The 115343-nt window shown below is 40.4% G+C and carries 119 protein-coding genes, 2 tRNA genes and 3 pseudogenes (2 of these 124 running past the window's edge); 65 read left to right on the forward strand and 59 right to left on the reverse strand.

Translation table 11 applies throughout. The features are described from left to right. Positions 1–249: the end of a MalY/PatB family protein gene (locus ACHZES_RS21590; protein ID WP_395546594.1), read on the forward strand. Its footprint begins 936 nt before the window's first position; 249 of the gene's 1185 nt are visible here — the last part of the coding sequence; its start codon lies beyond the left edge, outside the window; its stop codon occupies positions 247–249. Positions 250–357: 108 nt separating this feature from the next. Here the strand turns inward: ACHZES_RS21590 and rbr are convergent, their stop codons facing one another. Further along, entirely contained in the window at positions 358–951 is a 594-nt protein-coding gene (gene rbr, locus ACHZES_RS21595; protein ID WP_038280027.1) for a rubrerythrin, read from the reverse strand. 514 nt (positions 952–1465) lie between these two features. Here rbr and cysK point away from each other — a divergent pair. From cysK to ACHZES_RS21665, 14 genes are all read left to right on the forward strand, one after another. Further along, positions 1466–2398 carry a cysteine synthase A gene (gene cysK / locus ACHZES_RS21600; protein ID WP_038280026.1) on the forward strand — a complete coding sequence of 311 codons (933 nt, stop codon included), beginning with the start codon at positions 1466–1468 and terminating at the stop codon, positions 2396–2398. Positions 2399–2711: 313 nt separating this feature from the next. After that, on the forward strand, positions 2712–3692 hold the full coding sequence (locus ACHZES_RS21605; protein ID WP_395546595.1) for a glutathione S-transferase family protein: 981 nt from the start codon (positions 2712–2714) through the stop codon (positions 3690–3692). A gap of 17 nt (positions 3693–3709) precedes the next feature. After that, entirely contained in the window at positions 3710–4891 is a 1182-nt protein-coding gene (locus ACHZES_RS21610; RefSeq protein WP_395546597.1) for an amidohydrolase, read from the forward strand. Next, entirely contained in the window at positions 4884–5933 is a 1050-nt protein-coding gene (locus ACHZES_RS21615; RefSeq protein WP_395546598.1) for a methionine ABC transporter ATP-binding protein, read from the forward strand. The genes ACHZES_RS21610 and ACHZES_RS21615 overlap by 8 nt, the downstream gene beginning before the upstream one ends. After that, complete coding sequence (locus ACHZES_RS21620; RefSeq protein ID WP_038280014.1) at positions 5926–6594, forward strand: methionine ABC transporter permease; 669 nt, start codon at positions 5926–5928, stop codon at positions 6592–6594. The genes ACHZES_RS21615 and ACHZES_RS21620 overlap by 8 nt, the downstream gene beginning before the upstream one ends. Before the next feature lie 14 nt (positions 6595–6608). Then, entirely contained in the window at positions 6609–7433 is an 825-nt protein-coding gene (locus ACHZES_RS21625) for a MetQ/NlpA family ABC transporter substrate-binding protein (RefSeq protein ID WP_038280012.1), read from the forward strand. A 74-nt stretch (positions 7434–7507) separates the two neighbouring features. Further along, positions 7508–8437: a transporter substrate-binding domain-containing protein gene (locus ACHZES_RS21630; protein ID WP_154523726.1), complete on the forward strand. Its 930-nt coding sequence runs from the start codon at positions 7508–7510 to the stop codon at positions 8435–8437. An 18-nt stretch (positions 8438–8455) separates the two neighbouring features. Continuing rightward, positions 8456–9256 carry an amino acid ABC transporter permease gene (locus ACHZES_RS21635; protein ID WP_395546600.1) on the forward strand — a complete coding sequence of 267 codons (801 nt, stop codon included), beginning with the start codon at positions 8456–8458 and terminating at the stop codon, positions 9254–9256. A gap of 2 nt (positions 9257–9258) precedes the next feature. Beyond that, the gene (locus ACHZES_RS21640) at positions 9259–10023 is read left to right on the forward strand and encodes an amino acid ABC transporter ATP-binding protein (protein ID WP_038280010.1); all 765 of its coding nucleotides are present in this window, start codon (positions 9259–9261) and stop codon (positions 10021–10023) included. Between the two features lie 53 nt (positions 10024–10076). Further along, positions 10077–11099, forward strand: a complete 1023-nt coding sequence (locus ACHZES_RS21645) for a glutathione S-transferase C-terminal domain-containing protein (protein WP_395546603.1) — start codon at positions 10077–10079, stop codon at positions 11097–11099. Next, on the forward strand, positions 11092–11580 hold the full coding sequence (locus ACHZES_RS21650) for a GNAT family N-acetyltransferase (protein ID WP_395546605.1): 489 nt from the start codon (positions 11092–11094) through the stop codon (positions 11578–11580). The genes ACHZES_RS21645 and ACHZES_RS21650 overlap by 8 nt, the downstream gene beginning before the upstream one ends. Before the next feature lie 7 nt (positions 11581–11587). Continuing rightward, entirely contained in the window at positions 11588–12568 is a 981-nt protein-coding gene (locus tag ACHZES_RS21655) for a glutathione S-transferase family protein (RefSeq protein ID WP_404820269.1), read from the forward strand. Positions 12569–12615: 47 nt separating this feature from the next. Further along, positions 12616–13632, forward strand: coding sequence for a glutathione S-transferase C-terminal domain-containing protein (locus tag ACHZES_RS21660; protein ID WP_395546609.1), 1017 nt, complete (start codon positions 12616–12618; stop codon positions 13630–13632). Positions 13633–13666: 34 nt separating this feature from the next. After that, positions 13667–14809 carry a M20/M25/M40 family metallo-hydrolase gene (locus ACHZES_RS21665; RefSeq protein WP_395546611.1) on the forward strand — a complete coding sequence of 381 codons (1143 nt, stop codon included), beginning with the start codon at positions 13667–13669 and terminating at the stop codon, positions 14807–14809. An 11-nt stretch (positions 14810–14820) separates the two neighbouring features. Here the strand turns inward: ACHZES_RS21665 and ACHZES_RS21670 are convergent, their stop codons facing one another. From ACHZES_RS21670 to ACHZES_RS21735, 14 genes are all read right to left on the reverse strand, one after another. After that, the gene (locus ACHZES_RS21670) at positions 14821–15534 is read right to left on the reverse strand and encodes a cytidylyltransferase domain-containing protein (protein ID WP_395546612.1); all 714 of its coding nucleotides are present in this window, start codon (positions 15532–15534) and stop codon (positions 14821–14823) included. Next, positions 15534–16697, reverse strand: coding sequence for a UDP-N-acetylglucosamine 2-epimerase (gene neuC, locus ACHZES_RS21675; protein ID WP_395546613.1), 1164 nt, complete (start codon positions 16695–16697; stop codon positions 15534–15536). The genes ACHZES_RS21670 and neuC overlap by 1 nt, the downstream gene beginning before the upstream one ends. Then, positions 16694–17689 (reverse strand): N-acetylneuraminate synthase, encoded by a 996-nt coding sequence (gene neuB / locus ACHZES_RS21680; protein WP_395546614.1) that lies wholly within the window; start codon positions 17687–17689, stop codon positions 16694–16696. Before neuB ends, neuC begins: the two co-directional genes overlap by 4 nt. Beyond that, positions 17682–18329 (reverse strand): acetyltransferase, encoded by a 648-nt coding sequence (locus tag ACHZES_RS21685; protein WP_395546615.1) that lies wholly within the window; start codon positions 18327–18329, stop codon positions 17682–17684. The genes neuB and ACHZES_RS21685 overlap by 8 nt, the downstream gene beginning before the upstream one ends. Then, positions 18326–19372, reverse strand: coding sequence for a nucleotidyltransferase family protein (locus tag ACHZES_RS21690; protein ID WP_395546616.1), 1047 nt, complete (start codon positions 19370–19372; stop codon positions 18326–18328). Before ACHZES_RS21690 ends, ACHZES_RS21685 begins: the two co-directional genes overlap by 4 nt. Positions 19373–19393: 21 nt before the next feature. Beyond that, entirely contained in the window at positions 19394–20542 is a 1149-nt protein-coding gene (locus ACHZES_RS21695) for a LegC family aminotransferase (RefSeq protein WP_395546617.1), read from the reverse strand. A gap of 27 nt (positions 20543–20569) precedes the next feature. Continuing rightward, positions 20570–21550, reverse strand: a complete 981-nt coding sequence (locus ACHZES_RS21700; protein ID WP_395546618.1) for an NAD-dependent 4,6-dehydratase LegB — start codon at positions 21548–21550, stop codon at positions 20570–20572. A 10-nt stretch (positions 21551–21560) separates the two neighbouring features. Then, the gene (locus tag ACHZES_RS21705; RefSeq protein WP_038280167.1) at positions 21561–21824 is read right to left on the reverse strand and encodes a hypothetical protein; all 264 of its coding nucleotides are present in this window, start codon (positions 21822–21824) and stop codon (positions 21561–21563) included. Positions 21825–21837: 13 nt separating this feature from the next. Next, positions 21838–22137, reverse strand: coding sequence for a hypothetical protein (locus ACHZES_RS21710; protein WP_038279988.1), 300 nt, complete (start codon positions 22135–22137; stop codon positions 21838–21840). A 20-nt stretch (positions 22138–22157) separates the two neighbouring features. Continuing rightward, complete coding sequence (locus ACHZES_RS21715) at positions 22158–22460, reverse strand: carboxypeptidase-like regulatory domain-containing protein (protein ID WP_038279986.1); 303 nt, start codon at positions 22458–22460, stop codon at positions 22158–22160. After that, positions 22417–22665: a hypothetical protein gene (locus tag ACHZES_RS21720; protein ID WP_395546620.1), complete on the reverse strand. Its 249-nt coding sequence runs from the start codon at positions 22663–22665 to the stop codon at positions 22417–22419. The genes ACHZES_RS21715 and ACHZES_RS21720 overlap by 44 nt, the downstream gene beginning before the upstream one ends. Positions 22666–22685: 20 nt before the next feature. Then, positions 22686–24416: a motility associated factor glycosyltransferase family protein gene (locus ACHZES_RS21725; protein ID WP_395546621.1), complete on the reverse strand. Its 1731-nt coding sequence runs from the start codon at positions 24414–24416 to the stop codon at positions 22686–22688. A 35-nt stretch (positions 24417–24451) separates the two neighbouring features. Then, positions 24452–24745, reverse strand: coding sequence for a carboxypeptidase-like regulatory domain-containing protein (locus ACHZES_RS21730; RefSeq protein ID WP_038279979.1), 294 nt, complete (start codon positions 24743–24745; stop codon positions 24452–24454). Between the two features lie 161 nt (positions 24746–24906). Continuing rightward, on the reverse strand, positions 24907–25191 hold the full coding sequence (locus ACHZES_RS21735; protein ID WP_038279977.1) for a hypothetical protein: 285 nt from the start codon (positions 25189–25191) through the stop codon (positions 24907–24909). 281 nt (positions 25192–25472) lie between these two features. Between ACHZES_RS21735 and ACHZES_RS21740 the strand changes: the two genes are divergently transcribed. From ACHZES_RS21740 to ACHZES_RS21750, 3 genes are all read left to right on the forward strand, one after another. Beyond that, a complete protein-coding gene (locus ACHZES_RS21740) occupies positions 25473–27455 on the forward strand; it encodes a methyl-accepting chemotaxis protein (RefSeq protein ID WP_395546623.1) in 1983 nt (660 codons plus the stop codon). After that, positions 27452–27904: an FMN-binding protein gene (locus ACHZES_RS21745; protein ID WP_395546624.1), complete on the forward strand. Its 453-nt coding sequence runs from the start codon at positions 27452–27454 to the stop codon at positions 27902–27904. The genes ACHZES_RS21740 and ACHZES_RS21745 overlap by 4 nt, the downstream gene beginning before the upstream one ends. A 415-nt stretch (positions 27905–28319) precedes the next feature. Next, a complete protein-coding gene (locus tag ACHZES_RS21750) occupies positions 28320–28907 on the forward strand; it encodes a DUF3793 family protein (protein WP_395546625.1) in 588 nt (195 codons plus the stop codon). A gap of 36 nt (positions 28908–28943) precedes the next feature. Here ACHZES_RS21750 and ACHZES_RS21755 read toward each other — a convergent pair. Beyond that, positions 28944–29015, reverse strand: a tRNA-Glu gene (locus ACHZES_RS21755). 149 nt (positions 29016–29164) lie between these two features. On the opposite strand from ACHZES_RS21755, the gene ACHZES_RS21760 reads away from it, so the two are divergent. Beyond that, entirely contained in the window at positions 29165–30232 is a 1068-nt protein-coding gene (locus ACHZES_RS21760) for an acyltransferase (RefSeq protein ID WP_395546626.1), read from the forward strand. 2 nt (positions 30233–30234) lie between these two features. Further along, positions 30235–30417, forward strand: a complete 183-nt coding sequence (locus ACHZES_RS21765) for a DUF6472 family protein (protein ID WP_038279969.1) — start codon at positions 30235–30237, stop codon at positions 30415–30417. A 209-nt stretch (positions 30418–30626) separates the two neighbouring features. Here the strand turns inward: ACHZES_RS21765 and ACHZES_RS21770 are convergent, their stop codons facing one another. Then, on the reverse strand, positions 30627–32087 hold the full coding sequence (locus ACHZES_RS21770; protein WP_038279967.1) for a nicotinate phosphoribosyltransferase: 1461 nt from the start codon (positions 32085–32087) through the stop codon (positions 30627–30629). A 562-nt stretch (positions 32088–32649) separates the two neighbouring features. On the opposite strand from ACHZES_RS21770, the gene ACHZES_RS21775 reads away from it, so the two are divergent. The 11 genes from ACHZES_RS21775 (at position 32650) to ACHZES_RS21825 (ending at position 46776) form a co-directional block, all read left to right on the forward strand. Beyond that, a complete protein-coding gene (locus ACHZES_RS21775; protein ID WP_395546627.1) occupies positions 32650–32784 on the forward strand; it encodes a hypothetical protein in 135 nt (44 codons plus the stop codon). A 435-nt stretch (positions 32785–33219) separates the two neighbouring features. Further along, positions 33220–36333: an isoleucine--tRNA ligase gene (gene ileS / locus ACHZES_RS21780; RefSeq protein ID WP_395546628.1), complete on the forward strand. Its 3114-nt coding sequence runs from the start codon at positions 33220–33222 to the stop codon at positions 36331–36333. Between the two features lie 21 nt (positions 36334–36354). Next, positions 36355–38817, forward strand: a complete 2463-nt coding sequence (locus tag ACHZES_RS21785; protein WP_038279963.1) for a glycogen/starch/alpha-glucan phosphorylase — start codon at positions 36355–36357, stop codon at positions 38815–38817. 104 nt (positions 38818–38921) lie between these two features. Then, entirely contained in the window at positions 38922–39842 is a 921-nt protein-coding gene (locus tag ACHZES_RS21790) for a SpoIID/LytB domain-containing protein (RefSeq protein ID WP_395546630.1), read from the forward strand. Between the two features lie 130 nt (positions 39843–39972). Further along, positions 39973–40332 carry a hypothetical protein gene (locus ACHZES_RS21795; RefSeq protein ID WP_404820271.1) on the forward strand — a complete coding sequence of 120 codons (360 nt, stop codon included), beginning with the start codon at positions 39973–39975 and terminating at the stop codon, positions 40330–40332. Between the two features lie 56 nt (positions 40333–40388). Next, positions 40389–41555, forward strand: coding sequence for a S8 family peptidase (locus ACHZES_RS21800; RefSeq protein WP_395546633.1), 1167 nt, complete (start codon positions 40389–40391; stop codon positions 41553–41555). A 110-nt stretch (positions 41556–41665) separates the two neighbouring features. Continuing rightward, positions 41666–42421 (forward strand): peptidoglycan DD-metalloendopeptidase family protein, encoded by a 756-nt coding sequence (locus ACHZES_RS21805; RefSeq protein ID WP_395546634.1) that lies wholly within the window; start codon positions 41666–41668, stop codon positions 42419–42421. A 203-nt stretch (positions 42422–42624) separates the two neighbouring features. Continuing rightward, on the forward strand, positions 42625–43071 hold the full coding sequence (locus tag ACHZES_RS21810) for a CBS domain-containing protein (protein ID WP_038279959.1): 447 nt from the start codon (positions 42625–42627) through the stop codon (positions 43069–43071). Between the two features lie 383 nt (positions 43072–43454). Continuing rightward, positions 43455–44885: an ABC transporter substrate-binding protein gene (locus tag ACHZES_RS21815; protein ID WP_038279957.1), complete on the forward strand. Its 1431-nt coding sequence runs from the start codon at positions 43455–43457 to the stop codon at positions 44883–44885. A gap of 72 nt (positions 44886–44957) precedes the next feature. Further along, a complete protein-coding gene (locus tag ACHZES_RS21820) occupies positions 44958–45941 on the forward strand; it encodes a carbohydrate ABC transporter permease (protein ID WP_038279955.1) in 984 nt (327 codons plus the stop codon). Next, complete coding sequence (locus ACHZES_RS21825; RefSeq protein ID WP_038279953.1) at positions 45934–46776, forward strand: carbohydrate ABC transporter permease; 843 nt, start codon at positions 45934–45936, stop codon at positions 46774–46776. Before ACHZES_RS21820 ends, ACHZES_RS21825 begins: the two co-directional genes overlap by 8 nt. Here ACHZES_RS21825 and ACHZES_RS21830 read toward each other — a convergent pair. Both ACHZES_RS21830 and ACHZES_RS21835 read right to left on the reverse strand, forming a co-directional pair. Beyond that, entirely contained in the window at positions 46766–47680 is a 915-nt protein-coding gene (locus ACHZES_RS21830; protein ID WP_038279951.1) for an AraC family transcriptional regulator, read from the reverse strand. The two genes, ACHZES_RS21825 and ACHZES_RS21830, sit on opposite strands and share 11 nt — an antisense overlap. A gap of 38 nt (positions 47681–47718) precedes the next feature. Then, entirely contained in the window at positions 47719–49125 is a 1407-nt protein-coding gene (locus tag ACHZES_RS21835) for an EAL domain-containing protein (RefSeq protein WP_395546635.1), read from the reverse strand. A 173-nt stretch (positions 49126–49298) separates the two neighbouring features. On the opposite strand from ACHZES_RS21835, the gene ACHZES_RS21840 reads away from it, so the two are divergent. Next, complete coding sequence (locus ACHZES_RS21840; protein ID WP_038279950.1) at positions 49299–50633, forward strand: FAD-dependent oxidoreductase; 1335 nt, start codon at positions 49299–49301, stop codon at positions 50631–50633. A gap of 56 nt (positions 50634–50689) precedes the next feature. On the opposite strand, the gene ACHZES_RS21845 is transcribed toward ACHZES_RS21840, so the two are convergent. Continuing rightward, positions 50690–51703, reverse strand: coding sequence for a hypothetical protein (locus ACHZES_RS21845; RefSeq protein WP_395546636.1), 1014 nt, complete (start codon positions 51701–51703; stop codon positions 50690–50692). A gap of 136 nt (positions 51704–51839) precedes the next feature. Between ACHZES_RS21845 and ACHZES_RS21850 the strand changes: the two genes are divergently transcribed. The 3 genes and pseudogenes from ACHZES_RS21850 to ACHZES_RS21860 form a co-directional block, all read left to right on the forward strand. Further along, positions 51840–51956, forward strand: coding sequence for a spore coat associated protein CotJA (locus ACHZES_RS21850; RefSeq protein ID WP_278245565.1), 117 nt, complete (start codon positions 51840–51842; stop codon positions 51954–51956). Beyond that, positions 51956–52222 (forward strand): spore coat protein CotJB, encoded by a 267-nt coding sequence (locus ACHZES_RS21855; RefSeq protein ID WP_038279948.1) that lies wholly within the window; start codon positions 51956–51958, stop codon positions 52220–52222. The genes ACHZES_RS21850 and ACHZES_RS21855 overlap by 1 nt, the downstream gene beginning before the upstream one ends. Beyond that, positions 52222–52320 (forward strand): annotated as a pseudogene (locus tag ACHZES_RS21860) (manganese catalase family protein); the annotation flags it as partial. The gene ACHZES_RS21855 and the pseudogene ACHZES_RS21860, both read left to right, overlap by 1 nt. A gap of 9 nt (positions 52321–52329) precedes the next feature. On the opposite strand, the gene ACHZES_RS21865 reads toward ACHZES_RS21860, so the two are convergent. After that, positions 52330–53802 carry a recombinase family protein gene (locus ACHZES_RS21865; protein WP_395546638.1) on the reverse strand — a complete coding sequence of 491 codons (1473 nt, stop codon included), beginning with the start codon at positions 53800–53802 and terminating at the stop codon, positions 52330–52332. Positions 53803–54095: 293 nt separating this feature from the next. On the opposite strand from ACHZES_RS21865, the gene ACHZES_RS21870 reads away from it, so the two are divergent. Continuing rightward, the gene (locus ACHZES_RS21870; RefSeq protein WP_166429710.1) at positions 54096–54254 is read left to right on the forward strand and encodes a hypothetical protein; all 159 of its coding nucleotides are present in this window, start codon (positions 54096–54098) and stop codon (positions 54252–54254) included. Between the two features lie 39 nt (positions 54255–54293). On the opposite strand, the gene ACHZES_RS21875 is transcribed toward ACHZES_RS21870, so the two are convergent. Together ACHZES_RS21875 and ACHZES_RS21880 are read right to left on the reverse strand one after the other, a co-directional pair. After that, positions 54294–55169 (reverse strand): hypothetical protein, encoded by an 876-nt coding sequence (locus ACHZES_RS21875; protein WP_395546639.1) that lies wholly within the window; start codon positions 55167–55169, stop codon positions 54294–54296. Between the two features lie 324 nt (positions 55170–55493). Continuing rightward, positions 55494–56777 carry a LysM peptidoglycan-binding domain-containing protein gene (locus tag ACHZES_RS21880; protein WP_395546641.1) on the reverse strand — a complete coding sequence of 428 codons (1284 nt, stop codon included), beginning with the start codon at positions 56775–56777 and terminating at the stop codon, positions 55494–55496. 658 nt (positions 56778–57435) lie between these two features. Here ACHZES_RS21880 and ACHZES_RS21885 point away from each other — a divergent pair. Next, positions 57436–57543 (forward strand): annotated as a pseudogene (locus ACHZES_RS21885) (manganese catalase family protein); the annotation flags it as partial. A gap of 30 nt (positions 57544–57573) precedes the next feature. On the opposite strand, the gene ACHZES_RS21890 reads toward ACHZES_RS21885, so the two are convergent. Next, complete coding sequence (locus ACHZES_RS21890; RefSeq protein ID WP_395546642.1) at positions 57574–59166, reverse strand: recombinase family protein; 1593 nt, start codon at positions 59164–59166, stop codon at positions 57574–57576. 180 nt (positions 59167–59346) lie between these two features. On the opposite strand from ACHZES_RS21890, the gene ACHZES_RS21895 reads away from it, so the two are divergent. After that, the gene (locus tag ACHZES_RS21895; protein WP_154523824.1) at positions 59347–59511 is read left to right on the forward strand and encodes a hypothetical protein; all 165 of its coding nucleotides are present in this window, start codon (positions 59347–59349) and stop codon (positions 59509–59511) included. Between the two features lie 89 nt (positions 59512–59600). On the opposite strand, the gene ACHZES_RS21900 is transcribed toward ACHZES_RS21895, so the two are convergent. Then, on the reverse strand, positions 59601–59822 hold the full coding sequence (locus tag ACHZES_RS21900) for a hypothetical protein (RefSeq protein WP_038279930.1): 222 nt from the start codon (positions 59820–59822) through the stop codon (positions 59601–59603). 29 nt (positions 59823–59851) lie between these two features. Further along, positions 59852–60004 carry a CPC_1213 family protein gene (locus ACHZES_RS21905; protein WP_195841128.1) on the reverse strand — a complete coding sequence of 51 codons (153 nt, stop codon included), beginning with the start codon at positions 60002–60004 and terminating at the stop codon, positions 59852–59854. Between the two features lie 242 nt (positions 60005–60246). Between ACHZES_RS21905 and ACHZES_RS21910 the strand changes: the two genes are divergently transcribed. The 3 genes from ACHZES_RS21910 (at position 60247) to ACHZES_RS21920 (ending at position 63059) form a co-directional block, all read left to right on the forward strand. Further along, entirely contained in the window at positions 60247–60729 is a 483-nt protein-coding gene (locus ACHZES_RS21910) for an RNA polymerase sigma factor (protein WP_395546643.1), read from the forward strand. Continuing rightward, positions 60720–61157 (forward strand): DUF3955 domain-containing protein, encoded by a 438-nt coding sequence (locus ACHZES_RS21915; protein WP_395546644.1) that lies wholly within the window; start codon positions 60720–60722, stop codon positions 61155–61157. The genes ACHZES_RS21910 and ACHZES_RS21915 overlap by 10 nt, the downstream gene beginning before the upstream one ends. Positions 61158–61394: 237 nt before the next feature. Further along, positions 61395–63059: a S8 family peptidase gene (locus tag ACHZES_RS21920; RefSeq protein ID WP_395546646.1), complete on the forward strand. Its 1665-nt coding sequence runs from the start codon at positions 61395–61397 to the stop codon at positions 63057–63059. Positions 63060–63124: 65 nt separating this feature from the next. Here the strand turns inward: ACHZES_RS21920 and ACHZES_RS21925 are convergent, their stop codons facing one another. After that, complete coding sequence (locus ACHZES_RS21925; RefSeq protein ID WP_395546647.1) at positions 63125–63307, reverse strand: hypothetical protein; 183 nt, start codon at positions 63305–63307, stop codon at positions 63125–63127. Between the two features lie 90 nt (positions 63308–63397). Here ACHZES_RS21925 and ACHZES_RS21930 point away from each other — a divergent pair. The 9 genes and pseudogenes from ACHZES_RS21930 to ACHZES_RS21970 all read left to right on the forward strand — a co-directional run. Then, a pseudogene (locus ACHZES_RS21930) lies at positions 63398–63826 on the forward strand (manganese catalase family protein); the annotation flags it as partial. Positions 63827–63980: 154 nt separating this feature from the next. Beyond that, positions 63981–65918 carry a cell division protein FtsA gene (locus tag ACHZES_RS21935; protein WP_395546649.1) on the forward strand — a complete coding sequence of 646 codons (1938 nt, stop codon included), beginning with the start codon at positions 63981–63983 and terminating at the stop codon, positions 65916–65918. 22 nt (positions 65919–65940) lie between these two features. Then, positions 65941–68013: a ribonucleoside triphosphate reductase gene (locus ACHZES_RS21940; RefSeq protein ID WP_395546650.1), complete on the forward strand. Its 2073-nt coding sequence runs from the start codon at positions 65941–65943 to the stop codon at positions 68011–68013. A 318-nt stretch (positions 68014–68331) separates the two neighbouring features. Beyond that, positions 68332–69135 carry a gluconate 5-dehydrogenase gene (locus tag ACHZES_RS21945; RefSeq protein WP_089990662.1) on the forward strand — a complete coding sequence of 268 codons (804 nt, stop codon included), beginning with the start codon at positions 68332–68334 and terminating at the stop codon, positions 69133–69135. Positions 69136–69276: 141 nt separating this feature from the next. Further along, on the forward strand, positions 69277–69978 hold the full coding sequence (locus ACHZES_RS21950; RefSeq protein WP_038279914.1) for a GntR family transcriptional regulator: 702 nt from the start codon (positions 69277–69279) through the stop codon (positions 69976–69978). A 2-nt stretch (positions 69979–69980) separates the two neighbouring features. Continuing rightward, positions 69981–70775, forward strand: coding sequence for a carbohydrate-binding protein (locus tag ACHZES_RS21955; RefSeq protein WP_395546653.1), 795 nt, complete (start codon positions 69981–69983; stop codon positions 70773–70775). A 148-nt stretch (positions 70776–70923) separates the two neighbouring features. After that, a complete protein-coding gene (locus tag ACHZES_RS21960; RefSeq protein ID WP_395546655.1) occupies positions 70924–71856 on the forward strand; it encodes a type I phosphomannose isomerase catalytic subunit in 933 nt (310 codons plus the stop codon). Positions 71857–71872: 16 nt separating this feature from the next. After that, the gene (locus ACHZES_RS21965; RefSeq protein ID WP_395546658.1) at positions 71873–72751 is read left to right on the forward strand and encodes an ROK family protein; all 879 of its coding nucleotides are present in this window, start codon (positions 71873–71875) and stop codon (positions 72749–72751) included. Positions 72752–72857: 106 nt separating this feature from the next. Further along, positions 72858–73232: a hypothetical protein gene (locus ACHZES_RS21970; RefSeq protein ID WP_395546660.1), complete on the forward strand. Its 375-nt coding sequence runs from the start codon at positions 72858–72860 to the stop codon at positions 73230–73232. A 134-nt stretch (positions 73233–73366) separates the two neighbouring features. Here the strand turns inward: ACHZES_RS21970 and ACHZES_RS21975 are convergent, their stop codons facing one another. Continuing rightward, positions 73367–73513 (reverse strand): hypothetical protein, encoded by a 147-nt coding sequence (locus tag ACHZES_RS21975; protein ID WP_038279905.1) that lies wholly within the window; start codon positions 73511–73513, stop codon positions 73367–73369. Between the two features lie 111 nt (positions 73514–73624). Between ACHZES_RS21975 and ACHZES_RS21980 the strand changes: the two genes are divergently transcribed. Further along, a complete protein-coding gene (locus ACHZES_RS21980; RefSeq protein WP_166429708.1) occupies positions 73625–73777 on the forward strand; it encodes a hypothetical protein in 153 nt (50 codons plus the stop codon). Between the two features lie 762 nt (positions 73778–74539). Here ACHZES_RS21980 and ACHZES_RS21985 read toward each other — a convergent pair. The 6 genes from ACHZES_RS21985 to ACHZES_RS22010 all read right to left on the reverse strand — a co-directional run bounded on the left by ACHZES_RS21985 (position 74540) and on the right by ACHZES_RS22010 (position 78260). After that, complete coding sequence (locus ACHZES_RS21985; protein ID WP_038279901.1) at positions 74540–74812, reverse strand: GNAT family N-acetyltransferase; 273 nt, start codon at positions 74810–74812, stop codon at positions 74540–74542. A gap of 133 nt (positions 74813–74945) precedes the next feature. After that, positions 74946–75869: a DNA ligase gene (locus ACHZES_RS21990; RefSeq protein ID WP_038279899.1), complete on the reverse strand. Its 924-nt coding sequence runs from the start codon at positions 75867–75869 to the stop codon at positions 74946–74948. Further along, positions 75869–76645: a Ku protein gene (locus ACHZES_RS21995; protein ID WP_395546664.1), complete on the reverse strand. Its 777-nt coding sequence runs from the start codon at positions 76643–76645 to the stop codon at positions 75869–75871. Before ACHZES_RS21995 ends, ACHZES_RS21990 begins: the two co-directional genes overlap by 1 nt. 201 nt (positions 76646–76846) lie before the next feature. Beyond that, entirely contained in the window at positions 76847–77365 is a 519-nt protein-coding gene (locus ACHZES_RS22000; RefSeq protein WP_395546666.1) for a methyltransferase family protein, read from the reverse strand. A gap of 118 nt (positions 77366–77483) precedes the next feature. Beyond that, positions 77484–77556, reverse strand: a tRNA-Val gene (locus ACHZES_RS22005). A gap of 65 nt (positions 77557–77621) precedes the next feature. Continuing rightward, complete coding sequence (locus ACHZES_RS22010; protein ID WP_038279895.1) at positions 77622–78260, reverse strand: CatA-like O-acetyltransferase; 639 nt, start codon at positions 78258–78260, stop codon at positions 77622–77624. A gap of 269 nt (positions 78261–78529) precedes the next feature. Between ACHZES_RS22010 and ACHZES_RS22015 the strand changes: the two genes are divergently transcribed. After that, positions 78530–78709 (forward strand): class I SAM-dependent methyltransferase, encoded by a 180-nt coding sequence (locus ACHZES_RS22015; protein ID WP_395546667.1) that lies wholly within the window; start codon positions 78530–78532, stop codon positions 78707–78709. A 1529-nt stretch (positions 78710–80238) separates the two neighbouring features. On the opposite strand, the gene ACHZES_RS22020 is transcribed toward ACHZES_RS22015, so the two are convergent. Beyond that, positions 80239–81156, reverse strand: a complete 918-nt coding sequence (locus ACHZES_RS22020; RefSeq protein WP_395546668.1) for a DUF2935 domain-containing protein — start codon at positions 81154–81156, stop codon at positions 80239–80241. Between the two features lie 233 nt (positions 81157–81389). Further along, entirely contained in the window at positions 81390–81761 is a 372-nt protein-coding gene (locus ACHZES_RS22025) for a YmaF family protein (protein WP_395546669.1), read from the reverse strand. A 1018-nt stretch (positions 81762–82779) separates the two neighbouring features. On the opposite strand from ACHZES_RS22025, the gene ACHZES_RS22030 reads away from it, so the two are divergent. From ACHZES_RS22030 to ACHZES_RS22070, 9 genes are all read left to right on the forward strand, one after another. After that, positions 82780–83025, forward strand: a complete 246-nt coding sequence (locus ACHZES_RS22030) for a hypothetical protein (protein WP_395546670.1) — start codon at positions 82780–82782, stop codon at positions 83023–83025. A 121-nt stretch (positions 83026–83146) separates the two neighbouring features. After that, positions 83147–83764: a transcriptional repressor LexA gene (gene lexA / locus ACHZES_RS22035; protein ID WP_395546671.1), complete on the forward strand. Its 618-nt coding sequence runs from the start codon at positions 83147–83149 to the stop codon at positions 83762–83764. 80 nt (positions 83765–83844) lie between these two features. Beyond that, positions 83845–84087 carry a hypothetical protein gene (locus tag ACHZES_RS22040; protein ID WP_154524096.1) on the forward strand — a complete coding sequence of 81 codons (243 nt, stop codon included), beginning with the start codon at positions 83845–83847 and terminating at the stop codon, positions 84085–84087. A gap of 49 nt (positions 84088–84136) precedes the next feature. Then, complete coding sequence (locus ACHZES_RS22045) at positions 84137–84478, forward strand: DUF3837 family protein (RefSeq protein ID WP_395546672.1); 342 nt, start codon at positions 84137–84139, stop codon at positions 84476–84478. 88 nt (positions 84479–84566) lie between these two features. Beyond that, the gene (locus ACHZES_RS22050) at positions 84567–85829 is read left to right on the forward strand and encodes a DNA polymerase thumb domain-containing protein (protein ID WP_395546673.1); all 1263 of its coding nucleotides are present in this window, start codon (positions 84567–84569) and stop codon (positions 85827–85829) included. A gap of 13 nt (positions 85830–85842) precedes the next feature. Beyond that, on the forward strand, positions 85843–86154 hold the full coding sequence (locus tag ACHZES_RS22055; protein ID WP_395546674.1) for a hypothetical protein: 312 nt from the start codon (positions 85843–85845) through the stop codon (positions 86152–86154). A gap of 79 nt (positions 86155–86233) precedes the next feature. Beyond that, the gene (locus ACHZES_RS22060; protein WP_395546675.1) at positions 86234–87169 is read left to right on the forward strand and encodes a DNA ligase; all 936 of its coding nucleotides are present in this window, start codon (positions 86234–86236) and stop codon (positions 87167–87169) included. Positions 87170–87324: 155 nt separating this feature from the next. Further along, positions 87325–87813 carry a prolyl-tRNA synthetase associated domain-containing protein gene (locus ACHZES_RS22065; protein ID WP_395546676.1) on the forward strand — a complete coding sequence of 163 codons (489 nt, stop codon included), beginning with the start codon at positions 87325–87327 and terminating at the stop codon, positions 87811–87813. Between the two features lie 172 nt (positions 87814–87985). Next, positions 87986–88180, forward strand: a complete 195-nt coding sequence (locus ACHZES_RS22070) for a hypothetical protein (protein ID WP_395546678.1) — start codon at positions 87986–87988, stop codon at positions 88178–88180. Between the two features lie 204 nt (positions 88181–88384). Here ACHZES_RS22070 and ACHZES_RS22075 read toward each other — a convergent pair whose 3' ends face one another. The 6 genes from ACHZES_RS22075 to ACHZES_RS22100 all read right to left on the reverse strand — a co-directional run bounded on the left by ACHZES_RS22075 (position 88385) and on the right by ACHZES_RS22100 (position 100529). Further along, positions 88385–90547, reverse strand: coding sequence for a GDSL-type esterase/lipase family protein (locus ACHZES_RS22075; RefSeq protein WP_404820272.1), 2163 nt, complete (start codon positions 90545–90547; stop codon positions 88385–88387). A 166-nt stretch (positions 90548–90713) separates the two neighbouring features. Continuing rightward, positions 90714–91121 carry a hypothetical protein gene (locus ACHZES_RS22080; protein ID WP_092245011.1) on the reverse strand — a complete coding sequence of 136 codons (408 nt, stop codon included), beginning with the start codon at positions 91119–91121 and terminating at the stop codon, positions 90714–90716. A gap of 63 nt (positions 91122–91184) precedes the next feature. Continuing rightward, positions 91185–91940, reverse strand: coding sequence for a hypothetical protein (locus tag ACHZES_RS22085; RefSeq protein ID WP_395546682.1), 756 nt, complete (start codon positions 91938–91940; stop codon positions 91185–91187). 81 nt (positions 91941–92021) lie between these two features. Next, on the reverse strand, positions 92022–94802 hold the full coding sequence (locus ACHZES_RS22090) for a hypothetical protein (RefSeq protein WP_395546684.1): 2781 nt from the start codon (positions 94800–94802) through the stop codon (positions 92022–92024). Next, a complete protein-coding gene (locus tag ACHZES_RS22095; RefSeq protein WP_395546686.1) occupies positions 94802–95590 on the reverse strand; it encodes a phage tail domain-containing protein in 789 nt (262 codons plus the stop codon). The genes ACHZES_RS22090 and ACHZES_RS22095 overlap by 1 nt, the downstream gene beginning before the upstream one ends. A 103-nt stretch (positions 95591–95693) precedes the next feature. After that, positions 95694–100529, reverse strand: a complete 4836-nt coding sequence (locus tag ACHZES_RS22100; RefSeq protein ID WP_395546689.1) for a hypothetical protein — start codon at positions 100527–100529, stop codon at positions 95694–95696. 51 nt (positions 100530–100580) lie between these two features. On the opposite strand from ACHZES_RS22100, the gene ACHZES_RS22105 reads away from it, so the two are divergent. The 4 genes from ACHZES_RS22105 (at position 100581) to ACHZES_RS22120 (ending at position 103876) form a co-directional block, all read left to right on the forward strand. Then, complete coding sequence (locus ACHZES_RS22105; protein WP_395546691.1) at positions 100581–100985, forward strand: zinc ribbon domain-containing protein; 405 nt, start codon at positions 100581–100583, stop codon at positions 100983–100985. 134 nt (positions 100986–101119) lie between these two features. After that, complete coding sequence (locus tag ACHZES_RS22110) at positions 101120–102223, forward strand: hypothetical protein (protein ID WP_395546692.1); 1104 nt, start codon at positions 101120–101122, stop codon at positions 102221–102223. A 206-nt stretch (positions 102224–102429) separates the two neighbouring features. Beyond that, positions 102430–103053, forward strand: coding sequence for a YbjQ family protein (locus ACHZES_RS22115; protein WP_395546693.1), 624 nt, complete (start codon positions 102430–102432; stop codon positions 103051–103053). Between the two features lie 97 nt (positions 103054–103150). Further along, positions 103151–103876, forward strand: a complete 726-nt coding sequence (locus ACHZES_RS22120) for a hypothetical protein (RefSeq protein WP_395546694.1) — start codon at positions 103151–103153, stop codon at positions 103874–103876. Positions 103877–104380: 504 nt separating this feature from the next. Here ACHZES_RS22120 and ACHZES_RS22125 read toward each other — a convergent pair. The 17 genes from ACHZES_RS22125 to ACHZES_RS22205 form a co-directional block, all read right to left on the reverse strand. Continuing rightward, the gene (locus ACHZES_RS22125) at positions 104381–105952 is read right to left on the reverse strand and encodes a phage tail tape measure protein (RefSeq protein WP_395546695.1); all 1572 of its coding nucleotides are present in this window, start codon (positions 105950–105952) and stop codon (positions 104381–104383) included. A gap of 98 nt (positions 105953–106050) precedes the next feature. Continuing rightward, positions 106051–106491, reverse strand: a complete 441-nt coding sequence (locus ACHZES_RS22130) for a hypothetical protein (RefSeq protein ID WP_395546696.1) — start codon at positions 106489–106491, stop codon at positions 106051–106053. After that, positions 106491–106697 carry a hypothetical protein gene (locus tag ACHZES_RS22135; RefSeq protein ID WP_395546697.1) on the reverse strand — a complete coding sequence of 69 codons (207 nt, stop codon included), beginning with the start codon at positions 106695–106697 and terminating at the stop codon, positions 106491–106493. Before ACHZES_RS22135 ends, ACHZES_RS22130 begins: the two co-directional genes overlap by 1 nt. Positions 106698–106756: 59 nt before the next feature. Continuing rightward, a complete protein-coding gene (locus tag ACHZES_RS22140) occupies positions 106757–107005 on the reverse strand; it encodes a hypothetical protein (RefSeq protein WP_395546698.1) in 249 nt (82 codons plus the stop codon). Further along, the gene (locus tag ACHZES_RS22145; protein ID WP_395546700.1) at positions 106995–107204 is read right to left on the reverse strand and encodes a helix-turn-helix domain-containing protein; all 210 of its coding nucleotides are present in this window, start codon (positions 107202–107204) and stop codon (positions 106995–106997) included. Before ACHZES_RS22145 ends, ACHZES_RS22140 begins: the two co-directional genes overlap by 11 nt. A 240-nt stretch (positions 107205–107444) precedes the next feature. Continuing rightward, positions 107445–108347 (reverse strand): GIY-YIG nuclease family protein, encoded by a 903-nt coding sequence (locus ACHZES_RS22150; RefSeq protein ID WP_395546701.1) that lies wholly within the window; start codon positions 108345–108347, stop codon positions 107445–107447. Beyond that, positions 108295–108729, reverse strand: a complete 435-nt coding sequence (locus tag ACHZES_RS22155) for a DUF1064 domain-containing protein (protein WP_395546702.1) — start codon at positions 108727–108729, stop codon at positions 108295–108297. Before ACHZES_RS22155 ends, ACHZES_RS22150 begins: the two co-directional genes overlap by 53 nt. Before the next feature lie 57 nt (positions 108730–108786). Further along, positions 108787–109296, reverse strand: coding sequence for a hypothetical protein (locus tag ACHZES_RS22160; RefSeq protein ID WP_395546703.1), 510 nt, complete (start codon positions 109294–109296; stop codon positions 108787–108789). Between the two features lie 22 nt (positions 109297–109318). Continuing rightward, entirely contained in the window at positions 109319–109708 is a 390-nt protein-coding gene (locus ACHZES_RS22165; RefSeq protein WP_395546705.1) for a hypothetical protein, read from the reverse strand. A 385-nt stretch (positions 109709–110093) separates the two neighbouring features. Next, positions 110094–110294 carry a hypothetical protein gene (locus ACHZES_RS22170; protein WP_395546706.1) on the reverse strand — a complete coding sequence of 67 codons (201 nt, stop codon included), beginning with the start codon at positions 110292–110294 and terminating at the stop codon, positions 110094–110096. Between the two features lie 33 nt (positions 110295–110327). Further along, a complete protein-coding gene (locus ACHZES_RS22175; protein ID WP_395546707.1) occupies positions 110328–111128 on the reverse strand; it encodes a hypothetical protein in 801 nt (266 codons plus the stop codon). A gap of 51 nt (positions 111129–111179) precedes the next feature. Then, entirely contained in the window at positions 111180–111977 is a 798-nt protein-coding gene (locus tag ACHZES_RS22180; RefSeq protein WP_395546709.1) for a hypothetical protein, read from the reverse strand. A 12-nt stretch (positions 111978–111989) separates the two neighbouring features. Then, a complete protein-coding gene (locus ACHZES_RS22185) occupies positions 111990–112469 on the reverse strand; it encodes a hypothetical protein (RefSeq protein ID WP_395546710.1) in 480 nt (159 codons plus the stop codon). Positions 112470–112480: 11 nt separating this feature from the next. Next, positions 112481–113512: a hypothetical protein gene (locus ACHZES_RS22190; protein ID WP_395546712.1), complete on the reverse strand. Its 1032-nt coding sequence runs from the start codon at positions 113510–113512 to the stop codon at positions 112481–112483. 270 nt (positions 113513–113782) lie between these two features. Next, positions 113783–114214 (reverse strand): hypothetical protein, encoded by a 432-nt coding sequence (locus tag ACHZES_RS22195; RefSeq protein WP_395546714.1) that lies wholly within the window; start codon positions 114212–114214, stop codon positions 113783–113785. Positions 114215–114225: 11 nt separating this feature from the next. Then, positions 114226–114831 carry a hypothetical protein gene (locus tag ACHZES_RS22200; protein WP_395546716.1) on the reverse strand — a complete coding sequence of 202 codons (606 nt, stop codon included), beginning with the start codon at positions 114829–114831 and terminating at the stop codon, positions 114226–114228. A gap of 74 nt (positions 114832–114905) precedes the next feature. After that, on the reverse strand, positions 114906–115343 hold the 3' portion of the coding sequence (locus tag ACHZES_RS22205; protein ID WP_395546718.1) for a hypothetical protein. Its footprint extends 564 nt past the window's final position; 438 of the gene's 1002 nt are visible here — the last part of the coding sequence; the start codon falls outside the window, past its right edge; the stop codon is at positions 114906–114908.

A 115343-nucleotide genomic window follows, 5' to 3' on the forward strand; every position in this document is an offset into this window, starting at 1 on the left:
GAGAAAATACCTAAGGTTAAGCTTATAGAACCGGAAGGAACTTATCTTGTCTGGCTGGATTTTCGGGAACTGGGCCTTACAGAAGAGGAGAGAGAAGATTTGATCATGAAAAAGGCAGGGCTTTGGCTGGACAGCGGAGCCATGTTCGGTCCGGTGGGAGAGGGATTTGAAAGAATCAACATCGCATGCCCCCGGTCCATTCTGGAACAGGCCCTAGGGAATTTAGAGCAAGCCATAAAGATGTTATAAAATAATAGAATCAACGCCGGAGACTCGCAAAAAACGATGTTTTTGTGAGACTCCGGCGTTTTTTCACCTCATCAAACAGCGAAGCGGATTGCGAACATCCGTTTGACTTTATTTCCCGAATGGAGAGTCTTCCCGGCGTACAAAATACCCTTGGTTATGGCTGCAAACCGGACAGACCTGAGGTGCTGTGGTACCTTTATGGATATGGCCGCAGTTTAAGCAGATATATTCTGTGGTCGTATCGTTCACAAAAAGTTTATTGTCTTGCACCAGCTGTGCATACTGAGCAAAACGTTGGCTGTGTACTTTTTCAACCTCAGCAATCATATAAAAGGAATTTGCGATACTGGAAAATCCCTCTTCCTTAGCCTTGTCGCCGAAGGATTTATAAATTGTGTCGTGCTCGGCAGCCTCATGCTGGGATGAAAGCTTCAAAAGCTCCAGGATGTTATTGGAGTTGTCAATTGGATAGTTGGCACTTATGGAGATTTCCTGCCCATGGAACTCCTTTAAGTGATTATAGAATACCTCGGCGTGTTCCTTCTCCTGACTTCCTGTATAATGGAAAAGCCAGTATAAAACAGCAAGGTTCTGATTTTTTGCCTGGGAAGCGGCAAATTCATAACGTCGCCAAGCCTGGCATTCTCCTGCAAAAGCTTTTAAAAGGTTTTCCTTTGTAACGCTGTCTTTCAGTGCTACCATTTTTTGTTCCTCCTAATTTATTTACCAGTAGTGTTACCAGATTTCTAAGGATTTATAAGAAAAAGTGGAAAAAATGGAAAAATTTATTAGGCCATCAGATTCGATGACACCTAAAAAGGAAGGGCTAGTTATAAGAGACATATTCAGCAGCGGAATCAATAAAAATATTGTAAAAAGGTATTGACACATTTCTCTTCGTGTATTAATATAATAATTACATATAAACCTATTAAACATATAGGTAATGAAAAGAGATGATCAGTATGAAGGAATTTGAATTTAAGGTAGCAGGAAATCATGAATTTTATAAAAATAGATGTTGTTGTTGTCAGGCTGTATGTATGAATAGAGATACAGCTTTGTTGTAATGCTTATTATGATGCCTGACATCCTGGAATATGTGAAATTTCCATATTTTCAGCAGAACAGTGGAGCAGGTGCCGTAATAGGCAGCCGCTCTTTTTTCATTTAATTAACAAACTATTAAATATCATATAAAACGGAGGTAAAGGATATGGGAACAATTAAAGAAAGCGCAGTGGAGCTCATTGGAGGAACACCGATACTCAAATTAAACCGATACAGTGCAAAGGAAGGAATCGAGGGCGTTACACTTCTGGCTAAGCTGGAATACTTAAATCCTGCCGGTTCCGTAAAAGACAGAATTGCTCTTGCCATGATCGAGGATGCAGAAGAAAAAGGGATCTTAAAGCCTGGTGCAACCATTATTGAGCCGACCTCAGGAAATACCGGAATCGGTTTGGCAGCCGTTGCGGCAGCCAAAGGCTATCGGACGATTCTGACACTCCCAGATACCATGAGCGTGGAGCGAAGAAACTTATTAAAGGCCTATGGCGCGGAACTGGAGCTGACTGAGGGAGCAAAGGGCATGAGGGGGGCTATTGAGAAAGCAGAGGAGTTAAAGACCAGCATACCAGGTTCTATTATCCTGGGACAGTTTGTAAACCAGGCAAACCCTAAAGTGCACAAGGAGACCACCGGTCCGGAGATCTGGGAACAGACGGCTGGGGAAGTGGATATTTTTGTAGCTGGTGTTGGCACAGGCGGAACTATTACAGGTGTAGGCCAATATTTAAAGGAAAAGAAACCGGAAGTCAAAATCGTAGCGGTTGAACCGGCAAGCAGTCCGGTACTCTCCGGAGGCAAGCCAGGACCTCACAAGATTCAGGGAATTGGTGCAGGCTTTGTACCTGAAGTCCTGGATACCGGAATTTACGATGAAATAATTACCGTTGAGAATGAGGATTCATTTAAGGAAGGTAAGACATTTGCAGTATCCGAGGGAATTCTGGTTGGAATCTCTTCCGGTGCTGCACTAAAAGCCGCAAAGCTGTTGGCGGAAAGACCGGAAAACAAGGGAAAGACGATCGTTGTCTTGCTGCCGGATTCCGGTGACAGGTATTTGTCCACTCCATTATTCGGCTAATTATTTCAATGAAATAAGATGACTGGTGGTTTTAGAAACAGCTGGTTATAAGATTATCTTATTACCAGCTGTATTTTTTTCATATTATACAAAAACCTATAGGAATGGTATGATATCAGTACAAAGAAACAAGAATGCTGGGAAAGGAGTTAAGATGTTGAAGATGTGTTGTTGCTGTAATTGCGTAAAAAATGGTCTTTATACTTGTGTCTTGAAACCTGAAATTCCTGTGCATGGCTATTCTGCATAAAAGGCAGGTGTCAGAGGGCATCTGCTTTTTTTGTACTCAAATTTAGGAGAGAAGGAAGAAAATATGGCAATAGAAGAGAGATTTGGAAAGGTAGCGACCACGGAAGATACCCACGAAGTATCTGAAACAGGAGCCTTTGTAAGGCAGGATAACCATTTTGTCACACCTTTTGGAGAAGGGGAAGGAGAACTTCCAGTGGAAGCCGGACGGTACCGGCTCATATGGACGCCCCTTTGCCCGTGGGCCACGAGACAGGTCATTGCCCTAAAGCTTCTGGGGCTGGAAGATGCGATCAGTGTCGGCAAGGTAAGTCCCGTAAGAACAGAAAACGGCTGGGAATTTTCCCTTGACGAGGGGGGTGTGGATCCAGTCCTTAAAATCCGCTATCTTCCGGAAATTTATGCAGCCACGGATCCGGAATATGAAGGAAGGGCAACCGTTCCCACTGTAGTAGATTTAAAGACCAGAAAGGTGGTCAACAACGATTATCATCGTTTGACAAATTATTGGGAGACTGCATGGAAACCATTTCATAAGCCTGGTGTACCGGACCTGTATCCCGTGGACTTAAGAACGGAAATCGATGAGCTCAATGTGATATTATTCCATGAAGTAAACAACGGGGTATACAAAGCAGGGTTTGCCCAGTCCCAAAAGGAATATGAAGCTGCGTATGATGTGCTGTTTCAAAGGCTTGACTGGCTGGAAGAGCGGCTTTCAAAGGGGAGATATCTGTTTGGAGACCGGCTCACGGATTCTGATATTCGGTTGTACGTAACCCTTGCCCGGTTTGATGTGGCTTATTATTTCAGCCATAAGACAAACAGGAACCGCATTGCTGATTTTGATAATCTGTGGAATTATGCAAAGGACTTGTATACGATTCCGGCATTTAAAGAAGCCACGGATTTTGATTCCATAAAGAGGGGATATCTCCTGGGAAGCCATGGACACAATCCATATAACATTCTTCCCCTGGGACCGGATGTTTCCATCTGGGATGAACCGAATAACAGGGATGAAAAATTCGGTAAGAGAATATAGGAAAGGCTGGAGCATTCATGTCTGATTCTACGTTTTATAACCAGGTTACAGAAACCTTTCATTGGTTTCACCAAAATCCCGAACTATCCTTTGAAGAATACAAGACAACTGGCCGAATTCGTGAGTTTTTAGAATATTATAATGTCCGTATTTTGGATTTGGATTTAAAAACAGGATTGGTAGCAGAAATTCAAGGTGCACACGACGGACCTGTGATCGCACTGCGCTGCGATATCGACGCACTGCCTGTACAGGAAGAAACCGAATTATCCTATGCCTCTGCCATAACTGGAAAGATGCACGCCTGCGGTCACGACTTTCATACCACAGTTATGCTGTATGTGGCAAAAGAATTACAGGAGCAGCAGGAACATTTGCACGGAACGGTGAAAATCCTGTTCCAGCCCGCCGAGGAATCCTCTGTCGGTGCCGTGGAAGTAATCAAAACAAAGGTTCTTGATGATGTAGACGGGATCTACGGCCTGCATACCGATATCACACTCCCGGTTGGAACCGTAGGAATTGTTTCCGGAAGTGTGACTGCCGCTGTTGACAGGTTTACAGTCAGGCTTACGGGAAAGGGCACTCATGCGGCTCATCCTCAGGACGGAATTGATCCTGTACTTACCGCCTCACAGATTGTAACCCTTGCCCAAAGCATCGTCAGCCGTAACATTGATCCGTTTTCTCAGGGCCTGCTCAGCATAACCCGTGTTACGGCGGGAAACACATGGAATGTTATTCCACAGACAGCAGAGCTTGAAGGAACGGTACGCACCATGGGCAGACACAATCGACGGTTGATTGAAGAACGCTTCCGGACGCTGGTTCAGCATATTGCATTGTCACAGGGTGCAGAAGCAGAAATTGAATGGCTTGCAGGGCCTCCTGCCACAAATAATGCCCCGTGTTTTGAGCCTGTTGCTGCAGCCGTTGCAAAAGAACAGGGACTGAAGGTCAAAACTTCTTCCCCGTCTCTCGGCGGAGAAGACTTTGCCTTTTATCAGGAAAAGATACCAGGATTTTTCATCCGCATAGGAACCGGTGAGTCCTATCCCAACCACCACCCGAAATATCAAGTTGACACCAATGCATTGAAGCCGGCCATCGATTATTTTGCAGCTTTAGCACAAAAAACTCTTTTTGCCATAAAAAGCGGTGAATTGATTCCTGCGCAGGAGGAGGCATCTGATGATTGAAATTCAAAACGTAAGTAAACGGTTTGATTCTGCTTCTGGTGAAGTTCATGCCCTGCGGCAGGTCAGTCTTACGGTTGAAAAGGGCGATATTTTCGGAGTGATAGGCTTCAGCGGAGCAGGTAAATCAACCCTGGTACGTCTGGTAAATTTATTGGAACACCCTTCAGAAGGACGGGTGCTGGTTGATGGCACGGATATCACCACCCTGTCAAAACCGGCCTTACGAATGCTGAGAAAGAATATCGGCATGATTTTCCAGCAATTTAATCTGCTGCAGTCCAAATCTGTTTTTCAGAACGTAGCGGCGCCGCTGGTATTAAACAAAGTGCCGAAAAAGGACATAGAAAAGCGGGTAAAAGAGCTCTTGCAGTTTGTAGAGCTTGAGGATAAGAGTAACACCAATGTATCAAAGCTTTCAGGCGGTCAAAAACAAAGGGTAGGCATAGCCCGCGCCCTTGCCACAAATCCCAGTATCTTACTTTGCGACGAGGCTACAAGTGCTTTGGATCCCAAGACCACGGATTCTATTCTGGAGCTATTGAAAAAAATAAACAGGGAGCTGAATGTTACGATTCTCCTGATCACTCATGAAATGCACGTTATTTGTGATATATGTAACAAAGTAGCGGTTATGGATAACGGCAGGGTGTTAGAGCAGGGAACGGTGCTTCAAGTATTCGGTAATCCACAGCATAAAATCACCAGGAGTTTTGTAAAGACCGTAATTGACGACAGCATACCAAGGAGCCTTGCCCGGGAAATTCTTGAATATCAGGGGGAGAACCGGATCTTCCGACTGCGTTTTCAAGGAAATATTGCCGGAAAACCCCTGTTGTACCGCATAAGCGCAGAATACCACATGGAAAACAGCATATTGTTTGCCACTGTTTGTGAACTTCAGGGAGTTGTGTTCAGCGTTATGATTGTGCAGGTGTTTGGTTCCGCTCAAAGGCTTGACGAGGTACAGCAATTTATTGAAGATTCCGGAGTCTATGTGGAAGTCTTACATTTGACCGGGGGAGAGGAGGATCCCAATGATTGAGCAATATTTAGGCATTACAAGCGAACAGATGGTAATTGCTGCCGGCCAGACCGTTTATATGCTGTTCTGGGGGCTGGTGCTGGGATCACTTCTTGGGATTCCCCTCGGTATATTACTTACCATTACGCGTAAGGGTGGTATCTTGCAAAACAAAGTCGTCTATACCCTGATCAATTACACCATTAACATCGTGCGCTCCGTGCCCTATATTATTTTGCTGGTGGCTATTATGCCCTTAACAAAAATCATTGTGGGTACCCGGATCGGCACCCAGGCCGCTTTGGTTTCACTGGTGTTTTACATTACGCCATTTCTTTCCCGCCTGGTAGAAAGCTCGCTGCTGGAGGTTGATAAGGGAATCATTGAAGCGGCAGAAGCCATGGGGGCAACTCCGGTGCAGGTCATTTGGCACTTTTTGCTGCCGGAAGCATTGGGCTCGCTGATCTTATCCCTGACCACAGGTACCATTGGTCTCCTTGGTGCAACCGCCATGGCGGGAGCCATAGGCGGAGGCGGTGTTGGCAACCTGGCATTGACCTATGGGTATCAGCAATTTAACACTCCCTTAATGGTTGCGACCGTAATCGTATTGATCGTGTTTGTTCAGCTGATTCAAGGGCTTGGAAATTATTTATCAAAACGTGTCAGATCACGTGAATAGAGGAGGAACTAATTATGAAAAAAATTGGATTCATTATCATCGCTGCATTACTTGCCGTCACTGTTGCCGGCTGCTCAGCCAATAACGGAAGCAAGCTGGGCCAGGACAAAAAAACATTGAAATACGGCAAGGCTGCAGGACCCTATACGGTATTATTTGAAGAAGCAGTAAAGCCCATCTTGGAAAAACAGGGGTATAAGCTGGAAGTGGTTGATTTTTCAGACCTTTTGCAGAATGATACCGCGTTGAATGAAGGTGAAATTGACTTTAACGTGGAACAGCATACTGCTTATGCCGAAAATTTCAACAACAAGCAAAATGGAAACCTTGTTCCCATTTCCCCCATCCCCACCGTTCCCGCCGGACTGTTTTCTGCAAAGCATACCTCATTGGATGCGATAGCGGATGGCGCGATCGTTGCAGTGCCAAATGATGCATCGAATACGGCACGTGCTTATGCCCTTCTTCAAAAGGCCGGCTGGATTAAGCTTAACCCGGATGTTCCCCTTGAGTCGGTAAAACAATCCGACATCATTGAAAACACGTACAACATCAATTTTGTGGAAATGGATTCGTTAAATATCCCTCCTGCTCTGGATGATTTTGATTTTGCAGTGATCACAGGAAGCATTGTTTATAATGCAGGCATCGATCCATCTACCGCCATTTTACAAGAAGATATTTTGGATCATCTGATTTTGCAGGTGGTTGTAAAAGAAGAGAACAAAGATACAAAATGGGCTAAGGACATCGCAGCTGCTTATCACTCAGACGAATTGAAAGAGTATATGAAAAAGAACAACTCAGGCTTGTGGTTTGTTCCCCAGGAATTGCAATAGCATAGACTCCGTCCGGTAACAGGAAGGAGATAACTGAAATAAAAGAAATGATTGATAAAAGAGGAGAGAAAATTATGAAGAAAAAAATTGCAGGAAAATCAATCCTGGGGGTGCTTACAGCAGTGGCCGTATTAGGAGCCCTGACCGGCTGCAAGAGCAGTACCAAACAAACGGTAACCAAAGCAGCTGAGGAAACAACAAAGACAGAGAGTTCAGCAGCACCGGCAGCACAGGAGCAGAGCAGTGAGGCGGCCGGCACAACAGAACCGGTGGTCATTCATGCAGCAACCGGCGGTTCGCCAAAGCCGTTCACCTTTGTGGACAGCAGCAACCAGCTCACCGGTCACAATATTGAACTGATCAAAGCCGTTTTTGACCGGCTCCCCCAATATAAGCTTGAAATCGAAGTAACTGATTTTACCTCAATTTTTGCAGGCCTGGATTCTGACCGTTACCAGATCGGTGTAAATAATTTTGCAAAGAATGAGAGCAGGAAGGAAAAGTATCTATTTACCGATCCGATTTTTGCCAATGAGTACGTTGCCATCTTTGCAAAGAACAATGAAAAGGCAGCAGGCATAGAGACATGGGATGATCTTGCAGGCTTAAAGACCATTTCCTCGGCGGGAATCAATATCACCACAGCCCTGGAAAACTATAACGCAACTCACGCCGAGAACCCCATTGCAATCGAATACAGTGATGAAGACCTTGTGCTGCAGATTCAGGATGTGGAAGCTGGGAAATACGATTTCGTGTTAATGGATAAACCAATGTTCGAGTATTATCAGAAAGAATTTAACTTTAATGTGGAAGGAGCTTCCATCAGCAACACCCTTTCAAAGGACTTAATGGCAGAACCCTTCAGCTATCTGATTGTCAGCAAGGGAAATGAGAAACTGGTAGAGGATATCGACAAGGCGTTAAAAGAAGTGATTGAGGACGGAACGTCAAAGGAAATTAACTTAAAATGGTTTGGATCCGATTACTCCCCATCTTATTAATAAAACCGGAGGAACAAGATGAGCAAAATATTTGACTGGCAGTTGGTGTTCACGGAAATTCCTGCATTGCTGAAATACTTGCCTGTAACGCTGCAGCTGACGGGAGTTGCCCTGATAATCGGGTGGGTGATAGGGCTTTTAATCGCTGTGGTAAAAATCCACAATGTTCCCATCCTGCGGCAATTATGTACTTTATTTGTTTCGGTCGTACGGGGAACCCCGATTATCGTCCAGCTATATCTTACGTATTTTGGAATTCCTATCGCTTTGAAATATTATAACTTTTACAATGGAACTTCTTATAACGTAAATGGAATCCCGTCAATTATTTTTGCGATCGTAGCCCTGGGGCTTAATCAATCTGCCTTTGATTCAGAAACTATACGGGCAGCCATACAGTCCGTGGAAAAAGGGCAGGTTGAGGCAGCCAAGGCCCTTGGAATGAACGGGTTCCAGATATTTCGCAGGGTACTGTTTCCCCAGGCAGTGACAGTAGCCCTCCCTTCCCTGGGAAACTCCCTCATAAGCCTGGTAAAAGGGACCTCCCTTGCATTTACCTGCTCGGTTGTTGAGATAACGGCTCAGGGTAAGATTCTTGCGGGAAACAGCTACCGGTATTTTGAAGCATATTGTTCTCTGGCTATCATCTACTGGGTTATGACAATTTTTATTGAACGGCTATTTGTATATTTAGAAAAAAAGTTGAGCGTTCCGGAAACGGTTTCGACAGAAGAGTCCTGCGGACATACCTTTACACCCGGTAAAACGGGGTGGGCCCTGTCCAAAAAGCATGGACTGGAAAAGGGAAAGGAGGAATAAGTGTGAGCGTCATTGAAATTCGTGGATTAAGTAAAAAATTTGGCAAGAACGTGGTGCTGGATAACATTGATCTGGTCATACACGAAGGTGATGTGGTCGCCATCATCGGACCATCAGGAACCGGTAAGTCCACCCTGCTCCGTTCCATCAATCTGCTTGAAAAACCGGAAAAAGGAACCATCAAGATAAACGATCAGGAAATCGACCTTACTACAAGATCAGCCAGGGAAAAACTGGAGCTGCGGAAGAATACGGAAATGGTATTCCAGCAGTTTAATCTGTTCAAGAACCGGACCGCCCTGGAGAATGTAATGGAAGGGCTTATGGTTGTAAAGAAGTTAAAGAAAAGCGAGGCCAGGAGCATTGCAGAAAAGCACTTGCAGAAGGTAGGGATGGGAGACCGTTTGTCCCATTATCCCAGGCATTTATCCGGAGGGCAGCAGCAAAGGGTGGCCATCGCAAGGGCGCTGGCCATGGATCCGAAACTGCTTCTTATGGATGAACCGACCTCGGCTCTGGACCCGGAGCTGGTGAGCGAAGTTCTGATTACCATAAAAAAGGCAGCCCAGGAGGGCAATACCATACTCCTTGTAACCCATGAGATGAATTTTGTGAGGAACGTGGCCAATCGGATCATATTCCTGGAAAACGGAAAAATTGTAGCTGACGGAACACCGAAAGAGATCTTTGATAATCCGAAAAACCAGCGGTTAAAGGAGTTTTTAGTAAAGATTCACATGTTGGAAAGCGCTGATTATACGATATAACCGGATCAAGTAGGAGCGCGGATTATAAATATCCGCTTGACAGGGGGAATGATATGTCAGAAGGAATCGAAGTATTTGAGAGCACATTTCGTCATCAGATTCAGACGGATGGGGAAATCAAGGTCCAGGATAATTTTTTCAAAAAGAAATTTGGCAGGGAAGAAGGGGAGTGGCCGGTGGAAGCCGGCCGGTACCGTCTGCTTTGGATGCCGGCCTGCCCTCATGCGCACAAGGTCATAATAGCCAGAAGGCTTTTGGGACTGGATAAGGTTATCAGTCTTGGAACAACGGGAATTTTCCGTGATCCCAAAGGCTGGGTATTTACAGAGGATCCGGATGAAAAGGATCCTGTTTTGGGAATCCACTATTTAAAAGAAATTTATGACAGGGATACTCCTGACGGGGATTATAAGGAGCGGCCCACCGTTCCCATTCTGGCAGATACAACCACAGGAAAAGGTGTGAATAATGATCACTTCTGGATCCCGGTTTATTTTGAAACTGCATGGAAGCCATATCATAAAGTAGGTGCACCGGAGCTTTATCCGGCTGAACTTCGGGCAGAAATCGATGAGCTAAACCATTTCATTTTCAAAAGAATCAACAATGGCGTTTATGAAGTAGGCTTTGCCAGATCTCAGGAAGCATACGAGAAGGCATTTGAGGCCTTTTTTGAGGCAATGGATCTCCTGGATCGAAGACTGGAATCAAGGCGGTTTTTATTCGGAGATTATATCACGGACTCCGATATCAGGCTGTATCCGACTCTGGCTAGAGTTGATGTGGTCTATCATCAGGTTTTTCATGCAAACAAAAAAAGGCTGGTGGAGTATAAGAATTTGTGGCCCTATGCCAGAGATTTATATCAGGTACCGGAAATAAAAGAAAACACCTATTTTGATGTATACAAAAAGCATTATCAGTTATCGCCCCATCTAAAGCCGCTATGGGGGAATGTATATTCCATAGTTGCCAAGGGGCCTGATGTCAGTGGCTGGGAGCTGCCGCCTGGACGGGAAATTTTGAGCAGGGACCCGGATAAAAAATTGAAACTTCAGGAGGTCTCCCATGAATGATATAACCTACAAGATATCTAAGGAAGGGATTCACTGGCAGGAGGTCGCCGATGTGCTTCGGCGTTCCGGGCTGTCGGACCGGTCTGCAAAGGATCAGGAGACCATCTTTACAAACAGCTATGCCGTGGTGTTTGTCTATGACAAAGGGAGGATCGTGGGTGTCGGAAGAGCCTTATCCGATGGTGTCTGCCAGGCAGCGATCTATAATATTGCTCTTGATGAAGAATATCAGGGATACGGAATCGGCAGAAAACTGATTGAATTGCTGCTTGATCAGGTTAAGGGCCAGAATGTCATCCTATACACCCATCCCAGGACAGTCGCTCTATACGAAAAAATGGGATTTCGCAGGAATAAGACAGCCATGAGCATATTCCGTGGATCAGAAGATTCTTTAAACTGGATGAAAAAAGAAGGATTCCTGCTTCCGGAAAAATACCGCTTTGTCGATGAATACGGGCGAGACGATATGAAACATTAGGCAGGTTATGAAAAAGGATGAGGTGATAGCTATGTCAAAGAAATTTATAAAGGATGAAATTGAAAAAGACGGAAAATTCAACCGGCAGAAAAACCAGTTTATAACACCATTTGGTACAGATGAAGGGCAGCTGCCTGTAGAAGCAGGAAGATACCGCCTGTTTTGGTCCCCTGCCTGCCCATGGGCCCACCGCTCTGTTATTGTAAGGAGTCTGCTTGGGCTTCAGGATGCAATCAGCCTGGGCACACTGGATCCGGTAAGACCTGATGTGGAGCGGACCGATTGGGCATTTACTCTGGATGAAAATGAGGAAGATCCGGTATTAAAGATCCGGTATTTAAGTGAAGCCTATTTAAAAGCAGATCCCGGATATAAGGGAAGGTTTACCGTTCCTGCAGTCGTGGATTTAACAACAGGAAAAGTCGTAAATAACGATTACTTTAACCTGACCAGATACTGGGAGGTGGAGTGGAAGAGATATCATAAGGCAGGAGCACCGGATTTATATCCGGTTGAATTAAGAGAAGAGATTGATGCATTAAATGATATTCTTTTCCATGAAATTAACAACGGAGTCTACAAAGCAGGTTTTGCCAGAAGTCAGGAAGCTTATGAGGAGGCATATCATCTTGTCTTTCACCGTCTTGACTGGCTGGAAGAACGCTTAAGCCACAGCCGTTATCTGTTTGGAGATAACATCACGGAATCCGATATTCGATTGTATGTGACCCTTGCCCGCTTTGATGTGGCCTACTATAATGGCTTTTTATTAAACCGCAGCTTGATTTCCGATTTTCCCAATCTCTGGGGATATGCAAGGGATCTATATGAACAGCCGGGATTTGGTGATACGACGGATTTTGAAGCTATCAAAAAACACTATCATTTATGTGCTGTTTCCACAAATCCCTTTGGCATCGTGCCTAAGGGACCGGACCTTTCCATCTGGAAAACACCTCATGGCAGGGATAAAATCAATTTTAAATAAAGGGGTTCCGTATTCCGTTAATATTAAGCCAATAGGAGGAGATTCATATGTCAAGCTGCAGCATCGGGCAAAAGGTACGCCCAAAGGAAATAGAGAAGGAAATCGATGAAAGAGGAGCATTTATCCGCCAGCTTAACCGTTTTACCACTCCCTTTGGAGATGGTGAAAATGATTTAAAGGCGGAAAGCGGCCGGTACCGGCTGTTTTGGGCAAAAGGCTGCCATTGGTCTAACCGTGCTTCCATCGTGCGGGAGTTATTAGGGCTTCAGGAGGCGATCGGGATCAATTTGGTTGGCCACAGCAAAGATAATCGTGCATATGGCTGGGAATTCGTGTATAATGAGGACAGAAAAGACCCGGTCCTAGGCGTTCAGTACTTAAGTGAACTATACTATCATGCAGACCCGGATTACGAAGGACGCTGTACCGTGCCGGCCCTGGTCGATGTTACTACGGAAAAGGTGGTAAATAATGATTACCACAGGCTGACTAATTACTTCGAAACAGCGTTCCGTCCCTTCCAGAGTCCGGATGCCCCGGATTTATACCCGGAGGAACTGAGAAAAGAGATCGATGATTACAATGACTGGCTATTTCCCAATGTAAATAACGGGACCTACCGGATGATGTTTGCGCAGTCTATCACAGCTTATGAAGAGGCATTTGAAGACTTTTATCATGCACTGGACCTCATCGAAGAGCGCCTTTCCAAAAACCGTTTCTTATTTGGAGATTATGTGACTGACAGCGATGTGAGGCTTTTTGTGACCCTGGCAAGGTTTGATGCCCATTATTACAGGAATCTGGGCCCCATTAAACACCGAATCGTTGATTACGAAAACATCTGGGGATATTGCCGGGATTTGTATGAAATTCCTGCATTCAGAAACAATACGTACTTCCGGGATATTGCGGCACCCCAGTCAGAAAACAAGTCCTTTTTCCAGGATTTTAATTCCCGTTTCGTGAACCAGATTGATTACGAGGGTATCTGGTCTGCTCCGCAGAACCGGAAGGAATTAAGCAAAACACCGGAAGAAAAGTTTAAAAGATATGATAATTAATATATGAACCCATAGGAAAAGAGCAGGTGGCGATATGATTCAGAGAAGCAGGCTGGTTGGCCAATTTAAAAAAATGGTAGAATTTGATTCCGAGACCTATCAGGAAAGGGAAATCGCGGATTATTTAACAGGCGAATTAAAACTGCTTGGATTTGAGGTCCTGGAAGATGATGCCGGTCACCGACTGAAAGAAAAGCTGCCGGAATATGGAACCGCTGCTCCCACAGGAAATCTTTACGGATATTTAAAGGGAACCACAGGTTCTGCCCCCATTTTGCTGTCGGCCCATATGGATACGGTAAAGCCTGGCAAGGGGAAACGCGCAGTCCAGGATGCGAAGGGGAAGATTACCTCGGAAGGGGATACGGTGCTTGGTGCCGACGACCTTTCCGGAATCGTTGCCATATTAGAGGCAGTCCGGGTGGTTAAGGAAAATAACCTTCCTCATGGAGATATTGAGGTCCTTTTTCCGGTAGCAGAAGAGAACTACGGAAAAGGAAGCCAGCTGATTGATTATTCTAAAATAAGGTCAAAACAGGCTTATGTATTTGATTTAAGCGGGGAGATTGGCCTGGCCGCAACCGCAGCACCCACCCTTCTTTCCTTTGCAATCAAGGTGAAGGGCAAAAATGCCCATGCAGGCTTTTGCCCACAGCTTGGGATCAATGCCATTGAAATCGCAGCTCATGCCATTTCCCAGTTAAAGCAGGGTTGGGTAGACGATGAAACAACCGTGAACATTGGAAAAATAAGCGGTGGAAAGCAGACCAACATTGTTTCCGATGAATGCGTTGTATTAGGAGAGATCCGGAGCTTAAAGGATCATAAGGCTCTGGCTGAATGGAACAGGCTGAAGGAGATCTTTGAAGGTAATGCGGCTGGATATGGCGGAAGCCTGGAGATCACTGTGGAAAAACAGATCGAAGCCTATGAAATCAGTGAAAGTGAAGAAGTGGTGGAACGGTTCAAGCGAGTCTGCCGGTCCCTTGGTTTAAAAGGCTCCACCCAGTATACTCTGGGCGGCAGTGACAACAATCACTTTGTCAAGGGAGGGATTCGGGGGATCGTAGTATCCTGCGGAATGAATGAGGTCCATACTCCGAATGAATTTACAACGGAAGATGAGCTTGAAAAAAGTGCCCTCCTGGCCCTGGGACTGATTACGGAAGGCAATTAACGGGATTCCTGTTAGAATGGATTTGATGAATTTTTATCAATGAGAAGTAATTCCGCTATTTTTAACTGGAAATCATCATCAATATCAATGGAATCAAAGGTGTTCATCAAATAGGGCAGGGTTTTACCCTCGTAAAAGCTTTTATACTTCATAAAATAACTGGTCAGAGCCAGGTAAATAGCCCCGTTAATTCTGTAATTCGGCGGTATATCCTGTCTTCTGACCTGTTTTTTATCCGAAAATAAAGCCTTCATTCTCCCTTCCTCCGTAAGCTCAACGGTTAAATAGGAGTGGGAATCTGACTTGCAGATACTGACGACAGAATCGGCATCATTTTCTAACAGGATATCAGCGCTTTTCATCATATGTATTTCGTTTCTAAGGGGAGAGGTAGGCTGTAAAAGCATGAAGCAATCAAACACGTTTCCAAGCTGTCCCAGCCCATTGATGACGTGCAGTATGACGTCGTTGGAGGAAGCCTGATCCGTAGCCAGTTCCTTTGGGCGCAGAAAGGGCACACTGGCCCCGAACCGCTCTGCAATCTCCGCATATTTTACAGAGTCTGTAGATACCACGATATCATCGAATATTCCGGAACGCTTACAGGCTTCCAACGTATATGCCAAGAGGGGCTTATGATTGATTTCCCGGATGTTTTTATCGATGATTCCTTTTGAACCACTCCGGGCAGGTATGATAGCCAAAAAAGTTTTATTTCTATACATTACAATCTCCATTCCACATCATAAAAATGCTTTTCCAGTTGAATTCCCTTTTTAAACGTCTGTTTAATGACCGAGACAATCTGTTTGCTGGTCTCCATACCTTCGTAAGGGTTTGGAGCTTCTTCTTGATACCGTTCAAAGGACAGGGCTTTCTGAATCGCAGTCACGATCTCGTTTACAGAATAGCCGCAGCTTATGACAGAGGCAGGTGCGATTCTTCCAGCCTGCCTGTTTCCGATATTCACGGAGGGTACTTTAAAAAAAGGCGCTTCCAGGATTCCACTGGAAGAATTTCCGATTACAGCCTGGCAGCAGTTCATCAGGCTTAAGTAATTCAGGCTGCCAAGGGAAGGAAACACTGCCGACTTGTCAGGATTCCTGCTTGCGTAAGCATTGATCATTTCGTTGATCCGGTTCCCGCCGTTGTCAGAATTGCTTTTTGTAAAGACAACAAATAAGTTCGGAAAATGCAAAAGTGCATCTTCCAGGGGTTTAAATTGTTCCGAAGGACTTTCCTGTTCCAAAGTGGCAGGATGGAATGTGACAAGAGCAATGGGAGGGATCAGTGAGATCCTTAGCTTTTCCTCCAATTCCTGTCTGGTTAATAGCTTCATGGTCTTTATGTTCTCAATACCAAGAGCTCCGACCCAATAGACCCTGTCAGGAGCTTCCCCTAACTGAATGACCCTTTTCCGGTATTCCATCGTGCTTGTGAAATGAAGATAGCTCATCTTACTGATGGCATGTCTCAAGGAGTCATCGTATGCCCCTCTTGTTATTTCCCCGCCGTGTATATGGGCAATGGGGATGTTACAGATAACGGCTGCGCTTGCTGCAGCAAAAATTTCATACCGGTCCCCAAGAAGCAGAACCATATCCGGTTTTAACCGCTGGTAAGCTTCGGATAAGCTGATCATTTCCAGCCCCATGGATTTGCATATTCCAAGAGAGGTGTCTGAGGCAAGGTTCATCTCTATTTTTTCATCGATCGTTATGCCGTTATTTTCCATGTCTTCGCAGCCATGCCCATATCTGGTATCCAGATGGCTTCCGGTGACAATGATTTGCAGTTTAAAATCCGGGTCTTGCCCGACACGGTCCAGGACCGGCTTTAATAAGCCGTATTCCGCCCGGTTTCCGGTCACTACGCATAATTTGATCATTGGTCGATCCTTTCGTCTTTCAGATAATCTCTTTGAGCGACCGTTCCCAACAGGCTGGGGATCTTCATGGGAGATATCCCATATGCACTGCGTTTTGCGCACAGGTTTTGAAGGGTAAAGGCTTCTCCCTTTTTAATTTCCCTGGAAGCCACCAGGTATTTTCTTACATAATCCCTGTTCTTTTGTTCCGCTTGCGTGGGCTTTTTGACCCCGTCACCCAGGGCAACTTCAATTTTTCTGATGCTGTCCACCATTTGTTGGAATTCATCCGGCTCCAGGCTTGCCTTATGATCCGGTCCGGGCATAGTTTTGTCCAGGGTCATATGCTTTTCAATGACACAGGCGCCAAGGGCTGTGGCGGCAATGGCGACTTCGATTCCCGGCGTATGGTCAGAATACCCCACCCGCTTGAGGAACTTGAGCTTTAACGCATTCATGGCATTTAAATTCACATCCTCCATGGGAGTAGGATAGGAGCTGGAGCAGTGGAGCAGTGTGATTTCCTGCCCGCCTTCCTCCAGGATTTCCAGGGCTTCGCCTACCTCTTCCTCTGTGGACATTCCCGTAGACAGAATGACTTGCTTCTTTAATGAAGCTATTTTTTTCAGATAGCTATAATTTGTAATCTCTCCGGAAGGAATCTTTATGAGATCGACCCCTAGCCGGTCAAGAAAAAGGAGGCTTTCCTCATCAAAAGGAGAGGACAGGAACCGAATGCGCCGGAAGGAGCAGTACTGAAACAGCTCTTCAAACTCCTGCCAGGATAGTTCCAGGCTTTTTAACATTTCGTATTGTGACATGGTCTGCCCCGTATTTTCAATCTGATAGTCCGCTTTTCTCGCATCCGGAACCGCAAGATGCTTTGCCCGAAAGGTCTGGAATTTAATGGCGTCTGCTCCTATGACGCTTGCGGCATCCACCAGTTGTTTGGCAATGCTTAAGTCACCGTTATGGTTTACTCCTGCTTCGGCGATGATCATAACATTACTCATGGTAAGCTACCTCCTTTGCCGGACTTCCATAAGCCAGCTTATTTGACGATATATTATTTAAAACAAGACTTCCTGCACCGATCACGGTGTCATTTCCAATGGTCACGCCTTGTATGATGGTGGAATGGGCTCCAATATGGGAATTGGCCATGACCAGGACATTTCCGCATAAGACGCTTCCGGGAGCGATATGGACAAAGTCATCGATCCTGCAGCTATGTTCGACGATGGCCCCTGTATTAATAATCGTTCCATTTCCTATAATAACATTGGAATTGATGAGGACTCCCTTTCCGATAAAGTTTCCTTCCCCGATATTAAGAGTTTCTGAAAGGATGGAGCTTTTATCCAGGATATTGGGAAAATTATAGCCTATTTTTTTGCACCGCTCGTATAGCCTCCGCCTTGGCGCTGAATTTCCTATGCTTCCTACGGCGATTACCGCATTCCTGATTCCGCGGTTATAACAGTCGGCTAAATCTTTATCACTTCCTATGATCTTTATGCCAAGGACCTCTGTACCCGCTTTTTTGCGGCGGTCCAGGATGCCGGTGATCTTATATTTTTCCAGTCCTCTGATGGTATCAATGATGCTTTCCGCATGACCGCCTCCGCCGATCAGAATCAGTTCCTCTTTCATAATTTCATTCTCTCGGCCATTTTTTTCATTTCGCCAAATTCTCCCATATCCAGCCAGGCGCTGTCCATGACCGGATAGGCTCCTACCTGCTCCCCGTTTTTTAAGCATTTGCGGATCAAGTCTGTCATATCAAAATACTGATCCTGAGGGAGGTATGTTAAGATTTCTTCCTCTAATACATAAAGTCCGGTGCTCACTAACAGCTCATATCTGGGTTTTTCATTTAAGGCATCAACGGATCCGTTTTCTCCTAAGGAAACCACCCCATAGGGAATCTCATAGCTCTTCATGGCTGTGACAACCGTGATCTTGTTTTTATGGGTTTTGTGATAAAGAAGAAGCTTAGTATAATTGACGTCAACTAAAATGTCACAGTTGCTTACAAGAAAACTCCCCTTGATATCCTTTTTAATCAGGTTTAAGGATCCGGCTGTTCCTAAAGGATTGGCCTCTTCGATCAGGTGGAGATGATAACGATGGTCATCATTAAAATAAGCTTTTATAAGTTCTTTTTTATAGTTTATGGTAAGATAAAATTCATAAAACCCATATTCCATCATCTGATTCATAATCCGTTCTACAATGGGGGTATCTCCGATTGGAATCAGAGGCTTTGGTATGATCTTTGTATAGGGATATAGCCGGGAACCCCTGCCTCCTGCCATGATAACTACCGGTGTCTGGGTATTCTTCTGGCGGCCCGGATTATGATCGTTCAGCTCATTCCAAAACAGGATATCGGTAACCTCATTGTTGTCATTTACCAGAGGCAGCCCTTCGATTTGCTTTTCTTTCATGATCTCCAGCGCCAGATGGCTTTTCTCTTTTTTTATAACAACAGGGGCAGTATTCATGATCAGGCGTACCGGCATGGAAATATCCTTATTCTTTAATATCCACCGCCTGATATCCCCGTCTGTGAGAACACCGGCCAGCTTATTATTTTCTTCAACAACAAGGATCTTTCTTGCTGTCTGGTCCAATTGTCTGATTGCCTCCCGGATAGAAACATCCGGTGCAATAATAAATTTACGAACTTCCATGCCTATCCCTCTTTCAGACTGCTAAATGTAACTCAATGCTTGAACGATATGATCCACATCCTTTTTTAAAAGGCTGGTACTGCAAGGAATATTGATGACCCGGTTCCAGTAAAATGGAGCCTTTTCTATATAATACGCCTGACAGTTCTCATACATCTTCTGGGTATGGACAAGCTGCCAGATAGGCCTTGTTTCAATATCCTTTTCCTTTAGCTGCTTTATGATTGCATTTCGGTCTAATCCATCGTTTTTTATGAACAGGGAATAGAACCACCGGTTGTTTCTCGCCTTCTGGTTAAACTTAAGCAGCTTAAAGTTTTCCATTGATGATATGGCATTGTCGTAATACTCATAATTGTTTTCTTTGATCCGGATAAAATCCTCAAGACATTCCAACTGGCCGACTCCAAGGGCTGCCTGTAAGTTGGTCATGCGGTAGTTATAGCCCACTTCATTGTGAGTATAATGGAAGGGATCATCTTTTGCCTGGGCAGCAAGATACTTAGCTCTTTCCAGGTCCCTGCCATCCTTTGCGGTCAGAAGCCCCCCGCCTCCTGTGGTGATGATCTTATTGCCGTTAAAGGAATAGGCCCCAAAATCGCCAATGGTCCCTGCAAATTGTCCGTGGTACGATCCCTGATTGTAGCAGGTTCCTAATGCTTCTGCAGCATCTTCGATCAGTTTGAGTCCATATTGTCCAGTCAATGCTCTCAGCCGTTCCATATCCGCCATGTTTCCAAAGATGTGGACGATGACAACTGCCGTGATGATCCGGTTTGTGCTCTTATTGATCAGCCCGGAAGAGGTCATGACACATTCCTTTTTCAAAAAGTCCTCAAGCTTGTCACAATCTAAATTCAGAGAGTCATCACAATCCATAAAAACAGGAGCAGCACCTATGTAGGCAGCTGGATTGACTGAGGCAATAAAGGTAAGGGTTGGGACGATCACTTCCTGTCCCGGTTTCACACCGGATAAGAGCATCGCTAAGTGGATCGCGGCAGTTCCGCTTTGAACGGCCGCCGCGCCGGGGACTTTTAAATAAGAAGCCATATCCTGTTCAAATCTTGTCACATAGCTGCCTGCTGTTGATATCCAGCCGCTGTCAAGGGCATCTAATATATATTTTTTTTCGTTCCCCGTTAGATTGGGAACCGATAAAGGTATCATATTCGTTCCTCCGCTCCTTGTCTGATTCTAAAGGTTATAGATGCCAGTCTTATACTTATCCTGGTTTTTCTCCATCCAGTCAATGGTTTTTTTTAGGCCAAAGGAAAGAGAGTATTCCTGGTTCCAGTCTGTAAGTTCTTTTAACTTTTTATTTGACCCAAGAAGTCTGTTCACCTCGCTTTTTTGAGGACGCATCCGCTCTTGTTCACAGATGATACTGGCCTGTGGATTAATCTGGCGAATCAGCTCTGCTGCAAGTTCGCCGATGGAGATTTCCGTTTGGCTTGCAATGTTAATTTCTTCGCCAATGGTTTTTCCAGACTTTTCTATTTCAATAAAACCGTTTACGGTATCTTTTACATAATTAAAATCCCTGGTGGGGGTTAGACTGCCAAGGCGTAACTCTTTGGTCCCAGTCAGCAGCTGGCTGATGATGGAGGGTATTACAGCTCTTGCAGACTGCCTGGGGCCATAGGTGTTAAATGGTCTGACAATGGAAACCGGAAGGGAAAAGCTTCTGTAAAAGGATTCTGCCAGCCGGTCGGCTCCGATCTTCGTAGCGGAATAGGGCGATTGTCCCTGAAAGGGATGGGATTCATCAATCGGAACGTATTTGGCGCTGCCATAGACCTCAGAAGTAGAGGTGATGAGTACCTTATCCGTACCAAGGCCTCTTGCGGCCTGGAGGACATTTAGCGTTCCCTTTATATTGGTATCCACATAGGAATCCGGAGAGTGATAGCTAAAAGGGATTGCGATTAAAGCGGCCAGATGAAACACCGATTCTATCCCTGCCATGGCGTTCCTTACGCCGTTTGGATCCCGGATATCCCCAGGAAGTATCTCGATTTCCTTCTTTATTTCATCAGGAAGAAAATCCAGCCATCCCCAGGTATTGAAGGAATTATAAAAAGTAAAAGCTCTTACATCATAACCCCGTTCAACAAGTGTTTCCGTTAAATGACTGCCTATAAATCCATCCGCTCCAGTAACCAGAACCTTTTTCATGTTTCATCCCTCACCTGTGATGGTTATCAAAAACCTTTATTTTATAGCTGCTCATTCGATCTGAAATAGAAAAGCAGAATTCACCGTGATCGTTGGTCAGCCCATGCCCAAGATAGGTCCCTTCATATTCTTGCTCCTGTACATCTTCGTTATAAATTGGGACAAGCTTTTCTAAGATAACGATAGCACCTTTAACCGGACAGGAATCTTTATAACGGACCCTCCCTATAATTAATATACCTTCCATATGATATTCATGATTAATCTGTTCCATAATGCGCCCTCGCCTAAGTGGTTAAAAGTGGTTCGTATATATCCAGCTGGTAACAGGCAAATTTATCTTTTTCCACGGCTATTGCAAACTCTCCGGACTCGTTGGTGATCACATAGCCTTTGCTCACCCTCTGGTTATCCCCGGTGATTTTGCTGACCCGGACAACCGCACCTTCTGAAGCCTCATGGCGTGAATTATAAATAGTGCCTGTTAATAAAACCTTATCTGATTTTTCAATGGTAATGGTTGTCTTTAACATGTCGCGGTTCTTAAAATGCTTTGGTGACAAGATGATCTCAGTATAACCGCTCAACAGGTTTCCTCCTTTCTGCATCAGAGAAGGGGAGCATAGACCGCTAATTCATACTTCATATGGGTCTTTGCTTTCATCGAGAATAAATAATACCCATTTTCATCCGTCAAGGTATAACCCAGCAGGCTTCTGGTATTATCCCTGCAGTCGATCTGGGTGATCCGGACCGCAGCTCCTGCACAAGGCTTCTGGCTCTCGCTGTATACGGTTCCATTGATGATCTGGAATTTCTGTTTTTCTAAGTGGATGTCAAAATGATATTCCGGGTGGGATTGGAGTTTAGCTCCGTTTATTCTTAAAGAGGACTTTTTGAAGCAGTTCATATAACTTGTTATGCCTCCCTCCGTTTTCCGGGGGTTCCGTTATGCTGCGGGTATATACGGTTACGTTTAGTTCCTGCATATCCTTCGTATCCTCAGCATTAATAATGTTCCCCGCCTGTTCCTTCCCATTGATGATCATCTTATTTACTTCCACTTCTTTGTATTTTATATCATTGATTTCTTTGTTCCTGCCTTCCGTTTCCATTTCCTTATCCCCTTTTTTTATTAAACTATATGCGGTTCATAGAATTCTGTTACCGTTTCCAAAATGGTTTCTTTTACTTCTTCAAGCATTTCCTTCATTTTTTCAAAATACATCTTAAAAGCTCTTGCCTGATGCTGCAGATCAGATGTCAGCTTCTCATAATCCTTAGCAGATATGTCAAACGTTCTTTCCTTTATTTCATAAACGAATTCGCTGAAATATCCTCCTAAATATATGGTGTCAGCAGCATTTTCAAAATCATTTACAATTTTAATAATGTATAAGATCCGCTGCAGATCAATATCCGTTTCTTCCATAATAAGCAGAGACTTTGTTTGGTTTTCAGAGCATATGATTTCACATAACTCCAGGCCCTGGCTTGCCTTTATCCGGTATTCTTCGATGAAGCAGAGAAGGGCGTCTATGGTCTTCCTGCTGTCTATCCGGATCTCCTGGTTTGGGATGCATTTCTTTTTTTGCTTTCCGGCAGTTTCTTCCTTAAATACATCAGACAGCTCCTTATGTGGGGCGCCATTTATATCCGCTCCATAGGAACAATTAATAAACCGGATTCGTTTCTGGTCTTTATAAATAGCAATATAATGTTCCAGCCTTCTCCTGTAATGATCCAGGGTGATGGTCGTTCCGACCGGATTGCCGTATACATCCTTTACAATGGTTGTGGCCCCATAGAGAAGGCTCTTATCATAATCAAAGACTGCGCTGTCTGCATGATGTTTGTTATAAGTATAAGCGAGATCCTGGCCCAAAAATATGATGGGAGAGCAGCCCATCATGTTTGCAATATCAATACAGGCGTGGGCGACCGAACCTCCGCAGTACACACCCTGATATTGTTCAAAGCCCTTCACTGTATGAGAAAGCAGGAGGGAAATAAAGATTTTATCTCCCTTATAATTTCCAACCAGATATCGGTTGCTGTATTCATAGAAAGCAAGGGGAACTTCTAAGTTCAGGCAGTTCTTCATCATATCGAAGTTTGCGTCAACCGGATCTACGGATACGATCATATCCGGAAGGATCCCATTTTTTGTTAATGCCTCTGCGGTCCTGCTTCCGGTAATAATAAAATACTGGTCTAACTGATCCTTATGAACTAGCATATCCCTTATGTTTGAATCCAGGGAAGGGCCTCCGGATACCACAAGTGCGGGAACATTGAGATTGGTGGAGCGATAGTGGTGAATGGGAGTGCTCTGATTTAAAGCCATCATATTTGCAGTCATGTTCTGGATGAAAATTTTCTTAAAACGTTTTGCAAGCTCCACCTGGGAAGCCGCGTTGATGATGGTCCAATCCAGATGTTCAATCAAACGATCGTATTCTTCCTTATAAATACTGGAATAGTTGCCGAATGCGTAAAAGTAAATATTATTGATATTTTTAAAATGAATGGTATTGTCAAATATTTGTCTTACCTGATTTTCCTCAAACAGAACAAGGCTTATATTGTCTGCTAATTTGGAATCGAATTTTTTAAAAATCCCGGGGTTTGGTTCAAATATAATCACTCTGTTTTTGGCACACAGCAATTTTTTAAAATCTTGTAGGTATTCTCCCGTATCAATTCCGAATAAAAAGATCAGGGAATCAAATTTTAAATCCTCCAAAGTATATAATAATTGATTGATTTCTTTTTTGTAATCCAGTTGGTCTGCCAGAAAAAAGAATTTCTTATTTCTCTTTATCCGATATACGTGATATCCATCCATTGTTTTATATTTTTTCATGATAATCTCCGTGTTGACTGGCTATTTATTCCCATTTAAACAGGTGAATAGGCAATTAATTTGTATTGCTTTTCTCCAATCCTGGGAAGTGATATTCCATAAGTACCGTCTTGAAGTGTAAAGGTTACACCTAAGCTTTTTTCTTCAGAAGGGTTATGGGAATCATCCAAGAGAAGTATTTCAACCGCAGCATTTGGCAGTGGCTTTCCTGTTGGACTGTATACGGTTCCCGTAATTAATATAAACGCATTATTTGATAAGGTAATGTCTGCTGTCACGATTCCGGAACAAATAATCTGACAGCCTGTGAAATATATTTTTTGCTGCATTTCTCCCCCTCCTTTGTTTAAATAGATGTTTCTTTAAAGAAAGGCGCCTCAAAGGTTCCTTTCCATCCCATACATGCCAGATATTAAAATTAGCTTAAATTCGTTCGTATTTGGTAAGCGTGATGTTGGATTTTTAACCTTTGAAGCACCCTTTTTAAATGTTAGTGAGCATAGAACTTAAATATCAGCTTTACCCCGGCTCTGCAGGTAATGCCATAGATGGCATTTGCATCGGTAAATGTTTCCCGGCTTGGAGCAGCAGTGGTAGGTTTTGTACTTTCCCATACCGCCACAGCACCGCTTCTTAGGATTGTATTACTGAATAATGCAGAACCTCTTACTAAAAGTAACCCCCAGCTTGTTGTAGAGAGATTAGCAGGAACCAGAACTCCTGAAATTGCAGAAGCAGCTGAGATTGTTTTTGCGATTGGTTTATAGTTGGCCATAAGGTTGCCCCCTTTTAACATGTTGTAGAAATACGTATTTCTTATATATAGTATGTCCCTGGCTGCAGGAAGTGACTGTAGGGGGAAGCAGGGGAAACGGGAGATCAGGACTTTATACAATTTTCCATCTTCACATCTAATTTAAGGAATTTTTATTATTAATGATACAATTTTTCCCAATAATGGTTTTTATTTCTTCAAGACTATTGTTTTTTATTTTAAATCGGTTATATTACTTAATATGTTATAAATTAATTTTGTAACAATAAAAAGGAGGATTTATGAATTTAAAAGGAATTCGGCGGAAGATCATCTTAAATACATTGATTGTTACCATAATTATTTCTGTGGTTACAACCATTGTATTGTCCGTATCCGCCATGTCTCTGACCAATCTCACATTGATGGAAACTCTTATGCCTTTTGCTAAAACTGCCTCAAAAAGCATTGAGAGCAGTCTGCATATCATGGCAGACCGTATATTTATGATTGGGGAAAATCATGAACTGACATCAGAGGAAGCGACTCTTGAGGAAAAACATCAGGTTCTTGACAAGGCCACATCTGGTATAGAATTTGTATGGCTAGCCCTCTACACCCAGGATGGCAGATTGTATACGGGCAACGGAAACAGCCCTTCCGATATTTCCGGGGGTGAATTGTTCAAAAGGATGCAGGAAACCCAAAATCTTGTGATCGGCGATACTTCTGTCGGGGAAAATGGACTTGAAGTATATGTGGGAATGCCTATATCCACAGAAAAGAATAACACTTATTATCTGGTAGGAAGTTATAAGTATGACATGCTTGATGATGTGATCAGCAGTATACATATTGGCTACAGCGGCCACGCTTTTGTTATGAATGAAAGCGGCCAGGTAGTCGCTTACCCTGATACAGATTTAATAAGGAGCGGAGAGAATGTTTATTCTCTTTATAAGGATAATGGAAAGCTCCTGGAAGTATTTGACGCAATGAAATCAGGAAGGATCGGATCCGCTTCTGTGTCAATAGATGGGAAGGATACTCTTGTGGTTTATGCACCTGTACGAGGTGCGAACTGGTATTTTGCCATCATAACGCCAAAATCAGACTTTATGAATATCGTAAACACTGCCGTTATGATCAATATAGGCATTACCATAACCCTTACCCTGCTTGCAATCTTATTTATCGCCCGATTTGCTGGAAATATCTCAAAGTCCTTGAGAAGTGTAACAGAGCGGATACAGAAGCTGGCTCAGGGAGATTTGACAAGCCCTGTGGAAGTGGTGATGACAAATGACGAGGCCCAGACCCTTTCCAATTCGCTGAAAGAGACCATTGAACAGGTGAGCGGATACATTTCCCAGCTTCAAAATGCCCTGGAACGGCTTTCCGCCGGCAATTTAGACGTTAGCGTCAGCGATCAGTTTGCAGGAGATTTTGTGGTTATGAAAGATTCCATTCATAATATTACGGATTTCTTAAACCTGTTGATCAATGACCTTCAGCAGTCGGCTGAAACCCTGAGCCATGCTGCCCAGGAGGTATCTCAAAGCGCCCGCCTTATGAATGAATCTTCCGGTCATCAGTCCATGTCCATAGACAGGCTCGTGGAGGAGACAGACTCCATCTCTAAAGACATTGTCATCGTGGATGAGCATGCTAGAACCGCTCGTGAACTTATGGAGCAGTCCATGGAAAAGCTGTCAATGGGCGATGAACATATGGAGAATACCCTTCAGGCAATGGAGAATATCAGCCATAATGCGGCCGAAATAACAAAAATTACAAAATTCCTGGAAGAAATAGCATTCCAGACAAACCTTCTTGCCCTGAATGCAAGCGTTGAAGCCGCCCATGCAGGTGAAGCAGGAAAAGGTTTTGCCGTAGTAGCAAATGAAATCCGTGATCTTGCTGAAAAAAGTGCGGAATCATCAAAGCGTACAGCTGAGATGATTATACATTCCCAACAGGCGATTGAAGAGGGGGCCAGGTATGCCAATCTAACCGCTCATTTTTTAAATGAGCTGACGGATATCTCCAAGCAGACTTATGAGATAACAGAAGACCTGGAAAAACTTGTGGGAAATGAGAAGTTAAGTCTTGAGAATGCGTCTCTTGACATCTCCCAGATATCCCGGCACGCACGTCAAAACCTTGAATCAAGCAGTGCTGTGGCTTCTTTAAGCGGGGATCTGGCACAACAGGCTCAAAGTCTTGAAGAAATGTCAGGACGCTTCCGTCTTCGTTCTGGTCCGGAAGGGAGGGATGGACAATGAATCAAAGAAAACGCTTTATCATGATCTTCCTGGTCCTTTTGACTATGTTTTCCGTAAGCGGCTGTAAAAAAGAGGAAAGCAGGCTGGAGGATGGCTTTTACACGGTGGAAATGTCGGATTACATCAATGGCTGGAAGGAATTTGTCACCATCCGTGTCAGCGGCAATAAAATCGTTACGGTTGAGTACAATGCTAAAAATTCAAGCGGATTCATCAAATCCTGGGACATTCCCTATATGCGCAATATGCTCGATAAAAAAGGGACATACCCAAATCGCTATACACGTACATATGCAGCCAACTTCCTGGCATCACAAAGCGACAAGGGAATCGATGCTGTAAGCGGTGCCTCTGTTTCGGGAGGTAATTTTCAGAAAATGGCATCTCTTTTAATGGAAAAGGCAAGAAAGGGAGACGACTCTCTCGGTATCGTAGAAACTGACCATTAGATCAACGGAGAGCCCGGTATTATATCCAAATAAAAAGGACTGCAGCCCCATCGATGGGGCTGCAGTCCTTTTACTGTATATGATATAAAAGCATCGGAAAAAGATGGCATAATTCCGGCTCTTTTTATTAGGTTGAGCCGGCAAAGAAGCCTTTCAGGGCAACTCTGCCGACTTAGTAAAAACATATATGTAAGCGCTCTGACCACTTTTCTTTTGCTTTTATGTTTATAATATTATCATACAGGAAAATTGTGAAGGAAATTTGACCAGGTTCTAAAGAAAGTATGAAAGAAATGAAGAAATTCTGACAAAAATTGGAAATGTATCCAAGCCGATGCTGCTTATACTATTCATAACAGAGAAATACCTGTTATGGGATGTTCCGTAAAGCATGAAAACAGGCGGAGGTACAGATATGCTGCTAGAAAAATCTCTAATTGAATATTGTTCCCCCACATTGGCCTCGATTAAGCCGGCAAACTTGTTCAGCCATCCCTTTTCGTCGGAAATGGACTTGGCTAGCCAACTCACTTGCCTAAACGACCAGCTAGGAGAGAAGGGAATATCCTTGCTTTTGTTATGCAGGCGCGGGAATAAAGCCCTGATTTATGTCTACCGGAAAGCCCTTTTGCAGGCTGATTTAAACCGGCCGGAAGTTAGTAAGTTTCTGCAGGCTTACGGCTATGAGCATATGGAAGTGGAGGCTGCATTAAATAGGCTGAAAGAGAGGCTGAATCAAGAAGGAGAATTTCCTCATGAGATCGGAGTCTTTCTCGGCTATCCGCTGGGAGATGTAGTGGGATTTATCCAAAATAGGGGAAAGAACTGTAAATGCACCGGATGCTGGAAGGTGTATTCCAACGAGTGTGAGGCCGTTAAACTATTTGCCAGATACAAAAAGTGCAGGACAATGTATGTGCACCTCTGGAAGAATGGAAGGACCATCTGGCAGCTTACGGTGAGTCTTCCGGAAAATAAAGAGAAAAGAAACAAAAAACCCTGATTTTCCTTTTGGAAAAATCAGGGTTTTTGCTTTTTATGACCTATCCGAGAATCGAACTCGGGATTCCGCCGTGAGAGGGCGGCGTCTTGACCGCTTGACCAATAGGCCGTTTTATGTATGTCATCTCTGACAACTTCATTATGATACCATAGGAATTTCAGTTTGTCTACACTTTTTTAATAAAATAAAAAATTTGTCAAAATCGGATTTTATATGCTATACTTTTCTAAACCCAGAGAAAGCAGGGAGGAAGAGATATGGGACTTAAAAAGCGGGAAGTGAAATACGATTACTTAAGGACTCTTGCGGTCATTGCCATCATCATGGTTCATGCGGTTCCCGGGGAGACGCTAAACTATAAACAGTGGCTGTTTTCGGCTGCTCTTTCGCCGGTGCTTTTGTCATTTGTAGGGATTTATTTTATGCTGAGCGGCCTTTTCCTTTTAAAATCCGGAACAGAGGATATTCCCGGATTTTACTGGAGCCGGTTTCAGACAATTGTTCTTCCCTTTGTATGTTACAGCGGGATTTATTACTGGTATTATGCGATCTATCTGGGAGTGGTGCCCCTCCGGTGGCAGGAGCATCTGGCAGTCTTTGGAAAGGGACTTTTAACCGGAACCATTCCCATGACACCCCATATGTGGTTTATGTATGTGATCATGGCGCTGTATCTTTGCGCACCCTTTTTAGCCCGTATGATGAAGGCCATGAGCGACAGGGAGTTAAAGCTTTTTCTGGCACTTATGGTGATTGTCCAGGGAATCTGCACCTATCTTCCGGCATTGGGCCTGGACATAGGAGAGGGGTTTCAATATATGCTGTTTAAGGGCTGGTTCATCTATTTCATCCTGGGATATGCATTAAAACGACTGTATGGCAGCAGCAGCTATCTTCCCTTTGCGGTTCTCGGTATCGCCGGCTTTGGTATTACTATGGTTCAAAAGTGTGTTACGCCATCCTTTACACCGGGAATTCACGACTTAGCCCCCACAATGATGGCAATGGCCGCGGCTATTTTTATGTTATTTGAACGTTTTGGGGATATCAAGGCGCCTGTTCTTGCAAAAGCTGTGAGCTTCATAAGCAGGTACAGCTATTCCATCTATTTAATTCACTATCTGGTTCTGGGACAGGCAGCCAGAGGCTTGGTGGAAAAGACGTTTCTAAGACATTATTACGTTCCCAAAATTTTTTGTGAAACCATCCTTACATTTCTCATATCCCTGGCAGCCGCCTGGATCATCGACGGGACCATAGGAAGGCTGTTAGAAAAAGCAGTGGGTGCGGTTTATTATAGAAGAAAAATGCATAAGGAGAGATGAAAATGGACCAGAAGTCGAGCTGTGAACATTGTATACACTATGATTATAATGAAGAATACGAATGCTATGAGTGTGAGATCAATCTGGATGAGGATGAGATGATACGGTTTTTGAGCAACTCCTTTCAAAGCTGCCCACATTTTAAATTCGGGGATGAGTACACGGTTGTGAGGAAACAGATGTAGGGTGACAGAATAAAAAGAAGCCCTAAAAAAGGGAGGAGCCGGTATCCCATCGAGGAATACCGGCAATTATGAAAAAAAATTTTATCTCAAAGTATGTTGGCAACATCTTTTTCTGATGATTTCAGTATATCGGTCAAATATGAAGAAAATTTGACCAGGCTGTAAAAAGATTATGACCAGACTGTGAACAATGGACAGGCCGGGTCAGATCAGTCTCTGAAATGATAGCTTTCCAGCAACTGATTTTTCATATGCCAAAGCTCGTTGGATAAGTCAACATGAACCTCATGAGGATTTACCAGACGGCGGGATTCATCCCAAAGGGTATCCAGTTCCTTTTTGCAGTAGGACTGGATGTCCATAACGGCAGGAGTATCATAAATGCATTTCCCGTCTTTAAATATCTGAACCAGAAGATCCCGCATGGTATAGCTGTTAGGTGCCAGGTGGGTTTTCTTCCATGTTTCAATGGGGTCGAAGAGGAGCAGAGAATGGTTTTCTTTAAAGGTTTCCCCATCCAGGCAGATTAAATCTGCAATGATCTTACCGGTTTCCCGGCTGTAAATACGCTTGATGGCCTTGTTCCCAGGATTCGTGATCTTTTCCGCATTTTCGGAAAGCTTGATCTTGGGGATAAACTGGTCGGTCTTTTTATCCAAAATCGCCGCCAGTTTGTAGACACCGCCAAAGGAAGGGCAGTCCTTGGAAGTGATCAGATTGGTTCCAACACCCCAGGAGTTAATCGTAGCGCCCTGAATCTTTAAGCTGTTGATTAAAGTCTCGTCAAGGTCATTGGAGGCGGAGATCACTGCGTCTGTAAATCCGGCCTCGTCAAGCATTTTCTTAGCCTTTTTAGAAAGGTATGCCAAGTCTCCGCTGTCTAAACGGATTCCATAGGTGGTAAGAGGAATTCCGGCTTCCCTCATTTCCTTAAATACCTTGATGGCATTGGGCACACCGGATTTTAACGTATCATAGGTGTCCACCAGAAGAATGCATGCCGTGGGATAAAGCTTTGCATAATTGCGGAATGCGGTCAGTTCATCAGGGAAGCTCATGATCCAGCTGTGGGCATGGGTTCCTCTCACCGGAACGTGAAACATTTTTCCAGCCAGTACGTTAGAGGTTCCGATGCAGCCTGCAATCATGGCAGCCCTTGCACCGTAAATTCCTGCATCAGGTCCCTGGGCCCGGCGCAGTCCGAATTCCATAACCCCATCACCGGCAGCAGCGAATACAACACGGGCCGCTTTTGTAGCAATCAGGCTCTGGTGGTTGATAATATTAAGCAAAGCGGTTTCAATCAGCTGAGCCTCCATAATGGGGGCAATGACTTTAACTAAGGGTTCGCGAGGGAATATGACCGTGCCCTCTGGAATGGCGTAGATGTCGCCGGAAAATTTAAAATGGTGGAGATATTCCAGAAAGTCTTCTTCAAAAAGGCCGGTGGATTTAAGATAATCCACATCCTCCTGGTCGAAGTGAAGCTCATTTACGTATTCAATGACCTGTTCCAAGCCTGCGCAGATCGCGTATCCATTACCACCCGGATTACTGCGGTAGAAGACATCGAATATAACGGTCTCGTTGGCATCTTTCTCTTTAAAATAACCTTGCATCATGGTTAATTCATAAAGGTCTGTTAATAAAGTTAAATTGCGCTGGCTCATAGCTGTTCTCCTTTTTTTTTCCTTTTACTAAACCTTTTCGCACATTATACCATAAGTTTACAAAAAAACAATGGAATTGACAAAAATTTAACGAAGTAAATTGTGACATAAAAAACAAACAAATATTCATAAATGATTAAATAATCTAAATTAAACAATACAATTTGAAAATTAATAAATAACTTATTATTTTTTAAAGAAAAGTCTTGCAAAATACAGAGAGATAGTATATAATAAAGCCATAAACAAAAGAAAATAATTTCAAATCCGACGTACCACTTTATTTCGGAGAATGACAGAGAAAAGGAGGGTGATTCCGCCGAAAACATAAGTTTCGTCTGAAATAGCAAATGGGCTGATTCAGGCAAAAGGCAAAACCGTTAAACCTTAGCCGAGAACCGGAAAAAGCGGCAGAAAAATTGAAATAAGCCGGAATGAAAATCTACCAATCTCTTATATGCCTATAGTTCGTTATAACTGCAGAGAAATATTCATCCGATGGGTAATTTTTGATTCGTCCCGATTGAATTTTTATTCGGTAGCTGGATAACAATATAGAAGAATGAAAATAGCGATGCAGAGAATTTTGATTGTAGATGGTTTTAAGCGAAAGGAACGGGAAAAAATTCATATAGAGCATCCAGAAAACGCAATGCAAAAAACAAAACGTGAGAGGTATTTAGGAACCAATGGATGAAAGCATGTAGAACGGGTATCGAATTTCATGAAAATGAATCGGTACCCGTTCTCCTTTGTACCCTTATGGACACAGGCTGAAAATCAAAATAGCCTTGACATTTCTTTTTTTAATCCCTATAATTAAAAAATACGGTAGTATTAGTATAACCACATCATAATAGGAAGAAAAACTTTGATGGAGACAGTAGGACCATGGGAAATCCAAAGAGAGCCGGGGAGGGTGGAAGCCTGGTGAAAGTAGCGTGGGTTCGAATATCACTCCGGAGTTTCCGGCTGAAGGCATTGGCGTTAGGTCAGGACGTATTTTCTGCGTTAAGGGAAAGCATATGCTGGTATGCGGTAATAGGTGGTACAACGGAGATATAGTGAGGCTTTCGTCCTGATTACGGGATGGGAGCTTTTTTTATATATGGAGAAATGGAGGTCGCTAAAGATGTATAAGAAAGTTCCTACAGACTTGAATTTTGTAGCACGAGAAAAAGAGGTAGAAAAATTCTGGGAAGACCATGAGATTTTTAAGAAGAGCATGGAAAACCGTAAGGGAGGGGAGACATACCCGTTCTATGACGGTCCCCCTACTGCCAATGGGAAACCCCATATCGGACACGTATTGACCAGGGTTATCAAGGATATGATTCCAAGATACCGGACCATGAAAGGGTATGACGTTCCCCGTAAGGCCGGTTGGGATACCCACGGACTGCCGGTTGAGCTGGAAGTGGAAAAGATGCTGGGCCTTGACGGCAAGGAACAGATCGAAGAGTATGGCTTAGAGCCATTTATCAAGTATTGCAAGGAAAGCGTTTGGAAATACAAGGGCATGTGGGAGGATTTCTCAAAGACCGTAGGCTTTTGGGCTGATATGGATGACCCTTATGTAACGTATGAGAATAATTTTATTGAATCTGAGTGGTGGGCATTAAAGAAGATCTGGGAAAAGGGCCTTTTGTATAAGGGCTTTAAAATCGTTCCCTATTGTCCGCGATGCGGAACTCCTTTATCCAGCCATGAGGTGGCTCAGGGATATAAGGATGTAAAGGAACGCTCCGCCATCGTCCGGTTTAAGGTAAAGGGAGAAGACGCTTATATTCTGGCGTGGACCACAACTCCGTGGACCCTTCCTTCCAACGTAGGTTTATGCGTAAATCCTGAAGAGACCTATGTAAAGGTGCAGACCGGAGACTATACCTATTATATGGCAGAGGCTCTCTGTGAAAAGGTTCTGGGAGAGGAATACACGATTTTAGAGAAGTACACCGGAAAAGACTTGGAATATAAAGAATACGAGCCTTTATTTGACTTCGTACAGCCAAATAAGAAAGCTTTTTATGTAACCTGTGACACTTACGTTACCTTAACAGATGGTACCGGTGTTGTTCATATCGCTCCGGCCTTTGGTGAGGATGACTCAAAGGTTGGCAGAAAATATGACCTTCCTTTTGTACAGCTGGTCAATGCAGCAGGCGAGATGACAGAGGAGACCAAATGGGCAGGCACCTTCTGTAAGAAGGCGGATCCAATGATCCTTAAGGATCTGGAAGAAAGAGGACTTTTATTCTCCGCACCTGTATTTGAACACAGCTACCCTCACTGCTGGAGATGCGACACCCCGTTAATCTACTATGCTAGAGAATCCTGGTTCATTAAGATGACGGATGTAAAGGAAGACTTAATCCGCAATAACAATACCATCAACTGGATTCCGGAAAGTATCGGAAAAGGACGTTTCGGCGACTGGCTGGAAAATGTCCAGGACTGGGGAATCAGCAGAAACCGTTACTGGGGTACTCCTCTTAACGTTTGGGAATGTGAGTGCGGACATCAGCATTCCATCGGAAGCATTGAGGAATTAAAGTTCATGTCCCCTAATTGTCCGGAAGAGATTGAACTTCACCGTCCTTACATCGACGCAGTGACCATTACCTGCCCTAAGTGCGGAGAGCAGATGAAGAGAGTACCGGAAGTAATCGACTGTTGGTTTGACTCCGGCTCCATGCCTTTTGCACAGCATCATTATCCTTTTGAAAACCAGGATCTGTTCGAGAAGCAGTTCCCGGCTGACTTTATTTCTGAGGCCGTGGATCAGACAAGAGGCTGGTTCTACTCCCTCCTTGCCATCTCCACTTTGATTTTCAACAAGGCACCATACAAGAATGTAATCGTTTTGGGGCATGTCCAGGATGAGAACGGGCAGAAGATGAGTAAATCCAAGGGAAATGCGGTAGATCCATTTGATGCTCTGGACACCTACGGAGCAGATGCCATCCGCTGGTATTTCTATGTAAACAGCGCACCATGGCTGCCGAACCGTTTCCACGGAAAAGCGGTTATGGAAGGACAGCGCAAATTTATGGGGACTCTGTGGAATACCTATGCATTCTTTGTGCTTTATGCGAATATTGATGAATTTGACCCCACAAAATACAGTCTGGAATATGATAAGCTTCCGGTTATGGATAAATGGCTTCTCTCCAAGCTGAACTCCCTGGTGGGAGATGTGGATGCATTCCTTACCGGCTATCAGATTCCGGAGGCGGCAAGAGCCCTTCAGGATTTTGTTGATGATATGAGTAACTGGTATGTACGAAGAAGCAGAGAGCGCTTCTGGGCCAAGGGAATGGAGCAGGATAAGATTAATGCTTATATGACTCTTTACACAGCCCTTGTTACCGTAAGCAAGGCGGCTGCTCCGCTCATTCCGTTCATGACAGAAGAAATCTATCAGAACATGGTTTGCAGCGTGGATAAGTCTGCTCCGGAGAGCATTCATTTGTGTGATTATCCTGTGTCAAATAAAGCCTATATCGATAAGCAGCTGGAAACTGACATGGATGAAGTATTAAAAATCGTAGTCATGGGCCGCGCTGCCAGAAATACTGCCAATTTAAAGAACCGCCAGCCTATTGGCCAGATGTTTGTAAAAGCGCCTCATGCCCTTCCTGTATTCTACCAGGAGATCATTGAGGAAGAGCTGAACGTAAAAAAAGTGGTATTTACTGATGATGTAAGAGATTTCACATCCTACAGTTTTAAACCTCAGTTAAAGACCGTTGGGCCTAAATACGGCAAACAGCTTGGAGCCATTAAAAAAGCCCTTGGAGAAGTCAACGGCAATGAGGCTATGGATACCTTGAATGAAACAGGTGCCCTCACCTTTACCTTTGACGGAACAGAGGTTGTGCTTACCAAGGAAGATTTACTCATTGACACCGCCCAGACAGAGGGCTATGTATCCGAAGGTGATAACACCATTACTGTTGTTCTGGACACCAATTTAACACCAGAACTTTTAGCGGAAGGATTTGTACGAGAGCTGATCAGCAAGATCCAGACCATGCGTAAGGAAGCCGGGTTTGAAGTGATGGATCACATTCGGGTATACAGCGTGGGCAATGAAAAGATTGCCGGTATATTAAAGAACCACGAGGAAGAAGTAAAGAGCGAAGTACTTGCGGAAGACATCATCCTTGAAACGCCGGCCGGTTATGTGAAAGAATGGAACATTAACGGTGAAAATGTAACCCTGGGTGTAGAGAAGGTTCAGTAAACGGTTAGGAGGCCTTGTAGAATGAGTATGGGATTTGATAAGGAGATCTTTAAGAAAAGTGTTCTGTTTAACATGAAGAATGTATTCCGTAAGACGGTTGATGAGGCTACTCCGGAGCAGATGTACCAGGCAGTGGCCTATGCAGTAAAAGATGTTATCATAGATGAGTGGATTGCAACCCATAAGACATACGAGGAACAGGATGTAAAAACCCTGTATTATCTGTCAATGGAATTCCTTATGGGCCGTACTTTGGGCAATAACATCATAAGCATTATGGCTCAGCCGGAAGTAAAGGAAGTTCTTGAAGAACTGGGCTTTGATTTAAACACCATAGAGGACCAGGAGCCGGATCCGGCTCTTGGAAACGGGGGGCTGGGCCGTCTTGCGGCCTGCTTCCTGGATTCCCTGGCAACCCTCGGGTATCCGGCCTATGGCTGCGGCATAAGGTACCGCTACGGCATGTTCAAACAGAAGATAGAAGGCGGATATCAGGTGGAAATTCCTGATGACTGGCTGAAAAACGGTTATCCATTTGAACTTCGCCGCGCCGAATATGCCACAGAGGTAAAATTCGGCGGCTATGTCAATACGGTACGGGAAAACGGAAGAGAACGTTTTATCCAGGAGGGATATCAGTCTGTCCTGGCAGTTCCCTATGATATGCCCATCGTAGGATATGGAAACAATGTGGTGAATACCTTAAGGATCTGGGATGCCCAGGCCATCAACACCTTCAGTCTTGATTCCTTTGACAGGGGAGACTACCAGAAGGCAGTGGAACAGGAAAACCTGGCGAAAACCATCGTAGAGGTCCTTTATCCCAACGACAACCATTATGCAGGAAAAGAACTCCGTTTGAAACAGCAGTATTTCTTTATTTCCGCCAGTGTACAGAGGGCGGTTATGAAGTACATGGAAAAGCATGAGGACATACATAAGTTCTTCGAAAAGACGGTTTTCCAGCTGAACGATACCCATCCCACTGTGGCGGTACCGGAGCTTATGAGGATTCTTCTTGATGACTACAGCTTAAGCTGGGATGAAGCATGGGAGATCACGACAAAGACCTGCGCCTATACAAACCATACCATTATGTCGGAAGCTCTGGAAAAATGGCCCATTGAGCTGTTTTCCAGACTGCTTCCAAGAATCTATCAGATCGTAGAAGAAATAAACCGGAGATTCCAGCAGAAGATCATGGAGATGTATCCCGGAAACCAGGGAAAGCTTCGGAGTATGTCCATTATTTATGACGGTCAGGTCCGCATGGCCAATCTTGCCATCGTGGGAGGCTTCTCGGTAAATGGTGTTGCAAGACTTCATACAGAAATCTTAAAGAACCAGGAGCTAAAGGACTTCTACCAGATGATGCCGGAGAAATTCAACAATAAAACCAACGGCATTACCCAGAGGCGGTTCCTTCTCCATGGAAATCCCCTTTTGGCTGAATGGGTGACGAGAAAGATCGGAGACGACTGGACCACCAATCTGCCTCATATACACCGACTGGCAATCTATGCCGATGACCCCAGGTGCCGGCAGGAGTTTATGGATATTAAATACCAGAACAAGGTTCGCCTGGCAAAATATATTAAAGAGCATAACGGCATCGATGTGGATCCCAGATCCATGTTTGATGTGCAGGTGAAGCGTCTCCACGAATATAAGCGGCAGCTTATGAACATCCTGCACGTCATGTATTTGTATAATCAGCTAAAAGATAACCCAAACCTTGATATGGTTCCCAGAACCTTTTTGTTTGGTGCAAAGGCGGCGGCAGGCTATGAGCGTGCAAAGCTGACCATAAAGCTGATCAATGCGGTGGCTGATGTCATTAACAACGACAGAAGCATCGGCGGTAAGATCAAGGTTGTTTTTATTGAGGACTATAAGGTTTCTAATGCAGAAATCATCTTTGCTGCGGCGGATGTAAGCGAGCAGATATCCACGGCAAGCAAGGAAGCCTCCGGAACCGGAAATATGAAATTCATGTTAAACGGCGCCCTGACCCTTGGAACGATGGATGGAGCCAATGTGGAAATTGTAGAGGAAGTGGGATCGGAGAATGCCTTTATCTTTGGCATGTCCTCCGACGAGGTGATCCGCTATGAGAACGAGGGCGGATATAATCCCATGGAGATTTTCAATAATAACTACGAGATCCGCAGAGTGCTGATGCAGTTGATCAACGGTTATTATTCTCCTCAAAACCCGGAACTGTTCCGCGATATTTATAACTCCTTATTAAATACTCAGAGCAGTGACCGTGCGGATACGTACTTTATTTTAAAGGATTTCCCATCCTATGCAGAGGCCCAGCGCCGGATCGATCAGGCGTATCGGGATGAAGCGTGGTGGGCGAAGGCTGCTATTTTAAATGTTGCCTGCAGCGGAAAATTTACCTCAGACCGGACCATCGAAGAATATGTAAAGGATATCTGGCATTTAGAGAAGGTAAAGGTAGAACTGGAAGAAGTATAAGATTGTAAAAACGTTCCGGAAGTGATTCCGGGGCGTTTTTTTGCATATATTGAACAAGAGTTTTGAACAAGGGTTTCAGTCATTGAGAGGATGGTGATTACGGAATGACAAAAAAAGCGGTTATGGCGTGCATCCTTGCGCTGTTGTTTCCATATATAATTACAATGGCCTGGACGGGAAAGATCGAGGAGAAGAAAGAGTTTCCCGTCATCACCAGCGGAAAGAAGATCATTCTGGACCGGAAAAACGGAGAGACCTATATGGATGTGGAAGAATATCTCCCAGGCGTGGTGGCAAAGCAGATGCCGGCCGATTATGGCAGGGAGGCTTTAAGGGCTCAGGCGATCATTGCCCGGACATACATCTACGGAAAAATGAACGGGCAAAATGAAGTGAAGGAATCGGAACTGCACATGGAATATTTAGAGGAACAGCAGATGGAAAAGCTGTGGGGAAGCGAATCCTTTGTTGCCAGCTATCAGGCTGTGGAAAATGCGGTCCGGTCTACCACGAATATGGTCATGATGTACGACGGGAAGCTGATTGATCCCTTATTCCACAGGGCAAGCACCGGAAAGACCAGGGCAGGAGATGAAAACCATGGGTATTTGCAGGCGGTTGCCTGTCCCAGGGATGTGGAAGCAGAAGGGTATCTCACCATGATTTCATATAAGAAAGAAGATTTTGCAGATAAAATCAATCAGATTTCCGGAGACGTACCGGTAAAGGCGGATCAGATCCCGGGAAGCATTCAGATCGTTCTCCGGGATGAGGGGGGGTACGTGGGGCAGATCCAGATTGGTACCAAGGTCTATACGGGAGAGGAAATCCAGAGGGTCCTGGGACTTCCATCCGCAGCTTATGGTTTTGAAGAATATGAAGAGGGAGTCCGGGTGGTTTGCCAGGGAATCGGGCACGGATACGGCATGAGCCAATATGGAGCCAAGTGCAAAGCAGAGGAAGGCTGGACTGCCGAACAAATTCTCCCCTATTTTTATAAAAATATTATTTTAGATTCTAAATAAGTAATGGAGGGCATTATTAAGCCACAATATTATCATTTAGGAGGGGGGCATTAATATTAATGATGAAAATTATTTAGACCTGATAATAAGCAATTCTTTCGCAGATTTGTATCGAAAGTATGGGAGTTCAGTGGCGATCAATGACAGGTATTCTATCATTCATGTGCCGGTGAGCGGATTTTCCATGTGCTTACTCGGAAATCAGACATACACTAGTTTTCCGCTTCTTTATACACTGAATTCTACGATTAGTCTGGAAAAATCCGGTGTTTCGGCCGTTCAGCACAACCCTAATTTTTCTCTGTTTGGTCGTGGAATATTAATAGGTTTTGTTGATACAGGAATTGACTATGAGCACAGGGCATTTCGTAACTCGGATGGAACTACCCGGATCTATTCTATTTGGGACCAGACACTGGAAGGAGGGTCTCCTCCCCAGGGATTTAACTTGGATCAGAATATAAAAAGCATCAAATTAATATTGCACTGAGTGCCACCGCCCCTACCACCATCGTACCCACCAGGGATGATAATGGACACGGAACCATGCTGGCCGGAATCGCTGCCGGAACCCCTAATCTGGCTGAAGAGTTTCAAGGAGTTGCGCCTGAAGCGGAACTTGTGGTTGTAAAACTGAAACAGGCAAAGGAATATAACCGGAAAATCTTTTCTGTCAGGAATGACATTGACTGCTATCAGGAATCAGATATTATAATGGGGATAGAATATATCCGTACTGTGGCCGAGCAGCTTAGCAGGCCGCTGGTTCTGTGTATTGGAGTCGGTACAAGTCAGGGGGGGCATAATGGATTTGGAATGTTTTCAGAATATATAAACAATTTGGCGACTTATCACGGTATATCGCCTTGCATTTCCGCCGGGAACGAAGGAAATAACAGAAGACATTTCCGGGGAGACCTTATGTCGCCTGATTTCTACAGGGATTTTGAATTACACATCGGAGATCATGACCCTGATTTCTTCTTTGAACTCTGGAATTATTCTCCGTTCCGGATGACCATTAGGCTTACTTCACCAACCGGCGAAACTACGCAGGATATTTATCCGCGTTTAAACGAATGCCTTAAATATACTTTTATTTTTGAGCCCACCATACTTTACGTCAATAACTTTGTCTTGGAAGAAGATACAGGAGCCCAGCTCATCATTATGCGCTTTCAGCAGGCTAAGGCAGGCTTATGGAGGATAAGAATTATTAGTATAGACTCACAACCGTCCATTTTTGATGCATGGCTGCCTTCGGGCTCCATTATATCTCAGGATACCTTCTTTCTTGAATCAACCCCGGAAATCACTGTGACGAATCCGGGAAATACCAGATATACGCTTACCGTAGCCGCTTACAATCAATTCAATGACAGCATTCTGATCGATTCAAGCAGAGGCTATACGGTATCCGGTCTGGTTGTCCCGGATCTTGTTGCTCCTGGGTACCAGATTACATGTCCTCTGCCAGGTAACCGTTACGGCAGTGCCACAGGTACGGGAGCTGCAGCTGCACATGCCTCCGGTATTGTTGCTATGTACATGGAGTGGGCGATCAACCGGGGAAATTATACAGCTCTTACAGGAAGAGAAATCGGCCGTCTTATGATACGAGGAGCCACCCGGAGTGCCGCCATCTCCTACCCAAATTCCATATGGGGATACGGACGCATTAGTATACTGGGTGTTTTCGAAAACTTAAGATAAAAACCTTGTCCGATTGACTTGAGTAATTACGCTCTATTTATTTGAAAATTTTTCTTTTATTTCTGAATAACTCTTTCACTCTTGGTAAGAATATTATCGAGGTGATAAACGTGAAGGAGAAAATAAGTCAATTGTTCAAGGATAAAGTATTCCTTGTCCTGTTGGTTCTAGGCCTGCTGACTATAGTTGCTGCAGCAGGAGTCATTACCATTCAAAGAGGAAATGGTGGAGGAGAAAGCCCTTATCTGCAAGTACCAGATCAGAGCAACATGATTGTTGAAGAATCAGTCCCCCAAGAAACACAAGTAGCTGTTGCAGGAGACTCCAATGCAACGATGGAAGAAGAAATGCAGGTAGCTGATTCCAATAAAGCTTCTGCAGCTCAGGAAACACAGGCTCCGGCAGTCAAGACCGGAATAGACAAAAACGCGGCAAAGTCTCTGGTACTTAATTTTAATGATGCCACCAGAATGACCTGGCCAGTACGCGGAAATGTCATTTTAGACTACAGCATGGACACCACAATCTATTTCCCGACTCTGGACCAGTATAAATGCAATCCAGGGCTTGTGATCCAGGGTGATGTAAGCACTCCGGTTGTGGCTCCCGCCAATGCAAAAGTGCAGAAAATCGGCTCCAATGAAGAAATTGGAAGCTATGTTGTCTTAAGTATGGGCAACAATTATACAGCTATCTGCGGCCAGTTAAAAGAGCTGCAAGTTGTAGAAAATGAATATGTCAAAGAAGGGCAGGTCTTAGGCTATGTAGCCGAGCCTACCAAATATTATTCCGTGGAAGGTGCCAACGTATACTTTGAATTGACACATGATGATAAGGCCATTGACCCACTGGATCAAATGCAATAAGCCAAATAAAGGAAATCTCAGGAAAATGTTATAAAAAAATAATAAAATGTTCATACGTGATTAAGAGTCATCTGCTATACTATAACCGATCAGTCAAATACCACAGCAAACTGTGGAGTATTTGACCCCGTGGGCAGCCGCCAATGTCAAGTTAGCTTGGCCTTGGCTCTTTGCCTTCACGAGAATCAACGGGGAGTGTGGCTATGAACATACTATTTTTTTTAACACCTAAGAATGAGGTGGCTTATATTTTTGAGGATGAATCTCTGCGCCAGGCGCTTGAGAAGATGGAGTATCACAAATACTCTGCAGTGCCCGTAATAAACAGACGGGGTAAATATGTTGGGACAATAACAGAAGGGGACATGCTTTGGGGAATCAAGAACAAATTCAATCTTAGTTTAAAAGAAGCAGAGCAGGTTACGGTAGCTGCCCTTGACAGAAGGTCAGATAACCGTCCGGTATATGCGGATTCCAATATGGAAGATCTGATTGATAAGGCATTAAACCAAAATTTTGTGCCGGTTGTTGACGACCAAAAGAATTTTATCGGGATCATTACCCGCAAGGATGTCATCCGTTATTTTTACAACAAGTCTATGGAAGTACAGCAGCCGGTGACAAACTGCCAGACTGCAGCCATTCAATAAAATTAAAAAAGCATTTTCCGCCAAATAACTGGCAGAAAGTGCTTTTTTTATTTAAAAACGCCTTTCTAATACTCGATTTTTGAAACCTATTGGAATTTAGAGCATTTCTTGCTATGTAGAAAAGCTGCAGAATAATAATTTTGAGGACAAATTAAATATAGAAAGTTGTAAAAATAGAGTTTAATAATTATAAATACACAAAAAAATTACATTGTATAAAAAAATATCTCTATAAACTAAAACAATAATTTTATGTCATAAAGCAATTTCTGTACATTAAAAAGCAAGATTTGTAAAGCGAAAAGACATCTTGTATGATACACTGAATTTACAAGTCAACACAGAAAGTTTTTTGCTGAATATGAAAAGGAGGAGGAATAAACATGAAAAAACGGTTTATTATGCTGGCGGGTGTATGTATGCTGGCGGGGGTGTTATCGGGGTGCGGCAGCGGTGTTAAGAGCGGATCCGCAGAAACGGGGGCAAAGAACGAATCTACAGAAACGGTAGCAAAGAGCGAATCCACGGAAAAGGCAGAAACAGCGGAACCTTCCGGAAAAAAGGTGATTAACGTCTGGGCATTTACGGATGAAGTGCCTAAAATGATCGAAAAATATAAAGAGTTGCATCCGGATTTTGATTATGAAATCAATCCTACGATCATTGCTACAACGGACGGCGCTTACCAGCCGGCACTGGATCAGGCACTGGCGGCAGGCGGAGCCAATGCACCAGACCTTTATTGTGCAGAAGCCGCATTTATACTTAAATACTCACAGGGAGATGCCAGTCAATATGCGGCTCCTTACGAGGACCTGGGAATTGATGTAGCCGCTAAAGTGAAGGAAGCGGACATTGCCAAGTACACCATGGATATAGGAACCAATCAAGATAACAAATTGGTTGCTTTAGGATACCAGGCCACAGGCGGCGCATTTATTTACCGCCGTTCCATTGCAAAGGATACTTGGGGAACCGATGATCCTAAGGAAGTCGGCGCTAAACTGGGAGCCGGAAGCAATAGCTGGGATTCATTTTTTAATGCTGCAAATGATTTAAAAGCCAAAGGCTACGGGATCATATCTGGTGACGGCGATATTTGGCATGCAGTAGAAAACAGCTCTGATACAGGCTGGATCGTAGACGGGAAACTGAACATTGACCCGAAGCGGGAAGAGTTTTTGGATCTGTCCAAGAAGCTGATGGATGGAGGACTTCACAACGATACCAGAGACTGGCAGGATGCCTGGTTTGCAGATATGAAGGGACAGGGCTCCAAACCGGTTTTGGGCTTCTTTGGACCTGCATGGCTGATCAATTATGTTATGGCTCCTAACTCCGGCGGCGAGAAAATCGGAGAAGGAACTTTTGGTGACTGGGCAGTATGTGAATCCCCAATCGGTTTCTTCTGGGGCGGCACATGGGTAATGGCAAATAAGGACTCTGAAGTAAAAAAAGCGGTTGGTGACATTATTCAGTGGATCACTCTGGATACTTCCGAAAACGGCTTGCAGTACATGTGGGCAAACGGTACCATGAATGATGCGGGAACAAAGGACACCGTGGCTTCCGGTACAGTTATGTCCAAATCCGACGGCTCTATTAACTTCTTAAACGGACAGAATATGTTTGACGTATTTGTTCCGGCAAATAAGTATGCAAAGGGTACAAACCTGACACAGTACGATGAAACCATTAATATGTATTGGAGAGATCAGGTGCGGGAATACACCGCAGGAAACAAGAGCAGAGAACAGGCGATTAAGGATTTCAAACAGCAGGTAGCGGATAATCTGGATGTCACCGTTGAATAAATAATTTTGAGCGGGCAGGAGGGGAGGATCTTTCTTCTTGTCCGCCCGATTGCGTTGAATGGAGGAACTTACATGAAACGAAAGCATTCTGGTTATGCGAAATGGGGATACATTTTCTGTTTACCCTTTACCATTGCATTTCTGATTTTCACGTTATATCCGATTATTTTTACTACTGTCATTGGGTTTACGGATTGCAAGGGATTGGGTACGGTAAAGTTTCATTTTCTAGTGGATGACCCTTTTTTAAACTTTAAAAACATTTTGGCAAATCCCTCGTTCCAGAAATCATTTCGGAACACGATAGGCATGTGGATATGCAACTTTATTCCTCAGATTGGTCTGGCCCTGCTTTTAACGGCGTGGTTTACGGATAACCGGAATCACATCAAAGGAAAAGGACTATTTAAGGTATTGTTTTATATGCCAAACATTATTACTGCAGCTACCGTCGCCATTCTGTTCAACGCCCTTATCGGATATCCCATGGGACCGGTCAATGATATTTTGATGACATTAGGGATTACGGACCAGCCAATCAATTTTCAGGTCAACAAAGCCGTGGCAAGGGGAAGCGTATCATTTATTCAGTTCTGGACTTGGTATGGCTATACCATGATTATTTTGATTTCCGGTGTACTGGGAATCAGCCCTGAAATCTTTGAATCCGCTGAGGTAGATGGGGCAAGCCGGATCCAGACCTTTTTCTATATCACAATACCAAACTTAAAGACCATTCTGCTGTTTACATTAGTAACCAGTTTGATTGGCGGCTTACAGATGTTCGATATTCCAAAGCTGTTTTTACTTGGAGGACCGGACAATGCCACCTTAACTACCAGCGTATTTATTTATAATCAGGCATTTAGCGGCAGTTACTTATACAACCGGGCTTCCGCCGCCAGTATGATTATGTTTATCATTATTTGTGCCGCATCTGCAGTTCTGTTTTTTACTATGAGGGATAAAGACGAAGCGGAATTGGAGAAGCTGACCAAACAGCAGGAACGGGAATATAGGAAAATGCAGAAGGAACGGAGGAAATCACATGAATAATAAGCGCGGCTCATTGATATTGAAAGTCATTATTTACGTGGTGTGTGTGTTTCTTGCAATCTTAAGCATTGCCCCGTTTTACATAATGATAATCAATGCCACCCGTTCTACGGTACAGATCCAGCAACATGCAATTTCGCTTCTTCCTTCTACTTATATGATGAAGAACATCGCTATTTTGTTGGGAAAAAGCTTTAATCCTGCCAATGGCTTTGTGAATTCCCTTATTATTTCCACAGGTGCAACTCTTTGTGCGGTTTATTTCTCCAACATGACCGCATACGGGCTGGTGGTGTACAACTGGAGATTCCGCAGACCATTTTTCAGTTTTATTATGGCGATTATGATGATTCCGGCGCAGATAACGATGATCGGTTTTTATCAGATGGTTTACCGGATTCATATGACGAACAATTTCCTCATGCTCATTCTACCGGCCATTGCCTCTCCTTCCATGGTGTTCTTTATGAGGCAGTATATGCTGCCCTCTTTATCAATGGAAATCATTCAGGCTGCACGCATTGATGGGGCAGGAGAGTTCTATATTTTTAACCGAATTGCCATGCCGATTATGAAACCGGCCATTGCAACACAGGCGATCTTCTGCTTTGTGTCCAGCTGGAACAACTTGTTTACTCCTCTGGTACTTTTAACAGATCAGAAGAAGTACACCATGCCCATTATGGTAAGCCTGCTTCGCGGGGATATTTATAAGACAGAATATGGTTCTGTCTATATGGGGCTGGCTTTGACGGTGCTGCCCCTCATTGTGGTCTATTTGATTCTTTCCCGCTACATTATTTCCGGTGTTGCACTGGGAGGCGTTAAGGGATAGAGGAAAGGGAAAATTGGCTGCGAAACTCGGTGGGATTGTATTTTGTATACTTTTTAAAGCACCGGCTAAAGGAAGCAGGATTGTTGAACCCGGTTTGGAAGGCAATTGAAGTGATCGATTCACCGGCCAGCAACATTTCCTGAGCTGCCTGAATGCGTTTGCGGCTTAAATAATCATAAAAAGTAGAGTTGGTATGTTCTTTAAACAGGCGGGAAAAATGGTACTTGGAAAAACCGATATAGGAGGCCATTTTTTCTAATGTCAAGTTCTCACCGTAATGGGTGTCAATATAGGACAAAAGGCCTGTGAACTTCTGGTAATACTCATAATGTTTTTCTTGAGAGGTTTGTGAATTGGCGGAGAGGGCGTGATAGTACTCTCCGCCAATTGTCGTCAGGATATTGATCAGGATCGCATAAATAGAGTATTCCCAAAAGATCCCGCTTGGAAAATAGATGTCGTTAATCTCCATGAAACCGGAATAGATCCGTTCATAAATCCTGCCATGGTTTTGTTTGTTCATAAGACAAGGTTCTAACAGGACTACATCCAGAAAGGCAGAATCATAGAAACTGGACAGGGGCTCCATATTAAACATGTAAATAAAGCGGGAACCGCCGGTAGCCGGAAGTATCTCATGGATGGAAAAGCGGGGGATAAAGAGAATGTCGCCTGGATGTAAGGTGAAAGACTTTTTGTTGATGATGACGGTATATTCATTTTCCACCGGTATGAGAATTTCCAATGCACTGTGCTGGTGAGGTGCATAGCCTTCCATTTGAATATTATGCCAGATACGGATATTGGAATTAAGGGAATATTCAACGTTTTCTAACAGGCCCTCCACTTGTCTGCCCTGGAAGGAATGGTCGTCGGGCCGTTGGTAGTATACGGATTTAGTCATATGGGGGTCCTCCTTCCTGCTTATCGCTGTTTATGTAATTATACTGAATTTTTCTTAAAGTTTCCACTGGAAGATTCGCTTAATCTCCCCATTTTTTCCTTTTCCGCTGCTAAGAGCTGCTGGGATTCTGTTAAGGAAGTGCCGAGGATCTTTAACAGAGTATCTTTTTCCAAGGTAGGAGAATAATAAAATCCCTGTTGGTAATTGCAGCCGGCTTCTGTCAGGATTTGGACCTGATTTTCCGTCTCCACACCTTCGGCGATGATGGTCATATCAAGATCTCTTGCCATCCGAACCAGTCCCTCAATCACGGACCGGGATCTTGGATTCGTCTCAAGCTGCCACACGAACAGGCGCTCAAGCTTTAAGGTGTCCACCGGTAGATCCAGGATCGAGGAGATTCCGGAGTGGCCGGATCCGAATTCATTGAGGATGATCTCCACGCCCATTTCCTGCAATTGCTGAAGGGTCACATTGATGTTTAAATAAGCCATGATCAGGGCACTTTCCTGGATCTCCAGAGCAAGTTTTCCCGCAGGTATGTGGTAGGCCTCCATCATGCGCTTCACTTCAAAAAGGAAATCTTCCTGTAAAAAAAGAACGGGAGAAATAGGCAGGGCAATGGAATCAAATTCACAGCCAGATTCAAGCAGTCCAAAGATGCACTGGGCCGCTTTTTCCAGAGCATAGTATTCAATGGCCCGGATCTGCCCGGAATCCTCTGCAACAGGAAGAAATTCGCTGGATCCGATTAACCCAAGGCCTTTAATAAAGATGCGCATATAAAGCTCGGCCCGGGTAAAAGTTCCTGTATCAATGTTGAGGGTAGGGCGGTAACGGACTTCCACCTCTTCCTTTTGCAGGGCTGTTTTTAAATAATGGGCAATGGTCTGGCGCCGTATAAGCTGTTTCTGCAAAGCACTGTCAAAGACGACCGCCTGATTGGGACCTCCATCTTCCGCCTTTATAACGGCCAGATCCAGACACTTTAACATCTGATCCGGAGAATCGGCATGACCAGGATAGGAGCAGATGCCCATCTGTGCAGAACATAAACAATCGGTCCCGTTTATCTTCCATACACGGTCAAACCTTTCTGCAATCTTCTCCGCAAGCCCATAAGCCTGTCCCTGGGTGTATTGATCCAGTATGATGATATATTCTACGCCAATATAATGATAGACGTCTTTTCCTGTCAGTTCTTTTAAATATGTAAGGATCTGTTCCAGAAGGTTTTCACAGTATTCATAACCAAATACCTGGTTCAGCCGTTTAAAATTCTCGATATGAAGCTTTAGCACAGCGCCCCGTTCCACGGAGCCCATTACCTGGCTTAGATGCTTTAAACAAGCTTCCCGTTCCGGCTTGCTCTCTAAAAAAATATCTTCTAAAACACGACCATCTGTCTCTGTTTGCAGGGCTGTTTTCTTACTAAACCAATTCATATGGATCCCCTTCCTTTTATCGGCTGTTTGATTTTATTGTATTATAAAAGCATATTGAAATCAAGAAATAATTGGAAGAGAGAAAACAGGCATTAAACTGGAAATAGAGAGAATAATAAGGATAAATAAACATTTTTTTTATATGTTAGATGTAAAGGCAAGAGGTGGAAAAAATGAAATCAATCTGGACAGAATCAGCCAGAATTCCTGGCCGGAACCCATTAACAGGCAACAAACGGACAGAGGTGGTAGTAATAGGAGCCGGAATGGCCGGAATCCTTACTGCTTTTTATCTGCAAAGGCATGGGCTTCATGTTGTGGTGCTGGAAGCGAACCGCATAGGAAGCGGGCAGACGGGATTTACAACGGCGAAAATCACATCCCAACATAATCTGATTTACGAAAAGCTGGTACGAACAACTGGAGAGGAAACGGCAAGGCTGTATGGAAAGGCGAACCAGCTGGCAGTGGAAGAGTACGGAAAACTTATCAGACGTTATAACATACAATGCCATTATGAACAAACGGATGCGTATCTATATTCGGTGCAGGAGTCTGAGGTGCTTTCAAGAGAGGCGGAGTGGGCTGCCAGGCTTGGACTTCCGGCTTCCTTTGTCAGGGAGACCGGGCTTCCTTTCTCTGTGCATGGAGCGGTTCGTTTTACCGGACAGGCCCAGTTTCATCCTTTGGAATTTTTAAGAGATATATCTGCGGGGCTTACGATTTTTGAGAGGACAAAGGTTCTCAAGGTTCAGGGGCATGAAGTCGTGACGGATAAAGGGGTGGTAAAGGCGGAAAAAGTAGTATTTGCCTCTCATTATCCTTTTGTCAATTTCCCGGGATTTTATTTTGCCAAAATGTATCAGGAAAAAAGCTACGTTCTGGAGCTCGAACCGGTCAACTCTTTAAAAGGCATGTATCTTGGAATTGACGAAAGAGCATACTCGTTTCGGAATGCCGGTGATAAGCTTCTGTTGGGATATGGAAGTCACAGGACTGGAAAAGCACCAAAGGAAAACCCCTTTACTACCATGAAACGGGCGGGGGAACATCTATTTCCGGAGGCAAAGGAAATCGGAAAATGGACGGCCCAGGATTGTAAGACTTTGGATGGAATTCCCTATATCGGGCCATTTTCTTCCCTAAGGCCAGATTGGTATGTCGCAACAGGCTTTGGAAAATGGGGCATGAGTTCTTCCATGGTGGCAGCGAAAATACTGAGTACCCAGATAGTAGGAAGGAAAACTCCCTATGATGAAGTGTTCTCTCCCAAAAGACACCATTTTAAGGCAGCAGCCGGCACATTGGTTTCCCACGGCATGCAATCAGTGAAAGGGCTTTCAGCCGGAACCGTGCCAGGAGCCGTAAACTGTCCCCACATGGGCTGCCGTCTGGTATGGAACCGGTATGACAAGCGCTGGGAATGTCCATGCCATGGATCTTCTTTTGAAATTAATGGAAAAATTTCAGCAGGCCCTGCACAACAGGGTATTCCTTTCATAGATTGATATTAGAAACTTTCAATAGCGAAAGGAGTCATACATCCTATGGATTCTTATACGAATCAATGGTATCCTGAATATATGACCGGCACAGGCTCGGCCGGCTGGGAATATGCCATGGGGCTAGATATGTCTGTAAGTCCGGGTACGGTAATTCGTCCTGACATGCCGCTTGGTTCGGGTCCTGCAAAATCTGCAGAAAATGGGACCGATCCCATACTCATGAAACAACAGGATATGACCGCAGGTTCCGGCCCGTGGATGCCACCTAAAAGACCAAGATGTTCGGAAACAAGAGGTGAATCTGAAACCAAGGCAGCACCCATGCCAATGAATTGCCAGCCAATGTTATTATGCCCAATGCCGGAAAAGAGCGAGGAGATGCCAGCCCGTACAATGCCGGAAAAATGCATGCCGGAAAAATGCAGAGTGATGCCAGCTTGCCCGATGCCAGAAAAATGTATGCCTGAAAAATGCAGGGAGATGCCAAACTGCATGATGCCTGAAAAATGCATGCCGGAAAAATGCAGAGTGATGCCAGCCTGTCCAATGCCGGAAAAATGCATGCCGGAAAAATGCAGGGAGATGCCAAACTGTATGATGCCTGAAAAATGCATGCCGGAGAAATGCAGGGAGATGCCAAGCTGTATGATGCCGGAAAAATGTATGCCGGAAAAATGCAGGGAGATGCCTAGCTGCATGATGCCGGAAAAATGCATGCCGGAAAAATGCAGAGTGATGCCAGTCCGCACAATGCCAGAAAAATGCATGCCGGAGAAATGCAGGGAGATGCCAAGCTGTATGATGCCGGATAAATGCATGCCGGAGAAATGCAGGGAGATGCCAAGTTGTATGATGCCGGAGAAATGTATGCCGGAGAAATGCAGAGTGATGCCAATTTGCCCAATGCCGGAGAAGTGTAGGGAGATGCCAGCCCGCACAATGCCGGAGAAATGTAAGGAGATGCCAGCCCATACGATGCCAGCCCATACGATGCCAGCCCACATAATGCCAGAGAAATGTATACCAGTATGCGTCATGCCGGTAAAATGCCCGGAAAAAGAGAAGGAAGCCATGGCACCTATGAAATGCCCGAATATGGCAACAAGCCCCGCTGTTGTAAGGTGTCCGGAAATGCCATCAGGCACTGCTCCAGCAATGCCTGCACCCATGCCAGCTCCTGCTGAAAATATCGACATGTTTCCAGTTGGAATGGCGTATGTACCATGGCAGTGCTGGCAGGAAGTATATCCGATAGATGTGGCCATAAATATGGGAACCATCTTCCCGGACCTGAGTTTACCATTTATCATGGGGGGGTGCCAGTGATGATAGGCTATAATGTTGATTGCGATATGCTGTTAAAGCAGGTGTATGAAACCAGCTTTGCAATGGATGATGTGGTTTTGTATCTTGACACCCATCCAGACGATCAGGATGCTTTAGAATATTTCTTTTATGTAATGGGTATGCGGCAGCAGGCAGTGATGGCATATGAAGCGCAGTGCGGCCCTCTGATGGTTGAAGGAGTAATGGATGAAAATTACTGGACCTGGATCAATGATCCATGGCCATGGGAAGGAGTGTGCGGCTAATGTGGAGGTATGAAAAGAGATTACAGTATCCGGTAAATATAACGACTCCCAACCCTAAGATTGCTTCCTTTATTATTAGTCAGTATGGTGGCCCAGACTGTTAAAACTTATGATAGATAGTAATAAAAAGAAAAAAGGCTGGATTTCCGGTCAAAAACGATCTTTTTTACAACACCTCTCAGCACATTACCTTTTGTTTCGTAATCAATATCTGGATTAGAAACTATCTCATATACCGCTGAAATCCGCCGGAGTAGTTCCGCCTTATCGGGAACGGATTCCGGTACACTTGCAGCCTTTTCACGGACTTGAACAAAGTTAACTTCCAGTTCCTCACGTTCCATCTTCAGACGAAGTTTATTTTGCTTGTATTCTTCCAAGGTGTCTATTTCGTTTTCATACGCTTCCCGGATACGACGCTCCTTGATTTCCATACGGGCCATAGCTTCCTGAAAGGCAATTTCTTCTCCCTTGACCGCCTGATCTGTTTTACGAATGTATTCATATTCTACAACTTCGGTTGAGATGACTTTTTGCAGAGAATCAAGCACTGCCTTTTCTGCAATACGGGCAGATATGCTGCAGGAGTCGGGGTGTATACCTTTGGCATATTTCCAGCATTGGAAGAAATCGGGGCGCTTTTTCTGGTCATTGGAGCGGTTAAATCCCAGGCTGCCGCCACAAGTGCTGCATTTTAAAAGTCCGGAAAGCCAGTGGGAAGTGGAAGAAACGTCCCTGCGGTTTACTGGTCTGTATTCTGATTCTATCCGTTTTTGGACATCGTGGAAAATACTGCAGACTGATGGACGGGTTTCATGAGTCCCTTGAAAGGTAATTCCATTCCAATTTACCTCCCCTATGTAGAAACGGTTGGTGAGAATCCGGCAGATGGACCGGCGGTCAAAGAAGTTGCTCCGGCGGCTGCGGAAGCCGTATTGATTCGCCTCTCTTGCAATGGCGTTCATATCCTTTCCAGAATAGTATGCCTGGAAGATGTATTCAACAACAGGGTAATACTTCTCATCTATGATGAAGGGCTTTCCTTCTCCAACGGCTAAGTAGCCCAGGCAGGGCGTGGCCTGATAGCCTGAACGCAGGGCTTTTTCTGTCATGCCACGAAGAACCTCCCCGGAAAGATTAATAGAATAGTATTCATCAAACCATTCAATGATGGTTTCAATAAGCCTGCCGAACATGCCTTCCATGATTGGCTCTGATACACTTTTAATTTCAATACCGCATTTTTTCCGGAGAATGCCTTTATAAAACGTGCTTTCTTCCTGGTTACGGGCAAACCGTGAGAATTTCCATAAGTAAAGACGGCTAAAGGGGGCCGGCTTCTGGGATTTTGCAATGGCAATCATGCGCTGAAATTCGGGTCTGTTTTCTGCCTTTCGCCCGGAGATCCCCTTTTTTTCAATAAAAATAAATTCTTTGGGGATTATAAAGCCGTCCGCTTTGGCTGAATCCATGATGACACGGGCCTGAGCATCAGGGGATAGCTCTGTCTGGTCATCGGTGCTTACGCGAATATATGCGGCGCCGATCTCCAGAGGGTGTGATTTAGATAATGGTTTCATTATATCATCTCCTGTTTGAATATATGATTTTTGAGTATAAAAAATACGCCCCTTGTCAGGACGTTCCGTAAATGATTTGATTCTATTGATCAGAAAGAACAAACACCCTCCATCATTATGTTTATCTTCCTGATGCTTTAAAGTTTGTATAAAATCTATATGAGCTTTAAGGCGCTCTGGAGATAATCCCCTTGTTGCATGAAACAGCGAAAGAAACCAAGCAAAGATTATCGGAAAGGGGCAGAAACAAGTACAAACAGTTCTGCATACAATCTACCGAAAGGGGTGACTGTATGAAAAAAGAGCCAGTTATTGAGAACTTTATAGAGATTGATGGCAGGGATGTTTTGATAGATTCTCTACCAATTGAGGAACGTGAAAGAATTGGCATTTTGATTCAAGACAAAATGATGGAATTAGTTGGATACAGAAGAAAGAATGCATCCGGCTGAGGCCGGAAAATTGACCACAGCCAAAGCTCTGGCCAGAGATTAGGATTTCCTTTGCGATACACGGGTCATTATCAAGCCTGTCAGAACACCGAAAAGCAGCATAGACAAAAACATTTCGATAAAATGCGCCCATCTGACCGCATCAGGGAAAAGAAAGTTCGGAATGATGAGCACAATAGCCGTACATAGGTATATCAGGCAGATATTAATGATAAACTCTATCCGGCGACTCCAACCCATATACAACGGCAGCAAAGCGGCTACCCCAAACAGGACGCCTCTTGTAAATTGGAATGGGTAGATGGCCGGATTCTCTCTCCAGTTTTGTCTGAGCTTAGCCCAAAAGCCTATGTCCTGCGTAGCGCCGGAGTAAAATAACCGCACGGCATCCGATTTCCACGCGACAAAATAACCGAAAACAAAGTATACGATCATATAGGCAAACCCGACCATTGAAATGCTTATCACGAGCTTCTTCACATCGATTGGGATAACAGAAACGGGTTCGTTCGATTTTCCTTTGCTCCACATTTTAACAGCCAATGGAACGGATGCTAAAAGCGGTAAAATACTTGCCAGCATAATCAACAGAATATCGCTTTTGGAGATAACGGCAAACACGCTCCCAAAGAACAATGTTTCACTCTGAGTCAAAACCGGATGAACCAGGCTAATCATGGCGATTACGCCGAGGGCTAGTTTTACGCCTTTCCACTTTGTATGGGATACAGTATAGCAGATAGTAGAGCTAAACCACAGGCAGCTAATCGCTACAAACAGTAGATCCAAAGGCCCCGCCGTCGTACGCGCGCTAGCTTCCATAAACGCCTGTGAGTATGGCATCATACCATTCACAAGAATAAATACTATTGAATATGTTACGTAAACTACTAAAAATTTGACTATGTTTTTCATATGGCCCCCTGATTTATTCTATTATTGTTTATCTGTATCAACTCTTTCAAAATATTTACAGAAAGTTTTGATAAACCATGGAGAGAATGAAGACGGTTGTATTCTATATAGTATAGATTGAAGCTGATAAAAATGCAATCAGATATACGGCACGGATACTATGATATCCCGTCTAGAAGAGGGCGGCAAGATGGCAACAGATCCGATCACGCTCACTCCGGATCAGGATGGGGTGCTGCAGTATCCGGGAATGAAAAACAGTAAATTAAAAAGGCGGTTTTCCGCATTCCGGGCCCGCCTTTAAAAAGTACTTTGCATGGACGCTTAAAACTTCTGGATGTAGTATTGAGTATTAATAATAAACCACATTTGTGCATCAAATTTCATAACAGTCCAAAAAGATAAGCCCTGGAGATTATATTCTTCTACCAGTCTAGCCCTTGCGTCAAAACTTCTTGCATCTTTAGTCCATACTACATGCAGAGTTCCATCACTATCCATATAGTAAAAGTAGGGTGATTGTGCTGCTTCATTAAATTGTATTGGTATACCATTTTCCGCTGCAATTTGTACTGCTCTGTCATATGATATTACAGTAGCTTCTGTGGCACCAGGAACATAGGGAAGTGTCCAATCATAACCTAAAGCAGTAACACCTAGAAGTATTTTTTCAGAGGGAATAATACTAACCATGTAATCTAACAACTCTCTTAAGACATTAACCGGAAAAATTGCATTTGGATAGCTGTAAGTCCTTGCCCAATCATAAGAAGAAAGTAAGATTCCATCTACAAACTCAACTAATTTTGAATAGTCTATTTTTTCAAAACTAATATTAGGGGTATTAATATTTGTAGCAGGCGTTATGGTAATTAGTACCCTGAAACCTTCTGCATGAAATTTTGCAGCGGCCCTTTCTAGAAATTCTGCAAAGATATTTAAGTTATCATAGTTGATTGATTCTATATATATGTTTATTCCATTAAAACCTTTCATTTTCAGTATTTGAAGAACATTATTAATCAGGCGATCCTGCACAGAAGGATCACTTAAAATTTTAAAGGAGACTTCACGGCTAATTATTCCTTCTCCCGTCATAGTAGAAACAAACATCATGGGAGCAGTACCATAAGTTTTAGCCAGCTGGATAAGTTCAGTGTCGTCAGCACTGGAGATAATTTCTCCTTCACTTGTGGCCCTATAATCAAATATGGTCAGATAAGATAAAAAAGGAAGTGTTTTTTTAAAAACAGATTTATCTATAAAAGGAAAGATATAACCACTAGTGGCAATCGTTCTTGATTTATTCGTTTGATAGCGAATGACTATGGATTCACCAACGTATAAACTTTCTCTATCAGAGAGATAGGGATTGTTTCTAAGTAATTCCATAGGTGTAGTACCATGCTGCTTTGCAATACTCTCCAAAGTATCACCAGCCTGGACGGTATAGAGTGTTTCAGGTTGAACAATCACAATTGTTTGGCCTACTGCTAAATTGCCAGGGTTTGTAATTCCGTTTTCCAATATTAGTCTGTCAACGGGGATTTTGTAATACTCTGAAATGGAATTGATTGTTTCACCGGGTTGGACAATATGTATGACCATGGATTTCCTCAAATGATCTTATTAATCTATTGTATGTTAAGCTTACATATTATAGCATCATAGTATAAAAAATAATATGTATCTCAACAGCCTTACGAAATGACTAAGGCAACTTCGATCGATAGCAATGATGAAGGCGGGCATCCTGTATTCCGGGCCCGCCATATTTCAAGAAGTTAAAGGTAATAGTAACGGTATCCCTTTTTCCTGTTATTAACTAATAAAGTGCAGGTAACGGCACGCATGCCACCTCATCAATCAAATCAGGATCAAAACCAAAGAAAGTCCATCTTCTTCCTGTCCAGCGGTATCCTAACACTGCACCATATTGTACACTAATTGGATAATACCAAAACTCATCACCTATCCGTGGCCATACATACGTACACATGAACATACAATCAATAATATATGAATTTCTTGGTTTTCTGGGAGGAACTCTTGGAGGAGGAGTAGTAGGTGCTCCAAAAGGTGGGGGATAATTTGTCATCACATGACTCCAATTACTTACTATAAATTATAATATGAAGTGCGACAATATTTGTTCTATCATTCAGGCATATTTTGCCATGTCTTTTAACTCCCATTCGTTTTCCTGCCTATTCTCACCCGATACTCTGAAAAGGGGCTTATTTAGCATACTGAGTTTTAGAAGTCCGGGGGGCCAGATGGAGAAATGGGAGCTTCCATGCGTTATCTTTCCCAACGCTATGCCATGCCTTATAAAGAATGTAAAGGACTTTTGACAGATATTGGAACAGAGGAATCTGTACTTAGCAGATATCCGTCAAAAGCCTTATAAATCCATGTAGGGAAGCCTTAAGTAAACATCCAGCGAAAATAGGTCATTTCCCTGCCCCAGGCGATTGCCTTTTTTAATCTTCGTATAATACACATGGTCTACCACCTGTTTGAGAAGAATATTTTTCTTAAGAGGATCTTCTGTTTTTGTGTACGACCTTAATATTCCTTCAAAGTAAGGGATAAATTCCTCCTTCTTTGCGATATGCTCCTTGATTTCAATGATTTCACCCTGGATAGTCTCCATAAGCTTATTGTTTTCATCGATCTTCCTTGTTAGCTCATCACATCTCTTGCGGAACAAATCCAAAGAATAAACTTGCTGTTCAAAATAGTCATATACCATCTCGAGCTGTTTATCGAGGATAAAAGCTTCATTCTGATACCCAGCTAACACTGACATTTTCCTGTCTATTACTTCCGTCCAATCTCCGGTATCCTCATTCTGTATTATGATCTTATAATCGCTCAAGTATCTTTCCAAGAACTGTAATAGGCGCTCTTCAACTAAATAATAAAAAGAACCAACGGTAGGGCAGTTATGAGTTTTACACAAAATGGTTTCTGTAGGATTTTTAGAGCCTGGAGGACGGCGATACATTGACATTTTACATTCACTGCAATAGATCAGACCGGCCAAAGGGGATTTGGTTGTGGAGAAGGTAGGGGGCCTGAAATTAGCTTTCAGTTTCTTTTGGGCGGCATAAAAAATACTTTCATCTATTATTGGAGGATGCAAAGCGTCAAATATTTCACAATCCGCATTGATTGGGCGTGACCGTTTCGGTACACCATTTTCTATGATTTTGATCTGCTTGCGCTTTCCGGTTTCCAGCTTCCCTATGTAAGCGTAGTTTCGTAACATTCCCCTGATCACACTGGTTTCCCAGTGATCTGATTTACGAGGGGGGATCTTCATATCATCAAGAAGATGGGCTATTTGTGTGGTGCCAAGCGGGATGTTATCCGATTCAGGGGTTCCTGTTGTAAACAACTGAAAAACAAACTGTACAATTTTGGATTCCTCCGGAAGGGGCTTTAAGGTGAAACCCTTCTCATGAGGAAGCTTCATTCTCTCGTACCCATAAGGAGCAACATTGCCGGTCCATTTTCCCTCTTTCACAGATGCACGTCGTCCATTTTGCAGGCGGCGGTTGATTACTTTATATTCTCGCCGGCTCATAAAAAGGCCGAATTCTGCATATTCTTCGTCAAATTCATCGTTGGGATCGTAGGTTTTCATGGGGGTAATGATTTTTGTATTGCCGTACTTGAATGTTTCCATGATAAGGCCCTGATCTCTGGTATCTCCACGAGCCAGACGCTCCAGCTCTATGACAAGTACGCCCTCTGGACGATTGTTTTCTATGTCAGAGATCAACTGCATCATTTCTGGCCGGGCAGCAATGGTTTCGCCAGATACGACTTCCCGATAAACGTGAGATATGGTAATACCCAACTGCTCTGCAAGTTCGTTTAATCGGTTTTCATGACGGGCCAGGGTTTCGCCTTCCCCATGAGCTTCTGCATCGCGGTCTTCTCTGGATTTTCTGAGGTACATATAATAAGTTCCTGACAGATCTAACATTATATCATCTCCTTATACAGTTTATTGTATTTTGAGCACAAAAATACGCCCTTGCCTTTCCGAAAATGATATTCGCCTGGCATAAGGCGGTACCATGCAAGGATTATGAGAGGGGGGAAAGAAGTACGCAACAAGTACAACCAATGTTGCATAGCTTTAAGCGAAGGGGAGGTGCCGTGCATGGTAGTTTTTGAAATGAAAATAGGAAATACCATTGTCCGTGGCCATGATGACTGCGTTGTAAGAACAGCAGCGGAACGTCAGGAAATCCTGGATAACATTGGTCGAATTGCTGCTGGTATTTATCGGGATAAGGAAAAGAAGCAAAAGGAAGGAACCGGCTGAGGCCGGAGCCATTGGACAAGCTTAAAAAGAAAGAATAGGGGGTTTTCCCCTACTCTTATATAGTAATGACTTTCTCGACAAGGTTTTTCTTAGAAATCATTAGATTGGTTCTGTATCTTGCATCCAACATTTTCGATACAAGATTTAATAGAATTCTCGTCTGTTGATTGATTGTATCCAACTTCAATTGAACCTCTTGTGGCATCAATATTAACCGTAGAGATTCCGTCTACCTTATCTAATGCATTTTTAAGTTGAGTTTTAATCTCCGTATTCTGTATGCCTGATATATCATAGTGAACTTTATTCATAAGATAACTCCTTTCTTTTGTGATATATTCTAAGATTCTTTATCTTTCGAATTATCTGCCTTTAATCCAAACACGGCCCGCGCGCTTTCAGCTTGTGGATTATGGTTGATATGTTTTGAATGAAAGGTACCATCTTCCTTTTTATGATTCTTTGTACTTTTTTTTGAATTATCTGTGCTCATAATTCACCTCCTAATATTTTTAGTATGTCATTCGTTTCATCATTTGATACTGTGATTGCGTTCCAATTAAAGCCAGTTAATTGTATTACGCATGAGTAGTTAGGGAACAAATTAAAATAACAAATATTTAATATTGCTAGCTAGCTGAATATAGGATAAATTTAATTAGAAATACTAAAATTAGAAAAAATTGTAACGAATTCGATTCTCCGTAGTCTTATATATGAAAGCGAGGTGAAAAAGTGACGGACTTCAATGAAATATACAGTCTTTACTTTAGGGATGTCTATAAATATGTTTTGTCAATAAGTAGGGATGAAATGATTGCGGAAGAAATAACACAAGAGACATTTTTTAAAGCTTTAAAAAATATCGATAAATTTGATGGAAAGTGCAAACTTTATGTGTGGTTATGTCAAATTGCAAAAAATACATTCTTCACATACAGGAAGAAAGAAAAGTATCATGAGGACTTGACTGAGGCGGAAAATATTCTTGTTGAGTCAACGATTGAGCAGAGCCTGTTATCGAAAGATTCTGTATTTAACATACACAAAGAGCTCCATCGTTTAGATGAACCCTATAAGGAAGTTTTTATGCTGCGGGTGTTTGGAGATTTATCCTTTTCACAGATCGGCAGCTTATTTGAAAAAACAGAAAGCTGGGCGAGAGTCACTTACCATCGAGCAAAAATGAAATTAAAGGAGAGAATGGAATGCGAATAACATGTGAAATAATAAACGACCTGCTCCCATTGTATCATGATAATGTATGCAGTGAGGATAGCCGCAAATTAATCGAAGAGCATTTATTAACCTGTGGAAAGTGCCGTGACGAATTGAAGCAGATTGACATAGAGATAAAAGCGGTTAAAAATACGGAGGAGGTAAAAGTTATGAATAATATTGCAAAGAAATGGAAACAGGATAGATGGTCTTCTTTTTTCACCGGCACATTACTTTTTTCTATTTTTGCCAGTGTGGGGTGTCTGGTGGCATATAATATAATCGGCAGTTATGTGACTGCAGAAGGATTTCTGGTAGAACCTTTTGCCTTGATTCCGCTAGCCTACCTGTTTGGACTGTCTGCACTGTCGTCAGGAATTATTCTGGGGATTATTGCTTTAAAGAGGCGCATGGTAAATACTAAATAAGGGATTGTAGGTAAGTGGGGGGGGGGGTAAGGGAGTTAGAATAATAATTGGAGTAGCTGCAGTGCTTATTATTGTGATGGGAATAAGTAATTTTCTTTAATTAAATAACATTGAGAGGCGGCCCCCCCTTCCGCAGTCCTGACTTTGGAAGTATAATTCCAATCAATCCACATAACTATATTATTTTTTGCATAATATTAAAAAAATGTCTACTGTTCATAAGGAAAGTGGTAATTTATGGAGAAAGTTTTGGACAATAATTATTACGACTTGATTGTCGAAAATACAATAGGCCAGGTTTACAATGAAGATGTAACCCCTTTGAATGAGACACATCACATATTACATGTTAGTACATCTAAAATAAATATCTGTGACCCAAGTCAGATTCCTTATTATTCTTTACCTGAGTTATATACTCCGATAGCGATAATTGATAGAAATAAAGCAAACAATGAAAGCTTTCAGTTTCATTCTGAACCTGCTTTTCATGGCAAAGATATTATTATTGGCATTTTAGGCACAGGGATTGATTATCAACATCCAGCATTTCTTAATAATGATAAGACTACACGCATCATTTCTATATGGGATCAGTCAGAACAAAGTGGTACGATTCCTGCAGGTTTTACTTTTGGCAGTGAATATACCAGAGAAACGATTAATCAAGCATTGACATTAAAGGATCCGTTGTCCATAGTCCCATCCATTGACACAAACGGACAAGGAACAGCGATTGCAGGCATGATCGCCGGCAGTCCTGATCCAAATCAGTCATTTAGCGGTATTGTGCCAGAATCTGAACTTTTGATTGTAAAACTTAAGGAAGCAAAACAAAATCTAAAACAGTTGTTTTTTGTTCCGGATGATTCATTGTGCTTTCAAGAGACGGATTTAATACTTGGAATAAGGTATTTAATTACTGTATCACAAAACTTAAATCGTCCTTTAGTTATATGCATTGCATTAGGGAGTAATCAAGGCGGCCATGATGGAGTTAGCGCTATCAGTATTTATTTAAACGGTATTGCAGAATTGCCCAATATTGGAGTTTCGATTGCATCAGGAGATGAGGGAGATAAAGAAAGGCATTACTTTGGCTATACTTATTCCGAACCATATTATCATGATTTTCAATTGAATGTAGGGGGAAGTGACAAATTATTTTCTATGGAAATTTGGCCTTATGCGCCAAGTAACTTATCTATTGAGATTGTATCACCTTTGGGGGAATCTACAAACAGTATTTATCCTTCATTTGCTTGTAATGAGATTACTTTTGAGCAAAGCCAAAGTATTCTCTTTGTTAATAATTTTGTTTTTCAAAGTGGAAGAAGAAATCCATTAATTTTAATACGTTTTAAAAATCCTTATCCGGGAACATGGCACTTTCGTATTTTAGGTGTAGAAACTACACCATTTTCTTTTCATGCGTGGTTACCTTCTGAAAATCTTATAACGAATGAGACCTTTTTCTTTGATGCAAACCCGGATACTACTATAACTGCACCAGGAAATACGGTTGATCCCTTAACCGTTACTGCCTATAATCAAATCAATAATAGCATTTTAACTGAATCCGGAAGAGGTTATACTAGATTACGTGTCATTAAGCCCGATATAGCGGCTCCTGGTTACCAGATCCCGTGTGCGGTTCCAGAGGACCAGTATGGAGTAATTAGCGGAACCGGAGCAGCTGTTGGATATGCAGCGGGGGCCATGGCTATAGCCTTGGAGTGGGCTAGTGTTAAAATCAATTATATTAATTTAAATGGGAATCAAATTAGAGGACTATTAACATTTAATGCTCTGCGTGACCCAAATGTAACCTATCCAAATAATATATGGGGATATGGAAGATTAGATATTCAAAATTTATTAAATATGCTTTTAAGTTCTTAATTAAAATGGAAAGCAATTTCGAACCAAGTGTCACCCTACGAAAAAGAGGTAGGGCGTCTAAAACTCTACCTCTTATAATACTGTTCATACCATCTTGCTTTTCTTGTGTATCCTGTTTTTTCTTCTTTCCTCTCAACTGATTCCCTAAAAAACCCGCAAGCTCTATTAGTGGTAGCACAGCCCGCTGCATCTGCATTGTAGTTAGGACATTTATTAATATCTGGCTCAAGTCCACACAATCCTGCCATAATTAGCATCACCTCCTGATACAAGTATACGAACAAATGTTCGATAAGTCAAAAGGAATTATTTGGAACGGTGTTTATTACTGATACCTATTAAGTACCAACGAGCTAGCTCACCTTGAGATCGTAGCAACCATTGTTCACCAGCTGACAAGAAACTTAACGCCGGAGCAGATTGTAGAATCAGGTTTTGGTCCTTACTACATTGACCACACGACAGGTATTTGGCCTCAGTCTGCTGGGGGTGTTCCGTTTACTGCCAACCAATTTCAGTCAAAGGGAGATCCGATTACTGATCTTGTAGAGGATATGGCGGCAGAGCAGAAAGCAAGGAGTACTTACGATAACATTCTTCGTGTTATTACGGATCCGGAAGTCTGTGATCCAATTCGCTTTTTAAGAGAACGGGAAATCGTTCATTTCCAGAGGTTTGGGGAAGCTTTAAGAATCACCCAGGATAATCTGGACAGCAGGAATTTCTATGCATTCAATCCAAGCTTTGATATTAGAGATCAGTGCTGATAAAAACAGGCCGCAGCGTAAGTACTTAAGCTGCGGCCTGTTTTACTATGACAATATGAACTCTTTTACCCTAAAATTTTCCTTTATTCGATTGACGGAGGCTGTTTATACTAGTAGAATAAAGACAAATATACAAGAGAATGGGGCATTATTTATGGATAACAGACATAGTATTTTGACAGACACACTTCCGGATCAGGCTGTTTTCGCTCTGGATATTGGAACCCGGAGCATCATCGGTATGGTGGGCATGCCTGATGGGGACAGAATTCATATCGTTGCCATAGAGAGAGCCGAGCACACAAAACGGGCGATGATTGACGGCCAGATCGAGGATATCGATCAGGTGGCAAAGATCGCAGGCCAGGTCAAGGACAGGCTGGAGAAAAAGCTTGGGTGCAGGCTTGATAAGGTCTCTGTGGCCGCCGCCGGAAGAGCACTTAGGACAGAAAGCGTGACCTATGAGATGGAGCTCTCCAGGCCTCAGAAGATCGATGTGGAATCCGTCAGCCGTCTGGAGGCAGGTGCAATCAGTGAAGCAGAAAAGTTATTTATGAATAGAGATGACAAGGATTCGGACCGGCAGTTTTACCTGGTTGGATATACGGTAAGCCGCTATTACCTGGATAACTACATGATTTCCAATCTGATCGATCATCATGGTCGGGTTTTAAAAGCCGATATTATAGCGACTTTTCTACCAACTGAGGTGGTGGAAAGCCTTTATGCGGCCATGCATAAAATCGGTTTGGAGGTTGCAAGTCTTACCTTGGAGCCGATTGCAGCCATTAATGCGGCGATACCTCAGAATATCCGCCTGTTGAATCTCGCGATGGTGGACATAGGGGCGGGAACCTCCGATATAGCAGTCTGTAGGGATGGCTGCGTGACCGGATATACCATGGCCATTCTTGCCGGAGACGAGATCACCGAGACTATTATGAAGGAGTATCTGGTTGATTTTGATACGGCAGAAAAGATCAAAGCAGATATTGACGAAGGAGCGGAGCTTCATTTTACAGATATCCTGGGATTTGAGCAAATAATCACACGGGAATCCATCTTTGAGTGCATCAAAGAAGCGTCCTCCAGGCTTTGTGAGGAGATATCAGCAAAAATCCTGGAGGTGAACGGCGGGATGCCGTCGGCAGTATTCCTGGCAGGGGGCGGAAGCAGGCTGTCCGGCTTAAAAGAGGGGATCGTAGAGCATTTGAAGATTGACGCCAAAAGAGTCGCCATTGCCGGAAACAATTTTAAAATCAATGCCTATTCGGATGAGTATGACCTTGAGAATCCGGAATTTGCCACACCTCTCGGAATCGTTATATCTGCAGGATTCAGCATTGTCAATGACAGTTTCCGCGTCATATTAAATGACAGACCGGCGAAGCTCTTTCGAAACGGAAGCTTTACGGTTATGGATGTGCTTATGATGAATGGCTATAATTATCAGGACATGATTGGGCGTTCCGGTCAGAATCTGGTGGTGAGCGTCAATGGAAAAAGAACTGTCTTTTATGGAGAGAAAGCAGAGCCGTCTGTCTTAACGCTTAATGGAGAAGAAACTCAGCTTTCTGATTCGGTAAATACGGAGGACTGGATCGTGTTCATACCTGCCACCCGTGGTAAGAATGCTTCTGCGATGCTCTCCGACGTGGCAGAGCTTGGAAAAGGGAACAAAGTGCTGGTAAACGGCGAGGAGGCGAAGAAAGATGCGCCCCTAAAATCCGGTGACAACATTGTAATAGAAACAACAGAGGCTGAAGTAAAGGAAGAGCCGGTACTAAATGACGGTGAGGAGAAGACGGAAGAAGCCGATTCCAGTGCTCCAGCCCACCAGACAGGTAATAAGCAAGGGGAAAAGAGCCGCGAGAGCAAGGGGAAGATCACATTCTTTCTGAATAACAACCCTTTGACCCTTCCCTTAAAGCCGGACTACCGGCCATATTATCTGATGGACATGCTGGAATATTCCGGAATTGATTTTAAAAACGTAACCGGACAGGTGGTATTAGAAGTGAATGGGGAAAGCGGATATTTTCAGCAGGAATTACATAGCAGAGACCGCATCATGATCTACCAGGTCAAATAGGATTTAAAGGAGAATGACTATCATGCTAAAGGTTATGAAAAGGGATGGCTCAGAAGCGGACTTTGAATTATCAAAGGTCAAAGAAGCCATGAAAAAGGCATTTACTGCAACCGAAAAGTATTATACGGATAGCATTGTGGAATTGCTGGCCTTAAGGGTTGCCTCTGATTTTAAAGATAAGATGAAGGATGATCGGATCGCTGTGGAGGATATCCAGGACAGCGTGGAAAAGGTGCTGGAGGAGACAGGATATACGGATGTGGCAAAGGCGTATATCCTGTACCGGAAGCAGAGAGAAAAGATCAGGAGCCTGGGAGCAACGACTCTTGATTATAAGGATGTAGTGGATAACTACGTAAAGGTAGAGGACTGGCATGTAAAGGAGAATTCCACGGTGACCTATTCCGTGGGAGGCTTAATCCTTAACAATTCCGGAGCGGTGACAGCAAACTACTGGCTTTCTGAAATTTATGATAAAGAGATCGCAGATGCTTATCACAGAGGCGATATCCATATCCATGACCTTTCCATGCTGACAGGATACAGCTGCGGCTGGTCTTTAAAACGGCTTCTGTTAGATGGGCTTGGAGGGATTACCGGAAAGATTACGGCCTCTCCGGCAAAGCATCTGGCTACTCTTTGCAATCAGATGGTTAATTTCCTTGGAATTATGCAGAATGAATGGGCTGCTTCCCAGTCCTTTTCATCCTTTGATACATACCTGGCCCCTTTTGTCAGGGCTGATGGTCTTTCCTATGACAAGGTTAAAAAATGCATGGAGGCTTTTGTGTTCGGTGTAAATACGCCAAGCCGCTGGGGAACCCAGGCACCGTTTTCCCATATTTCACTGGATTTAACGGTTCCTGAGGATATGAGAGAGGAAAAGGCCATTGTCGGGGGACGGCGTATGGACTTTTCCTATGGGGACTGCCAGACCGAGATGGATATGATAAACCGAGCGTTTTTAGAAACCATGCTGGCTGGAGATGCAGGCGGTATGGGATTCCAGTATCCGATTCCGGTTTATGGACTGTCTGAGGATTTTGACTGGTCGGACACAGAGAATAACCGCCTTTTGTTTACTTTGGCATCTCACTATGGAACACCTTACTTTTCCAACTATATCAGGGGCGGTCAGGTACCGGGTGACGTGAGGATCTCCTATCATGGCGTGACCCCGGATCTTACAAAGCTTCGCAAAAAGTCAGGGGGATTCTTCGGATATGGAGAGAATACCGGTTCCATTGGTGTAGTCACCATCAATCTTTCCCGGATTGGATTTTTATCCGCTGATAAATCGGATTTCTACAAACGTCTGGATCAGGTGGCGGATATTGCGGCCAGATCTTTGAAGATTAAACGGGATGTTATAGGCAGACTTTTAAAGAATGGACTTTACCCTTATACGGCCTGTTATCTGGATAACTTGGAAAACCATTTTTCTTCCATAGGCGTGATTGGAATGAATGAGGCAGGGCTTAACGCTTCCTGGCTTAAATCAGGAATGGAATCCCAAAGGACTAGAGATTTTGCAGCGGATGTGCTCATGCATTTACAAAAGAAGCTGATCGGTTATCAGTTGGAGTACGGAAATCTGTACTGCCTGGAAGCAACTCCGGCGGAATCGGCGGCCTACCGTCTGGCAATGATTGACAGAAAGGAATTTCCGGCGATTAAGACAGGGGGAATGGCAGGAGATGTCCCTTATTATACCAACAGCACTAAGCTTCCCTCTGATTTTGGAGGAACACTTAAGGAGGCACTTGATAACCAGAATGCGGTCCAGCCTCTTTATACGGCAGGCAACGTATTTTCCGTTTATATGGAACAGGAAGCAGAAGACTGGAAAGAGATCCGGGATTCTTTGAGGAATATGGCGGAGAATTACGATATCCCATATATGACCATTACACCGGTGTATTCCATCTGTCAGACCTGCGGGTATCTTTCCGGAAGAGCGGAAACCTGTCCGAAATGCGGGAAAAAGACGGACGTATACAGCAGAATCGCCGGATATTACCGTCCCGTACATGACTGGAATGAAGGAAAACTCCAGGAGTTTAAAAACCGGAAAATGATGAATTTGGAAGACTAAAATCAGTAGCCGGACTGACATAATGAGCAGGATTTCATGATTGAAATCCCGGTTTTCTTTAGGAAAGCCGGGATTTTTTTAGTTGGCAGAAAGGGAAGAAAGAATGGTGTCTGGACATGGAAATGTCGCTTGGAAAATTATAGATAAATAAAAGCGTTATTGTTTGTTAAATATGTACATTGAAAAAAGAGATGGGATATGCTAGCATATATACAAGGTGTTAGATTTGTATACAAATTTTATAGTTTGGATACACTTCGAAACACGGCAAAAATGAAATAACTGACCCCCATATAATAAGCAAAGGAGAGATTAATCATGAATTTAGCAAACCAGTTTTCCCTTGACGGAAAAGTTGCATTAGTCACAGGCGCTTCCTATGGCATTGGATTTGCCATTGCAAAAGGTCTTGCAGCAGCAGGCGCAACCATTGTTTTTAATGATATTAAGCAGGAATTAGTTGATAAAGGAATTGCCGCATACGAGGAAGAGGGAATTAAAGCTCATGGTTACGTATGTGACGTAACTGATGAGAACGGCGTAAACGCTATGGTAGCTCAGATCGAGAAGGAAGTCGGCGTTATCGATATCCTGGTAAACAATGCAGGTATTATCAAGCGTATTCCTATGGTTGATATGACCGCTGAGCAGTTCAGACAGGTAATTGACGTTGATTTGAACGCTCCATTTATCGTTGCTAAGGCAGTTATTCCGTCCATGATCAAGAAAGGCCACGGAAAGATCATTAACATCTGCTCCATGATGTCCGAGCTTGGCCGTGAGACCGTATCCGCATATGCAGCTGCAAAGGGCGGACTTAAGATGCTGACAAAGAACATTGCATCTGAGTACGGTGAATTCAACATTCAGTGTAACGGCATTGGACCTGGTTACATCGCAACTCCTCAGACAGCACCGCTGCGCGAGACTCAGGCAGATGGTTCCAGACATCCATTTGACCAGTTCATTATTGCTAAGACTCCGGCAGGACGCTGGGGAGAAGCAGAGGATCTTTCAGGTCCGGCAGTCTTCCTTTCTTCTGACGCTTCCAACTTTGTTAACGGACATATCCTGTACGTAGACGGTGGTATCTTAGCTTACATTGGCAAACAGCCACAGTAACAGTCAGATTTCAATATTCAGGTCCGGCTCTTTATCAAGAACCGGCTCTGGTGTTAAAAAGTATGACCATGATGTCTGCCTTTAAGGCGGAGGTCATGGCATATTTTTTAACGGCCTAATATAGAGGACGGAGAGGGTTCGATGGAAGGAAAGACCAAAACCTATAAAAACCGCGGTGAGCTGGTGTTTGAAACATTAAAGCAGGAGATTCTGGACCTGGAATTAAAGCCCGGACAGATCATCAGCGAAAATGAAATCTGTGAACGGTTTGGCGTATCCCGGACGCCTGTCAGGGAAGCGGTGAGAAGGCTTCAGGAACAGGGCTTTGTCAATTCGGTGCCATATTCCGGCACACAGGTAACGCTTTTGAATCTGGATACGATTAAACAAATGATATACATGCGTGTTGCGGTGGAAACCATGGTCATGCGGGATTTTATGAATATGGCGACGCCTCTTTGGATGGAGGAAGTCCGGTATTTGATCCGCAAGCAGCAGGCTCTGATTCAGGAAAAAGGATTTGAACCGGAGCAGTTTTACCGTATGGATGCACAGATGCATGCCATTTGGTATCAGGCAACCGGCAAACAGAAGCTTTGGGATATGATACAGGCCCAACAGTTACATTACACAAGGTTCCGTATGCTTGACTTCGTAACTGAGACGGATTTTACCAGAATCATCAGGGAGCACACAGAGCTTTTTGAACTGCTGGAGAAAAAAGACATCGATGGCCTGGAGCGGTCCCTCAGAGAACATCTGTATTACAGCATGAAGAGAATGAAGTATCAGATAGAAGTAGAATATAAAGACTATTTTGAGCAGGAAGAGCAGGAGGACTGATCATGGCGAATGTATCAATAGCTATAAGAAACCAGAATGGCGAAGTAAAGGCAACCGTATTGGGAGAGGATCAGGCAATCCTCGTGTTTGAAGGAGAATACGAAGAAGGCGATGCCATTGTATTCACAACAGATAAAACAGGCGCTCATTATGTGGTACGCATTGATGACTGCATGGATGAGTCTTTTGTGTATCTGACAAAGGAGGAAGTAGTTTATACCATACCTTTTGGAGAGAAAAAGATTTCCTATAACCCGGAAGCCTTTACAGGGGAACGTCATTATCTGACCATTCGGGAAGCCTTTGATTATGAAGCAGGCATTTACAGGAACCTGGCAAAGAATGTTATGGACCAGCATGGAGATACAGGCTGTTTCCCTCATGCTTTTGCCAATGTGGAGACCAGAGGAGAAGCGGTATTTGCGGCGCGCAATGCCATTGACGGCGTCCTTGCCAACGAATCTCACGGCGCATGGCCTTATGAATCCTGGGGTATCAACCGCCAGGATGATGCGGAAATGACCCTGGACTTTGGCCGTCCTGTAGATTTTGATAAGATTGCTTTGTATACACGTGCGGATTTCCCACATGATAACTGGTGGGTAAAAGCCAAGCTTTCATTCTCCGACGGAACGGAAGAGATAGTAGAAATGGAAAAGAGCGTGAAACCTCATCTGTTTTCTTTGGAAAGAAAGAATATCACATGGGTGAAGATAAGTGATCTGATAAAGGCAGATGATCCTTCTCCATTTCCAGCCCTTACCCAGATTGAGGTATACGGAAAAGATTCTATATAAGAGTGGAAAGAAAAGTGTCAGAATGAATCCGGTTAACGGACATTCCGGCATTTTTTTTCATTAATAAGACAATAACTCTTTTCCTTTTTCGAATATTCAGGTAAAATATAGGCAGTGTTCATAAATCACTGCATAAGGAGGAAAACAGATGGAACTTTTGTTTCTGGAGCCTGTGTTCATAGAGGCGATCTGGGGCGGTACCAAACTTCGAGATGTATTTGGCTATGAGATACCAAGCGATACCACCGGGGAATGCTGGGGGATCAGTGCTCATGAGAACGGGGAATGTAAAATTGCGGGAGGTATCTATGACGGCAGGCGGCTTAGCGCCCTGTGGAAGGAGAAACCGGAGATATTCGGGAATTATCCCGGAGACAAGTTCCCCCTACTGGTTAAGATCATTGATGCCAAGAAGGATTTAAGCATCCAGGTTCATCCCGATGATTTCTATGCGAAGATCCATGAGAATGGCTCCCTTGGAAAAACAGAGTGCTGGTATATTCTGGACTGTGAGCCAGGAACTGAGATTGCGATCGGCCACCATGCCAAGGACCGGGAAGAGATGGAAGCCATGATACGGGATCACCGGTGGAAGGAATTTATTCGAACTGTTCCGATCAAAAGAGGGGACTTTTTCCAGATTGAGCCTGGCTGTGTTCATGCAATCAAGGGCGGGACTCTGGTACTTGAGACCCAGCAGAGCAGCGATATTACGTACCGTGTATATGACTATGACCGTTTGTCCAATGGGAAACCAAGACAGCTTCATGTGGAGCAGAGCATTGCTAATATAAGGGCACCTTTTAAGGAAGCACTAGCTGATCCGGAAACAGAGAAAGTACCAGGCGCAGTGCACACTCATTTAGTGTCCTGCAAGTTTTACTCCGTAGATAAATATGATATTGATGGTGTCTTTACAAAAGAGTTTGGAAGGTATTTTACCAATGTAAGCATAATAAGCGGAAGAGGTTCGGTGAATGGAATTCCTTTAGAGGCAGGACAGCATTTCATTGTACCGGCAAAAAGCGGAGAGTGCAGATTTGAAGGAAAGATGTCTATCATCTGTTCCAATCCAGAGTAAAGGGAGGCAAATGAATATGAGACTTGGAGCATTAGAGGCAGGCGGAACAAAGATGGTTTGTGCCATCGGCAACGAAAATGGTGATATTATTGAACGTGTTTCCATACCGACTGAGACACCGGAGATCACCATGCCAAAGCTGATCGAGTATTTTAAAGATAAAAAAATAGAAGCCCTGGGAATCGGCTGCTTCGGCCCGATTGATTTAAACAGGAGTTCGGAGACCTATGGTTATATCACCACCACGCCAAAGCTTGCCTGGGCCAACTACAACATAGTTGGGGTCTTAAAAGCAGCTCTTAAGGTTCCGGTTGGATTTGACACGGATGTGAATGGGTCTGCTTTGGGGGAAGCTACCTGGGGTATTACAAAGGGCCTTGAAAACAGTATGTATATCACCATCGGAACCGGCGTTGGAGCAGGAATTATCACCAATGGAATCCTGCTTCACGGCATGCTGCATCCAGAGGGAGGACACTTGCTGCTGTCCAAGCATCCGGATGATGACTATGAGGGAAAATGTCCTTATCATAAAACATGTCTGGAAGGCCTGGCCGCAGGTCCTGCCATAGAAGCCCGGTGGGGAAAGAAGGGCGCAGAGCTGGCTGACAGGAAAGAAGTGTGGGAATTAGAGGCATATTACATCGCTCAGGCTTTGGTAGATTATATTATGATCCTATCTCCTCAGCGCATTATTCTGGGCGGAGGAGTCATGCATCAGGAACATATGATGCCTTTGGTAAGAGAAGAAGTGAAGCGCCAATTGGCCGGATATATCAAGACAAAAGAGCTTGAGGATATCGAACATTATATCGTTCTCCCCAGCTTAGATGATAATCAGGGAATCATGGGAGCATTAAAGCTGGCTGTCGATGAATATCAACTGGAAAAATAGAGTTTAATTGCCAATTTTCTCCTAGTGAAATTCCATTTCCTGTATGTTAAGATACATTTTGTAACAGAAATGTAATAATTGCGTAACAAATAAGGAGGATATTACCATGAGAAAATTACCAGTATTCGTTTTAGCAGCAGCAACCGCACTTACTGTAGCAGGTGTTCCTATGACCGCTCAGGCAGCAACCTGCCCAGTGTCATCAGGTAATAGCTTTAACCTTTCCAATTGCTTTGGACAGTCTGGAGATATCAACAGCATCTTAAGCAAGCTTGGCTGCAGCAATGGTACGAACTGCTTCACTGGTTCCAACTGCTCCAATGGTTCCAACTGTTCCAAGGGTTCCTCTTGCACTAAGGGAGCTACCTGTTCCGGCGGTAACTGCTCTAGCAGCAAGAACAGCAGCTCTTGTTCTAAGACAAAAGGTGCAACCACAAACAATGGCCGTCAGTGCAAATCATCTTACGGAAATTGGAGATAATTATTTTTACGTTTTTTAATGGGTCGGATCCTATGTGTCCGGCCCCTTTTCTATGGGAAGATTCTTAAGATTTTGCATCAAAAAACAGCCATAAGGCCAATCTCGGCTTGTGACTGTTTTTTTGGGGAAAATAATTAACTCCCTTCGTTTACAATCTCCTCCAAAATATGGATTAAATCGTAAATGGTGTTAATTTGTACGTTTCGCTCCAGGATTTCATTTTTTAAGTCGATGGAAAGAGTCTCGAATTTAGCCTGGACTGCAGGAGCTATATATGACATATTCATCACCTCATTTTTATAATGTACAGCAGTGGAATGTATTATGCGTGGAAACGCTGTTTTTACATAAATCTTATATCGTCAGACCATACTATTGCTGAGGTGATGGAAATGGAGAAGAATAAACAGGAAAAGCTTTCCCCGAAAAATAAAAATGAAATGAATCACGGCATGTCAGAAAAGGGCAAGCCGGAAAATCAGAATCAGACACACAATTCCCGCCGGGAAGGCATGGGACCAAATACAAAAAGAAGGTCAGATTAATCTTAAAAGGGGTGGAAACCAGATGCCATGGTTTCCTCCCCTTTGAGGTTTCATATTTATGATCGGGCAGTTTTGCAGGACTTCCTATCAGAAGCATTAGAAAAGAAGACAAAACCAAAATGAGTTATCTGTCATTGGTAGGGCGGCGGCTGAGAGTTGTTATTGCTTCTTTCTGCTGCTGCTTTGATAAGTCGTTCTGTAATAATAATATATGTACGAATTCCAAATATGTGAACAAGCTGAAATAACACGTATAAAGGGAAGGGCGGAAGCAGAGCAAAGGAGAACTTCCGCCCATATGATGTTGCATATATAATAACGGAAACAAATCGGTTTTGTGACGCAGATTAAGGAATTTTTATAGATTACCTTTAAATTGTATCCTGTCGCAGCCGGATTATGGTACTTGCCTGCATAAAATCATTGATAAAGCATCATACGAGGTAACGGAGAAAATTATTGAATTTTGTTATATGTATTTTTAACGTCTTTGAAAGTAGCCTTTACCTAACAATAAGCTTAATGACATCCCCATTATTAACCCTATTCCCAAATTGTTTATAACAGCACCGAATATCAGGCCCAGACTGATTCCCAGAGCCAGACTGTCTTGATAGAAACTGCCCCTATTATTTGAATTTAGCATCATATGTACCCCTTTTGCATTTTTAAATATTTTACATCAGTTAATGGTTGAAGTACACTGGTATTTTCTGAGAATGCAAAGACAGGGCATTTGGCGAAATAGCCGCAGAAGAGCGGCTATTTCACCAAATCATTATACTCCGGGTGTTTTTCGAACCAGTTAATGGCATAGGAGCATGTCAGGATTGCCTTTTTATTTTCAGACCGTAATTGTTTTGCTACAGCCTCCATAAGTTGTCCTGCCACACCCTGACCTCTAAGAGAATCATCTACATAAGTGTGATTGATATTTACCGTATTCTGGTCAACTGCTGGAAAAGTAACCTCGGCGAGTAAGTTGTTATCGGAATGATAGAGAGCGATTTGGTTTGAATTATAAGTGAAATCCATATGCATTACCTCCTGTTTTGTGATAAAAATATTATAGCAGTTACTATTTGTGACATCAAGGATAATATAGGCAGGTGAAGCCTAAAGAGAGTCCGCTTAAAAAAGGTGGGCAACCGGAATTCGGGCCCACCTTTTATACCTTACATTCTATGGCGAGTTTATCGTCTCGTATGCCTTTAAATACAGGCTGCCTAAAGCTTTCTTTTTCAGTAGGCATTGATTCTACGATACAAACGAGTTCCGGTGCCATCCAAACACAATCCTCGTTTCCTGGCGGTACATAACCGAAAGGGGAGTAATCCATCGTTTTATACTTATGCTCGTTTAATATTCTTAAGCTTACGCCAAGTGTGACATGCCCCTTATATACAAGTACATCATCATCGTATTGGCCGAGAACCAGGCTGGTCATGTTGTTTTCTTTAGGAATGTATCCACATATCACACAATCGTCAGTGGCCATTATTTTGCATTTCACCCAGTCCTTGGTACGTTTTCCTTGCCAATAAAGGCTATCTTTTCTTTTTGCAACGATTCCCTCGAGACCTTTTTCTTTCACAAGTTCATACAATTTTATTCCATCATTTTCTATAAACCTGGAAACAGAAATTAAATTATTTTCAATTACAACATCAGTGAGATATTTTTTCCTCTCCATTAAGGGGAGCATTGTAATGTCCTTATCTTTATAGTATAAAATGTCATAAGCTATGACACTGGCAGGATATTTATCAGCGGCTAACTTTATTTTAAATGAATTGCTCATCAACGCCCGCTTTTGTACTTCATAGAAATCAGGTATCCCATTTTTGAGTACAAGCAATTCGTGGTCAATGATACATTTCGTTTTAACCTGTTTATAAAGACTTTCCAGCTCCGGGAATATGGGAACCATGAGTTTATTTCTTTTGTTTCTCATATCTGTTTTAGTATCCAAAAATGACAGAGTCCTGATCCCGTCCCATTTTATCTCGTAGATAAAATTTGGAGAATCAAACGGATCTACCATTTCTGAAATCAGCATCGGGTTTATATTCCTGCTTTCAAAAATATCCATTATGCTAACCCTTTGTTACTCTTTGTCATTTCAACGGTCTTCTTCATTGCTTCCATCAAATCGATGATGTTGTTTGGACTCTCTTTGTCAACATTTACGATCTCTTTTCCGGCTATTTTAGATTCAATTGCTTGCCGAAGTTTTTCCTGATATTCATCATGATATAAACCAGGGTCAAAAGTAGATGTCATAGAGTCAATCATTGTCTTTGCCATATCTATTTCCGGAGTGCTGACATCCACTTTTGCAGATGCTACGGGCACCGCTTGTATTTCTGCCTGATAATAGAGAGTTTTTGCAATGATTCCTTCTTGCGTTGGATATAATACGATAAGGCTTTCTGTTGTACCAAGTACAGTTTTTGCAATTCCTACTTTTTCCTGGGCTAACATTGCCTGTCTTAATAGTTCGAATGCTTTTTCTGCTCCTGGTTCTGGGACTACATAATAATTCTTTTCATAATATATCTGATCTACATCAGACAACATTGCGAAATGTTCTATGTGTATAGTCTTATCTTTCTTGGTTTTTATTTTTTCAAGTTCATCTTCTGTGAAAGTCACATACTTACCCTTTTCGTATTCATACCCCTTTATAATATCATCACTTGTTACCTCTTTATTGCATGAAGGACATATTTTCTTTTGTCTTACTCGTTCGTGGGTATCCTTACAGAGCTGATTGAAACTTACTGAGATATCTTTTGTTGTCTTGTATAATCCAACCGGTATATAAAGTAAACCTACGCTTATTGCACTTTTATGCGCGATTGCCATGATATCGCCTCCTTTTTGCTATTGTTTGAAAATATGAGGATATTATGCAGTGGTAATTTAAAAGGTTGTTTTGAATTTGATGAGAATTGGAAATTGTTATTGACAGGACAAGACGAAAGGCGTAAAAAAATACCTCATCTATGGATAGAGGAGGTATTGATATCTGGAGAGGTATAGTACCTGAGCTATAGTAAAGGTTTATTAAATATACCGCTTAACAATATTCATATAGTTTATATAATCTGTCCCGAATTTGTCGACGCACCATCTTTCTTCGGAAAGAATAATCCAGTGTGCAGATAATTGAAAGACAAGCAGAGATATAAACAGTAAAATAGAATGTGTTAATAATACACAGCCTAAGAAATAAATGAAATATCCTATATACATAGGGTTACGGGAGATCTTATATATTCCGTTTTTATTTATTCCGCTTTGTTCAGGTTTTGCAAAGTCCACAGTGGAAATGATAAGCACAATGTTGCCTAAGATATAGATAAATAAGGCGATAAAAAACAGAGGTGTTTTGGTCTGGATTCTTAAAAAGGCCGAATATAGGATTATAAATGTGTTTGAAAGCTGGTAAAAAAGGTAGGCAGCCTTTTCGTTACCCTCTAATGGGGCGAAGAAAGCGGCACGGTTTAAAGCATCTTTATTTATCATATTCAGTAAGCCGAACCTTATGAGAAAGATAGGTATCATTAATAGAAATGCATTCATTTTATACTCCTCCCCCTGAAATTATATTGTACCTGATACAGCAAATTATTGCATAAAATCATATTCAAAAACCCTAGTATTTACAAGGAATTCTTGCAATTACCAGGGCTTTTAATAATGGAGACAACAGGACTCGAACCTGCGACCCTCTACACGTCAAGCAGATGCTCTCCCAGCTGAGCTATGTCTCCATAGGAGCATTGTAACTGAAAACTTAAAAAAAGGCAAGCGAAATTCTTCCAGAAATTTGAAGATTTTACAGCAGCCAATCCAGGTTATCACACCTGCTTTGAAGCTCCAAAAAAAACTTTGATATATGAAATCCATCCATGAGGGCATGATTAGCCAGGATTGATACCGGTATTTTTAAACTTCCTTCTGATTTAAAATACTTTCCCCAGGTAATACGGGGATTGCTGTCCGCAGGAATCGGAACCGGTTGAATAATTGACGTATAGCTCACCCATGGAATGCTGGAAAAGAAAAAGAGCTGATCTTGGTCTTCCCCGTCTGCAAGGGACTGGGACTGTTTGGACTTTTCCTGCCGCTGCTTCCCATCCTTTAGAAAAGCATCAAATGGCAGCCGATCGTCTGCGGTACAGTAACAATAGTTTTCGCCTTCTAATGCCAGGGTATAGGAGGGAATACAATGGTCATACTCGATGATACCATCTCCATGAATACGACGGCGGAATTCCGGGATGGAGTTGGCTGTCTGAGCTGTCGCATAAAGAAAAGTCAAATAAAAGGGCAGTCCCTTTTCTTTAATACAGTTCATGAAACTTGTAATGTCCAAATTTACTGTCATGCCTACATATGGATAAGCGAAATTGCGGAAAAGGTTAAATTGATCTTTTCGCAAATAATGTTCCATGTCAAGATAATGATAACTCATAAAATATACCTCCTGATTTTATAAACTGATTGCGGCATAGAACCTTAGAGAAAGGTGCCGGTTATATATGCGATCTTGATACAAAAAACCGAAAACCATATATTAATTAGTATGCTTAATAGTAATTCAATATCATAAATTATATCATATATAATTAGTAATGTCATGATTTCATACTATGATACAGGAGATAATATTACATAATGAATATGAGAAGTTAAAGTTCCCAGGTCATTCAGCAATAAAAAAATAAAAGATTAAGGCTCATAATGATTGATTTCCATGATTTAAAACTTCGTATGGGTACCTTCCTGGAACTGCCTTTACAGGATAAAACTATGGATACCATCGTAAGTTGCTATGCATTTCATCACTGCAATAATGATGAAAGAAGATTAGCATTAAAAGAAATGGATCGGGTTTTAAAACCAAATGGGAGAATTATTTAACAGATCTGATGTTTTATGACGACAAGGAAAGAGATGATTTTGAGAAGTTCTGTACAAAAGCTGAATTGAGAGATTTGTATGATGAATATTTTACAACAGTAATTAACATTAAAGCTGATGCATAATCTTTGGGATATTAGAAAACATCAACATGGCCCCACAGATTAAAATTAGCTTTGCAAAAATCAACTTTGATTTTTTAACAGAGATAGGTAAAAAGCAACCCCATTGTCTTGTTAAGGTATTCTTCAATAACAAGCAAAGCTAGCAGAGTAGCTTCCCCAATATACGCTAACGAACATTCAAAAATGTGAGGGAAGATAAGTCACCTGAAGAATGTAGGATATAAAGCTTGTTTTTATTTGTGAGTAGAAAGAGAGGCGGGCCCGAATACCGAAGCCCGCCCCTACGTCGCGTACGTTTCTTTCCATCTGCATTTTCAGCAGCTATTTTTAAGCTATTCCAGTAGATAACTTCATTTCTAGTTTTTACCAGTTTCTCTCACAATCGCATTCATCTTCGTGTTCCTTCTCGTATTCGTATTCCTTCTCGTATTCGTATTCGTGTTCGCACTCACATTCGCGTTTACATTCACATTCACACTTGGGTTTGCATTCCCATTTGATTTTGCATTCGCATTTAGGTTTGCATTCGCATTTAGGTTTGCATTCGCATTTACGTTTTGGCTTGCATTCACATTCACGTTTTGGTTCGCGCTTTTCAAAACATTTACATCTATCACTACTCATATATTTTCACTCCTTTCATATCTTATTACATAATATTATATGGGACAAGTAGGCGGAGTGTGAATTTTGAGTATGAGCAGAAGAAAGGGCCCCAATTCGGATTATCGGTGCCCGTTTCGTTGGAGTGTTTTATAGAAATAAATGCCTTGTACAATATATTATATGCATCAATTTTTAATAGTGATTCTCGTTCTCTACTCTGAACCTAAAAAAGCATGTTAAATATAGATGATATAATTTTTTTATTAAATCATAGGAGATTTTATAGTGTATAAAAAAGATAAAATAATGCGCGGGTTACCATTGAGACGGCATTTTATAAATAAGAAGTATTACATTATAACTGATTAATGGATAATTATTATAAGCTAAAACAGAATCGACGGATGGCTGCTAAAACAACGGCACGGGCCAAATTGTTACAACTGTAAGCTATCCGAATCTTTGTCAATCGCTATTACTCGTCTTGCTACTCTAATTACATACCATAACCCGATGAAAGAGTACTTTTATACAGTAAAAAAGGCATGTCCATTAAACCCATTGAATTAATGAAAAAATATCTGTTAAATGGATTTTAGATTTTGTGTCTGTATTGTTGCACATGGAGAACAGGCTGTCAAGAACTTTTGGCAGCCTGTTCTTTGCCATTCCGGTTAATCGAGATCCTGTGGGGTAATCCGTTCTTCAAAGTTAGAGGCAGCGCATAGCACTGCCCTAAAGCTACCAATAATGGTTAATAATGACCCTTTGATTTTATGGCTACAAGGTAGAACCTGTTTAAGAAGAGCGTTGAGGTAATTGTCGAAGCAACCGGATATAATGGTTTGATTCACGCAGCACATGATCCGCCAACAAAGGTAAAATAATACTGCGTATTTTACATGCATTGATCCCTTTTGTGCCCGCTTCTTTGAAATCGCGATACTTTTCAGTTTTTTGTAAGGTTGTATCTGTTACGCTGCCAATCGTCATATCAGTAGCTGCCCTTGCCGCTTGCATTAGTTCATTATATTCCCCAGCAAAATCATTCGCTGTATTTATGAGATCGCATTCGGTTGGATCAAGCAAACCTCGGATAAATAATGCATGTTCCATCATAATCTGATCCCAGAACAGCTCGGTATCTCTTAGGTTTTCCTCTGGATTCTGTCGGCTCTCCAGTGCGACTAAATGGCTATGATACATTTTGGCTTCACGTAGGATATGGTCAATGAGCAGTGGGTAATTTACCGTGAATATGTTACATGACAATACATTATCTAATATTCCTGTCTTGAAATCGATAAGTCCCTCCAACATTGGTATGACAAAGGCATTAAGCTGACTTACCTGCTGTACCAATGCAGGAGTAATCAAGGGATTGGCTTCACCATAAAGTGCTTCTTCCAGCCTCGTGATTTCCTGATTGATGGCTATGCCTGTGAAGTATTGTGTTTTTTGTTCACTACCAAGGGTGTAATCAGTGACAATTTCACCGGAGGATGCCACAAGAGGGCTGATAATGCCATTTCCCAATACTACAGCATTATGTAAGATAGATTCGAACTGCTGCTTGTATTGATCTGCAACGTGAGAAAAGTCAGGATTGGCCGGAGTAAAGCCAGCCTCCAAGAATAAGGAATGTTCTTTCATAATGCGCCCAAAAAACATGTTTAGCTCAAGTGAGAGGATTGCATATTGTTGTTCAGTAATCATAAGAAATCTCCTTTGAAGTCTCTTTATTATTCTACCGATATCATATGCCAGTGCCAATGACTAATTGTCTGAAAAATAAAAAAATTTGATATGTGCTAGATGCCAAGAAACGAATAATGAAATTTATTGATATAGAAGTATTAAGAAGGCTGGTTAAGACAGGTGGTAAACATAGTATAAACCACCACACCTCAAACGAAATTTAAGCAGCTTGAAGTGTGGTGGACATTATTTTAGGCTTCTTCACCGATAGGATCATCAATCAAGGTGGCCACTCTAAAGTTATGAAAGTGACCATCGCTAACTTCTGTTACGGATTCCAGAAAATGAACATGTCTGTCTCCCCCAACAGGAATTGCAAGCGATGTTTTGCCATGAAATTCATGAAAATGATTTTCATAAAAATCTGTTCTAAATTTTACTTCATGAAAGTGGTTCTTACCAACAGGAATTGCTTCACCTGAAACCGTAGCAAAACGATGATTATGTGGATCTTCTTCGCGTTCTGCTATCTCTACGCTGCCTTGAACTTCATGAACATGTGTCTGTCGCTTATTATGACAATCACAACATTCTTTAAACCAATCTTGTTTATAGTTATCCATATTGATTTGCTCCTGTATTCCAACACTAGGAAAACTTTGTTTCCCATTATTATTATATGAAGATAATGCCCTAAGGTGTTTTTTCTAGGATGAGGGATTATGGATTGAACCGAATGAGGAATTGAATCATGTACAACTGACGAATATCAGGTACCAGCAGAGTGTTGAGAGTGAGGTTAAGCACTAAGGGAGACTGTCATTTACATGTCAGAAGATAACGTCACTAATTGCAAAATGATATAGATAAAATATGTTAGGGAGATGTAATGAAGATTAAATTAAAAAATGAAAATACCATAGAAACTAGGCAATCAGAAAATGTACCAATTCGTAGTATACGAGCAAGACTATATAATACTAAATACACAATATGAACGTGAAATAACAGGAGATGAGAAGAAAGTTATCGAATTGTTTATGGTAAGATCCGCCAGATTTTAAGAAGGAATACAATGTTAACGGGGGTGTCATATTTAAAAGTTCTGGAAAAGTTTCATTTTTTTTAAACGAATACTTCAAGATTGAAACAAGCAGATGGTATTTTATCAGTATCTAGGACAACACTAAAGCCACTTAGTTTCATACCTTTTGATAAAAACTACCATTTGTAGTTAGTGTACTTTTTAATTCTACCTTACTACCTGCTTTTACATAAAGAGAATCAGGAAAATACATATAGGATTCTTTGCTATAAGCATAAAAACAGAAAAAGATGTAACGGAAGTTTTATTTTAGAGTAAAAAAATCAAAAATAAAAAAACGCTGGAAGCTTGATGATACAAAGCTTTCAGCATTCCTTGTGCGATCGGAGTAACAGGATTTGAACTTTTATACCAATATTTTAACGTGAGTTTATCGTACTTTTAAAGCTCTATGTTAAACTGTCAACAATTCTGTCAACACATAAGGAAAGGGGATAGCATCGTGTACGCTATAATCTTTTCGTATATTTATAGTATACAATCCTTCAAATTATGATATAATCTATATATAGATTATTAATAAGGAGGACAGTATTATGCCACGTGGAGTCCGCAAATCACCACTCGTAAAACTTAGAGATGAACTAAAAGAAACACAAGATTCGATAGAACAATATAAGACCGCAATCAAAACACTTCAGGAAAAAGAAAAGCAAATACAAGATGAAATTAAGTTAGAAGAGTTTAAAGAGGTTTCATCAATACTAGAAGAGCAAAACATGTCCTTGGCTGAATTAAAGGAATTACTTATATCCAAAGCAGAAGTTGAACAGGGTAACTAAATCTTATGCCGAGAGTCTTCAAGTGAGGGCTTTCGGCATTTTTTTAATTAATAGACAGAACATACGTTTGCATTTTGTTACGACATGTGCTATACTACCGTATAGAAAGGTGGGCATACCTATGAGAAATGCAAGAATGAGTAAAATACAAAAGCAAATATATGACTACGTCAAAGATTCAATTAATGATAGAGGATATCCACCAGCAGTAAGAGAGATAGGAGATATGGTTAATCTTAAATCAACTTCTTCAGTTCACTCACATCTAAAGAAATTAGAGGATATGGGATACATTAAAAGAGATCCAGCCAAACCGCGGGCTATCGAAATTGTGGAAGATTGTTTTAATTTAGAGCAACGGAATGTGAAAGTTCCGCTTCTTGGAACGGTAGCAGCTGGGCAGCCATTATATGCCGAGCAAAACATAGAAGAGTATTGGACATTACCGATTGAAACAATTAATTATAAAGAAAGCTTTTTGCTAAAGGTAAAAGGGAGTAGCATGGTTAATGCCAACATAATAGATGGTGATATAATCATCGTCAATGTCGACTCTACTGCAGATAATGGTGAAATAGTTGTTGCTTTAATAGATGATTCGGCTACAGTAAAGCGCTTCTTCAAAGAAGATGGTTATTATCGTTTGCAACCAGAAAACGACTCTATGAGTCCTATTATTGTGGATCACGTAGAAATTTTGGGAAAGGTAATTGGAGTTTTTAGGGTGGGGATACACTAGCAAAGATCAGAACCACAATTTGTGGTTTTAATTTTTAATCATAAAACGAACATTTGTTCTAAATGAAAGGAGACTCGCGTATGATGATCACAAGAAATAATTTAAATGAAATATTGTTTGAAAACCAGGATGCAAGGCTGCTAATCGAATATGTGGTTTCACATACGCAAGCTACCTTATATTACTATCATGGCGTTGAATTGACTGTGGAGAATGCGTTAAAGATGTATAATCGTGCGATAAGGGCAGAAGAGGAAGAGTTAATGTGTAATATGCCATTTTTAAGATTAGATAAAAATACAAAAAGGATACTATACTCGTAGAATATATGCTAAAATGATTCTCGGAACATTTAAACGAAGGAGAATCGTCGTGGTATACTATATTAACAAGCAAGCAATAGAAATAAAATCGCAGTTTCATGGGGTCACACTAACATCTGTAAATGAATGTTGCTGTGCTATTGGAATTTTAGCAAAGATGTATGGCCTTCCAATGCCACAGAAGCTAGACACTTTGGATGAGATGAGGGAAGACCTGCATAGGCTAATCAAAGGCAAGCCTGTACCATCGGAATATGCATCAAAAATAATTGATATGCTTGATGGATATATAAATCCAGAAACTATCCCAAATGAATTGTATGAGCTATTGCAGTATGCTTATAATGAGCAGCGTGGATTTGAGCCAGCTTACAAACCGTCATATAGGTAAAAAATAAGGAAGCAGTATTTGCTTCCTTTCATTTCCACTACTAAACGAACATACATTCGAGTATAATGTCTCTTGAGGTGATTTGATTATGAGTAGTGTGATTTTTCACATCGATGTGAACTCTGCTTTTTTGAGTTGGGAAGCAGTATATCGAATACATCATTTGGGTGGAAATTTAGATCTACGTGACATACCGTCCGCAGTTGGTGGTGACGTTACAAAGAGACATGGTATTATACTTGCGAAAAGTATACCAGCAAAGAAGTATAATATAAAGACAGGTGAATCCGTACCTGAAGCACTAAGAAAGTGCCCTGATCTTGTACTTGTGCCGCCTAATTATAATTTGTATCAGAAGTCATCAAAAGCGTTTATGAATATTTTAAAGGAATATGGCCCCATTGTAGAGCAATATTCTATCGATGAAGCGTATATCGATATGACTGGTACAGAATCTTTATTTGGGAAGCCAGAAGATATTGCAAATGAAATAAGAGAGCGTATTTATAGAGAATTAGGATTTTCCGTAAACATCGGAATATCAAATAATAAAGTCCTGGCAAAGATGGCCTCTGATTTTAAAAAGCCAAATTTGGTTCATACACTGTGGCAACGTGAGATAAAAGAAAAAATGTGGACACTTCCTGCATCTGACTTATTTTTTGTTGGTAGAGCTACTGCGAGAAAATTAAATGGTCTAGGAATTAAAACTATAGGAGAGTTGGCACAAACTGACCTGTCAATAATTAAATCTCATTTGGGTAAACATGGAGAAGTGATATGGTCATTTGCAAATGGAATTGATTTCTCAGCAGTTGAGCCCGTACCACCACCAAATAAGGGTTATGGTAACAGCACCACAATTTCGTTTGACGTTACAGATGCCGACACAGCCAAGTTGGTGCTATTATCACTTGCAGAGACTGTTTCAGCCAGGCTGCGTGATGATAACGTAAAAATCAAAGTAATATCCGTGGGAATAAGAGATTATAACCTTGGATACTACAGTCACCAAAAGAAACTTAAAACTGCTACTAACATAACACGAGAAATCTATGAATCGGCTTGCCAAGTCTTCGATGAAATGTGGGATAAGGTTCCTATACGTCATTTGGGAATCCATACAAGTCAAGTAGTAACCGAAGAAACAAGACAGCTTAATTTATTTGACGACCTGGATTACGAAAAGTTAGAACGATTGGATAGGGCAGTAGATGATATTAGAAAGAGATTTGGTGCAGATTCTATTGTAAGGGCGAGTTTTATTAAGGCTGACAAGGTTGACCATATGAGCGGCGGAATTAGTCGCGAAAAGAGAACAGTGAATTATGAAAGTCAAAATATATTATAGGTGGTAAGGCAACATGGGTGCATTTGGGATTGGAACAAATGTAAAAGAAATTGATAGCGGAGAGCTACACGGTAAGACTTATAATATTGCTTGCAAGGCTTGGTTTACCTCAAATTGTAGTCCAAGACCTCTGAGCTTTAAGTTTGAAGGTGAAGACGGTATCATACAAACAATAACTGATATAATCATAAAATGTACTGAAGATAAAAATTATAACGGAATTCCATCAAAAGAATTCAAGTGCGATGCAATTATTGGCGGCATACGTCATGAATTTAAACTGGTTTTTTATATGGAATCATGCAAATGGGTCATGGTAATATAAATGGGTGTATAGGATTTCCAGTTATTAGTACAATAAATAATGTACTGATAATGTGATAAATCAAAACAAGAGGTTATTAATGGATATATTTGATGAAAAGGGTATTGACCCTATGCTTATTTCAGAAAGAGTTGATCCGTATGACGATGAGGACTCTATCTTTGAATTGAAGTTTGACGGAATCAGATGTATTGCATATATAGATGATCAAACTACTGATTTAAGGAATAAGCGGAATATGATGCTATTGCCAAGATTTCCGGAATTAGAACTACTACATGAGGACTGCCGACATAAGTGTATACTAGATGGGGAACTCAATGTACTGGTCAATGGAAAACCAGATTTTTATGAGGTGCAAAGAAGGACTGTCTTGACTGATCCGTTTAAAATTCAGTTGGCTTATCGGAAATTTCCTGCTAATTTCGTGGCTTATGATATTTTGTATTATAAAGACAAACAAGTAACTGATTTACCTCTGATGGAGCGCAAAAAGTTGTTAGATGAAGTAATATCTGAAAGCAACATATTATCAAAATCACGATATGTTGAAACTAACGGAATTGCGATATATAAATTTGCAGAGGAAAATGGCTTAGAAGGAGTCGTCGGGAAAAAGAAAACAAGTCTATATTGGTTCGGGAAGAGGTCAAAAGATTGGAAGAAGATCAAGGTACTCAAAGAAGAGGATTTTGTCTGCATAGGTTATATGTTCAACAAAAACAGTATGACCACACTGATACTAGCGAAGTATAATGACGATGATGAGCTTGTTATCACTAATCATGTTTCACTCGGCGTAAGTATCACGAAGCTTAAACAACATGGCATGAAAATTTCTAATTTCCCAATCGTTAACCTAAAGTGGTATGCTGATGCGACTTGGATTGATCCAATGGTTTGCACAATCGAGTATATGCCTTCTGAAAAAGAGGGCATACGACAACCGACATTCAAAGAAGTGAGAGAAGATAAACTACCAAGGGAATGCAGGATTAAGGAAGATGACACGTGACAGAGTACTTAATTATATATATCAGAGTGTAGACAAAGTCATTTATATTTTAAAGCACTGTATATTGATAATAAATATGCAGTGCTTTATTTTTAGTCCGCTCTCTGCTATAATTAAATAAATTTGATTTTATGGTCGTTAGAGAGGGAAGCGCTATGAATAAGCACGAGATTTTCGATTATCTAAGTAAGTGGAAAATTTGGTATGAGGTCACGGAACATAAAGCCGTATACAACATGGCTGAAATTTCCGATGTTGTCCTTCCATATCCAGAAGCAGACGCCAAAAATCTTTTTGTGCGTGACGATAAAAAGAGAAATTATTATCTTATCACGGTTAAAGGAGATAAGAGAGTTGACCTAAAAGAATTCAGGCAGAAAAACAGCACACGCCCATTATCTTTTGCGTCAGAGAATGATTTAATGAAAGTTATGGGGTTGATTCCGGGGGCTGTGACGCCTTTTGGTATCTTAAATGATATAGAATGCAAAGTGCAATTTTTTATTGATGAAGCCTTTTTTGACCAACCTGGTTTTATTGGCATTCATCCAAATGATAATACAGCAACAGTGTGGGTAAAAACAGATGATTTAATTAATATTATAAAAGGACATGGGAATCAAGTTAATATTGTACAAGTCTAATACAAATTCCAATTTAAGAACAAATCAATACAACACTAGATAGCATAAATTGTCTGGGACTTGTATTTTTATACAATATTGAATAAAGAAACTATAGAAAATGTAGTTTGTCTACAGTCTGATATATATATATTCAATTATGTTAAATATAAAGAAAAGGATATGAAAAATTATGGATAATATTATTGGTGGTTCTTCAGGCTGGACATACATTTATCTTGATGATCAAGATATAGAATTTCCGGTATCGTCTAGTTCCATAGAAGCAATTAATAACAATTTAAAAATCATAGAAGAATTAGAAAAAGAAAATAAGGAAAGCGAATTAATTATTAATAATCTTAGAAGAATGAATAATGGATACTAAACATGAAGATGGGGAATGATAATACTATATAATGTGGTTAGAATTAAATAAAATACAATATATAGATTGAAGTATCAATAAAAGAGTACTTTTATACAGTAAAAAATAGGGAATAGAAGAGTATTTAAACTCAACTATTCCCTACAATTTTTGTAAACGTAGTTGGCATATATAGTTTCGACATATTTAATATCTATTGCATAATTAATTATAACCAAGAATCATTCTTGCATATTGATTACCCAATAATTCATATCCCACATCAGTTCTGTGTAATCCATCTGATAGATAATAAGTGGCAGTTTGCTTATTAACCAAAGAACATTTATACATATTTTTAGATGGAATATGATATTCATCGGCCACATTACAAATCTCGTTGCATAAGTCAAATAGATATAATCCGTTATTATTTGCATTATCATCGCTATTTAATCCATCGCCCACTGATCTTCTTGATCTAAATGCTGGTGTAAATATATAAATTTGTAACTGTGGGAAAGCCGATAATAAATACTCAATTCCCTGTCTAATCGAACCTAAAATAGTTGATATAGTATGTCCAGTTTCATCGTCTAAAGGTACCCCTCCGTTCCAATCATTAGTTCCAAAAGACAGCGTTAAAATATTTACTTTGCTCCAATCAGTTCTATACATTCTCCATAGATTTTCAAGTCCCTGCGCTGACAGACCCGAAGTGTTTTTAAAAACCTCAGTCCAATCACCATTTGCAATTGTATATGCTAGTTTTACAAAACTAAAAGCATTTAGCGGGTCAGAAGTACGGTAGCTATATCTAGTTCCCCCAATTCCACAGTTTAAAAAATTACATCCAGTTAAATTAGTCATCGTTTTTGGATATGTCCCATACTCTGTGATACTGTCGCCCATGCATATTCCTTGCAGTCCGTCTAATAGTTTTACTTTATTGTTTAAAACAAAAATATAAAAGCCCATATCTGCTGTCATTGTATTATTAGTTCCAAAACCACTATAAGAAGTAGTATCTATATTAAATGAACTCGATAATTGCCTATACCCATAAGTGATTGAATTGGTGTTAATATAGCAACCACTCATTGCTATGAAATCATTGCCACTAGTATCAATATCAAAATCGCATAACATTGAACAAATATTAGAATCAATCGTGTTGACCGCAATTGTTTTAACAACATCAACAATATTGTAATCAGTAGGTTTTCTTCTAATATGCTGAATAAAGCAAGTTGATCCATACGCTTTAAAAACTACCACAATTTTACCGTTTTTTGTAATTGGAATTTTTGTGGTTACCACCCTTGCCCAACCAGATGAAAAATTAGCGTCCCCAAGATTAACATATCCAAAATTCTGTTGTGAAGTTAATGCATTTTCCAATATACCAAATCTATCATTTACAAGCTGAAATATTCCCCTAGATTGTATAACTTCTGCATTATTTCCATTGCCAACAGCTCCGAGCACTAAAGAATTAACTTCTGTTTCCAAAGCTGAAAAAGAAACCTGTGACGCTTTCTGTGCTAAATCCGAATTTACCTTAGATGTTGAAACATTAAGCATCTTAACATTAGTTGAGATTTTATCAACCAAATCTTGAGAGACTACTACTAGACCAGGAGTTCCTATTAATCCACTAGAATCAATTGCTTTTATTTGAGATAATATTTTAGGATCTACATTTCCTGCATATTGTTCTGCCCTGTCAGCAGATGCTTCGGCTTCATCAGAATATAGTTTTGATTGCTCACTATGATATTTTGCATTGTCAATGTTTTCTCCCTCGCGAGAATTTGTACCACCAACAGCCCAGCTTTCAGAAAGCCTTGCGCTACTTGCTGCTGCATTTTCTACATTTAACATATATGTATGTACAGCATCTAAAAGATCTTGAACGTTTGCACTCATTTCTCCAAATTCTGTGTAATATGTTTGCATTTGCTGATCATATTCAGCCATGGTGGAATTCACTTCTGATATTTTTTTTGATACGTCGTCTAAACTTACATTTATATCGTTAATAAGATCAGGTATTGTTATTGCCTGAGTAATTAAGTTTGACAATACATCAAAATCATCACTTGAAATCAATCCATCATAATTGATTAATGATTTTTGGATTAATAAGTTTTGCTGTCTAGTAGAAATAACGGCAGGGCTTCCGGGTTCTTGAATAACAAATTCAAATTTTACTTTTCCAATTTTCGATAGCATATTGGCTGTAAAAATTAAAATAGGATATCCATCTTCCCACGGATTGTCTAGCCATTTATCTATATATGGGGTTGACTCACCATCTGCCCACATTCGCAATCTTATAGCTTCGTTTCCTTTCAATGAAACCATGTTGCCTTTGTCTGTAATCATTATTCTGTACTTTCTTGATAAGTTATCATATTGCTTAACCTTCTCGTACACATAGCTCATCTCCTGTGAAACGTCGGCTCTTATAGTTTTATAAGATATCACGATAAAACCTCCCTTCTATTGTGCTTTTTCAATAAAAAAGCGCTATTTACGCTCTGATTGTTTTTCATTTTATTTTAATTAATTTATCTAAGGCCAAAAGATATCCTGGCTCCAACATAAACGATGGGTTATTATCAACAAACTTGTCATAATCAAGTAGATATGGATCAATTTCAACCTCTAATTCACCAAGTTTTGAAATCGATTCATCATATCTCTCGTGATCTTCGTCACTCTTATAATTTGGAAGCACTTTGCCGTCTTCTAAGATCTTGGCATATTTACCTTCGATATCTTTGTAAAGATATTCTTTCATGAGTTTGTTTTGTTCCGTCTCGTAGTAAGTGCAATGTTCTTTAATAATTCTTACATTTCTAAATATCCAATAGCTCATTTCTTGTGGCACTTTAATTCCGGATAAGCCACCAATAGCCCTGTCCATATTTACGACTTCGTATAAATGTAATTTCATATATTCTCCTTATTTTTAGGCAACAAAAAAGAGTAGGAGATTAGTCCTGCTCTTCTTATAATGTTAAGGTCTTACAAAATCGGCGCTACAGTCAATTAATTGAATATACTGTCCGTCTTTTACCGTCACGGTTTTGTTTGCTATACGACTAACAAATAAATCTTGTTCTATATTATGTTGCGGAGCAAATTCATCTTTGCTGGATGGAATTGACGCAAAAACTGTACATGTAGCCCTATTGTCATTAGGATTTAGACGAGTCAAACTGTATGTTCCAGCTTTAATATCCTTTCCAACCCAAAACACTCCTTCTTTAGTAATATCTAATTCTCCTGATTCGCCAACTGGAATATATGTCCCTGAGTTTATAACATCATCTTCGTATAGTTTTATATAATTAAAATTACTCATGGGGCTATAAGATCCTTTAACTATCACATTTTCACTTATCGAACTGGGGTAATAGATATATTCGCCTTCTGGTATATTTCCTTTTTTTACCCAATTACTTGAAGTCTCAAAAGTATATTTTGTTTCAGTGTTTTTAGTCCCATTTGTAATAGTATTAGATTGCGTCCACTCTCCATTTTTGTTAACTTGATACCCATCTGGAGTAATAGTATCGCTTAACATATAACCATCTCTATTAAAATAATACCATTTCCCATTAATTTCTCCCCATGTGTTTGTCATATATGAACCGTCTTCGTTTTGATATTTCCATCCAAGATCGTTAAACTTCCATTCTCCAGCAATAGCATTTATACAGAACGCAGTCGATAACATTATTGACATTATTATTATCTTTACTTTTTTCACAACTTCTCTCCTTTTGACAAATTGTATTATAATATTCGTTTTTATTATAATACTATTCTCAAAATTAGTCAATTATCATAATTACTCTAAATTTGAAATTTGATCTTCTAAAACAGATAATCTATCGTCGAGCCACTTCACAGTTTTGGTTAAAGTCCATGTATCATTTCCCCACCATGAATCACCAGTTATTCTAATTTCATTTGCGTAAACGATAGATCCACTAACTGCAAAAACATAATTAGTTATTGTACTTGCACCATTACCATTATAACCACCCCAAAGAGCAAAACGATTAGAAGCTGCCTGTGCAGACATTCCAGAATATTCATCAATTGACATAAACAACGCGCGATCCGTATATGTCGTGTAAAAATCTCCAAGGTATACCTCATTATCTGCCGCGTAAAAGAATCTATTATTAATATTGATGCTTCCGCCTACAAAACTAGAACCCCTAATTATGCCTGTTATGTCAGCGTTTGTTGCATACAACTTCCCATTATTTAACACTCGGTATGGAGCTATAGATTGATTTGCATTTCCAGCCCAAAACGAAATGGCATTATTCGCAGTAGAAGAACTCATTCCAACTCCACCAGAATATAGATATCCAGATGTTATAGTCCAACCACCAATTAATCCTTCATCAATTTCAGCACGACCTTTAAATATAAGTTTGTCTTTTATGGCATCTATATATAGTAGACTCGTACCACTTTTAGATATATTAAATATCTGACTAGGATTATCCGGATTAATTTGCACCTTGAAACCATTAGCTGCGGAAGCGGTAAAACCATTTTCATCAAGAGTAAGAGTGTTGTTCTTATTCTTTATTTTAAGTGCTTCGCCTATAAATAATCCACCGTAGATTACATCTGCCGAAATGCCGTAGTATGATGTTGTTTTGCCGTTATTAGTTACATACACTTTACCTATAGCAAGCTTTGGTTCACGAAGATTAGTTCCATCTGGTTCCTCAAATAATAATATCTGTCTATTGGTAATCCAAAGTTTTTCAGGAGCATATTTATTTAAGTCAGGTAGCCATTTCTTTAATAAAATACCGGTACTATCAATAAGCACTTCCTGATTCTTTCCGTTGCTTTCAATCTGCTGATTACTTAAGTCAAGGAATTCTTTCTGAGTGCTATAAAAGGCTTCATTTGCTTGTTTCGACGCCTGATTCCAACCAGAGGTGTTGTAACTAAGAGAAGTACTTGTCTTATATACAAGTTTCCGCATGGCGACGAAATCAAACCAACCACCTGTTATGCTTGACTTTGAGCTGAATGTAAGCTTGAATTTACTAAAATCTTCCCAATCAATTTCCATTTTAAGAAGTCTAGCTTTTATAAATTCTTCATCAGAATATTTGATTACAAGAATGTCTCCTAGATCAAGTTGCTCTGTCCATACTTTATATTTAAACAGTACTGGAAAGTTTATTGAATTTACTTCCATATCAAATTGGGGGTAGCATACCTTACTCAGTTCATCAACACCATGTTTATACAAATCCTGTTTCATTTCCAATATATCAGATTCAGTCATAATTGGAGTGGCAATATAGGAGTTGTCACATAAATTATCTTCTCTGACAAATGGTTGTAATTCCTGACATAATTCTTCGCCAAGTACATCATCAATTCTAACTACATAAGAAAGCACTTCGGTTTGCTTTGCTTTGATCTGATTTTCTTTAGCTGTTATCTGTGACTGTCTGACTGCGATTTCATTATTAACAGCATTCCAAAGAGTGTTGTAATTATTGTATTGTGTCTGGGCCACCGGATCTGCATTTTTTATATCAGTCAACACAGACATTTGTTCCTTGTATGTATTTGCTTTTGCTTTTAATCCAACAAGACCATATTGCTTCCAATCTGTACTTGACCCATCAGATGGCATTTTATTATATAAACTATCCAATCCATCTTGTAAAGTCTTTAACTGTGATAGAGCAGTGGTAATTAAACCTTTATTATTATCCATTAGCCGATAATATTCTTCCAGTTTTTCTTTTAAAGCCTTGCTCATATCATTATAGAAATAGCTGAAATTACTTACATAATTATTACCAGCAGGATTTACAGAAGCAATAGACAGAGCAGTACCGCTTGCATCATTGCCACCAGTAACATTTAAAACAGTTTTAATATCATTTTCATTCCAAGTAATATTTAGTTCCTTAATGAGATTCATGAACGATAGTGCGATAGGAACTTCTTTCCCAATATTTTCAGCTTTATAGGCACTTACACTTCGGTCAATACTGTCGAACACAAAGATACATTCAAACGTGTCTGATACATCGCCAGTAAGAAAGTCATATGACGTGATGCTGTCATTGTCAAAACTACGGCGATTCTTTGATATTTCTGGGTCAATATATTTGAATTTCCACCCTGGGTTTTTATCCATAAAAATGTGAGCAATACTGTGCACAGTGTCGTTGGCGTCATATAAAGCATATCGATCAAGTCCGCCTTGTTCGTCGTATTCAGTTCCCATAGAACCAAATGATGTAAGATATGTCTGCTTTAGTTCATAAGTTAAATCATAACAAGTTATTTCGAGATATGGATTAAACCCACTGTCTTTACGACTAATATCTGTAATTCTGTACCAGCCGATATCCTCTAGCCATATGTATTTACCAACCGAGATCTCGTCAAATCCATAATTCTCAACTTTTTCATGATATTTATAAATAGAGAATTTAAACTGTGAGACACCTACTATATATAATACGGAACTTTTACTCTTGGCATTAAGCTGACATATTAACTTTTTATTTGGATATGCCAAGAAGACTCTTGGAATTGCGGGTTTTCTGTAAGCATCAAATTTAACCATTAAAATGCCACCAACTTTCGATATTCTCTATATTTAATCACTCCTTCGCAAGCAAGATTAAAAGTAAGTACATTGCTGCCTTCATAAAATCTAAGCCACTTTAAATTAGAATCATTCAATACATCGTGACCTGTGATAGAAGACGAGATTATACCGTCTGTAGTTAATACGATTTTTTCACCAATACTTACATTCTTGATTTTCATAACATACTCTGAATCGATTTCTTGACTATTTTTTATTTCAAGATTACCGGATTTCAATAAAGTAATTTCAATATAGGGGAATATATGAACTTCCTCATCGTTGACTATATATAAGTCGTCAATGGTATTATTATCATCGGAGAGTGAGAAGTAGTATTCATGTTCTTCTGAAAATGCTATAGCAGAAGAGGTAGTAACGGTAAATTGCATACCTACTGTATCATTTACCGCCCATACTTGCGGTTGATTGATATTACAATGCAGCCAAATATCAGAATAATATTCGTCTTGAATGAAAAGCCAATTATACACACCTCGTTTACATAGCCATTTTGATAATGCACGTTGCTGTTCCTGGCTCATAGGAGACCCATCAGAATTTATGATTTGAAATGTAAATTCCATTGGCTTATCATAATTCTGCGATATGATTTCCCATTCTAAAGATTGTGCAGATTTATCAGTTACTAATTCTGTAGACTGACCACCGTATAGCCCTTGATATTTGTTATTTTCGAAATAAACAGCAATTACTCCAAATTCATCGCTACTGTTTTCACCAAATGTAAATAAACTATGCAATTTAAAACCTCCTTTCAATTTGATTTTTTTATTATAAGAAGCCACAGTATGAGCTTTGTATTCAATTTAATAAAGAGAGCATCAGTTAAGATGCTCTCTTTATTTAATGTTGTTTTGACATTTCCATCATTTTTTGAGGTATTTCCTTGTTAATGAAAGTATTTAGTCTTTCATTCATTTGAGTTAATACTTCTTTATCTGCGTTACCTTGTACTACAAGCAGCGGACTATCGATATTCATAGAAACGTTGTTTCGATTAGCCATAGCCATTGCCTTATAATCATACTTCGGCATATTAGCCAACACAAACTTGCTTGGATCAATGGCAAAATCCCATAGCTTATCAGTCATATTCTTTGTAAAGATGGTATCTCCACCTACTGAATTGAGAACAGTACCGTTTCTAGCAACTATTAATTCTGGCCCATCTTCGTTAACATATTTTAATCCTGGCTTAGAACTAGTAGTACCACTTTTATATCCAACAGTGATATTTCTCTTTTTCACATCATCATATGATATTGTTTTTCCGTCCCATACACCGCTGTCATCAACATAATAATACCCGTTGCCATCTTTTGCCGTAATAGCCATATCTGTAGCCATAGTACCATCAGATTTTAGATAGTAGTCTTTACCGTCTTTTGACTTTCTCCAAGCAGATTTAACCATTTGACCATTCTCAGGCTCAAAATACCGCCAGTCACCATTGCTATCGTCCCAACCGGTTTTCATATAACCATCTTCATTGAAGTTATACTGTTTACCTCCAATGGTGTAGATTCCGTCAGAAGCATAATCATCATTAGAAGCTCCATACCACCAGCCCTTAGAGTTCTTTTGCCATGTTCCAGAGCCGGTTACATCCTCAAATGAAGCTGAACCGTTTCCGTTTGCAGAGAATCCTTGCATGGTACTTACTAATTCTGTAAGTCTTGACAAGTCAATATTAGCAATATCAATATTAATCTGTGAAATGGCATCTGATACAGCATCTTTAAAAGTAGATACAGCGCTGTTGGCGGACTCCCATGGAGAAGTTAATTCACTTGTCATGGTAACATTATAATCTGTTCCATACTTAGTCAGAGTGTTATAAACTGTCTTGTAGTTTTCCTTTACTTGTCCAAGATATTCTTCTATTACTTTCTTTTGTGCATCAGTGTTTGACTTAAGCTCCTCTAATTCATTTTTCTTTGCATCCTGATAGTCCTCTGCCTGCTTATCTAGGCTTTCAAGAGTTTTATCATAAGCATAGTCAGCTTGTGTCTTGGCTAAATCTTTCTTAGCATCGGATAATTGCTGTTCCAACTGCAATCTCTGTGCAATATCTTTTCTATCGGTAGATAATGACAGTTCATCAATTTTTGCCTGTAAATTATTAATGTCAGTCTGTTTCTCACTAATACTTTCAAGATAATCCTGATATTCCTTTTCTGTCTGTAATGCTTTCTTCTTGGCAGCAATTAAATTATTCATATCATCTATCTGTGCCTGGATTGCATTATACCTAAACTGCAAGATTGCTTGTTCAGCTTCTTTCGTAGCTTTTACTGCTGATAACTGAGCATTGGTATATTCATTAAGTTTCTCGTTATATTCGGCCTGTGTGAGCGAACCGTTTTCATACATCTTATTAATAGCGATAATGGCTTCTTCATAATCGGCCGCTTGCTGTTTAGCATTGTCATACTGTTGTCCTAATAATGCAATTTTAGCAAGACCCTTAGACGTAAGCATTCCTCCATCTAAAAGTCCATCGTCGCCAATTAGATCAGACATGGTGCTAATTCCACTATTAATTCTATCAAGCGCACTAGAAACCCTCTCTAATTCCTCAAATGGCAAATTGATTAGAGCTTTTCTAAAATCGTTCATTGAAGATACGGCATCATTCATAGAGGAATTTACAGCAATTAACTCTTCGTTGTATTTTCTCCACTCCTCAGAACCTACTTTGATAGTTCCTTTACTTACTGCTTTTGATAATTCATTGGATAGAGAATTATACTTACTCTGCAATTGCTTATAAATTGCTTCCTGTTGGTTTATCAGCTGTTTATAATCTGATTTAGTAATAGATTCTCCCAATTCCTTTTGAAGACTCAGAAGGTTGTTACTATACGTAGCATACTTATTCATGAGTGAAACAAGACTGTCAAAATCATTGATTATATTATCAAGTTTGGTCTGAGCAAGTTCTTTCAAAGTCTTTTTTGTTTCATCTATCTTCTTGCGAACATCTTCAGCTTTATTGTACCATTCCTGATAACCTTTGATATTGTTTGCAATTACTTCATCAGTTATGGTTTCAATTTCAAGGGTGCCATTTTTGATTTTGTCTATGTAAGTGGGAGAGAGGTTGTAAGAATCTGCCTTCTTCTGATATGTATCCAGCTGTGACTGTAAAGCAGTTAGTTTATTTGCCATTTCGTCAATAGCTGTATCTGTAAGAGTATTTTTAGGCTTCCAATTTGATGTGTCAGAAATTTTATTCTGGATGTCTTGGATCTTTTCGTCTACTCGTTTAATTGTAGTTTCCACCCAGTCAAATACTTCGGAGAAATCCTTTTTGTCCTTTTTTGAGCCAGAAGAGGGCTTATTTGTTTTTGTACCACCTGTATAAGATGCATTAACACTTGCACCTTTGCCTTTATATTCGGAAGCAGCCTTTATTGCATCGTCAACTTCTTGCTGAGCGTTTTTTACAAGAGTGTCATAGCCTTCTTTGCCAATTCTATATCCAACATTACCATTAGCCTTTAGCGTATTTAGTGCTTGCAGTGCTGTATTGGCAGATCCGATTACTCCAACAAGAGAGATGATATTCTCAATATCACCACTGGTATCCAGTGCATTTCCATTGAAAAACTCTTTTTCTAATACCAGCCCGGCAAGCGCTACTTTAGCGATATCACTTTGAGTTGCCTCATCAATAATTCCTGGAATCTCACTTGCGGTAGCATTAGCAAGGTCATTACTTACTTCTGCCGTATAAGCTTTTTCAGCGGCCAAATGCTCCTGTGCAATCGCTAATCGTGACATTACAACTTCTTCCGCATTAGCAACACCCATATTTTGAAGCATAGCAGTAGCAAGATTGGTATTTTCGTCTGTAAGTCCATTTAATACGCCAGAACTATCAATCCACGTTGTTACGAGATCATTAAATGCAGATTTTGTAACATTTATATCTTTTGGTGAGGACGAAACCTTTTCAACGAAGTCAGTATAGGATTCTCCCAAGTCTTTAAAATTATCTTTGAACTTTTTGTCATCTAGTAGAGCATAGTCAAACGGATTATCTTTGTCGGATATGCTCTTCATAATTTTATCCAAAGACTCAAAACCTTCTGACAGCGAATTGATGTTTGAAATTACTTCTTGTTTGGAAAGAGGAGAGAATGCGGCTTCACCAGACTTTGAAACATCATCTTGAACGTATTTCAATCTGATCAGTTCATCAATGACCTGGTTAATACTTAATCCATACTTATCGGCTGATTCAACTATTTTATCAAAATTATCATCTTTTCCATCATTAACCATGGATAGTACATCTGTCTTTGATAAACCTTTTAAACTTTTAGCATAGTCTTTGATATTATCGTTGTTTGAAGAGAGTGCGTCTCTGAAATCGTATAGTCCTGTGTTTGCCTGATCGAAAATATCAGTCATTACATTTCCGTATCGTTTCCAGTTGTCGCTTGTTAAATCAATTGAATTTTTAACTTCATTGAGGTCATCTCTTGCTGATAATATTTTAGATTCGTCACCAGATATTAGTGCGTCGTTATATGCTTTAACGGCATTTGTGGCCTTATTATAACCTTCTGACAGTTCGTTATCAGTTGCAATTTGAGACATCAATGCAGAGTTATATATTTCATCATATTTATCTAATATTTTTTGATTCTCTTTAAGTGCATTTGTAGAGTTATCTAAGAATCCATTAATGAAATTATTGTCTTCGTATTTTTGTTCAAGCTCCTGAATCTCATTGGAGAGATTACGTATGACTTTTTCTGCATTTTCGGCATTTCCAAAAAACTTGATGGTATAAGCATCTACTCCGTTATTTTTAAGAGACTCTAACTTAATACCCCGGTCAGAGTATTTTGACGCTATACTATATATTTCTTTTGCATAGTCATTTGATAAATTACCTGTGCTGCCAAGCGTATAAGTGCGGTCTTGTTCCATTTGCTTTGTAGCATCAGCTATACCTTTTCGATTTTTAAGAAGATAATTCTGTGCCGCCGCCTTATTTCTTGCCAAGATGGCATCGGTCTGATCATTATAAGCATCTGTAACAAGATTTAATTTACCATATTCGTCGCCGTACTTATCATTTAGTTCTTGCTGGAGTGTAAGAAGCTCACTTTTTATTTCTTGTTGACGCTCTTCGGTGGTATTTGACTTTGTTAGTTCGTCGTGTAATTTCTTGTATTTTTCTGCATAATCATTAATAGAAGATGTAGTTTCTTTGAGTATGTTCGCTGCTTCAGCAGTAGCTTGTCTAGTTTTTTCGATGGACTGATTATAAATGTTCCAAGCAGTTGAAACGGCAGTAACCGCCATTCCTATTGCAATTAAAGGATTGGCCAGCATTGTAGCCCAAAGACCTTTAAGTGCTGTACTGAATCCGTTCGTTGATATGATTGCTGAAGTTTGCGAGGAGGATAGGGTAGAAGTAGATATGGCTGCTTCCAACTCAGTCTTAGAAAGACCAGCTACAGAAATTATAGTCCCGTCAACATTAGTCTTCCATATGGTGTTCGAATTTATTGCATTTAATTGTGCGACACTTAATCTTCCGCTGGTTAATACACACTTTTGCATGCTTAAGTCAAGAGAATTAAAGCTGTCTGCTATATTATTACTACTATTTAAATTCTTTATAACGTTTGAAAGATTTCCGAGGTCTTTAAGTTGCATTAAATAATAAATAGAAGTATAATATGCATAAACAACAGGGGGAATATATAAATGGCCTTAATTAAATGTCCAGAATGTGATAATAGTATTAGTGATAGTGCGAAATCATGCCCACATTGCGGCTTTAATCTTGATCTGATCAAAAACACCGTAGAATGTCCATATTGTAATTTTGGGTTGCCCAACAAGATCAAGATGAATTACTCAAAAAAAGATAATGAATATATATGTCCTCAGTGCAATAGAACAGTAGGTATAGCTACTCCTGAGCAAGAGGTTATATGGGCTGCGCAAAAACATGAGGAAAATAATATTCCCAAGTGTCCGACTTGTTCGTCAACCAACATTACACGTATATCAGCAACCTCAAGGGTAATCAATGCTGGAATGTTTGGATTACTGGGAAATAAAAGAAAGAAAACATTTCACTGTAATAATTGTAAGTATGAGTGGTGAATTACTAAAAAGAATCTCTGAAATTACTAGAGGTTCTTTTTTTATTATAGGTTGCGAATAAATGTTCCGTCTGTTCTTGTGGTAATTTATGGTATATAATAATATCATCATTGTTTAATGTGGGGGGTATTTTTATGTTTCCAGAGGAGATAAAGCAGATTCTAAATAAATATCAAAATAATAATGAAGGTAGTATTCAAAATATAAATAAAAATATTGATACTATAATTACCGAATTCAAAATTATTAACGTGAACATAGCCAATCAACTTAAAAAACTAGCCATAGCTGAAAATACAAATAACAATGCAGAGGAACTGTTAAAGGATTCAATTGCCTTACGAGATTATATAAATTCTATTACTTCATTAGAATTTGAAAAGACATATAAGGATGACACTACAAATATAATGGCAGAATTAGGTGTTATTTTTGATAAAAATGTATCTCTATATCTTATCTCTAATGATTTATGCCCTTTTTGTAAGGTGAAATTAGTTCCACATATAATTTATTATCAAAGGAATCTTAATAATAAATTAGTAGATGAAACTATTGAATGGTATAAATGTCCAAACTGCGAAAAGTTTTTTGTTTTGGATTACGATGCTGAAAGTTTTGACTTTGATAATACAAACATAACCTTAAACAAGGATAAGTATGACGAAATTCCGCTAATAGATATCTATAGTGTGATTGTATTAAGTAACACGCTCAAATGCTCATCAAATCACCAATCAAAAGACTTGCTAGCAAAAATTCCTGTATTAAATGAAAGTGGTCAAATTTCATACATAAGGATAAGTGCATCGTATTGCTTCGACTGTGAACGTTTTACGATTCTCAAAGATGACTTTAATGCAATAAAAGATGTGGTTATGTGTAAAGTAATTGATGAAACGACCGAGGGACAAAGTAATAATTGCGATATTGAAATGGGACAAAAGCAATCCATTCTTTATAACTATGGTTATAATGTTCAGACAAAGAAAAACTTATCAGGCCAACAGAGGCGTATTATTTTATCTTCTGTGATAGAAGCAAACATAATGAATAGAAGAGATGTAATAAATCATATTAGCACTCTTATCGAAAGAGGCAGTAAAATATCATCTTGGAAAGATGCCACTCAAAAATGGAAGACTGATAGGAAATTTGTGACTGAATATCAAAAGGATTGCTTACCGGAGGTTATTTTTAATAATATCATTTTAAAATACAGAAAATCTACTAAATAATATGATTTAAAACAGCACGGTAACAATAGAAGCAGGAGACATTAGTAACAGTAATCTACCAAATTTCCTTATTGTAATCCGACTAATGTTAAAAAGGTTACGGACTTGTCTAAACCTGGTAGTGTGGTATTGGAGTATAATTACTGCTGATAATTTAGCATTGTAATAGTTGCAAGAGTGATTTTTAGCGAATGGAGACATAAATTATGATATTATGTTGTACTACCTGTGGGAACAGTTTTAATTCAGATATAGATAATAATAAGTGCGACTATTGCGGTAATGAAACAGTTGTTTTAATTACTGACGAAGAATTAAAATCAATTCCGAAAAGTGAAATAGCCCTTCTTTCTAATACTCTAAAAGAAAAATACAAAAGCAATCCTAAATATAACTCTGATGTATGGGAGGCCAGAGTATCAAGAGACAATTATATAATTACTAAAGAACAAAATATAAATTTAAATAATAACATTTCAAACCACAAATTAACTACTGGATTTGATTTTGACGGTTATAAGATTACAAAATACATAGCGGTAATAAGTGGGAACGTAGTTTTAGGTACTGGTTTATTCAGTGAATTTGTTGGCTCGATTAGTGATGTTTTAGGTACAACATCTACTCCTTTTGAAAACAAAATGGAGAAAGCAAAAGAAATTGCAATCGAAAAATTAATTATAAAATCAGCAACTATTGGTGGAAACGCTATTTTAGGTGTGGATTTTGATTTCTTTACTTTAAGCAATAATATGATTGCTGTTTCAGCGAACGGAACATCTGTCATTATTGAAGAAGTCAGCATTCAGCATGTCCCACAGAATAATTAATTGCTTCTCACGGGATTCATTATTATTAAAATGGATGGTACGATAGAAGATAAGGTGTTTGCTTGCCTAATAAATTTCTTTCAACGAGGTGATCATAATGAACTATAACTTTAAAACAAAAGAACTTGCGTGGAAGCATCTTATTAATAAGGAGATTGGTGAATATAAAAGATTTATTAAAGATGATAATCTTCCAAGCTTTAATATGATTTTTAGCCACAATACAAATGAGAAACCCAATTACTCAATGAAGGTAGATATGTATAAGAGGCCGTCTAATTTATATATAAACTCTGCTTTTATGATTGATAAAAATTTTAATTATAGATCCACGTTATTTCATGAATTCACTCATCTTTGGGATTCTGAAAATCTATTATTAGACAAAGACCCAAAAGTAAAAAGCTCATCATTATGTTTTTTTACAGAGTTTCATGCATCACATATACAATCATTATACATAATGGGATGCAATTCAATTGACAATTACGAAAATGCAAACTTAAATAATTTATTTAATACGACAAATAGCAATATTAAATTGATTGAGGAGTATCAACATAAATATAACTCAACTAAACTTATTGAAGATTATTTTGGATTAATAAATAGTTATATGTATTACTTTGGCAATATTACTGCAAAAAATGCTATATCAAATGGAAATGAAGATATTCAACATTTTGAGAACATATTTGATGAGACTCTTCACTTATACTACACTGCTCTTAAATATAACATAATAGATGATAGAATACTTGATGCATCATATGGAACTACTGAATTATTAGAGGCTCTTTTAAGACATGATGGTGGTAGATAGATTGCAAAACAGTAATAAATAGTTTAATAGGGGTAATATATTCAACGCCTCGTAAAGCGTTGATATCGTGTACACTTTGGAACATGCGTTAACAGCACAAAGAAATATGGCTTTCATGTACTGTGAGGAGTGGTGCTCTCTGAACACTCCCTATCTTCAATGATCTTATCCCGACATTGCTTGCGCAATTGTTACCATCGGATTATACATCGTGATACATAGATAGGGCTAGCTGCTTCGTTGGTGATTGTACATCTGTCGGGAATTATTTTTTATCCCTAGAAATCTCACTCCGGTGTGTAAACCGTTTGACTTATTTACCTTGTTTTTCGGTTTCTTCTAAAATAGAAGAGTAGTGAGCCTTACACTTTCAAGCAATTAATCCTCTTTTTATTTTAAAACTTTCATCTCATGGAATTGTTTATATCGCCATTTGATACATTCTTCCCCATGATAGGCCAACTTAAATTCCTCGGAAATTTAAGCGTAACTCTTATTACAGAGTTAACCGTAGTTTTTAATGAATGCTGCTATACCAGCACCGGAAAGCGTAGTAGACAAAACACCAAAGCCATTTATTGTCTTATCTAATACATTATTAAATGTCGTACCAGAATCTATAAGAAGCTTTAAGAAATTTGAATTAATAATAGTTTGTGATAGTGACTGGAACGAAGCTTCGTACTGTTTGGTTTTAGCCTCAATTGATTCCATCCATTTTTCTTGTTCTTCACGAGCGGAACCAGCTGAATTAATTGAAGCGTCGAGAGCTTTTTGTACTTGACCAGACTTGAACGCCTGAAGTATTGCCGCACCCTGATTTCCTCTCTGTTTCCCGAAAAGTGTCTCAAGTAAATCCACCTGATCAGTTTGTTTTAACGAAAAATATACCTTTGATACACTTTCAAGAATATCATAATAATCTTTGAATTTTGAAGGATCAGCCTCGTTCATAATATTAACTTGGCCTTTTGTTATATTGAGAATGTGTGTCTGAATTTTACTTATGGATTCTAATCCTTCTGATTCTTCACCAAGTTCTTCAAGAGCACCCTTCATTCCCATGACTCGCATTTGTCCGACTTTCAATGCGTTTCCGAGTTCCCCTGCGTTTTGAGTAATCTCTGAGCCTCCAGTGAGCAAGGCTAATGATTTATTGATATCCATCCCGCCAAGAGCAAGAGCTGAAGCTGCATTTTTAAGTCCTTCTCCCAATGAACCGGCATCGGTGGCAAATTCATTTCCTAATTTATTAAGAGAATCTACAATTGTTATGCTCTTTGAGCTTTCGATATTAAAAGCTTTCATAGCTGTCACTAAATCAGAAACAGCAGTGCCATCAGACACTTCACCCACGTTAGCATAAATTGATGATATTTTAGCCAATTCACTTGATTCATCAGTGGTAAATCCAAGTTTTTTCCATGTTGCCGTTTGCTCAATGAGACTGGATACTGTTCTCCCGAGTCTTTGGGCTTCTACATTTGAACTTTGAAGAAACTGTCTATATTTTGAACCAGTTTCATCGGATACCTTATAGAGATTAGTCATGGCTGTATCTATATCAACGATAGAATCCTTCATTTTACGCAGTCCATTAATGATAGCCATGATTCCACCTGAAGGAAGCAACCATGAAGCAAATTTACTTGCATCCGCCTTAAACGAATCCCCCCAGGTCTTACCAAGTATATTCATATCTCTTGACGCAATTTTGATTCTATTAAAATCAGCATCTAAACCTTTTAATTCTGACAGTGAAAGATTCGCTTTTCCCATTTTTGTGATAATATCCTGAATCTGATCACCAAACATCTTCATGGCTTTGGTGTTGTTGTCAGCCCATGTCTTAATTGTATTAACTTTTGATAGCTGCCTTGATTCAGATACAATTTTTCCAATTGCTGAAGCCGTTTCGTTTAAATCCTTTTTTGCTTTTTTAGCATCAGAAGTACCGACTTTTATTTCCGTTTTTAAATTTGCGCCTTTTTGTAATTCCTTTAAAATACTATTTAGTTCACTTCTCGCTTTTGCTTTATCAAATATAAGTTCAACGAGAGTTCTAAAATCAGCCATTCAATTCTCCTCTCAAAAATTTACACAATAAAAAACTCCCCTTGTATGAAAGGAGAGTTGGTTAATAAATAAGTGTTCGCTATAATATGGTGAAGATTTTATTTTGTATCTACGCCCACCCTTTTCAGTTCCTCTTTGAGAATTTTCAGAGCGTTGTTATCACAATAATTTTCAAATTCATCCCAGTATCTATGTTGTGCCGATTCTTTAGTTGTCCAGCCACCATGAATTCCTTCATTAGCAGCAAGTATCTGAGTAGCACCGTCCCATGACCAACCCCTTCCGCTAAATGGATAATTCATCTTATCTGCGTTCATAAAGATCTGTCCACAAGTATTATTAAGCATTTCTGTCATTGCTGAATCATAGAATTGCATAGTTCTTTGGTATTGTTTTGGTTCATACGCATCATAGTATTCTGACATAATCAATTCTTGCAAAGTTCCAAGTAATCTATTACAAGTTTTCTTTACGGCCTTTTCACATGCCGAAGCCATAAAGTTCTCTATTTCAATAAAAGACTTAAAAGTTCTAGTCATTACTTATTGTCCCTATGTACATAATCATGCACAACACCAGCAAATTCTTTAAAAAACTCATTCTTTACTTCTTCAGGTGTCATATCTTTAGAGGCAATAGCTAACTTTGTAAACAACCCTAAATAATCTTCACTATGAGATAATGCTTTGTATAACTCCACTTTTAGCTTTGCAAAGAACAATTTTGATTTAATATAATTAATCATAGATTTTCCTCCAATTTAAATAAGAGCCAATCATCATGGTTGGCTCTTAGAATATACTATTATTCAATTTCACTAACTCCTACCTCATGTGGCAATAATAACCACTTGGCATTTTTATGTAGATTGAATTTAGATTTAATGTATTCATGTACATCACATAACGGTATAATTGCCTTTTCTAACACACGAAACTCAAATGCCCCATCATCAGCAAAACACACTACTTTTACAGTTTGTTTTTCAACCACACTCTGTATTGGATTTAACTTTCCAACTACACCACCATCAATAATAAATTCAGTCATCATAAAAACCTCCTTTGCAGTCCACCATGTCGTTTAAAGTGACGCCAAGAGCTACGCATAATCTACACAATATATCAACAGACGGAATCATATCCCCAGATTCAATCCTGCTTATTGTAGATTTGCTTATCAAAGCTTTTATTGCCAAATCTTCCATAGACATGTGTTGTTTAATTCTTAAACTGCGCAGTTTAATTTTCATGCAATGCCACCTTTATAAGTTTTATTTTATGAAGGTATTATTTGCATTTATTAATAAATTTATTATGTACAATATAGCACATAATGCGTTGCGGATGTGCAACCTTGCTTAAGCGCTGGTTATTCTGTCCTAAGCGTTGTTTTGTGAGAGTTTATTGTGCAATTTTACCAATTGTGGGAGATAGAGGAAACTTTGTATTTCGATAAAAAACTATCGATATTCCGTTTGTAATTAACTCTTTTATGCTTTATCATAAAATGCCCACTCAAAACGTTCAAAATTATCGATTCCCCTTGTGGTATTATATCCATACTTATGATTACAACAAGAAGAAATTTGACTTTTATCAATATTATAATATCTTCCTGCTTCAGCAGCAGATTTAAATATCTTACCTGTTGTTAAACAGATGACCTCTCTAGTTCCAGGTCTTTTATATGTAAGATTAATATAATTACTTGGATTGTAGTTCTCATCATAATACGCCCACATTAACTTTTCCCCATCAAATTCTCCTCCGCATTTTTTCTCACCTTGACAATTTAATAAAATACTGGTGGATGATTTTATATTATAATATTTGGCAGCTTCAGTTATAGAATTAAACACCATATTTGTATTTATGCATATAACCCTTTTTGAATTCCAACTATCTCCACCTTTGTATTTCCCTTTTTTCAACTTAGATAAATACTCTCTTGTCTTTTTGGAATGATGTTTTCCGTAGAACGAGTTGTTGCTTCCAATATGCTTACCTTTTTGAGCTAAACTCCTATTTTTTCTAGCTTCATCAGTAAGAATCGCTCCTGTCATACCGTCCCCACCATCTGTTAGGTTATACCCAAATTTACTGTTTTTTGACTTTAATTCTTTTATTAGCCGCTTTTCAAAGTTTTCTGCTTCATTTTTAGTTAAATGTTCTGCTATAATTTCATGATGAAAGTTTTCCCATTTATATTTTTGAATTGCATTCCAAAAATATCTACTTGTTTTATATCCATTTCCATTTTTACCCCATCTGCGCTTTGGAATCTGAGATGTCACACCAATATAAATTTTGCCATTAATTTTATTTATGTGCGCATAAACACTATAATTTTTTATTTCTTTTTCGTTCCGCTCTGGCTTTTTTAACTCGTTCATACTCACACCACCCTCCATCTATTTTTGAAAAGCAAATCCACTTATAGTCAACGGTGGGGTAGTGGTACCAGAACAATTTCCTCTTTAAAATGGCGACACTATCAGGGCATCCCTTTGTATCTATAACTTCTTCATGGCCATCTTTATAAACAATAAAAAAGTCAGCCACATATTTAATTGGCTGAACTGATTTCATATCGTGTACGAACTTTGGTTGTAACTCATATGGTTTTTGTAATTCATAATTTACCACATCGCCACTCTTCACTAAAGGACAAAGTACATCACGATAATATTCCATTTCTAAGATTGAATCAAAAACAATTCCATTATAGCTTCGTTTACTAATATCTTTATCTACGTTAAATTTTGTTCTTTTCAAATCTACTCCATTTCAATATCAAAAAGAGCGACTTCGAAATGAAATCGCTCTTTTATATTAAAATCCGTTTTTCAATTTTTCTTTATATGACTCGCTAATAATATCCATGCTTAAAGTCACCTCACCATTTGTAAGTTTATTCTTCTCAAGTAATTTCTCGTATTTTTCATATGTTTTTAGACAGTGCCTATACCCATCCTGGTTACAAGGTTTACCTTCGGATATTTTAATTGCAAAATTAATTATCTCCAAACGCATAGTGTCGATTTCTCTATTAATAAACATTTCTTTTAATTCAGACAAATCTTTTCTAATAGCTTCGTCGTGCTTGATAGATTCTTCTACATCTACATTGCGTTGATTTCTTAGTTCAACTAATTCATTGGCTGTTCTAATTAACAGCTCATGATCTTCACGCTTTTTTCTTAACCACTTGAATTCTAATCCAGTTTTATCAGCGATCCACTCTAGAAGAGTTACAATGCCTTTAAATCCTGCGAAGATCACAAATAGACCTGAAAGTACAAGCGGAAAATCAACCTGTAACAGTGCTTTTAATTCGCTCACACATTATGTACCGCCTCTCGAATTATAACGCTTTATTCTTGATGTCGAATAAGGCGGTGCCAACTAATGAGTCTAAATAATCTTCAAAATCAGAATTGGCTTCTTTTAAACTTCTGTAAATAGAAGTTGACAATGCCTGACACACTTTTGTCTTGGCAAGCTCTTTTACTTCTCTCTGTTTTTCGGTTGTCCAGTCGGAAGTTTTCTTAATATCTTTGACTTCAACCTCATAAACACACTTTACGGATTTTACAACTTCTTCATATAGAATAGCAGCATACTTATCCAGCTTCTTTGTTTCTAGCCAGGAATAAGCCTGTTTCCATGCATATCCTAAAATAGGAACTAGCACAACAGTCCAAATAGCAGACAACAGCTCCATTATATTAATATTCTGTAACACTTCATTCATAGTATACCTCCTACTTAAACAGGAAAAATGGCAAACCTTCCTGACTATTGGAAATTTCCTCACAGGTATGTTATCCACTTTTACATGTATTGTCTTACATAACCTCATCTAATATTGTCTCTTTATTTATGAATAGAATTCCGATAATGCTTTGAAAAGCTTTTTATTCTTTTCATATTTGTAGGTAATTAATCCATTTATTTTCTTCACAAAAGTATATTTAATGCCTTTTCCTGTAAGATAATTTACCTCTGCCAGATATTGGCTTTGATATTCCTTATCAAATTTTGTTTCGTATATAATATATCCTCCTTTCCAAGACGTAAAAAATAGGGATATGCAAAAGATTGAATATGCATATCCCTCACACTATACAATTCAATCACTATTTTATATTTTCAGATGCTTTAATTTCTTTGATCTTAAAAATTCCGTTCTCGTTAGATAAATCAACGTATTTTCCTTCATACTGCTTTACGTTATGCTTTGCATCAAAAACAATGTCGGTTTTCATTTTGTCAATTGTAACTATAATTGAATCATAGCCATAGGTTCCCTCTACTACTTTTTCAATCTTAATTTTCACTAATAGTCCTCCTATAACAGCAAGAGATGAGCATTATGCCCATCTCGTCATCTGAATCATAGTAGAACTGTTTGCAGCCTTCATGATCTCACATTCAAATGATGTTGGCTGCGGATCTCCCTCGGCGGAGAAGTCAAGATTAAGATTAGAACTCCATTTCAAGTTTGGTATCACAACCTGGAATGCTTCGTCTTTACCCGTCTCTCTGTTTCTGATCACCGTGTTACCTACCAACTTATATGTACCACTAAAGTGAGAAGCATCAATTACGTAAGTTTCTGTAGTGGCGGCACTTGCAAATGTATAATAAACAATAACTTTTTTGTTTGATGCGGCAGCTACAGTTAAAGTCTTACCGGTGAGCTGTGCTCCGGTCATTACAATTGGAGTACCGCAATCATCGCTAGCTTCATATACCAAAATCTGACTCGCTGCTTCCTTTGGAACATAAGCCAGTTCAATAACACCAGAAGAGCTTGCCGTTAAAGGATATAATTCCCCTTTATCTTTGGGAGTTGCACCGGTAGTGTCAAATTCTGTTGACTGCCTCATATATACAGTCTGCGCCCCTGTTACAGTAGCAACACCAGATATTAATTCAAGAGACTTAGGTGAAAGTAAGGCGTCTTCAATAGTCAGCTTTCCTTCCTTATTTAACTCCCATGTGATGAGCTTTGCATTACCTTTTCCGCCTCTTGCATATACCTTTTCTGCAGTTACTTCGATAGAAGAGGTCTTTAAAGTATCAAAAAAGATTACTGGTTTACTTGTGGACATATCATAAAGAATTACATCCATAACTTCTTTAGCACCAAATTTAGTATTAGCACCCATTATGTTTCCTCCTAATTTTCAATAAAATAAGCCGATACATAAGTACCGACTTTAATCATCTTGTTTTTCTATTTTTGAGAGCCAATGCTGAAGTTTTACATCTTCACTTTTTGCACCAGCCAACAACGCTTGTATATTTACATGAAAATCATCCATTATTTTTAAACGGTTAAATTGATTATTAAATTGATAAATATCGTATCTATCATACACTTCCTGCAACGGCATATGTTCAGCCTGAGCAAATATGCTTATTAAGTCAGTCATATTTATACCATCGTCTTCTCCATTTGCCCGTTTTGCCTTATTTAATTTTTCACGTAGTTTTTTCCGCTTTTCTATTAACTTCTTTGCCATTTCATTGCTTGGATTATCATTTTCATCTACTCCATTTAAATCAATTAGACAGTTTCGTTCTTTTAAGATTGTTCTGAAGTCGTCATAATTAACGTCATTTAATAAACGTTTTTCATCTTCTGGATTTCCTATTATAAATCCGTAGTCCTGATGAAATACAACATCCTTTTTAAAAAAAAGGGATAAAAACGATGGTATAGTAACACTTAATAAACTATCTAGCTCGCTTACTTTCAATTGTCCAGATTTTATAGAATTTTGTTCTTGTAAAATGCTTACCATTATTAGCATGAATGTAGATGGATTCTCTATAGCACCATTTAACAATTCATTTGCTTTATCGTCGTCCATGCACAAAATAGATATTGCGTTTTGAAGTTTTGTAAATCCAATGTCAGCCATTTCTCCTAGTGAAATTTTGTATGTTGGTATATCACCTAGTAATAATGGACTGCCCCTGAGCAATTTGTGTTCTAGATCGTATTTGTTCAAGAAGCCACCGCCTTACAATTTATTGTCTATATTAAATTCTGGACAGGTATATATTAATTGTCTACCATAGAACTCTTTATTTGGTACAAGGTATGTTGCAGACTGTAACCTCAATCTCCCCAAACCAAAGTTGTTTGAACTATTTAATAGTCTATCAACCATATCTGTGAGAATATCTGCTCTTGTTCCTAAATATCCACTTTTAGAATATTTCATAATTCCTCTATGAGAATAGCACCATATAATAACTTTCATATCCTTGTAAGAAAAATCCATTGTACGAGGCACGTCAACCTCTACACAGACATATGAGCATTGTTGAGTTTGGGTATCATCTATGTAAAGATACGGAAATATGTGTTTATACGTCAAAAGTTCATCAATGTTCTCTTTATCATAATTTTTACCCAGAATTAATTCTGCAACGTCTTCAGATTGGACGATAGAAGAAAATAATCTGTTTTTATATTTTCCAATATCTCTTAATGTCAAATGATACCTCCTTAAAATCCTTCAACTAAAGTAATCCGAACTTTCGTCACATGATTACCACCAATGGTCACACTCAATAAAAATGACTCGTCAATCAGAGAGTCATCGTTTACCTTTAATTTGATTGTTTTGCCACTTACTGACCGAATTATCTTATCATCAAAATCACTGGCCACACTCCATTTAAAATCTACGTCATCAATGGCATTGCCGTCTACATCGGTGAATATCACTGTATAAGTTCTTTCAAATCCAATCTTCAGACTTGTGTTACCATTGATGACAGCAAATAAATTCGCTGTTTCATTTGGAATATTGGGGTCGATAGGATCTGGATCAGGTGGGGTAATAGGAGAGGAGTGATTGCAAATCCACACTGATCTACCATTATCTAATTTTACAAGCTTGTCCTCACTGGCGTTATACTGTGTTTGAGTGAATACGATATTTAATACACCTTTCTCACCGTATCCAAATGTAATATCATCTGGCCTTGTAAGTGTATATGGTTTGCACACGTTATTATCACGAGACATATGTATACGGAGTCCGTTGTCCAGTAAATAGGTGTCTTCATCATATGGCATGTATACCATAAATTGATTAGATTGAAGTGTAATCGTGTTATTTCCAGTCTCTCCATTATTATATGCGGACGCATTCTGCACCCAAGCATACCTTGATACGATAGTACCATCTGCCTTTTGCCAGAACAGTTCGTATTGGCATTGTCTTAAATTACCGTCAGTATAAATTTCGTCATCGCAATCTGCTTCATACACCAGCCAAATATTATTTGACCATTCTACATAGTCACCAGCAAGAATCTTCTGACCAGGTAATGATTCAAATTCCTTGTAATACGGTTTTGAATTAGTATTGATAACAAGATAAGCTTCTTCACCATTTAGTTTGATTTCTTTATATGAAGGGTTATATGGTGCTTTGCCGAGAATATTCTGTTTTAGGCGATTTACATTTCTTTCTCTTTGAGTTGTGCCATTTATATTGAGACGACTATTATAAATATCCCAAAATCCCATAATCACACCTCATTCTGTATCTTTTTGATATTATCAATACACTTGAATACTTCTCGCTTACACTGTTTATTCGTAAAATCATTATTGCTAAAATACTGAATACTGTTAATTATAGCGATATATTTAGTGTTTGATGATAATGAGGGATATGTAATCAATGCGCCCTTTAACTGTATCAGCAGACTATCAATATACTCAGGAAGATATGAGTTTTGCTCTTCTTTGAGCGGTAGAACCTTATACACGCTACCAACAATATTGTTTAAAAAGTTATTTACCATTTTTACCCACCTCCGAATGAGCGAAGGAGTAATTATTAACTAAACCTCTTGCACTTTTTTTGAGATAAGCCAGTGTTTCCCTTAATTCCTTCAACATATTAGCAGGGCTATACATTGAGAAGTCCTTTGTATTCAAAACATTTGATAAATTATCAGTGAATAGTACCTTTGGTTTTAACCACTCAACAAGCATATTTTCAGTAATAATATCGATAATCTCATCGTCTAATTCATTACTAAAACACTCCATAACATCATCTCTGTCATATAGATCAACCTCACAAACCTTTGCAAACTTTGTACATGCGGATTTCATATAACCAATTATAATAGTGTCTCTTGTTAAATCATCAAATTTAGGTAAATCCATATCAGTTATTTTATTTAAAAATGCTCCAATAATTTCTTGATAGGAAGTCATAAACACGCCTCCTAATCATCATATTCAGAAGCTAATTCACAGCCAATAACTTCTTCTAGTACCTTCACCTTTGCAATAGAGTCAATGATACCTGCTTTAATTAATTCGTTTGCTCTAATAGCAATAGTTTCTTTAGTTGACACAGGCATTTTAGAAACTTTATTCCTAATATCATCTACACTCCAATTAAACACATCATTCAGATTTGATGGGCATAAGAAATCTTTATAATAATTAGAAATTTGTAATGCTTCATAAATTTCTGTAACATCAACATCTACATATTCATCAGAAGTATCAGCAATTCCATTAATTAAAATCCAATTATCCTCTAAGAATTTTCGCTGATTTGACTTCATTGCTCTTATATCAGATACATATAAGCTCTGCACATCACCCATATTTTCCCAAGTATATTTATCACCTGTCTTATGGTTAATGTAAATAAGTTCTCCGAATCTATTACTCGCAACCAAAAGTGATACATTGTCATCTAATTTCAGCCTTTTCTTTTCCTGAGTTTGTGGTTTTATGTGAGTTCCTTTTTCAGTTTCTGTATTTACTGTAATATTTTCAGTTGCTACTTTTTTTGGTCTTCCTGGCTTTCCGTTTGCCATTATATAAATCCTCCTTTTTATCCTTTCATTCTAAAGGGTGACTAAATAGCCACCCTTGTTTGCCCTGTCTATAATTAAGACAGAGAATAGAAGCCCTGCTTAGTATTGAATACAAGACCAACGCCCACTTCCTGCCCGTACAAATAATTCTGTGTAAAGTCGGCAGCCTGTAATGGATCATTGGCAGAAAGAATTCCTTCACCAACGTTTACTACTTTAATCGGTTTATCTGCTCCAGCAAACACATAAATCTTGCTGTTATCAAGCAGAAAACTATCTGTGCCGGTCTTGTGTCTCTGAGGAAGGTAAATCATATTAGTGCCATTGAATTTGCCATAGAAACCCATATTATAAAGATCAGACTTAGCTTCATCAGATACAACAGCTGTAGTGACTTTTCTAAGAGCGGATTTTGTACCCATAATTGTAGCAACGGCATCATTAGCAGCCTCTACATGCTCAACGAGTTCTAATAGGGTATCTTCAGAATATGTACCGGATTTAACGTATGT

The sequence above is a fragment of the Lacrimispora sanguinis genome (assembly GCF_044987295.1).
GTDB classification, from domain to species: domain Bacteria; phylum Bacillota; class Clostridia; order Lachnospirales; family Lachnospiraceae; genus Lacrimispora; species Lacrimispora celerecrescens_B.

Bases quoted from the DNA above. Each gene is read 5' to 3' on its own strand.
- ACHZES_RS21610 (WP_395546597.1), top strand. From the start codon at position 3,710: ATGTCTGATTCTACGTTTTATAACCAGGTTACAGAAACCTTTCATTGG.
- ACHZES_RS21845 (WP_395546636.1), bottom strand. From the start codon at position 51,703: ATGGCTTCCTTCTCTTTTTCCGGGCATTTTACCGGCATGACGCATACT.
- ACHZES_RS21985 (WP_038279901.1), bottom strand. From the start codon at position 74,812: ATGGATTTCACTTATAATTCAAACCAAATCGCTCTCTATCATTCCGAT.
- lexA (WP_395546671.1), top strand. From the start codon at position 83,147: ATGAGAAATGCAAGAATGAGTAAAATACAAAAGCAAATATATGACTAC.
- ACHZES_RS21670 (WP_395546612.1), bottom strand. From the start codon at position 15,534: ATGTATAGAAATAAAACTTTTTTGGCTATCATACCTGCCCGGAGTGGT.
- ACHZES_RS22010 (WP_038279895.1), bottom strand. From the start codon at position 78,260: ATGAGTTATCATTATCTTGACATGGAACATTATTTGCGAAAAGATCAA.
- ACHZES_RS21715 (WP_038279986.1), bottom strand. From the start codon at position 22,460: ATGAACTGCTTCAAAAAGTCCTCTTTAAGAATAAACGGAGCTAAACTC.
- ileS (WP_395546628.1), top strand. From the start codon at position 33,220: ATGTATAAGAAAGTTCCTACAGACTTGAATTTTGTAGCACGAGAAAAA.
- ACHZES_RS21615 (WP_395546598.1), top strand. From the start codon at position 4,884: ATGATTGAAATTCAAAACGTAAGTAAACGGTTTGATTCTGCTTCTGGT.
- ACHZES_RS21740 (WP_395546623.1), top strand. From the start codon at position 25,473: ATGAATTTAAAAGGAATTCGGCGGAAGATCATCTTAAATACATTGATT.
- ACHZES_RS21890 (WP_395546642.1), bottom strand. From the start codon at position 59,166: ATGTTAGATCTGTCAGGAACTTATTATATGTACCTCAGAAAATCCAGA.
- ACHZES_RS21825 (WP_038279953.1), top strand. From the start codon at position 45,934: ATGAATAATAAGCGCGGCTCATTGATATTGAAAGTCATTATTTACGTG.
- ACHZES_RS21695 (WP_395546617.1), bottom strand. From the start codon at position 20,542: ATGATACCTTTATCGGTTCCCAATCTAACGGGGAACGAAAAAAAATAT.
- ACHZES_RS22110 (WP_395546692.1), top strand. From the start codon at position 101,120: ATGTTTCCAGAGGAGATAAAGCAGATTCTAAATAAATATCAAAATAAT.
- ACHZES_RS21920 (WP_395546646.1), top strand. From the start codon at position 61,395: ATGGAGAAAGTTTTGGACAATAATTATTACGACTTGATTGTCGAAAAT.
- ACHZES_RS22070 (WP_395546678.1), top strand. From the start codon at position 87,986: ATGGATAATATTATTGGTGGTTCTTCAGGCTGGACATACATTTATCTT.
- ACHZES_RS22130 (WP_395546696.1), bottom strand. From the start codon at position 106,491: ATGACTAGAACTTTTAAGTCTTTTATTGAAATAGAGAACTTTATGGCT.
- ACHZES_RS21995 (WP_395546664.1), bottom strand. From the start codon at position 76,645: ATGGCAATCGCGCATAAAAGTGCAATAAGCGTAGGTTTACTTTATATA.
- ACHZES_RS22050 (WP_395546673.1), top strand. From the start codon at position 84,567: ATGAGTAGTGTGATTTTTCACATCGATGTGAACTCTGCTTTTTTGAGT.
- ACHZES_RS21980 (WP_166429708.1), top strand. From the start codon at position 73,625: ATGGAGAAGAATAAACAGGAAAAGCTTTCCCCGAAAAATAAAAATGAA.
- ACHZES_RS22125 (WP_395546695.1), bottom strand. From the start codon at position 105,952: ATGGCTGATTTTAGAACTCTCGTTGAACTTATATTTGATAAAGCAAAA.
- ACHZES_RS22105 (WP_395546691.1), top strand. From the start codon at position 100,581: ATGGCCTTAATTAAATGTCCAGAATGTGATAATAGTATTAGTGATAGT.
- ACHZES_RS21970 (WP_395546660.1), top strand. From the start codon at position 72,858: ATGAGAAAATTACCAGTATTCGTTTTAGCAGCAGCAACCGCACTTACT.
- ACHZES_RS21665 (WP_395546611.1), top strand. From the start codon at position 13,667: ATGATTCAGAGAAGCAGGCTGGTTGGCCAATTTAAAAAAATGGTAGAA.
- ACHZES_RS22120 (WP_395546694.1), top strand. From the start codon at position 103,151: ATGAACTATAACTTTAAAACAAAAGAACTTGCGTGGAAGCATCTTATT.
- ACHZES_RS21925 (WP_395546647.1), bottom strand. From the start codon at position 63,307: ATGGCAGGATTGTGTGGACTTGAGCCAGATATTAATAAATGTCCTAAC.
- ACHZES_RS22080 (WP_092245011.1), bottom strand. From the start codon at position 91,121: ATGAAATTACATTTATACGAAGTCGTAAATATGGACAGGGCTATTGGT.
- ACHZES_RS21940 (WP_395546650.1), top strand. From the start codon at position 65,941: ATGCTAAAGGTTATGAAAAGGGATGGCTCAGAAGCGGACTTTGAATTA.
- ACHZES_RS21875 (WP_395546639.1), bottom strand. From the start codon at position 55,169: ATGAAAAACATAGTCAAATTTTTAGTAGTTTACGTAACATATTCAATA.
- ACHZES_RS22175 (WP_395546707.1), bottom strand. From the start codon at position 111,128: ATGGGTGCTAATACTAAATTTGGTGCTAAAGAAGTTATGGATGTAATT.
- ACHZES_RS21745 (WP_395546624.1), top strand. From the start codon at position 27,452: ATGAATCAAAGAAAACGCTTTATCATGATCTTCCTGGTCCTTTTGACT.
- ACHZES_RS22135 (WP_395546697.1), bottom strand. From the start codon at position 106,697: ATGATTAATTATATTAAATCAAAATTGTTCTTTGCAAAGCTAAAAGTG.
- ACHZES_RS21960 (WP_395546655.1), top strand. From the start codon at position 70,924: ATGGAACTTTTGTTTCTGGAGCCTGTGTTCATAGAGGCGATCTGGGGC.
- ACHZES_RS22200 (WP_395546716.1), bottom strand. From the start codon at position 114,831: ATGGCAAACGGAAAGCCAGGAAGACCAAAAAAAGTAGCAACTGAAAAT.
- ACHZES_RS21650 (WP_395546605.1), top strand. From the start codon at position 11,092: ATGAATGATATAACCTACAAGATATCTAAGGAAGGGATTCACTGGCAG.
- ACHZES_RS21690 (WP_395546616.1), bottom strand. From the start codon at position 19,372: ATGGAAGTTCGTAAATTTATTATTGCACCGGATGTTTCTATCCGGGAG.
- ACHZES_RS21605 (WP_395546595.1), top strand. From the start codon at position 2,712: ATGGCAATAGAAGAGAGATTTGGAAAGGTAGCGACCACGGAAGATACC.
- ACHZES_RS21800 (WP_395546633.1), top strand. From the start codon at position 40,389: ATGCTGGCCGGAATCGCTGCCGGAACCCCTAATCTGGCTGAAGAGTTT.
- ACHZES_RS22150 (WP_395546701.1), bottom strand. From the start codon at position 108,347: ATGAACGAGTTAAAAAAGCCAGAGCGGAACGAAAAAGAAATAAAAAAT.
- ACHZES_RS21685 (WP_395546615.1), bottom strand. From the start codon at position 18,329: ATGAAAGAGGAACTGATTCTGATCGGCGGAGGCGGTCATGCGGAAAGC.
- ACHZES_RS21815 (WP_038279957.1), top strand. From the start codon at position 43,455: ATGAAAAAACGGTTTATTATGCTGGCGGGTGTATGTATGCTGGCGGGG.
- ACHZES_RS21945 (WP_089990662.1), top strand. From the start codon at position 68,332: ATGAATTTAGCAAACCAGTTTTCCCTTGACGGAAAAGTTGCATTAGTC.
- cysK (WP_038280026.1), top strand. From the start codon at position 1,466: ATGGGAACAATTAAAGAAAGCGCAGTGGAGCTCATTGGAGGAACACCG.
- ACHZES_RS21630 (WP_154523726.1), top strand. From the start codon at position 7,508: ATGAAGAAAAAAATTGCAGGAAAATCAATCCTGGGGGTGCTTACAGCA.
- ACHZES_RS21730 (WP_038279979.1), bottom strand. From the start codon at position 24,745: ATGCAGCAAAAAATATATTTCACAGGCTGTCAGATTATTTGTTCCGGA.
- ACHZES_RS21950 (WP_038279914.1), top strand. From the start codon at position 69,277: ATGGAAGGAAAGACCAAAACCTATAAAAACCGCGGTGAGCTGGTGTTT.
- neuC (WP_395546613.1), bottom strand. From the start codon at position 16,697: ATGATCAAATTATGCGTAGTGACCGGAAACCGGGCGGAATACGGCTTA.
- ACHZES_RS21880 (WP_395546641.1), bottom strand. From the start codon at position 56,777: ATGGTCATACATATTGTCCAACCCGGTGAAACAATCAATTCCATTTCA.
- ACHZES_RS22015 (WP_395546667.1), top strand. From the start codon at position 78,530: ATGATTGATTTCCATGATTTAAAACTTCGTATGGGTACCTTCCTGGAA.
- ACHZES_RS21775 (WP_395546627.1), top strand. From the start codon at position 32,650: ATGAAAATAGCGATGCAGAGAATTTTGATTGTAGATGGTTTTAAGCGA.
- ACHZES_RS21720 (WP_395546620.1), bottom strand. From the start codon at position 22,665: ATGGAAACGGAAGGCAGGAACAAAGAAATCAATGATATAAAATACAAA.
- ACHZES_RS22040 (WP_154524096.1), top strand. From the start codon at position 83,845: ATGATGATCACAAGAAATAATTTAAATGAAATATTGTTTGAAAACCAG.
- ACHZES_RS22025 (WP_395546669.1), bottom strand. From the start codon at position 81,761: ATGGATAACTATAAACAAGATTGGTTTAAAGAATGTTGTGATTGTCAT.
- ACHZES_RS21870 (WP_166429710.1), top strand. From the start codon at position 54,096: ATGAAAAAAGAGCCAGTTATTGAGAACTTTATAGAGATTGATGGCAGG.
- ACHZES_RS21770 (WP_038279967.1), bottom strand. From the start codon at position 32,087: ATGAGCCAGCGCAATTTAACTTTATTAACAGACCTTTATGAATTAACC.
- ACHZES_RS22115 (WP_395546693.1), top strand. From the start codon at position 102,430: ATGATATTATGTTGTACTACCTGTGGGAACAGTTTTAATTCAGATATA.
- ACHZES_RS22055 (WP_395546674.1), top strand. From the start codon at position 85,843: ATGGGTGCATTTGGGATTGGAACAAATGTAAAAGAAATTGATAGCGGA.
- ACHZES_RS22140 (WP_395546698.1), bottom strand. From the start codon at position 107,005: ATGATGACTGAATTTATTATTGATGGTGGTGTAGTTGGAAAGTTAAAT.
- ACHZES_RS21700 (WP_395546618.1), bottom strand. From the start codon at position 21,550: ATGAAAAAGGTTCTGGTTACTGGAGCGGATGGATTTATAGGCAGTCAT.
- ACHZES_RS21705 (WP_038280167.1), bottom strand. From the start codon at position 21,824: ATGGAACAGATTAATCATGAATATCATATGGAAGGTATATTAATTATA.
- ACHZES_RS21660 (WP_395546609.1), top strand. From the start codon at position 12,616: ATGTCAAGCTGCAGCATCGGGCAAAAGGTACGCCCAAAGGAAATAGAG.
- ACHZES_RS21725 (WP_395546621.1), bottom strand. From the start codon at position 24,416: ATGAAAAAATATAAAACAATGGATGGATATCACGTATATCGGATAAAG.
- ACHZES_RS22030 (WP_395546670.1), top strand. From the start codon at position 82,780: ATGCCACGTGGAGTCCGCAAATCACCACTCGTAAAACTTAGAGATGAA.
- ACHZES_RS21855 (WP_038279948.1), top strand. From the start codon at position 51,956: ATGATAGGCTATAATGTTGATTGCGATATGCTGTTAAAGCAGGTGTAT.
- ACHZES_RS22100 (WP_395546689.1), bottom strand. From the start codon at position 100,529: ATGCAACTTAAAGACCTCGGAAATCTTTCAAACGTTATAAAGAATTTA.
- ACHZES_RS21750 (WP_395546625.1), top strand. From the start codon at position 28,320: ATGCTGCTAGAAAAATCTCTAATTGAATATTGTTCCCCCACATTGGCC.
- ACHZES_RS21820 (WP_038279955.1), top strand. From the start codon at position 44,958: ATGAAACGAAAGCATTCTGGTTATGCGAAATGGGGATACATTTTCTGT.
- ACHZES_RS21935 (WP_395546649.1), top strand. From the start codon at position 63,981: ATGGATAACAGACATAGTATTTTGACAGACACACTTCCGGATCAGGCT.
- ACHZES_RS21785 (WP_038279963.1), top strand. From the start codon at position 36,355: ATGAGTATGGGATTTGATAAGGAGATCTTTAAGAAAAGTGTTCTGTTT.
- ACHZES_RS22075 (WP_404820272.1), bottom strand. From the start codon at position 90,547: ATGATTACAGACAAAGGCAACATGGTTTCATTGAAAGGAAACGAAGCT.
- ACHZES_RS21840 (WP_038279950.1), top strand. From the start codon at position 49,299: ATGAAATCAATCTGGACAGAATCAGCCAGAATTCCTGGCCGGAACCCA.
- ACHZES_RS21735 (WP_038279977.1), bottom strand. From the start codon at position 25,191: ATGGCCAACTATAAACCAATCGCAAAAACAATCTCAGCTGCTTCTGCA.
- ACHZES_RS21895 (WP_154523824.1), top strand. From the start codon at position 59,347: ATGGTAGTTTTTGAAATGAAAATAGGAAATACCATTGTCCGTGGCCAT.
- ACHZES_RS21790 (WP_395546630.1), top strand. From the start codon at position 38,922: ATGACAAAAAAAGCGGTTATGGCGTGCATCCTTGCGCTGTTGTTTCCA.
- rbr (WP_038280027.1), bottom strand. From the start codon at position 951: ATGGTAGCACTGAAAGACAGCGTTACAAAGGAAAACCTTTTAAAAGCT.
- ACHZES_RS22190 (WP_395546712.1), bottom strand. From the start codon at position 113,512: ATGGGATTTTGGGATATTTATAATAGTCGTCTCAATATAAATGGCACA.
- ACHZES_RS21655 (WP_404820269.1), top strand. From the start codon at position 11,588: ATGAAAAAGGATGAGGTGATAGCTATGTCAAAGAAATTTATAAAGGAT.
- ACHZES_RS21830 (WP_038279951.1), bottom strand. From the start codon at position 47,680: ATGACTAAATCCGTATACTACCAACGGCCCGACGACCATTCCTTCCAG.
- ACHZES_RS21865 (WP_395546638.1), bottom strand. From the start codon at position 53,802: ATGAAACCATTATCTAAATCACACCCTCTGGAGATCGGCGCCGCATAT.
- ACHZES_RS21810 (WP_038279959.1), top strand. From the start codon at position 42,625: ATGAACATACTATTTTTTTTAACACCTAAGAATGAGGTGGCTTATATT.
- ACHZES_RS22000 (WP_395546666.1), bottom strand. From the start codon at position 77,365: ATGAATGCATTTCTATTAATGATACCTATCTTTCTCATAAGGTTCGGC.
- ACHZES_RS21905 (WP_195841128.1), bottom strand. From the start codon at position 60,004: ATGAGCACAGATAATTCAAAAAAAAGTACAAAGAATCATAAAAAGGAA.
- ACHZES_RS21900 (WP_038279930.1), bottom strand. From the start codon at position 59,822: ATGAATAAAGTTCACTATGATATATCAGGCATACAGAATACGGAGATT.
- ACHZES_RS21975 (WP_038279905.1), bottom strand. From the start codon at position 73,513: ATGTCATATATAGCTCCTGCAGTCCAGGCTAAATTCGAGACTCTTTCC.
- ACHZES_RS22060 (WP_395546675.1), top strand. From the start codon at position 86,234: ATGGATATATTTGATGAAAAGGGTATTGACCCTATGCTTATTTCAGAA.
- ACHZES_RS22020 (WP_395546668.1), bottom strand. From the start codon at position 81,156: ATGATTACTGAACAACAATATGCAATCCTCTCACTTGAGCTAAACATG.
- ACHZES_RS21965 (WP_395546658.1), top strand. From the start codon at position 71,873: ATGAGACTTGGAGCATTAGAGGCAGGCGGAACAAAGATGGTTTGTGCC.
- ACHZES_RS21915 (WP_395546644.1), top strand. From the start codon at position 60,720: ATGCGAATAACATGTGAAATAATAAACGACCTGCTCCCATTGTATCAT.
- ACHZES_RS21955 (WP_395546653.1), top strand. From the start codon at position 69,981: ATGGCGAATGTATCAATAGCTATAAGAAACCAGAATGGCGAAGTAAAG.
- ACHZES_RS21765 (WP_038279969.1), top strand. From the start codon at position 30,235: ATGGACCAGAAGTCGAGCTGTGAACATTGTATACACTATGATTATAAT.
- ACHZES_RS21635 (WP_395546600.1), top strand. From the start codon at position 8,456: ATGAGCAAAATATTTGACTGGCAGTTGGTGTTCACGGAAATTCCTGCA.
- ACHZES_RS21620 (WP_038280014.1), top strand. From the start codon at position 5,926: ATGATTGAGCAATATTTAGGCATTACAAGCGAACAGATGGTAATTGCT.
- ACHZES_RS21835 (WP_395546635.1), bottom strand. From the start codon at position 49,125: ATGAATTGGTTTAGTAAGAAAACAGCCCTGCAAACAGAGACAGATGGT.
- ACHZES_RS21625 (WP_038280012.1), top strand. From the start codon at position 6,609: ATGAAAAAAATTGGATTCATTATCATCGCTGCATTACTTGCCGTCACT.
- ACHZES_RS21850 (WP_278245565.1), top strand. From the start codon at position 51,840: ATGGCGTATGTACCATGGCAGTGCTGGCAGGAAGTATATCCGATAGAT.
- ACHZES_RS21645 (WP_395546603.1), top strand. From the start codon at position 10,077: ATGTCAGAAGGAATCGAAGTATTTGAGAGCACATTTCGTCATCAGATT.
- ACHZES_RS22065 (WP_395546676.1), top strand. From the start codon at position 87,325: ATGAATAAGCACGAGATTTTCGATTATCTAAGTAAGTGGAAAATTTGG.
- ACHZES_RS22145 (WP_395546700.1), bottom strand. From the start codon at position 107,204: ATGAAAATTAAACTGCGCAGTTTAAGAATTAAACAACACATGTCTATG.
- ACHZES_RS22165 (WP_395546705.1), bottom strand. From the start codon at position 109,708: ATGAATGAAGTGTTACAGAATATTAATATAATGGAGCTGTTGTCTGCT.
- ACHZES_RS21760 (WP_395546626.1), top strand. From the start codon at position 29,165: ATGGGACTTAAAAAGCGGGAAGTGAAATACGATTACTTAAGGACTCTT.
- ACHZES_RS22195 (WP_395546714.1), bottom strand. From the start codon at position 114,214: ATGACTTCCTATCAAGAAATTATTGGAGCATTTTTAAATAAAATAACT.
- neuB (WP_395546614.1), bottom strand. From the start codon at position 17,689: ATGAGTAATGTTATGATCATCGCCGAAGCAGGAGTAAACCATAACGGT.
- ACHZES_RS21990 (WP_038279899.1), bottom strand. From the start codon at position 75,869: ATGGATATTTTTGAAAGCAGGAATATAAACCCGATGCTGATTTCAGAA.
- ACHZES_RS22090 (WP_395546684.1), bottom strand. From the start codon at position 94,802: ATGGTTAAATTTGATGCTTACAGAAAACCCGCAATTCCAAGAGTCTTC.